At 71.9% G+C, this 115343-nt stretch carries 95 protein-coding genes and 4 tRNA genes (1 of these 99 running past the window's edge); 44 read left to right on the plus strand and 55 right to left on the minus strand.

The window, feature by feature from the left end; all coding sequences use genetic code 11:
- Positions 1–136 precede the first annotated feature (136 nt).
- Positions 137–619, plus strand: coding sequence for a COG4315 family predicted lipoprotein (locus ABT354_RS03020; protein WP_351488181.1), 483 nt, complete (start codon positions 137–139; stop codon positions 617–619).
- 230 nt (positions 620–849) lie between these two features.
- Entirely contained in the window at positions 850–1965 is a 1116-nt protein-coding gene (locus tag ABT354_RS03025) for an MrcB family domain-containing protein (RefSeq protein ID WP_351488184.1), read from the plus strand.
- Between the two features lie 7 nt (positions 1966–1972).
- Here ABT354_RS03025 and ABT354_RS03030 read toward each other — a convergent pair whose 3' ends face one another.
- Positions 1973–5110 (minus strand): DEAD/DEAH box helicase, encoded by a 3138-nt coding sequence (locus ABT354_RS03030; protein WP_351488186.1) that lies wholly within the window; start codon positions 5108–5110, stop codon positions 1973–1975.
- Positions 5111–5188: 78 nt separating this feature from the next.
- The gene (locus ABT354_RS03035; RefSeq protein ID WP_351488189.1) at positions 5189–6202 is read right to left on the minus strand and encodes an SEC-C metal-binding domain-containing protein; all 1014 of its coding nucleotides are present in this window, start codon (positions 6200–6202) and stop codon (positions 5189–5191) included.
- Positions 6203–6598: 396 nt separating this feature from the next.
- On the opposite strand from ABT354_RS03035, the gene ABT354_RS03040 reads away from it, so the two are divergent.
- The 3 genes from ABT354_RS03040 (at position 6599) to ABT354_RS03050 (ending at position 8870) form a co-directional block, all read left to right on the plus strand.
- Positions 6599–6991, plus strand: a complete 393-nt coding sequence (locus ABT354_RS03040) for a DUF6412 domain-containing protein (protein WP_351488192.1) — start codon at positions 6599–6601, stop codon at positions 6989–6991.
- 105 nt (positions 6992–7096) lie between these two features.
- On the plus strand, positions 7097–7834 hold the full coding sequence (locus tag ABT354_RS03045) for a YidC/Oxa1 family membrane protein insertase (RefSeq protein ID WP_351488195.1): 738 nt from the start codon (positions 7097–7099) through the stop codon (positions 7832–7834).
- 175 nt (positions 7835–8009) lie between these two features.
- A complete protein-coding gene (locus ABT354_RS03050) occupies positions 8010–8870 on the plus strand; it encodes a fumarylacetoacetate hydrolase family protein (protein WP_351488197.1) in 861 nt (286 codons plus the stop codon).
- Between the two features lie 8 nt (positions 8871–8878).
- Here the strand turns inward: ABT354_RS03050 and ABT354_RS03055 are convergent, their stop codons facing one another.
- A complete protein-coding gene (locus ABT354_RS03055) occupies positions 8879–9961 on the minus strand; it encodes a Gfo/Idh/MocA family oxidoreductase (protein ID WP_351488200.1) in 1083 nt (360 codons plus the stop codon).
- A gap of 498 nt (positions 9962–10459) precedes the next feature.
- Here ABT354_RS03055 and ABT354_RS03060 point away from each other — a divergent pair, with 498 nt between their 5' ends.
- The 5 genes from ABT354_RS03060 (at position 10460) to ABT354_RS03080 (ending at position 15323) form a co-directional block, all read left to right on the plus strand.
- Positions 10460–11200 carry a hypothetical protein gene (locus ABT354_RS03060; protein ID WP_351488203.1) on the plus strand — a complete coding sequence of 247 codons (741 nt, stop codon included), beginning with the start codon at positions 10460–10462 and terminating at the stop codon, positions 11198–11200.
- 148 nt (positions 11201–11348) lie between these two features.
- On the plus strand, positions 11349–12128 hold the full coding sequence (locus ABT354_RS03065; RefSeq protein WP_351488206.1) for an HAD-IIA family hydrolase: 780 nt from the start codon (positions 11349–11351) through the stop codon (positions 12126–12128).
- A 267-nt stretch (positions 12129–12395) separates the two neighbouring features.
- Positions 12396–13130 (plus strand): hypothetical protein, encoded by a 735-nt coding sequence (locus ABT354_RS03070; protein ID WP_351488209.1) that lies wholly within the window; start codon positions 12396–12398, stop codon positions 13128–13130.
- Position 13131: 1 nt separating this feature from the next.
- Positions 13132–13827 (plus strand): class F sortase, encoded by a 696-nt coding sequence (locus ABT354_RS03075; RefSeq protein WP_351488211.1) that lies wholly within the window; start codon positions 13132–13134, stop codon positions 13825–13827.
- 497 nt (positions 13828–14324) lie between these two features.
- A complete protein-coding gene (locus ABT354_RS03080; RefSeq protein ID WP_351488214.1) occupies positions 14325–15323 on the plus strand; it encodes a glycoside hydrolase family 6 protein in 999 nt (332 codons plus the stop codon).
- 98 nt (positions 15324–15421) lie between these two features.
- Here the strand turns inward: ABT354_RS03080 and glxA are convergent, their stop codons facing one another.
- The 3 genes from glxA to ABT354_RS03095 all read right to left on the minus strand — a co-directional run bounded on the left by glxA (position 15422) and on the right by ABT354_RS03095 (position 19978).
- Positions 15422–17392: a radical copper oxidase GlxA gene (gene glxA, locus ABT354_RS03085; RefSeq protein WP_351488217.1), complete on the minus strand. Its 1971-nt coding sequence runs from the start codon at positions 17390–17392 to the stop codon at positions 15422–15424.
- Positions 17389–19335: a glycosyltransferase family 2 protein gene (locus ABT354_RS03090; protein WP_351488220.1), complete on the minus strand. Its 1947-nt coding sequence runs from the start codon at positions 19333–19335 to the stop codon at positions 17389–17391. The genes glxA and ABT354_RS03090 overlap by 4 nt, the downstream gene beginning before the upstream one ends.
- Positions 19336–19904: 569 nt before the next feature.
- A tRNA-Lys gene (locus ABT354_RS03095) sits at positions 19905–19978 on the minus strand.
- Between the two features lie 181 nt (positions 19979–20159).
- Between ABT354_RS03095 and ABT354_RS03100 the strand changes: the two genes are divergently transcribed.
- From ABT354_RS03100 to ABT354_RS03115, 4 genes are all read left to right on the plus strand, one after another.
- Positions 20160–21797, plus strand: coding sequence for a peptidoglycan-binding protein (locus tag ABT354_RS03100; protein WP_351488223.1), 1638 nt, complete (start codon positions 20160–20162; stop codon positions 21795–21797).
- Positions 21794–23011 carry an SPFH domain-containing protein gene (locus tag ABT354_RS03105; protein ID WP_351488226.1) on the plus strand — a complete coding sequence of 406 codons (1218 nt, stop codon included), beginning with the start codon at positions 21794–21796 and terminating at the stop codon, positions 23009–23011. The genes ABT354_RS03100 and ABT354_RS03105 overlap by 4 nt, the downstream gene beginning before the upstream one ends.
- Before the next feature lie 604 nt (positions 23012–23615).
- Entirely contained in the window at positions 23616–24206 is a 591-nt protein-coding gene (locus tag ABT354_RS03110) for a lytic polysaccharide monooxygenase auxiliary activity family 9 protein (RefSeq protein WP_351488229.1), read from the plus strand.
- Positions 24207–24265: 59 nt separating this feature from the next.
- The gene (locus ABT354_RS03115) at positions 24266–26005 is read left to right on the plus strand and encodes an AMP-binding protein (RefSeq protein WP_351488231.1); all 1740 of its coding nucleotides are present in this window, start codon (positions 24266–24268) and stop codon (positions 26003–26005) included.
- A gap of 23 nt (positions 26006–26028) precedes the next feature.
- On the opposite strand, the gene ABT354_RS03120 is transcribed toward ABT354_RS03115, so the two are convergent.
- The 7 genes from ABT354_RS03120 to ABT354_RS03150 form a co-directional block, all read right to left on the minus strand.
- Positions 26029–26102: transfer RNA gene (locus ABT354_RS03120), tRNA-Lys, on the minus strand.
- Positions 26103–26256: 154 nt separating this feature from the next.
- Positions 26257–27015: an IclR family transcriptional regulator gene (locus tag ABT354_RS03125; RefSeq protein WP_351488234.1), complete on the minus strand. Its 759-nt coding sequence runs from the start codon at positions 27013–27015 to the stop codon at positions 26257–26259.
- A 118-nt stretch (positions 27016–27133) separates the two neighbouring features.
- A complete protein-coding gene (ehuA, locus tag ABT354_RS03130) occupies positions 27134–27889 on the minus strand; it encodes an ectoine/hydroxyectoine ABC transporter ATP-binding protein EhuA (RefSeq protein WP_351489143.1) in 756 nt (251 codons plus the stop codon).
- Between the two features lie 124 nt (positions 27890–28013).
- On the minus strand, positions 28014–28664 hold the full coding sequence (ehuD, locus tag ABT354_RS03135; protein ID WP_351488236.1) for an ectoine/hydroxyectoine ABC transporter permease subunit EhuD: 651 nt from the start codon (positions 28662–28664) through the stop codon (positions 28014–28016).
- The gene (gene ehuC / locus ABT354_RS03140; RefSeq protein WP_351488239.1) at positions 28661–29407 is read right to left on the minus strand and encodes an ectoine/hydroxyectoine ABC transporter permease subunit EhuC; all 747 of its coding nucleotides are present in this window, start codon (positions 29405–29407) and stop codon (positions 28661–28663) included. Before ehuC ends, ehuD begins: the two co-directional genes overlap by 4 nt.
- The gene (ehuB, locus tag ABT354_RS03145; RefSeq protein ID WP_351488241.1) at positions 29404–30336 is read right to left on the minus strand and encodes an ectoine/hydroxyectoine ABC transporter substrate-binding protein EhuB; all 933 of its coding nucleotides are present in this window, start codon (positions 30334–30336) and stop codon (positions 29404–29406) included. Before ehuB ends, ehuC begins: the two co-directional genes overlap by 4 nt.
- Positions 30337–30508: 172 nt before the next feature.
- Complete coding sequence (locus ABT354_RS03150; RefSeq protein ID WP_351488244.1) at positions 30509–31987, minus strand: amidase; 1479 nt, start codon at positions 31985–31987, stop codon at positions 30509–30511.
- 295 nt (positions 31988–32282) lie between these two features.
- Between ABT354_RS03150 and ABT354_RS03155 the strand changes: the two genes are divergently transcribed.
- The 3 genes from ABT354_RS03155 to ABT354_RS03165 all read left to right on the plus strand — a co-directional run bounded on the left by ABT354_RS03155 (position 32283) and on the right by ABT354_RS03165 (position 36265).
- Positions 32283–33008 (plus strand): maleate cis-trans isomerase family protein, encoded by a 726-nt coding sequence (locus tag ABT354_RS03155; RefSeq protein ID WP_351488246.1) that lies wholly within the window; start codon positions 32283–32285, stop codon positions 33006–33008.
- Between the two features lie 251 nt (positions 33009–33259).
- Positions 33260–34336, plus strand: a complete 1077-nt coding sequence (locus tag ABT354_RS03160; RefSeq protein ID WP_351489146.1) for an LLM class flavin-dependent oxidoreductase — start codon at positions 33260–33262, stop codon at positions 34334–34336.
- Between the two features lie 231 nt (positions 34337–34567).
- The gene (locus ABT354_RS03165; protein WP_351488248.1) at positions 34568–36265 is read left to right on the plus strand and encodes a glycosyl hydrolase family 18 protein; all 1698 of its coding nucleotides are present in this window, start codon (positions 34568–34570) and stop codon (positions 36263–36265) included.
- A gap of 146 nt (positions 36266–36411) precedes the next feature.
- Here ABT354_RS03165 and ABT354_RS03170 read toward each other — a convergent pair whose 3' ends face one another.
- The gene (locus tag ABT354_RS03170) at positions 36412–38139 is read right to left on the minus strand and encodes a putative bifunctional diguanylate cyclase/phosphodiesterase (protein ID WP_502983321.1); all 1728 of its coding nucleotides are present in this window, start codon (positions 38137–38139) and stop codon (positions 36412–36414) included.
- A 478-nt stretch (positions 38140–38617) separates the two neighbouring features.
- Between ABT354_RS03170 and ABT354_RS03175 the strand changes: the two genes are divergently transcribed.
- Positions 38618–39925, plus strand: coding sequence for a M6 family metalloprotease domain-containing protein (locus ABT354_RS03175; protein WP_351488253.1), 1308 nt, complete (start codon positions 38618–38620; stop codon positions 39923–39925).
- A 145-nt stretch (positions 39926–40070) separates the two neighbouring features.
- Here ABT354_RS03175 and ABT354_RS03180 read toward each other — a convergent pair.
- The 4 genes from ABT354_RS03180 to ABT354_RS03195 form a co-directional block, all read right to left on the minus strand.
- Positions 40071–40144: transfer RNA gene (locus tag ABT354_RS03180), tRNA-Lys, on the minus strand.
- Positions 40135–40860: a bifunctional DNA primase/polymerase gene (locus tag ABT354_RS03185; RefSeq protein ID WP_502983322.1), complete on the minus strand. Its 726-nt coding sequence runs from the start codon at positions 40858–40860 to the stop codon at positions 40135–40137. The genes ABT354_RS03180 and ABT354_RS03185 overlap by 10 nt, the downstream gene beginning before the upstream one ends.
- 199 nt (positions 40861–41059) lie before the next feature.
- On the minus strand, positions 41060–41404 hold the full coding sequence (locus tag ABT354_RS03190; RefSeq protein ID WP_351488258.1) for a DUF8844 domain-containing protein: 345 nt from the start codon (positions 41402–41404) through the stop codon (positions 41060–41062).
- A 140-nt stretch (positions 41405–41544) separates the two neighbouring features.
- Positions 41545–42153, minus strand: a complete 609-nt coding sequence (locus tag ABT354_RS03195) for a histidine phosphatase family protein (protein WP_351488260.1) — start codon at positions 42151–42153, stop codon at positions 41545–41547.
- A 221-nt stretch (positions 42154–42374) separates the two neighbouring features.
- Here ABT354_RS03195 and ABT354_RS03200 point away from each other — a divergent pair, with 221 nt between their 5' ends.
- The 4 genes from ABT354_RS03200 to ABT354_RS03215 are packed head-to-tail and all read left to right on the plus strand — an operon-like array spanning position 42375 to position 47557.
- Complete coding sequence (locus tag ABT354_RS03200; protein ID WP_351488263.1) at positions 42375–43397, plus strand: phosphatase PAP2 family protein; 1023 nt, start codon at positions 42375–42377, stop codon at positions 43395–43397.
- Positions 43306–44646 carry a hypothetical protein gene (locus ABT354_RS03205; protein WP_351488265.1) on the plus strand — a complete coding sequence of 447 codons (1341 nt, stop codon included), beginning with the start codon at positions 43306–43308 and terminating at the stop codon, positions 44644–44646. Before ABT354_RS03200 ends, ABT354_RS03205 begins: the two co-directional genes overlap by 92 nt.
- Entirely contained in the window at positions 44637–46223 is a 1587-nt protein-coding gene (locus ABT354_RS03210; protein ID WP_351488268.1) for a hypothetical protein, read from the plus strand. The genes ABT354_RS03205 and ABT354_RS03210 overlap by 10 nt, the downstream gene beginning before the upstream one ends.
- Positions 46220–47557, plus strand: coding sequence for an AAA domain-containing protein (locus ABT354_RS03215; RefSeq protein WP_351488271.1), 1338 nt, complete (start codon positions 46220–46222; stop codon positions 47555–47557). The genes ABT354_RS03210 and ABT354_RS03215 overlap by 4 nt, the downstream gene beginning before the upstream one ends.
- 433 nt (positions 47558–47990) lie before the next feature.
- On the opposite strand, the gene ABT354_RS03220 is transcribed toward ABT354_RS03215, so the two are convergent.
- Positions 47991–49337 (minus strand): NsdA family TPR-like regulatory protein, encoded by a 1347-nt coding sequence (locus tag ABT354_RS03220; protein WP_351488273.1) that lies wholly within the window; start codon positions 49335–49337, stop codon positions 47991–47993.
- Between the two features lie 474 nt (positions 49338–49811).
- On the opposite strand from ABT354_RS03220, the gene ABT354_RS03225 reads away from it, so the two are divergent.
- Both ABT354_RS03225 and ABT354_RS03230 read left to right on the plus strand, forming a co-directional pair.
- Entirely contained in the window at positions 49812–50288 is a 477-nt protein-coding gene (locus tag ABT354_RS03225) for a hypothetical protein (RefSeq protein WP_502983323.1), read from the plus strand.
- Positions 50289–50355: 67 nt separating this feature from the next.
- The gene (locus tag ABT354_RS03230; RefSeq protein WP_351488275.1) at positions 50356–51225 is read left to right on the plus strand and encodes a spermidine synthase; all 870 of its coding nucleotides are present in this window, start codon (positions 50356–50358) and stop codon (positions 51223–51225) included.
- Positions 51226–51335: 110 nt separating this feature from the next.
- Here the strand turns inward: ABT354_RS03230 and ABT354_RS03235 are convergent, their stop codons facing one another.
- The gene (locus tag ABT354_RS03235; RefSeq protein WP_351488278.1) at positions 51336–51917 is read right to left on the minus strand and encodes a hypothetical protein; all 582 of its coding nucleotides are present in this window, start codon (positions 51915–51917) and stop codon (positions 51336–51338) included.
- Between the two features lie 145 nt (positions 51918–52062).
- On the opposite strand from ABT354_RS03235, the gene ABT354_RS03240 reads away from it, so the two are divergent.
- Together ABT354_RS03240 and ABT354_RS03245 are read left to right on the plus strand one after the other, a co-directional pair.
- Positions 52063–52788 (plus strand): response regulator transcription factor, encoded by a 726-nt coding sequence (locus ABT354_RS03240; RefSeq protein ID WP_351488281.1) that lies wholly within the window; start codon positions 52063–52065, stop codon positions 52786–52788.
- Positions 52785–54197, plus strand: coding sequence for a sensor histidine kinase (locus tag ABT354_RS03245; RefSeq protein WP_351488284.1), 1413 nt, complete (start codon positions 52785–52787; stop codon positions 54195–54197). Before ABT354_RS03240 ends, ABT354_RS03245 begins: the two co-directional genes overlap by 4 nt.
- A 584-nt stretch (positions 54198–54781) precedes the next feature.
- Here ABT354_RS03245 and ABT354_RS03250 read toward each other — a convergent pair.
- The 4 genes from ABT354_RS03250 to ABT354_RS03265 form a co-directional block, all read right to left on the minus strand.
- Positions 54782–54854, minus strand: a tRNA-His gene (locus ABT354_RS03250).
- Between the two features lie 113 nt (positions 54855–54967).
- The gene (gene orn / locus ABT354_RS03255; RefSeq protein ID WP_351488287.1) at positions 54968–55570 is read right to left on the minus strand and encodes an oligoribonuclease; all 603 of its coding nucleotides are present in this window, start codon (positions 55568–55570) and stop codon (positions 54968–54970) included.
- Between the two features lie 9 nt (positions 55571–55579).
- Positions 55580–56776 (minus strand): helix-turn-helix domain-containing protein, encoded by a 1197-nt coding sequence (locus tag ABT354_RS03260; RefSeq protein WP_351488289.1) that lies wholly within the window; start codon positions 56774–56776, stop codon positions 55580–55582.
- Positions 56777–57162: 386 nt separating this feature from the next.
- Complete coding sequence (locus ABT354_RS03265; RefSeq protein WP_351488292.1) at positions 57163–57612, minus strand: hypothetical protein; 450 nt, start codon at positions 57610–57612, stop codon at positions 57163–57165.
- 754 nt (positions 57613–58366) lie between these two features.
- Here ABT354_RS03265 and ABT354_RS03270 point away from each other — a divergent pair.
- Positions 58367–58888 (plus strand): universal stress protein, encoded by a 522-nt coding sequence (locus ABT354_RS03270; RefSeq protein WP_351489151.1) that lies wholly within the window; start codon positions 58367–58369, stop codon positions 58886–58888.
- Positions 58889–59094: 206 nt separating this feature from the next.
- Here the strand turns inward: ABT354_RS03270 and glmS are convergent, their stop codons facing one another.
- From glmS to ABT354_RS03330, 12 genes are all read right to left on the minus strand, one after another.
- On the minus strand, positions 59095–60912 hold the full coding sequence (glmS, locus tag ABT354_RS03275; protein WP_351488295.1) for a glutamine--fructose-6-phosphate transaminase (isomerizing): 1818 nt from the start codon (positions 60910–60912) through the stop codon (positions 59095–59097).
- Between the two features lie 51 nt (positions 60913–60963).
- Positions 60964–61206 (minus strand): hypothetical protein, encoded by a 243-nt coding sequence (locus ABT354_RS03280; protein ID WP_351489154.1) that lies wholly within the window; start codon positions 61204–61206, stop codon positions 60964–60966.
- Between the two features lie 144 nt (positions 61207–61350).
- Positions 61351–62238 (minus strand): DUF4429 domain-containing protein, encoded by an 888-nt coding sequence (locus tag ABT354_RS03285; protein WP_351488298.1) that lies wholly within the window; start codon positions 62236–62238, stop codon positions 61351–61353.
- A 163-nt stretch (positions 62239–62401) separates the two neighbouring features.
- Positions 62402–64183, minus strand: coding sequence for an IucA/IucC family protein (locus ABT354_RS03290; RefSeq protein WP_351488301.1), 1782 nt, complete (start codon positions 64181–64183; stop codon positions 62402–62404).
- Positions 64180–64734: a GNAT family N-acetyltransferase gene (locus ABT354_RS03295; RefSeq protein ID WP_351488303.1), complete on the minus strand. Its 555-nt coding sequence runs from the start codon at positions 64732–64734 to the stop codon at positions 64180–64182. The genes ABT354_RS03290 and ABT354_RS03295 overlap by 4 nt, the downstream gene beginning before the upstream one ends.
- Positions 64731–66002, minus strand: a complete 1272-nt coding sequence (locus ABT354_RS03300) for a lysine N(6)-hydroxylase/L-ornithine N(5)-oxygenase family protein (protein ID WP_351488306.1) — start codon at positions 66000–66002, stop codon at positions 64731–64733. Before ABT354_RS03300 ends, ABT354_RS03295 begins: the two co-directional genes overlap by 4 nt.
- Positions 65989–67431, minus strand: coding sequence for a pyridoxal phosphate-dependent decarboxylase family protein (locus tag ABT354_RS03305; protein WP_351488309.1), 1443 nt, complete (start codon positions 67429–67431; stop codon positions 65989–65991). The genes ABT354_RS03300 and ABT354_RS03305 overlap by 14 nt, the downstream gene beginning before the upstream one ends.
- A gap of 297 nt (positions 67432–67728) precedes the next feature.
- Positions 67729–68598, minus strand: a complete 870-nt coding sequence (locus ABT354_RS03310) for a siderophore-interacting protein (protein WP_351488312.1) — start codon at positions 68596–68598, stop codon at positions 67729–67731.
- Positions 68599–68829: 231 nt separating this feature from the next.
- Positions 68830–69996, minus strand: coding sequence for an acyl-CoA dehydrogenase family protein (locus tag ABT354_RS03315; RefSeq protein ID WP_351488315.1), 1167 nt, complete (start codon positions 69994–69996; stop codon positions 68830–68832).
- A 5-nt stretch (positions 69997–70001) separates the two neighbouring features.
- Positions 70002–70949 (minus strand): hydroxymethylglutaryl-CoA lyase, encoded by a 948-nt coding sequence (locus ABT354_RS03320; RefSeq protein WP_351489156.1) that lies wholly within the window; start codon positions 70947–70949, stop codon positions 70002–70004.
- Positions 70950–71064: 115 nt separating this feature from the next.
- Positions 71065–73044 carry an ATP-binding protein gene (locus ABT354_RS03325; protein ID WP_351488318.1) on the minus strand — a complete coding sequence of 660 codons (1980 nt, stop codon included), beginning with the start codon at positions 73042–73044 and terminating at the stop codon, positions 71065–71067.
- A gap of 14 nt (positions 73045–73058) precedes the next feature.
- Complete coding sequence (locus ABT354_RS03330) at positions 73059–74675, minus strand: carboxyl transferase domain-containing protein (protein WP_351488319.1); 1617 nt, start codon at positions 74673–74675, stop codon at positions 73059–73061.
- Between the two features lie 79 nt (positions 74676–74754).
- Here ABT354_RS03330 and ABT354_RS03335 point away from each other — a divergent pair, with 79 nt between their 5' ends.
- On the plus strand, positions 74755–75351 hold the full coding sequence (locus ABT354_RS03335; protein WP_351488321.1) for an SACE_7040 family transcriptional regulator: 597 nt from the start codon (positions 74755–74757) through the stop codon (positions 75349–75351).
- A gap of 140 nt (positions 75352–75491) precedes the next feature.
- Positions 75492–76088 carry a hypothetical protein gene (locus tag ABT354_RS03340; protein ID WP_351488323.1) on the plus strand — a complete coding sequence of 199 codons (597 nt, stop codon included), beginning with the start codon at positions 75492–75494 and terminating at the stop codon, positions 76086–76088.
- Positions 76089–76144: 56 nt separating this feature from the next.
- Here ABT354_RS03340 and ABT354_RS03345 read toward each other — a convergent pair whose 3' ends face one another.
- Genes ABT354_RS03345 through ABT354_RS03355 form a run of 3 tightly spaced genes read right to left on the minus strand, consistent with a single transcriptional unit; the run spans position 76145 to position 77393 of the window.
- A complete protein-coding gene (locus tag ABT354_RS03345; RefSeq protein WP_351488325.1) occupies positions 76145–76345 on the minus strand; it encodes a DUF397 domain-containing protein in 201 nt (66 codons plus the stop codon).
- Positions 76342–76557: a DUF397 domain-containing protein gene (locus ABT354_RS03350; RefSeq protein ID WP_351488328.1), complete on the minus strand. Its 216-nt coding sequence runs from the start codon at positions 76555–76557 to the stop codon at positions 76342–76344. The genes ABT354_RS03345 and ABT354_RS03350 overlap by 4 nt, the downstream gene beginning before the upstream one ends.
- Positions 76554–77393, minus strand: coding sequence for a helix-turn-helix domain-containing protein (locus ABT354_RS03355; protein WP_351488331.1), 840 nt, complete (start codon positions 77391–77393; stop codon positions 76554–76556). Before ABT354_RS03355 ends, ABT354_RS03350 begins: the two co-directional genes overlap by 4 nt.
- A gap of 543 nt (positions 77394–77936) precedes the next feature.
- Here ABT354_RS03355 and ABT354_RS03360 point away from each other — a divergent pair.
- Positions 77937–78173 carry a hypothetical protein gene (locus ABT354_RS03360; protein ID WP_351488334.1) on the plus strand — a complete coding sequence of 79 codons (237 nt, stop codon included), beginning with the start codon at positions 77937–77939 and terminating at the stop codon, positions 78171–78173.
- Between the two features lie 459 nt (positions 78174–78632).
- Here the strand turns inward: ABT354_RS03360 and ABT354_RS03365 are convergent, their stop codons facing one another.
- Complete coding sequence (locus ABT354_RS03365; protein ID WP_351488336.1) at positions 78633–79253, minus strand: DJ-1/PfpI family protein; 621 nt, start codon at positions 79251–79253, stop codon at positions 78633–78635.
- A gap of 133 nt (positions 79254–79386) precedes the next feature.
- On the opposite strand from ABT354_RS03365, the gene ABT354_RS03370 reads away from it, so the two are divergent.
- Both ABT354_RS03370 and ABT354_RS03375 read left to right on the plus strand, forming a co-directional pair.
- Positions 79387–80166 (plus strand): phosphatase, encoded by a 780-nt coding sequence (locus ABT354_RS03370; protein ID WP_351488337.1) that lies wholly within the window; start codon positions 79387–79389, stop codon positions 80164–80166.
- 102 nt (positions 80167–80268) lie between these two features.
- Entirely contained in the window at positions 80269–81456 is a 1188-nt protein-coding gene (locus ABT354_RS03375) for a cytochrome P450 (RefSeq protein ID WP_351488340.1), read from the plus strand.
- Between the two features lie 16 nt (positions 81457–81472).
- On the opposite strand, the gene ABT354_RS03380 is transcribed toward ABT354_RS03375, so the two are convergent.
- From ABT354_RS03380 to ABT354_RS03445, 14 genes are all read right to left on the minus strand, one after another.
- Complete coding sequence (locus ABT354_RS03380) at positions 81473–82336, minus strand: immunity 49 family protein (protein WP_351488342.1); 864 nt, start codon at positions 82334–82336, stop codon at positions 81473–81475.
- Entirely contained in the window at positions 82333–85104 is a 2772-nt protein-coding gene (locus ABT354_RS03385) for a hypothetical protein (RefSeq protein ID WP_351488345.1), read from the minus strand. Before ABT354_RS03385 ends, ABT354_RS03380 begins: the two co-directional genes overlap by 4 nt.
- Positions 85101–85538 (minus strand): DUF6507 family protein, encoded by a 438-nt coding sequence (locus tag ABT354_RS03390; protein WP_351488347.1) that lies wholly within the window; start codon positions 85536–85538, stop codon positions 85101–85103. Before ABT354_RS03390 ends, ABT354_RS03385 begins: the two co-directional genes overlap by 4 nt.
- A 48-nt stretch (positions 85539–85586) precedes the next feature.
- On the minus strand, positions 85587–85898 hold the full coding sequence (locus ABT354_RS03395) for a pore-forming ESAT-6 family protein (RefSeq protein ID WP_351488349.1): 312 nt from the start codon (positions 85896–85898) through the stop codon (positions 85587–85589).
- Positions 85899–85915: 17 nt separating this feature from the next.
- Positions 85916–86248, minus strand: coding sequence for a hypothetical protein (locus ABT354_RS03400; RefSeq protein WP_351488352.1), 333 nt, complete (start codon positions 86246–86248; stop codon positions 85916–85918).
- A gap of 126 nt (positions 86249–86374) precedes the next feature.
- Positions 86375–87850 carry a DUF6177 family protein gene (locus tag ABT354_RS03405; protein ID WP_351488355.1) on the minus strand — a complete coding sequence of 492 codons (1476 nt, stop codon included), beginning with the start codon at positions 87848–87850 and terminating at the stop codon, positions 86375–86377.
- 90 nt (positions 87851–87940) lie between these two features.
- Positions 87941–91942, minus strand: a complete 4002-nt coding sequence (gene eccCa, locus ABT354_RS03410) for a type VII secretion protein EccCa (RefSeq protein WP_351488359.1) — start codon at positions 91940–91942, stop codon at positions 87941–87943.
- 94 nt (positions 91943–92036) lie between these two features.
- Positions 92037–93221 carry a MinD/ParA family ATP-binding protein gene (locus ABT354_RS03415; protein ID WP_351488362.1) on the minus strand — a complete coding sequence of 395 codons (1185 nt, stop codon included), beginning with the start codon at positions 93219–93221 and terminating at the stop codon, positions 92037–92039.
- Between the two features lie 74 nt (positions 93222–93295).
- Complete coding sequence (eccD, locus tag ABT354_RS03420; RefSeq protein ID WP_351488364.1) at positions 93296–94651, minus strand: type VII secretion integral membrane protein EccD; 1356 nt, start codon at positions 94649–94651, stop codon at positions 93296–93298.
- A gap of 94 nt (positions 94652–94745) precedes the next feature.
- Entirely contained in the window at positions 94746–95015 is a 270-nt protein-coding gene (locus tag ABT354_RS03425; protein WP_351488366.1) for a hypothetical protein, read from the minus strand.
- Positions 95016–95096: 81 nt separating this feature from the next.
- Positions 95097–95645 carry a GNAT family N-acetyltransferase gene (locus ABT354_RS03430; RefSeq protein WP_351488369.1) on the minus strand — a complete coding sequence of 183 codons (549 nt, stop codon included), beginning with the start codon at positions 95643–95645 and terminating at the stop codon, positions 95097–95099.
- A 51-nt stretch (positions 95646–95696) separates the two neighbouring features.
- Positions 95697–97379: a thiamine pyrophosphate-binding protein gene (locus ABT354_RS03435; RefSeq protein WP_351488371.1), complete on the minus strand. Its 1683-nt coding sequence runs from the start codon at positions 97377–97379 to the stop codon at positions 95697–95699.
- Positions 97376–98347 carry an agmatinase gene (gene speB, locus ABT354_RS03440; RefSeq protein WP_351488373.1) on the minus strand — a complete coding sequence of 324 codons (972 nt, stop codon included), beginning with the start codon at positions 98345–98347 and terminating at the stop codon, positions 97376–97378. The genes ABT354_RS03435 and speB overlap by 4 nt, the downstream gene beginning before the upstream one ends.
- A gap of 75 nt (positions 98348–98422) precedes the next feature.
- Positions 98423–100042 (minus strand): sodium:solute symporter family protein, encoded by a 1620-nt coding sequence (locus ABT354_RS03445; RefSeq protein ID WP_351488375.1) that lies wholly within the window; start codon positions 100040–100042, stop codon positions 98423–98425.
- A 127-nt stretch (positions 100043–100169) separates the two neighbouring features.
- Here ABT354_RS03445 and ABT354_RS03450 point away from each other — a divergent pair, with 127 nt between their 5' ends.
- The 12 genes from ABT354_RS03450 to ABT354_RS03505 all read left to right on the plus strand — a co-directional run bounded on the left by ABT354_RS03450 (position 100170) and on the right by ABT354_RS03505 (position 114821).
- Complete coding sequence (locus ABT354_RS03450) at positions 100170–101765, plus strand: PucR family transcriptional regulator ligand-binding domain-containing protein (protein WP_351488377.1); 1596 nt, start codon at positions 100170–100172, stop codon at positions 101763–101765.
- Between the two features lie 289 nt (positions 101766–102054).
- Complete coding sequence (locus ABT354_RS03455) at positions 102055–103212, plus strand: acyl-CoA dehydrogenase family protein (RefSeq protein WP_351488380.1); 1158 nt, start codon at positions 102055–102057, stop codon at positions 103210–103212.
- A gap of 12 nt (positions 103213–103224) precedes the next feature.
- Positions 103225–104100 (plus strand): acyl-CoA thioesterase, encoded by an 876-nt coding sequence (locus ABT354_RS03460; protein ID WP_351488382.1) that lies wholly within the window; start codon positions 103225–103227, stop codon positions 104098–104100.
- A 79-nt stretch (positions 104101–104179) separates the two neighbouring features.
- Entirely contained in the window at positions 104180–104452 is a 273-nt protein-coding gene (locus ABT354_RS03465) for a hypothetical protein (RefSeq protein ID WP_351488385.1), read from the plus strand.
- Positions 104439–104948, plus strand: coding sequence for a DUF6879 family protein (locus ABT354_RS03470; protein ID WP_351488388.1), 510 nt, complete (start codon positions 104439–104441; stop codon positions 104946–104948). Before ABT354_RS03465 ends, ABT354_RS03470 begins: the two co-directional genes overlap by 14 nt.
- Before the next feature lie 33 nt (positions 104949–104981).
- Positions 104982–105551, plus strand: a complete 570-nt coding sequence (locus tag ABT354_RS03475; protein ID WP_351488391.1) for a DUF5753 domain-containing protein — start codon at positions 104982–104984, stop codon at positions 105549–105551.
- 206 nt (positions 105552–105757) lie between these two features.
- On the plus strand, positions 105758–106312 hold the full coding sequence (locus ABT354_RS03480) for a class I SAM-dependent methyltransferase (RefSeq protein WP_502983324.1): 555 nt from the start codon (positions 105758–105760) through the stop codon (positions 106310–106312).
- 72 nt (positions 106313–106384) lie between these two features.
- Positions 106385–107374 (plus strand): cation diffusion facilitator family transporter, encoded by a 990-nt coding sequence (locus ABT354_RS03485; protein ID WP_351488394.1) that lies wholly within the window; start codon positions 106385–106387, stop codon positions 107372–107374.
- A gap of 197 nt (positions 107375–107571) precedes the next feature.
- The gene (locus ABT354_RS03490) at positions 107572–108543 is read left to right on the plus strand and encodes a serine hydrolase (protein ID WP_351488396.1); all 972 of its coding nucleotides are present in this window, start codon (positions 107572–107574) and stop codon (positions 108541–108543) included.
- A gap of 153 nt (positions 108544–108696) precedes the next feature.
- Positions 108697–112548, plus strand: coding sequence for an ABC transporter ATP-binding protein (locus ABT354_RS03495; RefSeq protein ID WP_351488399.1), 3852 nt, complete (start codon positions 108697–108699; stop codon positions 112546–112548).
- A gap of 198 nt (positions 112549–112746) precedes the next feature.
- On the plus strand, positions 112747–113238 hold the full coding sequence (locus ABT354_RS03500) for a hypothetical protein (RefSeq protein ID WP_351488402.1): 492 nt from the start codon (positions 112747–112749) through the stop codon (positions 113236–113238).
- Positions 113239–113363: 125 nt separating this feature from the next.
- Positions 113364–114821 (plus strand): S28 family serine protease, encoded by a 1458-nt coding sequence (locus tag ABT354_RS03505; RefSeq protein ID WP_351488405.1) that lies wholly within the window; start codon positions 113364–113366, stop codon positions 114819–114821.
- A gap of 130 nt (positions 114822–114951) precedes the next feature.
- Here ABT354_RS03505 and ABT354_RS03510 read toward each other — a convergent pair whose 3' ends face one another.
- Positions 114952–115343, minus strand: the 3' end of a protein-coding gene (locus tag ABT354_RS03510) for a glycoside hydrolase family 3 protein (RefSeq protein ID WP_351488407.1). It continues 1453 nt past the right edge of the window; 392 of the gene's 1845 nt are visible here — the last part of the coding sequence; its start codon lies beyond the right edge, outside the window; its stop codon occupies positions 114952–114954.

Here is a 115343-nt window from a genome sequence, read left to right on the forward strand (position 1 = left end):
GTCGGTCGCCAACAAATACGGGCGGCGGCGGCGAAGTGTTCAACGAAACTTTTCTTTCTCATGGGTTGAACCGTCGGTCAGTTGTCTCCGTTTCTAGGGGCAGACCGAGCAACGTCATCACTCCGGGGGACCCACGATGCCCAGGAACCGAGCCGCCCCGCTCCTGACCGCCGCGGCGGCCACCTTCTCGCTGCTGGCGCTGGGCGCGTGCGCCGACTCCTCCGGAGACCCGCCCGCCGCTTCCTCGCCGGCCTCCTCGGCCTCCCCGGCTCCCCGCCCGGCCGCCTCGGTCCGGGTCGCCGACTCCGTACTCGGCCGGATCCTCGTCGACGGCGCGGGCCGTACCCTCTACGCCTCCACCACCCGCTGCTCGGCCGACTGCGTCACCCGCTGGCCGGCCCTGACCTCCACCGGCCCCCTGACCGCCGGCCCCGGCACCCGCCCCGCCCTGCTGACCCGCACCGAGCACACCCCCGGCACGGAACAGGCCGTCTACGGCGACCGGCCCCTCTACTACTACGTGGGCGACACCCTCCCCGGCGACACCAACGGCCAGGGCCTCGACGGCGAATGGTTCGCCCTCGCCCCCGACGCCACCCTCATCCGCACCCCCGCCTGACCCCCACCCCACCCCAGACCCGCGGCGGCCGGAACTGTCCCCCCGCCCGCCGCGGCCCACCCATTCCCGGTGACCCAACGCCGAACGTCCCCCGCCGGCGGGGGGTTACCGGGAATGCGGTACGCCGCCGGCCCTCAGCCTGGGTGGTGCTCTAGCCCCTCTCGGGTCGGGGCGCGCGCCGGGGTGTGCTTGATCTTGAAGGAATCGAAAACCTGTCCTAGCGTCTCGTCATGGACATGCGCGATCTTCTGCTGCGAGTGGCAGCCACATACCAGCAATCCGCCGGGACCAAGGCGCATGTACCGGGTCAGCGGCTGCTCAGGCGAATCGAGAAGCATGCGGGACTCTCGCTGCCGCAGGGATACGTTGCGAAGGGGCGAGGAGGGCAAGGCTCCGCCGCTTCGACTCCATGGGTTGGGGTGTTCCATCAGGACATCACGCAGGACCCGAAGGAAGGCTTGTACCTTGCCTACATTTTCAGTGCGGACCTTGCGTCGGTCACCCTCACTCTCCAGCAGGGCGTCTCACGGCTAGAGGACCGCCTGGGTGAGGGCGAAGCGCTGCGGCAGCATCTTGAGCGCACGGCAGACCAGCTGCGTCAGAAGCTTCCGGCGGCCTTGATGCAGGGGTGGGCAGACCGCCCTCACTTTGGCTCTACTGCCGTGAAACCGCGGGCCTATCAGGCCGCGAGCCTAGCCTCCCGCCGCTATGAGATAGCCCAGCTGCCGAGCGAGGCGGTGTTGCAGGTAGATCTTGAGCATGCCATGCACCTCCTTCAGGCGGCAGCGGCTGCTCAGCTAGCGCAACTCTCTTGGCATGACGAAGAGAGCAGTCTGCTCGACGTTAGCTATGAGGGAGGTGGCCACGGGATGGTAGACCCTTTGAGCGCCTTCCACCCGAAGGATAGTCGCGCCTATGTCGCTCACATTGCAGCTAAACAGCAAATCAAGAATCGTCATCACGAGCGCCTGATTGCTGAATTTGGGCCGTACATAGCCAGTCGTGGATATAAGCCGAGCACCGTGCGAGTCCACCCCAAGGACCTGGTCCTGCATCTGGCAGGGGAGAAGCCAGATGCAGGACCAGAGTGGTTGGTTGAGGCGAAGGTTGTACGGTCAGATAACTCAACTGCCGCGGTACGTGAGGCAGTGGGCCAACTGAAGGAGTACAGCTACTTCCTCTACCGAGAGCGCGGCAAGCCGGAGCCTCACCTCTTGGCTCTCTTTACCGCAAATATCGGCGTCTATGCCACCTACCTTGAAGATCAAGGAATAGCGGCTATCTGGCAAACGGAGAACGGCTGGCGCGGGACGCCGCTTGCCGTTGCATGGAGCATGGTGGGCTGATGGTCTGCTAGCTGGCGATCCGTGAGTAGGAGCAAACATCCGCGGGGATTTCCTGCTGAAGTTCCCAGGTGATGGCCATGGGCTTACTTCCCTCATGGGTGACATAGCGGGCAGGCCCCAGTAGCAACCATGGCTGCGGGCCGCCAATATCGGTCTTTCGATAGCGGCGGACAAAAAGAAGAACATGGGACCCGAGAGCCTGGTGCTCGCGGTATCGCACCCCTGTCTGTGATGTCTCTGAGGTTTGATTCTGTGACTCCCAGTGGAACTGGAATTCACTCAAGGCGTAGTCGCGGTACCGAGTCTGCGGCGAGAAATCTTTCTCGTCCTTCTCCAGAGTGATCAACAGTGCGTCCGTCTGGATATTTGAGCACCAGCGCACGCCTTCGCGGAAGTGTCCTGGCATCAGTCCGCCGATGGTGGACTGCCCCAATGCCGGCAAGATCTCTTCGCGACTGTAGGAGGCATGGACGGTGAGCGGAAGAGTCGAGAGCGCATCAGGCAATGAAACAGGGACATGCTCGATATTGCTCCGAGCGTACTCCAGTACCTGGCAGATCTCATCGCGAAACGCCTGCTGTGGGCGGAGCCGATCGAGGGCTTCTTGATAGGTGGCGAATCCGCCAAGGGGCCAGAGCGAGAAGATAAGCATGCGGGCATACGCTTGATTCAGCTCGCTGAGTGCTTCATAGTCCGGTGCGTCGTCTGCGAGGATGCCCTGATAGGCGTCGATGCGCTGAGGGTCATCAACGTGAAGGAAGGCAGGGGCTCTCTTGAGAAGGCTGGATTCGCCTTCCGGGATAGGAGTCGCCAGTAGCTTGCTCCGGCGCAGCAATCCTGTCCAGGAGTTTCCGTTTCCACGATATACCTCTTTGAGCTGCCTCTGGCTCTCTGCTAGATAATTCGCCAGCCTGGGTTCGCCGTAGTGGGCTACTTCCCGTGCGAGCTGTGTGACGTTTACATTGATCTGGCTGCGGATATTCTCGATGATCCGCTCCTTGGCTTTAGGTTCAAGGATGATCTGACAGCCAGAAGGGAGCTGGGGGAAGTCTTTCTCAATCCTGTCGAGGAGTCGATTGCGTGTAAGGTTTGTTAGGGCGCGATACTGCTCCTCGAAACGGAACTCTTTTCGGTGCTGGCCAATGAAGTCCAAGACGGTGAGCACCGACTTACCTTCGCTTCGCCGGAGCCCACGCCCTAGTTGCTGAAGGAAGACCGTGGCGCTGGATGTCGGTCGGAGCAGCAGCAGGGTGTCGACATCGGGTATGTCCAGACCTTCATTGAAGAGATCGACAGAGAAGATTACCTGGAGCTCACCTGCTTTGAGTGCATTCAATGCTGCCTTGCGGTCTTCCTTGGGTGTTTCCCCGGAGAGAGCTTGAGCATGGAGACCGGCTTGGCGGAAGGAGTCTGCCATGTAATGGGCATGTTGAACGGAGACGCAGAAGCCCAGAGCGCGCATGGATCCGGGGTCGGTTACCTTGTCCTTGACTGCTTTTATGATGAGTCGAGCACGAGCCTTATTTCCGGTGAACAAATTATCCAGCTCTGCTGGTTCGTAGCTGCCCCGTTTCCAAGTGATCGAGCTCATGTCGGTGCTGTCGGTGACGCCAAAATAGTGGAAAGGGCTGAGGAGCTCGTTCTCCAATGCCTCCCACAGCCGCAGTTCAGCGGCAATACGGCCATCGAAGAACGCATCTTGGATGTTTTCGCCATCCATGCGTTCCGGGGTGGCCGTCAGTCCTAGCAGTTCTTGAGGCTTGAAGTGATCTAGGATGTTCCGATAGGTGCGCGAGGTCCCATGGTGAAACTCGTCGATGACAATGACGTCAAATTGATCAGGCGGCAGTTCCTGTAGGCGCTGAGTGTTGAGACTCTGAACGCTAGCAAAGACATGATTCCAGCCTTTGGGGCGAAGCCCACTGTGGAGCTCTTCGCCGAAATTTGCGTCGATGAGCACATCTTGGTAGGTCCTCAGCGACTGGCTCAGGATCTCTTGCCGATGGGCGACGAAGAGCAGGGTGAGATCGCGGCCGTGCTTCTGGCGCAATGCTTTGTAGTCAAGAGCGGCCATGACCGTCTTGCCCGTGCCGGTTGCGGCCACCAGAAGGTTCTGATGGCGATGGTGCACCGTGCGTTCCACCTCAAGGCGCTCCAGCATGTCCCGCTGATGAGGGTAGGCCCGAACCTCAAGCCCCGACAGGGCCACACCGCGCTCCCGTGATGGGCCACTGCCTCGACCGGCGACGTAGAGCGCCTCGGTGAGACGATCGCCATCCCGATCGGGGTCGTATGGCTCAAACGCTGCATCGCTCCAGTAGGAGTCGAACGTAGCCTCGAACTTGCGGAGCACGTCGGGGGTGGCCACGGAGGAGAGACGGACATTCCACTCCAGTCCGTCCAGGAGCGCTGCCTTGGACAGATTGGAGCTTCCGACGTAAGCGGTGTCATAGCCGCTCTCGCGGCGGAAAAGCCATGCCTTGGCATGGAGCCTGGTGGAGCGAAGCTCATAGTTGATGCGTACCTGGGCCCCGAACCGTCGAACCAGTGCGTCCAATGCACGCCGTTCGGTAGCCCCGATATAGGTCGTAGTAATGACGCGAATCGGGATACCGCGGGCGTGTGCCGACGCAAGGGCCTGCTCTAGTACACGGATGCCATGCCACTTGACGAAGGCACAGAGGAGATCGACTCGGTCAGCAGTCGCGAGCTCGGTGCGGAGCTCAAAGCCAAGGCTGGGGTCTTCGGGTGAGTTGGTGATGAGCGCGGTCTCCGAGAGCGGGGTAGCAGGCCGCAAGGAGTAGACGCCCGGCTCCTCCTGCTGAGCGATCGAGAGAAGCTGGCGAGGCCCCTCGGCGATGAGATCAACCCATTCCTGGGCTCCTTGGAGGGTGCTGATGGACTCCAAGATGTGGTTCGCCGCGTGGACCCGCTCAGCCACGGGAAGCCGCTCCAACACCTGCTTGGCCGTCTGGGCGACATGGCGTGCGATGACCTGAGCCGACGACTCAGGCCCCACATCGCCATCAATCGCGCGCCAACCCTCCCGCGAGTTGAGGACCTTGAGCTGGTTCTCCAGCCGGAGTGTGATCAGCTGCTCGTAAAGTCCAGCTACCGGCTGAGAACCCTGAGCGGAGTCTGCCATCGCGCACCTCTCCCCGTTTCGACCTCTCAGTGATATCAGGAGCTGCTGACAGCCTGATCGGGGGTGGTCGAGCTGTGATCAGAAGCTGTCCCCGCCGTGGCAGTCCCGGTACGCCCTCTCCGAACCGCACCAGCAGGGGCCGTTGCGGGGAGGGGGCCAAGGGGTGGCGCGGCCGCGGGCGGCCAGGGTGGTGGTGAATTGGGGGAGGAGGTCGGCGAGGGCGGGGGAGGACTGTTCGGAGGCGGCGAAGGCCTCGTAGGCGGGGACGGTCGCGGTGACGATGCCGAGGTTGGCGGTGCCGGTGGAGGCCAGGTCGCGCAGGGAGGCCTCGATGTCGGTGAGGTGGGCCGCGTGGGTCGGGTACTCCGCCTCGAGTTCGGGGTACGCGGCCAGGAGTTCGGTCAGCTCGGGCGCGGGCCAGTGGAGGACCGCGACCGGGAAGGGGCGGGAGAGCGCCGAGCGGTATGAGCCCAGTTCGGAGCGGAGGCGGGCGATCTCGGCGCGGAGTTCGGCGGGGTTGTCCGAGCCCAGGGCCCACAGGCGGTTGGGGTCGTGGAGTTCGTCCAGGGGGATGTCCGACTGGCCGCCGTGGACCTTGTCGGCGCGGAGGTCCCAGCCGTCGTGCGGGTGGCCGAGGAGTCGGCGGACCCGGTGGCGGCCGGTGAGGAGGGTCTGGGTCTCGTACGGGACCTCGTCCTCGCCCGACGGCAGCAGCAGGGTCACCGCCTCGGTGAAGCACGCGTGGGAGGCGTCCAGCTCGTCATGGGCCTCCAGGGTCTCCGCGACGATCTCCCAGGGCGCCGGGTCCGCCGGGCCCGCCGCGCGGATGCCGGCGATCAGGGCGCGGGCCTCGGCCTCATGGCCGTACTCCCAGAGATTGGCCGCCTGGAGGGCCTTCACCAGATGCGGACGGTCGGGGCCGGAGGTCAGCAGCCGGTCGTAGAGGGTGGAGGCGCGTTCGCGGTCCCCGGCCAGTTCCAGGTGGGCCGCGGCCTGGAGCAGCAGGGGCTCCGAGTCCTCCGGGTACTGCGTCGCGGTGCGCAGCAGACGCTCGGCTTCGGCGATGTGATCGGGAGGGGTGTCGGGGCGCATGGGGGACACCGTACTGCGGTGACGGCACCGGATGATCGGCCACCGGGGTCGGGGGAACAGGGCGGGAGCGTGCTCCGCCCCACCGCGCCGGGCCGACCGATCAAGCGTCCATCAAGGGCTCGTCAAGGACGCGTCAAGGGGCCATCAAGGGGGTGTCGACGGCATGCGGGGAAGGAGGGGGTGGTCACGGGGATGCGGATGCACAAGGCGTCGGGGGCGGGGCATCGGGTATAACGGAGGGGATCCGGCCCGGCAGGTGCCGAAGGCCGGTACAAAGGCCAGTACACAAAGGCCAGTACACAAAGGTCAGTACGAAGGCCGGCACAAAGGCCGGCACACAAAGGTCGGTACGAAGGCCGGCGCAAAGGCCGGTACAGGGGAAGAGGGGGAGGGGACATGGAGCTCAAGCGGCTCGCCGACGTGCCCCGCCCCGCCGGGACGAGCCGGTCCGCCGCCGCGTGGTGGCCGGCCGAGCTGAAGCGGTTCGCCGCCGCCCTCCGTCCCGCCGTCCTCGCCCTGCTCATCGCCGTCGACCTGCTGCTCTTCGACGGCAGCACTCTCTCCGCCGCCGTCGCGCTGACCGCGACCGCCACCTCCGCCGTCGCCTCCGCGCTGATCTTCTGCGCGGTCATCGCCGCCCGGTGCACCCCCGTGGTGCCGCGCGGCCGGGTCCGTACCGCCATCCGCGACCGGGAACGGCGCACCGCCTTCCTGCCGCAGCGCGATCCCGACGCCGCGGGCCGCAGTCGCCCCAGGGCACCCGGGTACGCCCTTCCGACGGCCGCGTAGGAGCGCGAACCGCCGGGAGCCCCGCTCCCACCAACGCTCCACGTGGGCAACGTCATGCCGCCTCTCCCTTTCAGGCACGACGACCCCTCGGAGGGTTCACCCGCCATGTCCGTTTTCGCCACCCTTGTGGAACGGCTCGCCGAGCTGCTCCAGCCGCTCTTCCTCGGCTCCGCCACCGCCGCCGCCATCATCGTCTTCACGGCGCTGGTACGGCTCGCCGTCCATCCCCTCTCCCGCGCCGCCGCCCGCGGGCAGAAGGCGAGCGCCGCCCTCGCGCCCCGCGTGGCCGAGCTGCGCCGCAAGCACGCCAAGAACCCCGAGCGGCTCCAGCGGGCGACGATGGAGCTGTACGCCAAGGAGAAGACCTCGCCGCTCGCCGGCTGCCTCCCGAGCCTGCTCCAGCTGCCCGCCTTCTTTGTGCTGTACCACCTCTTCTCCAGCTCCCGGATCGGCGGCGAGCCCAATGAGCTGCTGACCCACACCCTGCTCGCCGCGCCGCTCGGCGAGCGCTGGACCGACGCGCTCGGCCGGGGCGAGATCGCCGACGGCGCGGGCGCGGTCTATCTGGTGCTCTTCGCGATCGTCACCGCGGTCGCCGTCGTCAACTACCGTCGCGCCCGGCGGCAGTCCGCGGCCGGTCCGCAGCTCCCCGACGCCCCTCCCGGCACGGCCGCGCTGATGCGGTTCATGCCGCTGCTCTCGTTCGCCACCCTGGTGACGGTCGCGGTCGTCCCGCTCGCCGCCGCGCTGTACATCGTCACCAGCACCACCTGGGCATCGGTGGAACGGGCCTTCCTCTACCGGGACATGCCCGCCGCCGGTGCCCTGGCGAACCCGCTCTGAGGACAGAGGACAGAGGACAGCGGCGGAGAGCGGAGACGGTAGGGGAGCGGAGACGGTACGGGAAACCGGCCCGCTCTTGCGCGGTCATCGGATCTCTTGGAACGATCGGCCGGGCGATCCACCGGCCGATCGGCCGGACTCCCCGATCGTCGAGACGGGCCCGAAGGAGGCGGACATGAAGCTCATGCGTGTCGGTGCGGCGGGCGAGGAGCGCCCGGCCCTGCTCGACCGGGACGGTACGCGATGGCGCGACCTCTCCGGTCTGGTCACCGACATCGACGGCGCACTGCTCGCCGACCCCGCCGCCCTGGACCGTATCCGCGCCGCCGAATCCGCGGGTGACCTGCCCGTACTCCCCTCCGAAGGGGTACGGGTCGGTCCGCCGCTGGCCCGGGTCGGCAAGGTCGTCTGCATCGGCCTCAACTACCACGACCACGCCGTCGAGACCGGCGCCGAACTCCCCACCGAGCCGGTGATCTTCCTCAAGGCCGCCGATACGGTGGTCGGCCCCTATGACACCGTCCTGGTCCCCCGGGGCAGCGAGAAGACCGACTGGGAGGTCGAACTCGCCGTGGTCATCGGAGGTACGGCCCGCTATGTCGGCGACGACGAGGATCCGCTGGCCTATGTCGCCGGCTACGCGATCTCGCACGATGTCTCCGAGCGCGCCTTCCAGATCGAGCGCGGTGGCACCTGGGACAAGGGCAAGAACTGCGAGACCTTCAACCCGCTGGGACCCTGGCTGGTGACCCGGGACGAGGTGCCGGACCCCCAGGCGCTCCGGCTGCGCCTCTGGGTCAACGGTGAGCTGCGCCAGAACGGCACCACCGCCGACCAGATCGCCCCCGTCGCCGAGCTGGTGCGCTATGTGAGCCGGTTCATGACCCTCTACCCCGGGGACGTGATCAACACCGGCACCCCGGCGGGGGTCGCCCTCGGACAGCCCGAGCCCAAGCCCTATCTGCGGGCCGGGGATGTGGTGGAGGTGGAGGTGGACGGGCTGGGACGCCAGCGCCAGCGGTTCCGCGACGCCTGACCGACGCCCTACAGCGACACCGTCACGCCCCGCTCCGCCGACCGCCGTGCCGCCTCCAGCACATCCAGGGCCGCCGCCGCCTCCCCCGCCGTCACCGGCGGCGGTGTCCCCTCCCGCAGCGACCGTGCGACGGCCGTGTAGTACGCCGGATAGTCCCCCGGCACCGTCTCCACCGGGCCCCCGCCCCCGGTGAGCGGTGACTCGCCCGCGCCCAGCCGGCCCCAGTAGGACTCCTCCTCCACCCCCCAGGGCTCGCCCGCCGCCGGCCGCGCCCCCGCGCGCAGCGCCGCCTCCTGGGGGTCGAGCCCGTACTTCACAAAGCCCGCGCTGTCGCCGAGCACCCGGAAGCGCGGTCCCAGCTGGGCGGCGGTGGCGCTCATGAAGAGATGGGAGCGGACACCGCCGGCATGGGTGACGGCGATGAAGGTGTCGTCGTCCGCCTCCGCGCCCGCCCGCCGGACATCCGCCTCCGCGTAGACCCGTACCGCCGGACCGAACAGGGTCAGCGCCTGATCGACCAGATGACTGCCCAGGTCGTAGAGGAGTCCACCGATCTCCTGCGGGTCCCCGGACTCCCGCCAGCCGCCCTTGAGCTGGGGCCGCCACCGTTCGAACCGGGACTCGAACCGCCGGACGGAGCCGAGCGTCCCCTCCGCCAGGATCTTGCGGAGGGTGAGGAAATCACCGTCCCAGCGGCGGTTCTGGAAGACGGAGAGCAACAGTCCGCGCTCGGTGGCGAGGGCGTCGAGCCCCCGGGCCTCGGCGGCGGTCGCCGCGATCGGCTTGTCGACCACGACCGGCAGACCGGCGCGCAGCGCGGCGGTGGCGAGCGGGACATGGGTCCGGTTGGGGGAGGCGAGGACCACCAGGTCGAGACCGTCCCGCCGCTCCCACAGCTCCTCGGGCCGCTCCGCGAACCGCACCCCGGGGAGCTGTGCGCCCGCCCGCTCCCGGCGCTCCGGGTTGGCCGTCACCACGGTGTCCAGCACCAGATCGGGGGAGGCGGCGATCAGCGGGGCGTGGAAGAAGGAGCCCGCCGTGCCGTAGCCGACGAGCCCGACGCGCAGCGCGCGGTCACCCGTACCAGTCATGGGGCCACTCAAGCAACGCTGTTGCCCGGGTGCAAGCAGCCCGGCGAGCGCCGCTGTGACCAGGGGTATCGGGAGGGCCAGGGGGGTAGGGGGACCGCCGGCACCGGGCGCCCCGGGGGTACCGGACACCCCGGGGCGCCAGGAGTGCAGGGAGTACCGGGAGCGCAGGGGGTCACGGAGCACCCCTGGGCGCCGGGGGAGCGCCGGGCCCCGCTCGTGGGAGCGCCGGGCCCCGCTCCCGGGAGGTTACGAGGCCGCTCCCGCGAGCACGGGGCCGATCCCGGCCGCGCGGGCCACCCCCGGCCGCGCCACAACAAGCGCTCCCGCCCTTCCCGCCCTACGCTGATGGGGCGGAGTTGCACGGCTGTTCGGGGCGGTACGGGCGCGCTGCGCACCACCACCGGCCGGGGGCGGGGAAGGCTCGCGGCGACCCGCTCCGTCGGATCACCGCACGATCCCCCACCGGATCACCGCACGATCAGCGAAGGTCACCCACCCATGCGACCGCGCACCCGCACCTCCCTCGCCGCCGGTGTCATCGCGGCGGCCACCGCCGCAGCCCTCCTCCCGCCCCCCGTCGCCGCCGACCCCCACCGCGACATCGTGGGGAACGGCGTCCGCGCCCCCCGCTGTGCCGCGCCCTCCGTCCGGGACTTCCCCATCGACACCCGGATGCGCGGCGGCCCCGAGCTCCACCGCCCCGGCGGCGGATTCGAGCGGTGGACCGTGGAACTCGCCAACCGCACCGACCGTTCCTGCCGCAACATCCACCCCGTCCTGGTCCTCACCGCCCGGGACCCAGGGCTGACCCGGGAGCGGATCAGTCTGGACTTCTATGACACCGCCGCCGCCCGCTGGCGCCCCGCCGAGCTGGAGACCAGCGGCGAGGACGAGGTGGTCGCCGTCCTGGACGCCGACGCCACCAGCGGATTCGCGGTGCCCGGCCATCGGACCGTCGAGGTCGGGGTGCGCCTCGCCCTCGCCCCGGACACCCCGCCCAACGAGGTGACCGTGAACGCCGCCGTCATCCAGCGCCACGGCGACGACGGCGACTGGGTCGGGGAGTCCCCGGACTACCGCTTCACCGTCCTCCCCGCCGGGGCCACCGCCCCCCGCGACGAACTCGCCAGCACCGGAGCCGGGTCGCCGCTGCGGCTGGGGGCCGCCCTGCTGACCGTCCTGCTCGGCGGCTGCGCCCTGGCCCTGGTCTCCCGGCGGCTGCGCACGGGGGGCCGCTGATCACCTTCCGCACCGGAAACCCCCGGCTGACCAGGCGCCCGGTGGAGTGACGCCATTAGGCTGTCGGTGTCGGGGTGACACAGTGCCGTGCCTCCGGCACACCAGAACCCCGCGTCCCGTAGGCCGCAGCACGGCAGGAGTCCCGTTGATGGCAGAACGCAAGCCCGTCGAGTCCTGGCTCACCGATATGGACGGTGTCCTGATCCACGAAGGTGTGCCGATCCCGGGCGCCGACGCGTTCATCACCAAGCTCCGGGAGACCGGCAAGCCGTTCCTGGTCCTGACCAACAACTCCATCTACACCGCGCGGGACCTCCATGCCCGCCTCGCCCGGATGGGCCTGGATGTGCCGGTGGAGAACATCTGGACCTCCGCCCTGGCCACCGCCCGCTTCCTGGACGACCAGCGCCCCGGCGGCACCGCCTATGTCATCGGCGAGGCGGGGCTGACCACCGCCCTCCACGACATCGGCTATGTCCTCACCGACCACGACCCCGACTATGTGGTGCTCGGTGAGACCCGGACCTACAGCTTCGAGGCGCTCACCAAGGCGATCCGGCTGATCAACGGCGGTGCCCGCTTCATCTGCACCAACCCGGACGAGACCGGGCCGTCCACCGAGGGCCCGCTGCCCGCCGCCGGGTCGGTCGCCGCGCTGATCACCAAGGCCACCGGCAAGGACCCGTACTTCGCGGGCAAGCCGAACCCGCTGATGATGCGCACCGGTCTGAACGCCATCGGCGCCCACTCCGAGACCAGCGCGATGATCGGCGACCGGATGGACACGGATGTGCTCGCCGGTCTGGAGGCGGGCATGGAGACCTTCCTGGTGCTGACCGGGGTCACAACGCCCGCGGACATAGACCGCTACCCGTTCCGCCCGTCCAGCATCGTGGACTCGATCGCCGACCTGGTGGACCGGATCTGATCCCGGCACGACACGGCACGGCATGACACAGCACGGCATGACATGACACGGCACCCCGGCGCCCGGAAGGGCCCGGGGGCCGGAACTGCCCGGTGGGCGGTACGGGTGCGGGGCCCGTTAGGTCGTACGGGTGACGCCCCACCACCCGCTTGCGTGCTCCCGTTCCCGTATCCAGGCAGCTCGGACGGGTGAATGGGACGACTGGCGGCGGCTGCGGATGCGAAAACGCGCCACACGCGTGAATCTTGCGGTACCAGGAGGTTCACGATGCGTCCCACTTCCATCGCTCTCCGTGCCGCGGCCGTGGTCGCCGCGCTCGCCATCGGCCCCTCGACCGCCGGGGCCGCCCACGCCCGGGACTCGGTCACCGTCACGACCCACCCCTCCGAGGTGCGGGCCGGGGACGAGGTGGAGATCCGGGTGCAGGGGTGCCGGGGGACCACCGGGACGGCCGTGTCCCCGGTCTTCACGACCGACGCGGAGCTGGGCGGGGGGAGCCGGGGCCGTACCTCGTACGACACGGAACGCTCCGACGGCGGATCCGGCGACTCCCATGACTCGGGCGGCTCCGGCAACGGCCGTGGCTCCGGCAACGACGGCGGCTCCGGCAACGACGGTGACGGGGGCCACGACGGGGGCTCGGGCAACGACGGGGGCTCCGCCGGGCACTCCCTCTCCGGGAGCACCACCGTCCGCTCCCACGCCGCCCCCGGCGGCCACACCGTCACCGTCCGCTGCGACGGCCATGAGCACCGTGCCGCCGGGGCCCTGCGGGTCACCGGCGGCGGAGCGCACCGGGGCGAGCCGTCGCCCGTCGCCCCCGTCCGCGCGGGCGGCGGCGGGGCCGCACCGCTCGCCGCCGGCCAGGAGCAGCGCCACGACGACGAGACCACCGGCGGCCCCAGCACCCCGCACACCGTGATCGGCCTGGTCCTCGCGGGCGTCGCCGCCGTGGCGGTCGCCCTCCGCTCCTCCCGTCGGCGCCGTACCGGCTCGGACTGAGATGTCCGCCGAGGAACGTCCCGGCGACCGGGCCGCCCCGGACCCGGCCCCCGGACACGGGCGGCTGCTCACCGGGGTCCTCTGGGCGGTGCTGCTGCTGGGGCTCTGGCTCTGGGGGCGGGACGCCTCCGGCGACGGCGCCACCGGCCCGGCGCCCACCACCGGCGATGTTGCCGCCGTCGGACGGCCCCCGCGGGTGCCGCTGCCGCCCGCCCATGACCCGGTCGCCCCCGCCCGCCCGCAGCGGGTCGAGGTGCCCTCGCTCGGGATCAGCGCCGCCGTCGTCGCGCGCGGCCTTGACGCGGCGGGTGCGATCGACCCGCCGCCGTACGCCATGGCACAGTCCGTGGGCTGGTACGGGGCGGGTACGCAGCCGGGCGCCCGCGGGGCCTCCCTGCTCGTCGGGCATGTGGACACCGAGACCCGGCCGGCCGTCTTCTACGGGCTGAGCGCCGCCCGCCCCGGTGCGGAGGTCCGGGTGGTCCGCGCGGACGGCTCGGTGGCCCGGTTCGTCGTCGACGACGTCCAGGTCTTCGAACGGGACCGGTTCGACGCGCGGAAGGTGTACGGGCCGCGCCGCGACGGACGGGCCGAGCTGCGGCTGATCACCTGTGGCGGGACCTTCGACCGGGCGAGCGGCAGCTACACCTCGAATGTCGTCGTCTCCGCGTATCTCACGGGGCTCAAGCCCTCCTGACGGACGGCCACCGTGGCGGGCACCGTGCCGGTCACGACCGGGCCCGGCCGGTGGCCCGCTCCCCCCGGAGCCGCCGGCCGGGCCGGTCCTCGACCGCACGGTGCACGGGCCGCGGGAGGAACCCGGCACCGGTACGGGAGGGCCCGTGATGGTTCTGCGGGGACGGCGTGTCCGGGCCGATGCCACCACGGTGACGGCAGGTCCGGGCCGATGCCGCCACTGTAGGGCCGGGAGCCTTCCCGGCCCAGGGCCCGGTGACGCCTTGTCGTGAACTCGTCGCGGCGGTCCGGCTCCCGTCGCGCGCCTCGCCCGCCCCGGACGCCCCGGGTGCCCTGGACGGTGCCGGACGCCCCGGGTGCTCCCGACGCCCCGGGTGCTCCGGACACCCCGGCGGTGCGGGGCGGTGCCGGGCCTCGTGGCCCGCCGACCCCGTGTGCCAGGATGACCAGGACCGATCATCGCCGCGACGGCCGGCCGGCCGGCACGAGGGGGAGCGGATGTACAGGACGCGCACCGGGCGCGCCATGACGGGGGCCGGGGTGGCGGTTCTGCTGCTCTCCGGGTGCTCCTCCGACGAGAAGAAGTCCCAGGAGAAGGGCGTCGGCCAGCAGCCCAAGGCGACCGACCCGTACTGGGTCAACCCGGAGGGCAGTGCGGCCCGCCAGGTCGCCGAGTACCGCGAGAGCGGCGAGGACGACAAGGCCGATCTGATCCACCGGATAGCGAGCCAGCCGTCCGCCGACTGGATCGGCACCGAGGACCCCGAGGGCCAGACCCGGCGGATCACCGAGCGGGCCACCGAGGCCGACCGGGACGCCCTGCTGGTGCTCTACAACATCCCGCACCGCGACTGCGGCCAGTTCTCCAAGGGCGGTGCCGCCGACGCCGGTGCCTATCGCGCCTGGATCGACGGGGTCGCCCAGGGCATCGGCGACCGCCGGGCCACCGTGATCCTGGAGCCGGACGCCGTGCTCCATCTCGTGGACAGCTGCACCCCCAAGGAGTTCCACGAGGAGCGGTACACCCTGATGCGGGAGGCGGTGGAGCGGCTGAAGCGGCAGCCCGGGACCACCGTCTATCTGGACGCGGGCAACGCGGGCTGGTCCCAGCCGGACGTCCTCCACGAGCCGCTGCGCCGGGCCGGGATCGACCGGGCCGACGGCTTCGCGGTCAATGTCTCCAACTTCTACTCGACCGCCGACAGCGCGGAGTTCGGCAAGCGCCTCTCCGCCAAGGTCGGCGGCAAGCCCTTTGTCATCGACACCAGCCGCAACGGCAACGGCCCGTACACCGGGGGCGACCCGAAGGAGAAGTGGTGCAATCCGCCGGGGCGGGCGCTCGGCGAGGTGCCGACGACCGGGACCGGGGACCCGCTGATCGACGCCTATCTGTGGATCAAGCGCCCGGGTGAGTCGGACGGCGACTGCAAGGGCGGCCCCAAGGCGGGCGACTGGTGGCCGGAGTACGCCCTGGAACTCGCCCGTAAAAGCGCCTGACCGCCCGTACGGACAGACCCCGTACGGACAGACGGAGGGGGCGGGACCCGGTGGTCCCGCCCCCTCCGTGTCACCTCAGGCCGGGTGACCGTACCCGCTCACGGGACCTCCACCCACACCGCCTCCGACGGGGTGCCCTCCGCGTCGGTGACAAAGAGCATGTACCGCCCGGACGGGACGAGGGCGCGGTTCTCCGGGACCGTCACGGTGATCCCGTCCGCCGTCTTCTTCATCTCCAGCGCGATGGAGCGCTGGTCCACATCGGTGACATGGGTGACGGCGCTGGGCCGGATCAGCTTGGCGCCGGTGACCGGCTTCCCGCCACCGACCTTGAAGGTCCCGGACCCGCCGCGCTCGATGGTCTTCGGGCCGCCGCTCACCTCGGGCCTGCTGTCCCGGTAGAGATAGGGCGGCTCATAGATCTCGACCCGCTGCTCGAAGACGCCGGGCCGGGTGTTGGCCTTGTCGGAGAAGAGGGAGTCCGAGCCGAAGATCATCACTCGGCCGTCGGGGAGCAGCACCGAGCCGGAGTGGTAGTTCCGTCCCACCCGGGGGTCGGCGACCCGCTGGTACTTCCCGGTCTTCGCGTCGTACGTCCGGGCCTGGAGGACGTTGGAGCCGCCGCGCCCCCGGTAGTCCTCGGAGCCGCCGGTGACCAGCACGGTGTCGTCGGGCAGCAGCGAGGCGCTGGGGTAGCGGGTGCCCTTCTCCAGTGACGCGCCGTCGCGGAAGCGGGGCTTCTTCTCCTTCAGGTCCACCAGCCGGGACTTCTCGCTGGAGTTCTCCGACTCGCCGACCCCGCCGCCGCCGATGACCATGAACCGCTGGTCCTGGGCGGGCGGCAGCATCACCGTGGCGGAGGTCTCCATCTGGTCGGCGTCGCTCAGCCCGGGGATCTTGTCGAACTTGTTGGTCTCCAGATCCCAGACACCGGGGTCACGGCCGACATCGGCGGGCCCGTACCCGGCGTTGGAGCCGGAGTAGAAGAGCTTGCCGTTCTCCATGAGGAAGAGCGCGGGGTAGGTGGGGAAGCGGCGGATCTTCCCGGTGTACTCCCACTTCTTGGTCTCGGGGTCGTAGATCTCGTCCTTGCCGGGGACGATGGCGCCGATCTCGTCCAGGCCGGAGGCGGAGAGGACCCGCCCGTCCTCCAGGGTGGTGAGGGTGGGGTACCAGCGGGCCTCGTTCATGGGGTCGACGGGGATGTACTTCTCCGCCACCGGGTCGAACTCATAGGCGTCCCTGATGCCCTGGAAGTCCTTCTTGTCGAGGGCCAGCTTCTGGGCGATGCCATAGACATTGCGCCGGTCGTCGCCCTTGAGCCCCTGGACGCGGTAGTTGTCCTCGGTGCCGGTCTCGTACTTCTTGCCGCTCCGCTCGGCCTCCACATAGATCCGGCCGAGCCCGGCCTCGGTCCGCAGGAACCGTCCGGTCTTCGGGTCGAAGACCTTCTTCGCCTTCTCCACCAGGACGGGGTCCTTGGAGACAAAGGTCTTGCCGTTCTTTTGGCCGGTGAACTCGGTCCCGGCGGGGATCGTCTTGGGCGCGTCCGGGTCCTCATTGTGGACGATCATCAGGCCGCCGGCCTTGGTGACATCGCCCTCCAGCTTCTCGTACCGCTTGGTACCGCCCGCGACCAGCAGCTTTCCGTCCGGCAGCTGGGTGTGTCCGGCGCAGAACATGTCATTGGGGGTGGGGATCTTCTTGAAGGCGCCGGTCTCCGGGTCCCACAGCACGGACTCGAACTTCTTGGCGTCGAAGTTCTTCTGGTTGTTGCCGGAGCCCGCGATCAGCAGCACCTTGCCGGTGTGCAGCAGGGCGGCGTGGATGCCGTTGACGCGGTACTCGGAGGGGATGTCCAGGAAGGTCCACTTGCCGTTGGCGGCCTTGTACTCCGGCTGGTCGATCTTGTACGCGTGGTACTTGGCGTTGCCGTAGCGCCAGAGCGCCGGTCCGTTCATCCCGGCGATGGCGGCGACGACCACCACTCCGATGGCTATCCGGCGGGCCCGCCTCCTGCGGTGGTTGATCCGGGCCGTGCGCTGGGCCCGGGCGGCCTGCCTGCTCATTTCTTACGTCCCCCCAGGGCGATCTGCATGGTCTGTTCGGGGTCCCGCGCGGCCGGGGAGCCGGGCGGGGCCGGGTCGGAGGTGGCGGTACCGGCGGCGGTGGCCTGGGAAGCGGGCCCCGAGCGCCGCCGGCGCCGTCCCCGCTTCTTCTCCTTCTTCTCCTCGCGCAGCTCGTGCCACCAGATGAGGATCGGCGACGCCGTGATCAGCATCGCCAGCGTGGCCCACGTGATCATGGCTGGGTGATCATGGCCGAGGAAGAAGGACGAGACGAGTGACGCCCCGAAGACCGCGATGAAGAAGAGGTGAATGCGGAACGTCCCGAAGAGGGTGTCCGGGCTGGAGGAGTCGCCCTTGGGGGTCACCACGAACTTGCTCTTGCGCCGCAGGGCGGCGTCCAGCAGCGAACGGGCGTAGATCGGGGCGGAGAGCGCCGACATCATCATGCCCGCGAGACCGCCGGAGCCCTCGGGCTCGTGCGGCGAGACATTGTGGCGGCGGTTCCAGATGTAGAGGCCGATCTGGAGCGCCGAGGCGTTCCCGTACAGCATCATCCAGATCAGCGGGTCGATCTGGACACCCGAGGCGCCCATGCCCAGGAAGAGGGCGCAGCTGAGGGCGGCGAGGATCCAGTTCAGCGCCGACATTGGATAGAAGATGATCATCATGGTGTAGTTGAAGAGCTTGCCGGCGGGGAGGCTGCCGTAGCCCTTCCAGTACTGCTTGAGGATCGTCTCGTAGGTGCCCCGGGACCAGCGCAGCTGCTGGGTGAAGAAGTCGGTCCAGGCCGTGGGGCCCTCACCGACGGCGAGGACGTCCGGGGTGTAGACGGAGCGCCACTTCTTGCCGGTCGCCGGGTTCTTGGCCCGGTGGATCTCGAAGCCGGTCGCCATGTCCTCGGTGATGGAGTCGTAGAGACCGCCGATCTGCTTGAGCGCCGAGATCCGGACGGCGTTGGAGGTGCCGACGAACATGGGGGCGCCGTAGTGGTTCCCGGCCCGCTGGATCAGGGCGTGGAAGAGGAACTGCTGGGACTCGGCGGCCTTGGTGACGAAGGTGTCGTAGTTCCCGTAGACCTGGGGGCCGATGACAAAGCCCACATCGGGGTCGCGGAAGTAGCCGAGCATCCGCTCCAGATAGTTGGGGAGCGGGACATGGTCGGTGTCGACGGAGGCGAAGTAGTCGTAGTCGTCGCCATGGGCCTGGAGCCAGGCGTTGTAGTTGCCGTGCTTGGTCTTGGCGCGGTGCGGGCCCTTCTCGGTGTTCCACTCGGCCACGCCCTTGCGGGAGAAGTGGTGGACGCCGAGCTTGGCGCAGACCTCCTTGACGGCGGGGTCGTTGCCCTCGTCGAGCAGCCAGACATGCATCACCCCGCGGTGGCGGATACGGACCGCCGCCTCCAGGGTCTTGGTGACCATCTCCAGGGGCTCTTTGCCCGGGACGAAGGAGGTGAGGAAGGCGACCCGGGTGCCGGACTCGGGGACCACGGGCACGGGGTCGCGCGCCACCAGGGTGGCATGGGCGTTGGAGAGGACGTTCAGGGTACGGAACAGCTCGATCAGACCGATCGAGACCAGCATGACGACATCGAGGGCGACCAGGGTGTCGTCGTTGAGGTTGGGGTCGCGCTCGGTCCAGTGGGAGGGCTGCATCAGCCAGAGGAAGAGCCCGAGGGAGACCAGCGGGGCCGCGCCGAGGAGCAGTGCCGCGCGGATACGGCGGGTCTCCTGGGATATCAGGGAGCGGTACTGGACCCGGTACGGCGTGTCCGGGTCCGGTTGGGTGAGGGGTCCGGCCAGCCGGCTGTAGTGCTCGTAGTCGTATTTCGGCAGGGTTTTCGCCGGCTGCTGGCGGTTGCCGCCGGGTCTGAGGTGGGCGAGCACTCTGAGCTGGGTCGTCCGGCTGGGGTCGCCGGACTCCCCAGCTGAGCTGGGCGTCATCATGAGTCATCCCCCCAACACGCGGGGTGAGCGCGTGCGGTGTCGAGTTCGGTGCGTCCCGACCGCGAGCCCCCTCGACCCGCTGGCCTGAACTGATAGGTGGCGAACCACTGTCCGCTCTGACGGAGGACAGTCACTCGCCGGTTGCATGATGCCGGGTCCACGATCAGTTCGCGCAAGGGGCCCCCTCCCCTCGCGACAGAACCGGAATTTGGCGTTCCAGCTCCCCTCAACTGCGCTGGGACAAGGCCCCTGGTCATTGAACCGAATTCAGGATAGGGTCCTCGGCCGCTCCGGTGGGGCGGGTGGACGAAGTACCGGAGATCGGTCATGCGTACGATCCGCAGCGATCCTGCGAAAATGCCGAAAGCATGGGGTGGAGTGGCCGGAATCTTTCGCCCGGCGCCACTCGCGGGGGCACCTGCGGGGTGCCGGGGGCTTGGGCGCCGAGGGCTTGGGTGCGGGGGTGTCTGCGGAGCGTCGGGGGCTTGAGCGCTCGGGGGTGCCTGCGCGGTGGAGGCGGCCGGGCACGACGAAGGCCCTCCACCGTGGTGGAGGGCCTTCGTGACGCGTGCGCCGCCAGGGACTCGAACCCCGGACCCGCTGATTAAGAGTCAGCTGCTCTAACCAACTGAGCTAGCGGCGCCTGCTGACAGGCGTAACTCTACCGGACCCCGAGGGGTGGTCCTGACCATTATCCGACCGCGTACGGCCTGTCGGATGGTCGTTTTGTCCCTTAGGTCCCCCAAAATGGGCCCCAAAGACAGCGCGGGGCGCCCGGCGCGGCCCCCGGCGGAGCGGTACGGAGAGGTGCGGAGAGGAGAGCCATGGCGGTGCCGGTCTTCGAGGAGTACGAGCCACCGGCCGACTGCGGCTGTCCGGGGTGTGTCGAGCGCCGCCGGGCGCTGGCGGCCGGGGGGCATCCGGCCGCCCAGGGCTGCCGCCGGGCGCTGGTGCTGGTCACGGCGGCGGGAGTGGTGCTGGGCGGTGCCCCGGCGCAGGCGCTCGACAACGCCGCCACGGCGGCCCCGGAGCGGAGAGGGCAGGAGCGGGCGGGACGGGACCGGGCCGGGCAGGAGCAGGGCGGCAGTGCGGCCCTGCACGGCGGCCCCGCGCTCCCGCCGGCCGTCACCGCCCCTGCCCCCGCCCCCAAGGGCCCCCGGAGCCCCAGGGCCCCCGGCAGCCCCGGCGGCGTCGGCGCCCCGAGCGGGCGGTCGGCCCCCTCCGACACCTCCGTACCCCCCGTACCCGGCCTCCCCCCGATGCCTCCCGTACCCGCCGTCCCGGTGGTCCCGGTCCCCGGCGTCCCCCTCACCCGGGCCGAGATCATCGAACGCGCCCGGACCTGGGTGACCGCCCAGGTCCCCTACAGCACCCAGCGGTACTGGACCGACGGCTACCGCCAGGACTGCTCCGGCTTTGTCTCCATGGCCTGGCACCTCCCCGGCAACGCCTGGACCGGCAGCCTCGACCGCTACGCCGTACGGATCACCCGCGACGAGCTGCGCCCCGGCGACATCCTGCTCTTCCACAACCCGGCCGACCCCACCACCGGCTCCCATGTCACCCTCTTCGGCGGCTGGGCCGACCGTGCCCGTACCCGCTACACCGCCTATGAGCAGGCCAAACCGCATGCCCGGCGGAAGACCACACCCCTGGCGTACTGGAACAACTCCGACCGTTACCTCGCCTACCGCTACCTCGGGGTGCTGGAGGACCGTACGGGCGGCGCGGGCCCGGCGGGGGCCGTGATCTTCCCCGGCCCGTCGCTCTTCGGGCCCGGCGCGGTGAACGAGTACGTCACCCACCTCGGCCGGATGCTGGTCCGCCGTGGGGGAGCGCGCTACTACGCCACCGGCCCCGGGCCGCGCTGGGGCGAGGCGGACCGCCGGGCCACCGCCGCCTTCCAGCGGGCGCAGGGGTGGCGGGGCCGGGAGGCCGACGGGGTCCCCGGCGCCGACACCTGGAAGCTGCTGCTGACCGGCCGGGGCCGGGACATCCCGCCGGGCACCCCGGGTGCTCCGGACGCCCCGGGTGCGCCGGATGCCCCGGCCACCGCTCCTGACGCCGCCGCCCTGCCGGGTGCGCCGGGGGCTTCGGACACCGCCGGGACACCCCTCGCGTACCCCGGGCCCGGTGTCTTCCGGCCCGGATCGGAGAGCCCGCAGGTCACCCGGCTCGGGGAACGGCTGCGCCTGCTCGGCTTCGACCGGTACTACACCTCGGGCCCCGGCCCCCGCTGGGGCGAGGCGGACCGGCGCAATGTCGAGGCCTTCCAGCGGGCCCAGGGATGGCGGGGCGCGGAGGCCGACGGCTATCCCGGCCCGCACACCTGGCGGCTGCTCTTCCCCGGCGAGCCGGGGACCGGGGCGGGCGCCGCCGCGCGGGTGCGGACCCGTACGGCCACCGGACCGGCGGGGGCCCAGGGGACAGGGAACGAACAGCGAAGGCGGACACGGTCATGACGACGACGACATCGGAGCCCGAGGGCGGCGACACGCTCCCCGACGCGCCTCCCGCCCCCCACGGCCCCCCGGGAGCCCCCCGCCACACCCCGGTCATCTCCCAGGAGGCGACCACCGAGATCCCGGTCCATCTGCTCTTCCGCGACCATGACTCCCCGCCGCTGGCGCTCCGCCCGGCTGTGGTCGCCCGCCGCCGGGGCACCGGTGAGCAGCCCCGGATCGCCCGGGACCCGCTGCCGGTGCGCACCGACCGGGTCCCCGTGCCGCAGCGGCCCGGCCCGGCGGCCGACCCCGGTCTCGTCGAGCGCCCGGCCGCCGCGCTCCCCGGCTGGACCGGGATGGTCGCCGCGCTCTGCGCGCTCGCCGGGGTGGGTACGGTCCTGTGGGGCGCGGGCGCGCTCCCGGGGATGATCACCCGGGCCCTCGGGCTGCCCTCCTACCCGTACCAGGGACTCGGTCTCGGTCTGTGGTGCCTCGTGGCGCTGGGGGTGCTCAGCGCGCTCTTCGCCCTCGGCGGCATCGGCCGCGCCCAGGTCGCCCACGCCTGGGTGCTCACCCTCTTCGGCGAGTACCGGGGGAGTGTGCGCCGGCCGGGTCTCTTCTGGGTCAATCCGCTGCTGCTGCGGCGCCGGGTCGATGTCCGGCTGCGGCACTGGCGCAGTGAGCCGATGTCCGCCGTGGACGCGGACGGGACGGCGCTGCGGGTCGTGGTCCTGGTGGTCTGGCGGGTACGGGACACGGCGCGGGCGGTCCTGGGGATCGAGGACCACGAGGACTATCTGAGCGAGCAGGTCGAGGCCGCGCTGAGCCGGGTCCTCTCCCGGCTGCCCGTCGACCCCCCGGACCCGGGCTCGGCGCCCCCCGGGCTCGGCGGGGCCCCGACCCTGCGCGATGCGGAGGCCGTCGGGGGAGCGCTGACCAGGACGCTCGCGGGGGAGTGCGCGGCGGTGGGGGTCGAGGTCTTCTCGGCCCAGCCGGTGACGATCGAGTACGCGCCCGAGGTGGCGGTGGCGATGCGGCGGCGCCGGATCGCGGCGATCGACGCCCGGCACCGGGAGGCCGTGCTGACCTCGGTGGTGGACGCGGTGGACGACACGGTGACCCGGCTGACCGCGCGCGGGCTGGTGGAGCTGGACGACTATGAGCGCAAGGCGCTGGTCAAGGATCTGACGGTGGCGTTCTACTCGGGCCGGGCCACGCTCTCCGAGGACTGAGCGGCGGACTGGGCGACGGACTGGGCGGCGGACGCGCCGGCGGACTGGGCGAAGGGTCCGCCGAGGGGTCGTGCGCGAGGCCGTGCGGGAGGTCGTGCGGGAGGTCGGGCGCCGGGCCGGGATCACCGTGCGATGCCCCGGGGCCCGGCCCTCGCGAGGGCGCCGGGCGGGCCCGGGGCGCTCCTCGGACGGGCCCGTGAGCCGGCCGGCGCGGGTCCGAAACCGCTCCCTTCCGCCACCGCCGGACGGCGCTGGAACCAAAGCGTCACCGAAGCCGCCCGGACCCTGCTCGGGCGGGGCGACCGGGGCTTCCCGGACACAAGCGGAAGCGATGGATCAGAGCCGCCCGAAAGGGCCCGTAGGGGTGCCACCGGCCGTGCGCGGCCATATGGAGGATTGACATCCGCGTAAAGGGGAAGGGCCGTTCGGACCAACGACAGGTTTCAGATTGGTCTGGACATGGTGAACCTCCCTCCCTACATTGGTGCTTGGTCTAGACCTGAAGGGCGCCGCTAGGGGCGCTTCTCGTATCCCCACGGCATTACCCCCACACGTACGTGCAGCACGGCTCACCGGACTCCCCCACGTTTCCCTGGAGCGAAGCATGCGCAACAAACTCACCGCCGCCACCGTCGGCCTGCTCGTCGCCGGCGCGTCCGTCGTCGCCACCGGCAGCGCCAGCAGCCACGGCTACACCGACTCCCCCCTGCCCAGCCGTCAGAAGGTCTGTGCCAATGGCACGCTGAGCGGCTGCGGCAACATCCAGTGGGAGCCCCAGAGCGTCGAGGGCCTCAAGGGCTTCCCGGCCCAGGGCCCCGCCGACGGCACGATCTGCGCCGGCGGCAACGGCCAGTTCTCGCAGCTGGACGACCCGCGTGGCGGCAACTGGCCCGCCACCCAGGTCTCCTCCGGCCAGAACCAGACCTTCACCTGGCGCTTCACCGCCCGTCACCGCACCACCGACTTCAAGTACTACATCACCAAGCAGGGGTGGAACCCCAACCAGAAGCTGACCCGTTCGGCTCTGGAGGCCCAGCCCTTCCTGACCGTCCCGTTCAACGGCCAGCAGCCGCCGGCGACCCTGTCGCACACCGGCAACCTGCCCAGCCGCAGCGGCAAGCACGTGGTCCTCGCCGTCTGGACGGTCCACGACACCCCGAACGCCTTCTACGCCTGCTCGGACGTCAAGTTCTGACCGTTCCGTGCCCGGCAGGGCATTCATGACTGACGCCTCGTCAGTTACCGTGCGGTGCCATGGGAATCGCGGAAGTCTCGACGATCGCGGAACTCGTACAGCGCCAGTGGGGTGATCACCGGGTGGGGCTGAGGGACCGGAGCCGGGTCCTCAGCCACCACCGGGTGGCCTCCGGCGCCGCCGCACGTGCGGCGCTCCTCGTGGATCTGCTGCCACGTGGAGCACCGCCGCATGTCGGGGTGCTGCTCGACAACACCCCCGAGTTCCCCCTGTGGCTCGGCGCGGCGGCCCTGGCCGGGGCCGCCGTCGTAGGGATCAACCCCACTCGGCGCGGCGCCGAGCTGGCCCGGGACATCACCCATACCGAGTGCCGGGTGCTGCTCACCCGGCGCACCCTGCTGCCCCTCCTCGACGGGCTCGACCTGCCGGGGACCCGGGTGCTGGTCACCGACTCCGAGGAGTACGCGGAGCTGCTCGCCCCCTATGCGGGCGCCGAGCCCGGAGCGCACACCCTCGGGCCCGTCGGGCCCCGCACCCGGCTGCTGCTCTGCTTCACCTCCGGCTCCACCGGCGCGCCCAAGGCGGCGATCCGCACCCAGGGCCGGGTGGCGAAAGCGGGCCATGCGCTGCGGGACATGTTCCGCACCGGCCCGGACGACGTCCACTATCTCTGTATGCCGCTGTTCCACGGGAACGCGGTGATCGGCGGCTGGGCGCCCGCGCTCGCGGCCGGGGCCTCGGTGGCCCTGCGGGACCGCTTCTCCGCCTCCGGATTCCTCTCCGACGTACGGGAGTTCGGCGCCACCTACTTCACCTATGTCGGCCGGTCCGTGCAGTATCTGCTGGCCACCGAGGAGCGCCCCGACGACCGCGACCACCGGTTGCGGACGGGTTTCGGCACCGAGGCGGGCGCGGTGGACGCGGCCCGCTTCACCGCCCGTTTCGGCGTGCCGCTGGTGGAGGGGTACGGCTCCTCCGAGGGCGGGGTCTCGCTGCGCCGGACCCCCGGTGCCCCGCCCGGCGCGATCGGGCGCGCGGCACCCGGCGACGATCTCGCCGTGGTCGACCCGGCGACCGGCCGTGAACGGGAGCCCGCCGTGCTCTCCCCCGAGGGCCGGCTGCTCAACGGCGACGCCGCCATCGGGGAGCTGGTGAACCGCTCCCCGAGCCCCTTCGAGGGGTACTGGCACCACCCCGAAGCCGAGGCGGCCCGGACCCGGGACGGCTGGTTCTGGACCGGCGATCTCTTCTTCCGGGACACGGACGGCTATCTCCACTTCGCCGGGCGCGCCGACGACCGGATACGGGTGGACGGCGAGAATCTCGCCACCGCGCTGATCGAGGCGATCCTGGCCCGCTGGGCCGGGGCCGGGGCGGTGGCCGTCTACCCCGTACCGGATCCGGTCTCCGGTGACCAGGTGATGGTGGCGCTGGTACCGGCGGCGGCGGGCCCGGGAGAGGCGGAGGGGCAGGGCTTCGATCCGGTGGGCTTCGCCGGCTTCCTCGCCGCACAGTCCGATCTGGGGGCCAAGGCGGTGCCCCGGTTCGTCCGGATCATGGCCGGGCTGCCCGTCACCGCAACGCACAAGATCCACCGGGCGGAGCTGCGCCGTACCGGTCTCGACTGCGCGGAGCTGTGGTGGCGCCCCGGCGCCGGGCCGGAGTACCGGCCGCTCACCGGGGCGGACCGGGCCGCGCTGGAGGCCCGCTACCGGGAGCACGGCCGGGAGAGCGCCTTCAGGCCTGGGCCCGGGTACGGGGGCGGGGGCGGGGGAAACGCCTTCGGGCGCCCTGGATGACCAGGACGCCCGAAGATCGTCTGTGCGCCGCCAGGGACTCGAACCCCGGACCCGCTGATTAAGAGTCAGCTGCTCTAACCAACTGAGCTAGCGGCGCTTGACGGGATAAATACTACCTGGTCCCCGGGGGTGCTCGTGACCACCCGCCCTGGAGCCCTCCGTATGGGGCCCGAAGCCCGTCAGGACCGGCCCAGGGCCCGGGAAGGGGCCCCCGCGCCCTGCGGAAGGCGGCCCCGGGACCCCTGCGGTACCTAGAGGACCAGCGAGAGCACCACCGGTGCCGCCTTGCGGTTCAGCTTGTCGGCCGCCGCGCGCAGCCGGTGCGCGTGTTCGACCGGCAGCGAGAGCGCCAGACAGCCCACCGCCGCACCCGCCGTCAGCGGCACGGCCGCGCAGACCGTACCCACCGCGTACTCCTGGAGGTCGAGCACCGGGACGGTCGGCGGCTGGCTGTCCAGCTTGGAGAAGAGCAGCTTCTCGCTGGTGATCGTCCGCGAGGTGAAGCGGGTGATCTTGTGGCGGGCCAGATGGTCCCGGCGCCCGTTCGGGTCGAGCTGGGTGAGCAGGCATTTGCCGAGGGCGCTGGCGTGGGCGGCCGAGCGGAAGTCCACGTACTCGTAGACCTTGGGGGCGTGCGGGCCGTCCGCGTACTGGGTGATCCGCACCTCGCCGTCGACATAGCGGCTGAGATAGACGGCGGCGCCCACCGAGTCCCTGATCTCCGCCAGGGTGTCCTGGAGCTTGGTCTCCAGGGCCTGCTGTCTGCTGGCGCCGGAGCCCAGCAGCACCAGGGAGTCACCGATCACATACGCGCCGTCCGACACCCGTTCCACATATCCCTCGCGGAGCAGCATCGCGAGGAGCGGGGCGAGATGCCCGGTCGGCAGTCCGGTCTCCCGGGCGATCTGGGCGTCGGTGACCCCGCCCGGGTGCCGTGAGACCGTCTCCAGCACGCGCAGGACGTACTGCACCGAGTGGAACGGCGCGGTCGGCTCCGGCTTCAGCGCCACGGTCTCCCCCTAGCAGGTCGGTCACCGCACAGCAGCATCCGTATCACGATAGCGGCCAAGGGCGAGCGAATGGGCGACTGTTGACGAGAAGTACCGGCGAGGGAGGGTCCCGGACCGGTCAGCGCACCGCGCTCAGGAACTCCCGGGTACGGTCGTGCTCCGGCGCGCCGAAGATCTTGTCCGGCGGTCCGTACTCGATCACCTTGCCCTCGTCGAACATCATCACGCAGTCGGAGATGTCCCGGGCGAACCCCATCTCGTGGGTGACGCAGACCAGGGTGACATCGGTGGAACGGGCGATGTCCCGCAGCAGGTCCAGCACCCCGGCGACCAGCTCCGGGTCGAGCGCCGATGTGACCTCGTCGAGCAGCAGCACCTTCGGCCGCATGGCCAGCGCGCGGGCGATGGCCACCCGTTGCTGCTGCCCGCCGGAGAGCTGCCCCGGCCGGGCGTCGGCGCGGTCCCCGAGCCCCACCAGCTCCAGCAGCTCCCGGGCGCGCTCGCGGGCCTCGTCCCGGGAGAGGCCGAGGACATGCACGGGCGCCTCGGTGAGATTTCGCTCCACGCTCATGTGCGGGAAGAGATGGAAGTGCTGGAAGACCATGCCGATGTTCCGGCGCACCGCGCGGATGTGCTTCTCCCCGGCGGGCACCAGTCCGCCGTTCCGCTCCTCATGGGTCAGATAGGAGTCACCGACCCTGATCGTTCCCTCCTCCGGGCGCAGCAGGGTCATCAGCAGCCGCAGGATGGTGGTCTTGCCGGAGCCGGACGGGCCGATCAGCGTCACGTGTTTACGGGGGTGCACGGAGAGGTCGAGCGCGTCCAGGACGGTCTGGTCGCCGAACCTCTTGGTGACCCGGTCGAAGCGGATCAGCTCCCGGGCGCCGCCGGGGGTGCCCGCGCCCTCGCTGCTGTCCGTACCCGGGCTGGTGTCCGTCCCCGGGGTGGTTCCCGGGGCCGGATCGGTGGTCGTGGCGGTATCGGCCGGTCCGGCGGTGTCAGCGGACAAAACGACGCTCCAGTGCTCGCAGAAGAAGGGATGCCGGATAGGAGAGGACGATGAAGGCGACCCCGACGACGGTGAACGCCTCCACGGTCAGGAAGGTCTCGGCCGAGAACTGCCGTGCCGCGCCGAGCATTTCCACCACCCCGATGACAAAGAGCATCGGCGTGTCCTTCAGCATCGCGATGACGTAGTTGCCCAGCGCGGGGGCGACCCGGCGCAGCGCCTGCGGGAGGATCACCCCGAACCAGGTCCTCGGGCGGGAGAGGTTCAGCGCGGTGGCCGCCTCCCACTGCCCGGCGGGTACACCGTCGATCCCGGCGCGATAGACCTCGGCGGTGTACGTGGAGTAGTGCAGTCCGAGGCCGACGATCCCGGTGACCGTCGCCGACAGGGTCAGCCCCCACTCCGGCAGGACGTAGTAGAGGAAGAAGAGCTGGACCAGGAGCGGGGTGTTGCGGATGAACTCCGTCACCGCCGTCACCGGCCAGCGCACCACGGCGGGTCCCGAGCGCTGGGCGACCGCCCAGACCAGGCCGAGGCCGAAGGCGAGCAGCGCCCCCAGCACCAGGGCCTGGAGGGTGACCCACAGACCGTCCCAGAAGCGGGGCATGAAGGCGTCGACCGCCGACCAGTCCCAGGTCATCGGCGCTCACCCCCGACCGTCGCGGGGAGTTTCGCCGCCCGGGGGGTACGGTCGCCGCCGTCCTGGCCGCCGGTGGCCGTGGGGGCGGCCGTGCCGCCCTCGTCCCGGGCCCGCCGCTCCAGCGCCCGCATCCCCCGGGTGAGGGTGAAGGCGAGGACGAAGTAGGCCACCAGGATCACCGTGTAGACCGGCGCGCTCTGCCCGGTGGCGTTGCGGACCAGCGCGGCGCCGAACGCGATATCGGAGACGCCCATGATCGACACCAGTGAGGTGCCCTTGAGCAGCTCGATCAGCAGATTGTTGAACGGGCGGATCATCTCGGGCCATGCCTGCGGCAGCACGATCCGGCGGAGCCGCTGGGCGGGGGTGAAGCCGAGTGCCACCCCCGCCTCCCGCTGTCCCTCCGGTACGGCGGCGACGGCGCCCCGGACCACCTCGGAGCCGTAGGCGCCATAGGTGAGTCCGAGCGACAGCACCGCCGCCCACATCGGCACCAGCTGCCAGCCGAAGCCCAGCGGCAGCACGAAGAAGATCCAGAACATCAGGATCAGGGCCGATGTCCCCCGGAAGACCTCGAAGTAGACCCCGGCGAGAAAGCGGACGATCCACCGGCGATGGGTCCGCGCCAGTCCGGTGGCCAGGGCGACGGCGGCGCCGAGCAGGGTGCTGTAGACGGTGAGCTGGACGGTGATCCACAACCCGTGCAGCAGGAGCTGCCACAACCCCGGGGTGATATCGCTCATGAGCGGCACTTCTCCTCGGCGGTCAGGGTCGTCATCTCGTCCTTCGTGTAGCCGAAGGGCCGCATCAGCTCCAGGAGTTCACCGCTCCGCTTCAACGTGCGCAGCTCCCGGTTGAAGGCGTCGCGCAGCGCGGTCTCGGGGCTGCGGAAGGCGAACGCGCCGGTGTCCACCACCGGCTTCCCGTCGAGGTACGGGGTGACCTCCTCGGTCGCCTCGATCCGCGACGACCCCGAGTTCCGTACGGCGTTGCGCACGGCGACGGCGGTGCTGACGAAGACATCGGCCCGGCCCTGCTCCACGGCGAGCAGCCCGGCGAGCTGATCGGGGAGGGTGCGGAGATTCCGTACCCCGGCCTCCTCGGCGTAGGCGATCTCCGCATAGCCGACGCCGGTGGTCATCCGGGCGCCGGACTCGGCGATGTCCCGGTACGAGCGCAGCTTGCGCGGGTTGCCCTTCGGCACCACGAAGGCGCTGCGCATCTGGTACTCGGGATCGGCGAAGATCACCTGCTCGCAGCGGGCGGGGGTGATGTACATCCCGGCGGCGACCACATCGAACTGGAGCGAGTTCAGCCCCGCGATCAGCGAGCCGAACTCGGTGGGGAAGGGCTCCACCTTCGCCACGCCCAGCTCCCGGAAGATCCGGCGGGCGACGACGGGCGCGGAGCCGGTCATCCGGCCGTCCTTGCCGATATAGCCGAAGGGCTGCTCACCGGCGAGACCGAGGCGTACGGTGCCCTGCGCGCGCAGCCGCTCCAGCAGCCGTCCGCCGTCGCCGTCGTCGGAGGTGTCCACCCTGCTGCACGCGCTGGTGAGCCCCAGGGTCGCCGCCGTGCCGAGGGCGGCGGCCCCGGTCAGCAGGGCGCGCCGGCGGGGGCCGGGGCGGTTCGGCGCCGTTCCTTGCGTGGTTCTCTGCCGTGGTCGAGCCATGGCGCAGCGGCTACCCCGGCGGCCCGGGGGTATGCGGCCCGGTTCCGGCGGCCCGGGTTCCGGTTGCCTGGTTCCGGCGTACGGGCCCTCCCCGGCGGACGGGCCCCCGGTGGACGGGCCTTCCCGACGGCGGTACGGGTGCCGGGAGGCCGGGGGCCGGGCCGCCGGGGGCTCAGACCGTGGCGGGCAGCCCCGGCCGGGGGAGGTCCGCGACCCCCGCCCCGTACAGCGCGTGCGCCGCCCGCAGCACCAGCGCGTCCCGGTGCCGGGCCGCGACCAGCTGCACCCCGATCGGCAGCCCGTCCCGCCCGAGCCCGCACGGCACGGTCGCGGCGGGCTGCTGGGTCAGGTTGAACGGGTAGGTGAAGGGCGTCCAGCCGGCCCAGCGGCGATGCCGGGAGGAGAGCGGCACCTGGGTCCCCGCCTCGAAGGCGGTGATCGGCAGCGTCGGCGTGACCAGCAGGTCGTACGAGGTGTGGAAGCGGCCCATCCGCCGCCCCAGCTCCATCCGGACGTCCACCGCCGCCAGATACTCCACCGCGCTGATCCGCGCCCCGGCCGCCGCCAGCTCCCGCAGCCCCGGGTCCAGCTGACGGCGCTGCGCCGGCCCCAGCGGCTGGATCATCCGGGCCGCCCCCGCCGCCCACAGCACATGGAACGCCTCCACCGGGTCGGCGACATCGGGGTCGGCCTCCTCCACATACGCCCCCAGCGCGGCGAGCGCGGCCACCGCCCCGCGTACCGCCGCCGCCACCGGCGGATCCACCGCGACCTGCCCGCCGAAGGAGGCCGAGTACCCCACCCGCAGCCCGCGCACCCCCTCGCCGAGGCGGTCGCGGACGGTCTCGGCGGGGCCCAGATGCGACCAGTCGCGCCAGTCGGCACCGCTGATCACATCGAGCAGCAGCGCCGCGTCGGCCGCGTCCCGGGTCATCGGGCCGACATGGGAGAGGGTGCCGAAGGGGCTCGGCGGATGGATCGGCACCCGGCCGTAGGTGGGTTTCAGCCCGAAGATCCCGCAGAACGCGGCCGGGATACGGACCGAGCCGCCGCCGTCGGTGCCCAGCGAGAGCGGGCCCGCGCCCAGCGCCACCGCCGCCGCGCTGCCGCCGCTGGAGCCACCGGCCGTCCGGGTGACGTCGTACGGGTTGCGGGTCACCCCGTGCCGGGGCGAGTCGGTCACCCCCTTCCAACCGAACTCCGGGGTCGTCGTCCGGCCCATCAGCACCGCCCCCGCCGCGCGCAGCCGCCCCACCGAGGGGGCGTCCTCCGCCGATACCGTGCCCGCGCCCACGGTCAGCGAGCCGCGCAGGGCGGCGACATCGCGCTGGAGCAGAAGATCCTTCACGGTCGCCGGGACACCGTCGAGGGGCCCGCACGGCGCGCCCCGGGCCCACCGCTCGGCCGAGGCCCGCGCCTGGACCAGGGCGGCTTCGGAGTCGACCCGGACGAACGCGTTGACCAGCGGCTGGATCCGCTCGGCCCGCTCCAGCACCGAGCCCACCGCCTCGACCGGGGAGAACTCCCCCCGGCGATAGCCGTCGAGCAGCTGACAGGCGGTCATATCGGCGAGGGAGTCCGGGGCGGGCGGCGCGGCGGAGGCGGCGGCGACCCGGTCCGCTCCCGGGAGGTCGGTGCGGTCAGCAGTCATACCCGGGAGGTACCCAGAGGGCGGACCGCTCACCTCCGGGCCCCTGACCCTGCCCCCGCACTGCCCCCGTACGCCGGTCGTGCTCCCCGGCCCGGTGTCCGGCATGAGTACGGAGGTGTACGGGGGTGTACGGGGTGCCGGGCCGCGCGGGCGGGGCGGACGGGACGGGCAGGGTGTACGGGGAGCCGGGACGCACGGACGGCGCCAAGGACGCTTGGGCGGGGGCGGTCGGTGGTACCTGATGACCCCGGGGCGCGCACAGCGCCCCGCGTCGACAGAAAGGCCGGACTGGACGATGACCACGGTCGGACTGCTCTACCCCGGACACCTGGCCGAGGACGACTACCCCCGGCTGGAGGTGCTTCTCGACAGCGACATCAGACTGCCCCTGGTCCATACCGATCTCGCCGAGGACACCTATGGCGAGCCGGAGCTGCTCGCCCTGGGCGCCCCCGAGCGGCTCGCGGCGGGCGTGGAGGAGCTGCGGCTGGCGGGTGCCGCGTCGGTGGTCTGGGCCTCGGCGGTCGGCGGGTTCATCCGTGGCCCGGAGGGCGCCCAGCGGCAGATCCGGGAGCTGGCCCGGTCGGCGGGGGTGCCCGCGTCCAGCACCTCCTTCGGCTTCGCCCACGCGGTACGGAGGCTGGGCGCCGCGAAGGTCGGCGTCGCGGCGATCTGGCCGGCGGAGATCATGGCGCGCTGTACGGCGTTCCTGGCCTCGGAGGGGGTGGAGGTGGTGGCGGCGGCCGGCGGCGACGGGTCGGTCCCGGCGGCGCGCGCGGCCGGCTGGGGCCGGGACGAGGTGCTGGAGCTGGCCCGTTCGGCCGACCATCCGGAGGCGGCGGCGGTACTGCTGCCGGACACCGCCCTGCACACCGTCGCCCACCTGGAGGATCTGGAGGCGGAGCTGCGCAAGCCGGTGCTGACCGCCAGCCAGGTCACCGTCTGGGAGGGACTGCGGCTGGCGGACCGCCGGGCCTGGGCCTTCCATCTGGGCCGGCTCTTCGCCAAACCGGGCCTCTGACCGAGCATCCGAGCACCCGAGCACCCGCGCACCGGAGCCCGGGTCCGGGAACAAAACGGAGATGGCCTCCCGTTGGCCCTTGAGTACGGCCGGACACGGCCGGACACGGCTGACACGGCTGACACGGACATGGGCGGACGAGGAGGGCGGCGAAGGTGACGGAGACGGCCCCGGGCGGTGACCGGACAGAGCGGACGGCGGACGGGGACCCGAACCCCGGCGGAACGGCCACCGGCGAAGCCCCCCACGGCATCAGGGGCACCGCCCGGGGCCGCGCCCCCGTCCCCCTCTCCGTCCTCGACCTGGCCACCGTCGGCGAGGGCACCACCGCCCGGGACGCCCTGCTCACCGGGGTACGGATCGCCCGCCTCGCCGAGTCCCGGGGCTTCCACCGCTTCTGGGTCGCCGAGCACCACTCCATGCCCGGTGTCGCCTCCTCCTCGCCCGCCGTGATCCTCGCCCGTCTCACCGCCCACACCCGGACCATCCGGCTCGGCTCCGGCGGAGTGATGCTCCCCAACCACGCCCCCCTGGTCGTCGCCGAACAGTTCGGCACCCTGGAGGCGCTGGCCCCGGGCCGGATCGACCTCGGACTCGGCCGCGCCCCCGGCACCGACGGCGCGACCGCCGCCGCGCTGCGCCGGACCGACCGCCTCCGGGAGGGTGCCGAGGACTTCCCCCGGCAGCTCGCCGAGCTGATCCGCTTCCTCGACGACGACCTCCCCGAAGGCCACCCCCTCGCCCGGGTGCGCGCCGTCCCCGGCCCGGTCCAGGGCGCCGCCTCGCGGCCCCCCGTCTGGCTGCTGGGCTCCTCCGGCTTCAGCGCACGGCTCGCCGGGGCGCTCGGGCTGCCCTTCGCCTACGCCCACCACTTCTCGGCCCGGGGCACCGTGCCCGCGCTCGACCTCTACCGCGAGTCCTTCCGCCCGTCGGCGGTACTGGACACCCCGTACGCCCTGATCGGGGTCTCCGCCCTCGCCGCCGACGACGAGCGGGAGGCCCGGGACCAGGTGCTGACCGGCGCGCTCTCCATGCTCCGGCTGCGCACCGGCCGCCCCGGCCTGATCCCGACCCCCGAGGAGGCGCGGGGATACCCGTACACCGGCGCGGAGCGGGAGTTCATCGACGACTGGCTGGGAAATGTCGTCCAGGGCACCCCGGACGCGGTCCGGGCGGGTCTCGACGGGCTGCGCGCGCGGACCGGGGCGGACGAGTTGATGATCACCAGCAATGTCCACGGTGCGGGGGCGCGGCTCCGTTCGTACGAGCTGATCGCCGACGCCTACGACTTGCCCCGGGAAGAGGCTTCCGCAGTGGTTTATGAGTGAACCGTTCCTATGGCTTGTTCAACATACCCTTAACCGCTCCTTAAGCCGCTTGTCACCACGGTGTACAGGCGGCTTACTTGTGTCCACACCCCCGTGACGAGCGGTTTCTCGCTCCGATTGGTCTAGTCCTTATTTGGTCGGGACCATTGACGGGCGATGGCTGAATCGCTATCTGTTTCCTTGTCAACTCCTGTTCCAGGAGCCCCGTTTCCCCCCACACGGAGGCTGTTCGTGAGCTCCCGCAGACCCCTGATCGCGGCCCTGACGACGGCGGCGATAGCCGCCGGCGGCCTGGCCGGCTTCGCCGCCACCGGTACGGCCAGCGCGACGTCCCCCCAGAACACCGCCGCCGCTGCCCCCACCACCGGCGGAGTGAAGATCGCGTACTACGACCAGTGGAGCGTGTACGGCAACGCCTTCTACCCCAAGCACCTGGACACCCGGGGTATCGCGGGGAAGCTGGACATCATCAACTACTCGTTCGGGAACATCCACCCGACCGATCTCACCTGCTTCCAGGCGAACAAGGCGGCGGGGGACGACAACAACCCCAACGCGGGTGACGGCGCGGGCGACTCCTACGCCGACTACCAGCGGACCTTCAACGCCGCGACCAGCGTCGACGGCGTCGCGGACCGCTGGGACCAGCCGATCGCGGGCGTCTTCAACCAGTTCAAGAAGCTGAAGGTCAAGTACCCCAAGCTGAAGATCAACATCTCGCTGGGCGGCTGGACGTTCTCCAAGTACTTCCATGACGCGGCCAAGACCGACGCCAGCCGCAAGAAGCTCGTCGCCTCCTGTATCAAGCAGTACCTCAAGGGCGACCTGCCCGTCGCCGACGGCTACGGCGGTGTCGGCTCGGCGGCCGGGATCTTCGACGGCATCGACATCGACTGGGAGTACCCCGGCTCCAGCGGCGGTCACCTCGGCAACCATGTCGGCCCCGAGGACAAGGCCAACTTCACCCTGCTGCTGGCCGAGTTCCGCAAGCAGCTCGATGAGTACGGCGCGGCCAACGGCGGCAAGAAGTACCTGCTGACCGCCGCCATGCCGGCCGGCCAGGACAAGATCAAGTACATCGAGACGGACAAGGTGGGCGCGTACCTCGACTACGCGAACATCATGACCTACGACATGCACGGCTCCTGGCGGACCAACGGCCCGACGTACCACCAGTCGCCGCTGTACTCCCCGGCCTCCGACCCGACCGACCCGATCGCGCCGGGCACCGAGAAGTACTCCATCGACAACGCCGTCAAGGCGTGGCTCGACGGCAGCCCGGCCTACGGCATCGCGGGCGGCTTCCCGGCGAAGAAGCTCACCCTCGGGTACGAGATGTACTACCGGGGCTGGAAGAGCGTCCCGGCCGGTGCCAAGAACGGTCTGGGCCAGTCGGCGAACGGTGGCAGCGCCGCGCGTCCGCTGAGCCAGCAGGCGGGCATCGCCAACTACAAGGAACTGCCCGGGATCGTCGACAACCCGGCGACCACCTTCTGGGACGACGAGGCCAAGGCCGCGTACTTCTACAAGGACGGCGAGTTCTTCACCGGCCTCGACAAGCGGGCGATCAAGGCCCGTGCCGACTACGCCCACCAGCGCGGTCTCGGCGGCGCGATGCTCTACTCGCTGATCGGTCTGGACGAGCAGACCACGCTGCTCAACGACATCGTCGCGGCGGTCGGCCCCTCCCCGGTGGACCCGAACCCCAACCCGACGACGCCGAACCCCACGCCGTCCAACCCGAACCCGTCGCCTTCGCAGCCGGGCCCCGGGTGCACCGCGACGGCCTGGGCGGCGAGCGGTACGTACAACACCAACACGCTGGTCGCTCACAAGGGCCGCGTGTGGAAGGCCGGATGGTGGACGCAGGGCGAAGAGCCCGGGACCACCGGCCAGTGGGGCGTCTGGCGCGACCAGGGCCCCTGCTGAACCCCCCACCCCCACCGCATCGGTCCCCCGCCGCCCGGCCCCACACGGTCGGCGGGGGCCGGTGAAACCCCCCACACCGCCGCCCCCGGCCGGAAGCCACCCCTTCCGCCCGGGGGCGGTATCCATGTGTGCCCCGGAGCGGAGCGTCAGGCCGAGAGGGGGGCGCTGATCAGCTCTCCGATCCGGTCCGGGGGCACCGCGCGGGAGTAGAGCCAGCCCTGGCCCGTGTCACAGCCGATCCGGCGCAGCCGGGCGGCCTGGCCGGAGGTCTCCACGCACTCGGCCGTGACCGTGAGCCCCAGCCGGTGCGCCAGTTGGACCATCGCCTCGACGATCGTCTCGTCCGCCGGGTTCGGATGGGCCTCGTCCTGGAAGCCCCGGACGAAGGACCCGTCCAGCTTCAGTACCGACACCGGCAGCCGGCTCAGATAGGCGAGGTTCGAGTAGCCGGTGCCGAAGTCGTCGATCGCGATCTGCACCCCCATGTCGCTGAGCGCCTGGAGCGCCTGGAGCGGCCGGCCCGCCGAGCCCATCACCGCCGACTCGGTCAGCTCCAGCTGGAGCAGCCGGGGGGCGAGCCCGGTCTCGGCCAGGATCTCCGCCACATCCGCCACCAGGTCGGAGTCCCAGACCTGCCGGACGGCGACATTCACGCTGACGAAGAGCGGTGGCGCACCCGGGTGGTCGCGCTGCCACTGCCGGGCCTGGCGGCAGGCGGTCCGCAGCACCCAGCGGCCCAGCTGGACGATGGAGCCGTCCTCCTCGGCGATCCCGACGAACCGATTCGGCGTGAGGGTGCCGAACTCGGGGTGGTTCCAGCGCACCAGGGCCTCCACGCCCCGGGTCACCCCGTCGGCGAGCCCCACCAGCGGCTGGTACTCCAGGGCGAACTCGCCCCGTTCGACGGCGGGCCGCAGGGTGGAGGCGAGGGCCTGCCGGGTCACCCGGTGGGCGTTGCGCTCCGGGTCGAAGAGGGTCCAGCGGGCCTTGCCGTCCTCCTTGGCCCAGTAGAGCGTGGTGTCGGCCGCCTGCATCAGCCCGGTGGCGGTGGTGCCCGCCGCGGCCCGTTCCACCACCCCGATGGAGGCGGAGACCGAGAGCCGCTGTCCGTCGAGGTCGAAGGGGCGCTGGAGCGCGTCGAGGACGGTCCGGGCGACCTCGGCGACCTGGTCCGTGCCGGTGGACTCCTCCACCAGGACGGCGAACTCGTCGCCGCCGAGCCGGGCCACCAGATGGCCCTCGGCGCCGGTGCACTCGGTGAGCCGTACGGCCACGGCCGCCAGCAGCCGGTCGCCGACCCGGTGGCCGAGGGTGTCGTTGATGGCCTTGAAGCCGTCCAGGTCGAGATAGCAGAGCCCGATCCGGCCGGTGGCGCCGTGGTCGTACGCGGAGGAGTCCAGCGCCGCCGTCAGCCGTTCGAAGAAGAGCGCGCGGTTGGGCAGCCGGGTGACGGTGTCGTGCATCTGGAGGTGGCGCAGCCGGGCCCGCAGTTCGCGGCGTTCGCCGACATCGGTGACCGAGAGGACGACCCCGGGTGCCCCGGGCAGCGGGGCGACGCTCACCTCGGCCCACAGGACGCCGCCGTCCGTGTGCTTGAGCCGCCGGGTGCAGCGGAAGCGGGAGCGCCGTCCGCGCAGCACCTCGCGGTAGGCGTCCCCGGCGCGGCGGTCGGCGGTCAGATCGAGGAGGTCGGCGGCGGGTCTGCGGCGCAGCGCCTCGGGGTCGTCGCCGATCAGGGCGGCGAAGGCGGCGTTGGCGTGGACGATCAGACCCTCGTGGTCGAGAAGTGCCAGGGCGGCGGGTGCCGAGGTGAAGACGGACCGGTAGTCACGCGGCTCGACGGGGGAGCCGTTGTCACGCTCCGCTATCCGCAGCCGGTTCCCGCCGGGGGCCGCGATCTCCGTGGGCCCTGCTCCATCGGTGCTTGCTCTCACCGCTCACTCCCGAGTGCAGTGGTCTCGTACAGGGTCGTACAGCTCGTACAGGCGCGTACAGATGTGGTCGCGAAGGGTCGGGGACTAGGGCAAAGAGGTCGGGAAAGTGTGCCGATCATAGGGGCTGCCCCAGAGGCGTTCCAGCTCCACCACTTGGGTGCGGTCCGTCCGGGGGCACCGGCCGATCGTTTCTGCGCGGGTCTTTGCCGAGGTCGTTTCCGAGATGAACGGTTGTGACATTCCGTGACCCTTCGGAGTGTCGGCGTATCGAGGGACAGGGTCCGATCGGTCACCCGAGTGGGGCACCGGAACGGGGCGTATAACACCAAACCACGACAAAGTGGTTGTGGAGTCGTCCCATCCTGAGCCGGAGGTCCACGTGGCGGGTCAGCAGTCACCCTCGGGAACACCCGGGGGAGTGGACGGCGCGACCCCGGACGACGGCGGACGGGGTACGGGCGGCGACGGATGGGACCCGGACGGCGGTGGACGGGGTACGGACGAGGGTGGTGAGCGGGGTCGGCTCCGCAGGGTCGCGGCGGCCCTCACCTCGCTGACGGCGATGGTCGCCACCTCCCTGGTGGCCGGCCCGGCCGCCGCCGCCACCGCGCTCTCCCCCTGCGCCCTGCCCCGTACCCCCGCCCATCACTCCCTCGGCCTGGACAGCTGGAACTCCGCCTATCCCCGCCCCGTCCGCGCCCTCGACGCGGTGATGGTCTTCCTCTCCTTCCCCGACGCCGAACCCCGCCACGACCCCGGGTTGCTGGCCGCCGACCACTTCCCCGCCACCAGCGGGTTCTTCGAGCGCTCCTCGTACGGACGGTTCTCGCTCCGCCCGCACGCGCTGGGCCACTGGGTGAGCATGCCGAGGGAGTCCACCGCGTACGGGATAAGCCGCGACTGGGACGCCCGGCACCGGGGCGCCTATCTGCGGGACGCCTTCGCCGCCGCCGACCGCGAGGTCGACTTCTCCCGGTACGACATCGTCTATCTGGTCGCAGACCCGGACGCCCCCGGTGTCGACTCCGACGCCACCAAGGTCGTCAACTTCGACCGGCCGCTACGGGTCGACGGCACCGGGATCAAGCGGGTGGTGACCGTCTTCGAACGCCATCCGCCCGACCGCAATGTCCTGGCCCATGAGACCGGGCATGTCTTCGACCTCCCCGACCTCTACCACCGGCCGGTCGACGGCAAGGGCGACTGGGACACCCATGTGGGGGACTGGGACGTCATGGGCAGCCAGTTCGGGATGGCCCCGGACCTCTTCGGCTGGCACAAGTGGAAGCTGGGGTGGCTGGACGCGCGGGCCGTGCGGTGTCTGACCGGCCCGGCGCGGATCACCCTGGAGCCGATCGGGGCGCCCGCGCCCGGGGGCGGGCTCGGCACCCGGCTGGCCGTGGTGCGCACCGGTCCGGGCACCGCGCTCGCCATCGAGGCGCGCGGCTCCGTCGGCAACGACGACGGGCTCTGCACGGAGGGGGTGCTGCTCTACCGGGTCCACGCGGACACCGCGTCGGGCGGTGGGCCCATCGAGGTGGTGGACACCCATCCGGACAGCGAGGCGTGCTGGGACCGCTCGGTCTATCCGGAGCTGGCCGACGCGCCGCTGGGGGTGGGGGAGACCTTCACCCTGCCCGGGGAGCGGGTACGGGTGAGCGTGGCCGACCGTACGGACTCCGGCGCCTGGACCGTCGAGATCGACACGGCCCGCCCGCAGCGCTGAGCCCCGTACCCCCGTCCACGGCCCGTCGGGAGCACCCGGGAGCACCGGAGGGACCCGGAGGCGCGGCGGAGCACCCGGGAGCGCCGGAAACGTCCGTGAGCAGCGAAAAGACCCCCTCGCTGAGCGAGAGGGTCTCTTCCGTCGGTGCGCCGCCAGGGACTCGAACCCCGGACCCGCTGATTAAGAGTCAGCTGCTCTAACCAACTGAGCTAGCGGCGCCTGCTGACATCGAAGACATTAGCATCCTGGTCGCCGGGGAGAAAAATCGATCGCCGCGCCCTGGGGGCGGCCACCGCGCCCCGGGCGGCCCGGACGCAGGCCCACAGCAGCACCTCGGGCCCGGGGAGCCAGGGATGCCGGGCATCGGGCGCGACCAGCCAGCGGTAGCCCGGAGCGCCGCCGTCCCCCGGGGTCACCGGCGGTACGGTGATCGCGTCCCCGGTGCCGTGGCAGAGCGGCGGTGGCACCGAGTCGCCCCACTCCTCCCAGGCGAGCAGGGCGGGCAGCCGGGCGGCGGTCCCGGGGGCGGTGAAGAGCAGCGTCCGGGCCCGGTGGGCGGCGACCGGCCCGGAGCCGGGTCCCTCGTCCCAGAGCCGGTCCAGCATCTGGCGGCCGAAGACCGTGTCCACGCTGACCACATCGAAAACGGAACCGCAGGGCAGTACGGCGGGGGCGGCGGGCTCGGCCTCCCAGTGGGCGCGCAGGGCACGCGGATACGTTCCTGCCGAGGCCAGCCACTCCAGCCCGGCGGGGGTGACCTCGGCGCTCCGGCCGCCCCCGGGGCGCGGGGAGCCGGCCGCCCCGCCGCTGCCCTGACCGCTCTGGCTGCCCTGACCGCGCTGGGTGCCCGGCCCGCGTCGGCCGCGCCGACCGCCCTGATCCGGGGATCCGCCGGGTCCGTACGGGCCGCCCGTCGGGGTGGCCCGGGTGCTCATGGATCGCGGTGCGCTCATGGGTCCAGATGTACCCGGAGTGACCGGACGGCAGCCCAGTGTTGGGGAAAACCGGGACACAGGGCTGCGGAAGCGCGTATCGTGCCCGCCCACTCCGCATATGCCGGAGGCCGACCCGGGCGGACCTGACCCGGGTGGGCCTGACCCGGGTGGCCCGGGCCCGCCGGCTCCGGCACCGGGCCTACTGCGGGACGCCGCCGTCCCGGATCAGCCCCCGCCCGAACTCGATCATCTTCCGGGCGTAGTCCTCGGTCCATCCCGCCCGGTCGGCGATGTCCCGCGCGGTGAGCCGGTCGAACCGCCGGGGATCGGCCAGCTGGGCCGCCGCGAGCGCCTGGAACTCGGAGGCGCGGTCGGCGGCGGCCCGGAAGGCCAGCGTCAGCTCCGTCGACCGGGACAACAGCTCCCGGGGGTCGTCCATCGACTCCAGATCGAAGAAGTGCTCCGGGTCGGAGACCGCCTCCGACGGCTCGAAGAGCAGGGGCGCGGGCCGCATCCTGGGCGCGGGCTGCTGGGGTTCCGCCATGTGCTGCTTCCTCCTCGCACGGGTCCACCGGCTCATCCGGACCGCCCTCCATTCTCCAGGGCCCCGCAAGAGGGCGCGGGACACACCCCGGCCGCCCCTTCCGGGCGCCGGTTCCCGCCCCCTCCGCGCGGGGCGTCGGCTCAGCCCTTCTCGCTCTCCAGATGGGCCACATCGTTCCAGTGGTCCACCGAGGGAGCCCCGTACGCCCAGCCCAGGACCGAGAGCGAGGCCGGGTCCAGCTTCACCCGGGCCGCGAACGACGGCTCGAAGCCCAGCCAGCGCGCGACCAGCACCCGCAGGATGTGGCCGTGCGCGAAGACCAGCACATCCCGGTCGGCCTCACGGGCCCAGCCGACCACCTCGTCCGCCCGCGCGGCGACCTGGGCCAGCTCCTCACCCCCGAGTACCCCGTCCCGCCAGATCAGCCACTCCGGACCCGCCCGGTCCTTGATCTCCGCCGGGGTCAGCCCCTCGTACGCGCCGTAGTCCCACTCCATCAGCGCGTCCCACGGCGTCGCCCGCCCGCCGAACCCCGCCAGCTCGCAGGTCTCGGCCGCGCGGGCCAGCGGACTCGTCCTGACCTCCACATCCGGCAGACCCGACCAGGGGGCCCGCCGCAGGCGCTCGCCCAGCAGCTCGGCCCCGCGCCGCCCCTCCTTCAGCAGCGGGATGTCCGTCCGGCCGGTGTGCCTGCCCGACAGCGACCATTCGGTCTGACCATGCCGGACGAGCAGGATCCGCGGTGCCATATCACGGCCTCCGTAGGTGATAAGTGCAGGTGGTGACCGTTCATCATCGCTCAGCCGACACCCGGGCGACTCACAGGCAACCCATGGGACGATCTCCGCGTCCCACCCTGAGTCGGGACCCTGCCGCGGAGCGGCACGCATAGCACCGTACGGTTGACCGGTGGCCGCCGACCCGAGGAACACCGCGCCACCGGAGAGCAAACAGGGGGAAAAACGCTCGGATGCCTTACCACGCACCCGGTCCTCGGCCCCGCTGGTGGACCGAACTCATACTCATAGCCGTCGTCTATGTCGCCTACTCGGCGGGGCGGCTGCTCGCGCGCGGCGATGTGGACACCGCGGTCGACCACGGACTCGCGATACTCAGGGCCGAAAGGGCCCTCCACCTGGATTTCGAGACCCCGCTCAACGACCTCTTCACCTCGACCCCGGCGATCGGCGTCCCCGCCGACTTCCTCTACGCGTCCCTGCACTATCTCGTCACCCCCCTCGTCCTGGTCTGGCTCTTCCGCAGCCACGCCGTCCGCTACCGCGCCGCCCGCACCTGGCTGATGCTCTCCACCCTGCTGGGCCTGGTGGGATTCACCCTGATGCCGACCTGTCCGCCCCGGCTCCTCGAAGCGCACCACGGCTTCGTGGACACCATGGCGCAGTACAGCTCCTACGGCTGGTGGGGCACCGAGGCGAGCGCCCCGCGCGGCATGGGGGGATTCACCAACCAGTACGCGGCGATGCCGAGCCTCCATGTCGGCTGGGCGATCTGGTGCGGCGTGATCATGTGGCGGTTCGGCCGCGGCCCGCTGATGCGGTCCTGCGCCGTCGCCTATCCGCTGGTCACCGTGATCGTGGTGATGGGCACCGCCAACCACTACTTCCTCGACGCCGTGGCGGGCGCCGCGGTGATGGGGCTCGGACTGCTGCTGACCGCCCCCGCGATGCGGCTGGCCGACCGGGTACGGGCCCGGCTCGCCCCCGCCGCGGCCGTCGCCGTCGCACGGGCCGCCACCGAGGACCGCACCGACCGTACGGGCCGTATGGACCGCACCGAGCGCACCGAGCGCACCGATCGCGCTGACCGTACGGACCGCTCCGGCCAGGACAACTCCGCCGGACGGGCCCCGATTGTCGGTACCGGGTGCCAGACTGCCCCGGGTGAGCGAATCCCTGGGCAGCGGACCACCTCCGCAGGCGCCGACGACACCTCCCCGGCGGCCGACGACACCACTCCGGCAGCGGCTCGCTGAGCTGCGCGGTCCCGCCGTCCGCCCGCGCCCGCTGGACGCCCGGTCGCTGGCCGCGCTCGCGGCCAACCCCGGCTGCTCCCGGCGGGCGCTGCTGGACGGCGCCGGAGTGGACAAGGCGAGACTGGCCCTCGCCCTCGGCTCACCCGCCTCCTTCGGCCAGTCCCAGTTCGCCTTCATGCGGGGGAACGCCTTCGAGGCCCGGGTGAAGTCCGACGGCGGCGCCGAGCTGATGCGGCTGCTCGGTGCCGAGGGAGCCGGGGTCGACCGGCCCGACCTCGCCGCCGCCGGCCCCGAGGGGCGGGCGGCGCGCACCTCGCTCGCCCTGCGGCAGACCACCGCCGCCGGGGGGTGGAGCCTGCTGGACCACCCCATGCTGATGCTGGAGGTCGCGGGCACCCCCGTCTATCTGGAGCCCGACGCGGTCGTCGTCCACCCCGACGGCCACTGGACCGTGGTCGAGATCAAGTCCTTCCCGATGATCGACGGCTCCGCCGACGCCGCCAAGGTCGGCGCCGCCGCCCGGCAGGCCGCCGTCTACGCCCTGGCCCTGGAGCGGGTCGCCGCCCATGTCCCCGGCGCGACCGTCCGCGACCGGGTGCTGCTGGTCTGCCCCAAGGACTTCTCCAACCTCCCCACCGGCTCCTGGGTGGACATCCGCAAACAGCGCGCGGTCACCCTCCGCCAGCTCCGCCGGCTGACCCGGATCGAGGAGATCGCGGCCCTGGTCCCCGAGGGCCGCACCTTCGACCCGGAGTGCCCCGCCGATCAGCTGACCGAGGCCGTTGAGGCCGTCGAGGCCGCCTATGCCCCCGACTGCCTCGCCGCCTGCGAGCTGGCCTTCCACTGCCGCGACCGGGCCCGTGCCGACGGCGGGGTGACCACCCTCGGCCGCTCCGTCCGGGGCGAGCTGGGCGGCCTCACCACCATCGGCGAGGTGCTCGACGCGGCCCGGGGCGCCTCGGGCGACCCGGCCGACCCCGCCGTGGCGACCCTGCGCCGGGCCGCCGCCCTGCGCGCCGAGGCCCTGGGGCGCACCGGCCCCGCAGCACCACCCGGAGCACCCGGGGCGGCTTCCAGGGCACCCGGGGCTTCCGGAGCACCCGGGGTGTCCGCTGTGCCCTCCCCGTCCGCCGCGTCCGTCGTCGCGCCCCCGGGAGCCCCGGTGGCCGACGTCCCCGCCGCCCGGGGACATGACGACCCCGCCGGCGGGCACCAGTACGCGGGGGAGGAGGCCGGAGAATGCCGCTGATGACCACCCTGGCCCGGCTGGAGGCCGTGGAGTCGGGCCGCGCCCAGCCGCTGACCACCGTCCGCCACCGCCACCTCGGCGACCGCCCGCTGGTCCTGGTCCCGCTCACCACCGCCGGAGAGGCGGGCGCCCCCCTCGGCGCGCTCGTCGGCACCGACCGGGACCGGCCCACCCTGCTCACCGTCGCCCAGCCCCGCGACCGCGACCTCCGCTTCGCCTTCCTCGCCGAGCTGGCCGACGCCGTCCTGCCCCATATCGAGGGGTACGCCGACGACATCGAGCCCGTGGAGCGCCTGGAGACCGACCCCGCCACCGGCAGCCGCGCCCGGGTCACCGCCGAGCTGTGCCGGGACGCCCCCCAGCTGATCGTCCCCGGCCGGGCCGCCGTCGACTTCGTCCGCCTCCTCGGGCGCTCCATGCGGTTCCGCCGCACCACCGAGCAGGACCCGGACACCCCGTACCCCGCCCCGCCGTATGTCCCGCTCCTCGGCCGCTGGCTCACCCACTACGGCGAGCGCGCCCGGGTCCCCGGCTCCTCGCTGCTGCTCGCCGCCACCGATCTGCTGAACCGGCACTGGGCCACCGGCCAGTCCTCCGTGGAGGACCAGCACCTGGGCGCGCTGCTCGCCTGGATCGACCCGCCCCCCGGCACCCCGGGCGCGGCGGCGGCACTGCGCGCCGAGACCGGGCGGGACGAGCGGGGGCAGCTGCTCTGCCCGCCCGCCGGGCCCGCCACCGACCCCGCCTTCGACAACCAGATCCTCGCCCCGGCGGTGGAGGCGTACGACCGGGTCCGTCTGAAGCTGGGCGAGGCCCAGGACGGCGTGGCGGCGGACGGCTGGTTCGGCCAGCTCACCGTGGCCGAGCGGGACATCCGGGACGCCCTCCGGACCCAGCTGGAGCCCACCTGGGCGGCGGTCTGGCACGCCCTCGACCTGCTGCGGGAGCTGCCCGAGGGGGCCAGGGCCGAGGACCGCTGGACCCGTGACCGCTGGTCCTTCACCGCCCACCGGGACCGGGTACGGGCCGGGGAGCCGCCCCAGCCCCGCCGGGACGACGCGGTCACCGCCGCCCGCAAACTGGCCACCCGGGAGACCGCCCAGGCCCAGCTGGAGGCCCAGGAGGCGCTGGACGACCCCCTGGTGCTCGCGGGCCGCCGGCTCGCCGGGGAGGCGTTCACCGCCGAGGTCACCGAGGTGGTGATGGCCTGGTCCGAGTCGAAGCGGCCCGCGCCGCGCCCGCTGGTGAGCCTGCGCACCGACGACACCCCGCACCTCGCCGAGCGGCTGAAGGTCTACCGCGATCTGGACGGCAAACCCCAGGCGGCGGAGCTGGTGCGCCGGGAGGCCGACGGGGTGCTGGTCCTGCGGATCCTGGACCGGATGGGCCGGTCGAAGGAGCCGGCCCCGGGCACCGTCCCCGAGAAGGGCGACCGGATCGCCTGGACCCTGTTCGAACACGCCCCCCGGGGCGGGCCGAAGCTGCCGGAGCCGGAGGAGACACCGTGGACCCACGGCGGCCCGCCCGGCGCCGACGCGGAGGCCCCCGACCCGGTGACCCCGGAGGATCTGCTGTGACCGCGACCGCTTTCGACCCCGCCGCCGCGGCGAAGGAGGCCACCGACGCCATCCTCGCGGCCACCCTGGACGGGGACCACCGGGGTGTGGTGGTGGACTCCCCGCCCGGCGCGGGCAAGTCCACGCTGGTGGTCCGCGCCGCCCGGGAGCTGGCCGCGGGCGGCCGGCGGCTGATGATCATCGCGCAGACCAACGCCCAGGTGGACGATCTGGTGCTCCGGCTCGCCCGCGCGGAGCCCGAGCTGCCGGTGGGGCGGCTGCACAGCAGCGACCCCGACCCGTACGACCGGGCGCTGGACGCGCTGCCCCAGGTACGGACCTCCGCGAAGGCGGCCGAGTTGGCGCCGCTGGATGTGGTGGTCTCCACCGCGGCGAAGTGGGCGCATGTCCAGGGGGTCGAGCCCTGGCGGCACGCGATCGTGGACGAGGCGTACCAGATGCGTTCGGACGCGCTCCTCGCGGTGGCGGGTCTCTTCGAGCGGGCGCTGTTCGTGGGCGACCCGGGTCAGCTGGACCCGTTCTCCATCGTGGGCGCGGAGCAGTGGGCGGGGCTCTCCTACGATCCGGCCAGCAGCGCGGTCTCCACCCTGCTGGCCCACAATCCGGAACTGCCCCAGCTGCGGCTGCCGGTCTCCTGGCGGCTGCCCGCCTCCGCTGCGGGCCTGGTCTCCGACGCCTTCTACCCGTACGCGCCCTTCCGCAGCGGCACCGGCCCGGCGGACCGGAAGCTGACCTTCGGGGTGGCATCGGACGGCTCCGCCCCCGACCGGGTGCTCGATGAGGCCGCCGAGTCGGGGTGGGGCCTGCTCGAACTGCCCGCCCGGCACACCCCGCGCACCGACCCGGAGGCGGTGCGCGCCGTGGCCCTGGTCGTCCGCCGCCTCCTCGACCGGGGGGCCGCCGCGACCGCGACCGCCGACACGGCGCCCACCCCGGTCACCGCCGACCGGGTCGCCGTCGGCACCGCCCACCGCGACCAGGCCGCCGCGGTCCGCGCGGCCCTCGCGGAGACCGGGGTCACCGGGGTGACCGTGGACACCGCCAACCGCCTCCAGGGCCGCGAGTTCGATGTCACCGTCGTCCTCCACCCCCTCTCGGGCCGCCCCGACGCCACCGCCTTCCATCTGGAGACCGGCCGCCTCTGCGTGCTGACCTCCCGCCACCGCAACGCCTGCGTCGTCGTCTGCCGCGCGGGCGTCGCCGACCTCCTCGACGACCACCCCTCCACCGAACCGGTCCAGCTCGGCGTCACCGTCAAGTTCCCCGACGGCTGGGAGGCGATGATGTCCACCTGGGACCGCTGGTCCGGCCACCGGGTCCCGTACACCCCCTGACCCCCCACCGGGGCCGCACCCCGGCACCCACCCGGGCACATGCGGGTCACCGCACGTCGCACCGCGTGGCCCGTCGCAACCGCCCGCTGTTACCGGGCCGCCGTCGTCCGTGCGGGGTCGGGGGCACCGGGGTGAGCGCCTCCGGGTCCGGGCGGGTCCATGGCTCGCCGAGCACGACTCCGCGGGCCGGTGTCGTCGCCGGCCGAGCGTGCCCAGCGGTCCGGCGATCGGCGCCTTCCGGGTTCCCCCGGTGGAGCGGTGCCGCCGCGATCGTGACGGCCGCCGCAGCGCCTGTACGGGTCGCCGCGCGCGGGGTGGCCGGTCGCGGCCGCCCGCCATGACCGGGCCGGGGGGTGTACCCGGCCCACGCTCCGGGACGGTGGCATCGGGGGCGGTCGGGTGGCCGTGGACCCCTCCGGGGCACGGGCAGGCGTCAGGTCCCGCCGAAGGCGGTGCGGCGGGTCAGGAGGGCGGCGACCTCGGGGACGCGTCGGTGCGGGCGGAGGGCCGTCGCCGTCGAGGCGAGGAGCGCGTCCACCCGGGCCGACCGGACCCCGCCCTCCACCAGATCGAGCACCCGGTGCGCCGCCGCCGCCGACTCGTCCGGGGCCGCGCAGCGGGTCAGTGTCAGCGCCTGATCGGCCCCGTACATCGCGAGATTGCGGGCGAAGTGGGGATTCTGGAGCCGTACGGCCGTCCGCAGATGCCCGGCCGCCCGGTGCCACTCCCCGAGCATGGCCAGACACCGCGCCTGGAGCGCCTCCAGCTCGGGGCGGCCGAAGAAGGACATCCACTCCGGGCACGCCTCCGTACCGCCCCGCTCGAAGTGGTGATGGGCCCGGCTCAGCGCCCGCTCGCAGCCGCCCCGGTCACCGAGGCCCGCCCGGCCGCCCGCCTCGCGCAGCGCCAGCAGCGCCGGCAGCAGCGGCCCTTCCGACTCCGGGGCGGCCCGCGCGCCCGCCTCGGCGGCCCGGACCGCCTCCCGGTGCCGGCCCAGGCTCCGGGCGAGCATCGAGATATTGGCGAAGGCGTGCGCCTCCAGGCCCGGATCGCCCGCCGCCCGTGCGATGGCCAGCGCCTCGCCGTAGTGGGAGCGGGCCTCCTCCGGGCGGCCCGAGTCATGCGCCAGCCATCCCACCGACAGCGCCAGCGCCCCGGTCGCCGAGTGCAGCCGCGCCAGGACCGGGGGCCGCGCCGAGATCCCCGAGTCGAGCAGGGCGTACGCCGCCCGCAGCGGCCTGGCCGCCCGCCGGTGCAGCCCCTCGGCGCCGTGCCGGTCGTCCAGCAGCCGGATCCGCCGTACCGCTTCCTCGACCGCCGCCACCTCCGGCTCGCCCGCCCGCCGGCCCGGCTCCGCGCCGCCGAGCAGGACGGAGCCCAGCCCGGGGTGTGCCCCGAGCGAGGCGGCCGCCGCCGTGGCGGGGCCGCTGGTGATGAACTCCCGACGTAACACTTCGCCCTCCTCACCGCCGGTGCCGCCACCGGCCCGGCTCCCGGCCGCCCCGGACGGCGGCGCGCCCCGGCGGCGGCGCCCACCGCCGCGTACCGTCTCCCGCGCCGCGAACCCCAGGTCCGTCAGGGTCAGACCCGGGTACATATGACGGAACACCCGCTCGTAGGCGTAGTTGGGGCAGCGGATCTCACCCGACTCCACCCGCCCGATGTACCGTGCGTCGCAGGACACCTGCTCACCGATCTCCCGGGCGGCCCGGCGCACCGCCGTCGCGAACTCGCCGGGTGACCGCGGACCGCGCAGCCGCCGGAACGCCGGGTTCGGCACCGGCCGCCGCACCGGACCGGGAGGCGGCCCGGGAGGCGGCCCGGGGCTCGGGCCGGCGCCGGGGACTTCCGGGGTATCCGCCGGTCGTGGCCGGGGTGACGACATCATGGCCGGGTCCTCCCTGGGACGCCTCGCACTGACCTGTTGCAACGGAGTGTGACGGCGAAAGGGACGTCTCCGCTGCGATCCGCCATGAACTGCCATCGTTTGGGCGGCGTGGCGCCGTAGCCCTTGACGCGCTCGGACCGTTGAACCCCCAGGGGGACACCAGCCGTGTTCCCGGTCGAGTGACGAGAGGATCCCGTGATGGAGGTCGGCATGGAGACCAGCGCCGGTGGCGTCCGGACGCCCGAGGCACCCACCATGACCACGGCACCGCACCCTCCGGCCCGCACCGCGACCACCGGGCTCGCCGCACCTCCACCGTGGCGGCTCGCCTGGGCGGCGGCACAGGCCACCACCCGGGAGCGGGAAATCCAGGGACGGGAAACCCAGGAGCGGGACGCCCGGGAACGGGACACCACCCAGGCCACCACCGCCCACCACCGGCCCACCCCGGACAGCAGCCCCGCGCCCGGTGCCTTCCTCCCGGTCCGCTGCGACCTGGTGACCGTCCCCACCCGGCAGGGCCTGGAGGCCGTGGACATCCTGCGGCGGACCACCGGCCGCGCCGTCGGCCCGGTCCTCCACGACGACAGCCGGGACACCCTCGGCTTTCTGGTGCCCCCCGGCACCGCCGACGGCTGGGACCTGCCGGGCAGCGCCTGCGGCCACCCCTGGGGCCGCGGCCCCCGCCCCGCCCCGGGCTCCCCGGTGCCCGGCAGCCGCTGGCTGCTGCCCCCGGTCCCCGGCGACACCGGCGACACCGGCACGGTCACCGACCCCGCCGTGCTCCGCCGCGCCCTCGGCGAGGCCGCCCGCCTGATCGCCGCCGCCGACAGCCGCCGCTGACCGCCCTCCCCCGGCCTCCCGCCGCCCGCCGGGGCCCGCCGTCGCCCGGCCCGGCGATAATGGATCCATGGCGAAGAGCAGACGACGGCGTGGCGGCGAGGACGGGGGAGTGGTCGCCGCCGTGGACGGCGGCACGGCGGAGCTGATACCCGACCCCGACCGCCCCCGGGGCTGGACCCTGCTGATCGATTCCGCGCCGCAGTCCCATGTGGACCTGGACGACCCCGCCCGGCTGACCTTCGCCTACCAGCGCCGCCTCGGCCATGTCGCCGATCTCACCGCTCCCGAGCGGACCCCCCTGCGCGTGGTGCACCTCGGCGGCGGCGCCTTCACCCTGGCCCGCTACATAGCCGCGACCCGGCCCCGCTCCACCCAGCAGATCGTGGAGATCGACGCCGCCCTGGTGGGGCTGGTCCGGGAGCGGCTGCCGCTCGACCCCGGTGCCCGGATACGGGTGCGTTCCCTCGACGCCCGCGCCGGGCTCGCCCGGATCCCCGACGGCTGGGCCGACCTGATCATCGCCGACGCGTTCAGTGGGGCCCGTACCCCCGCCCATCTCACCAGCGCCGAGTTCCTCGCCGAGGTCCGCCGGGCGCTCGCCCCCGGTGGCCGGTACGCGGCCAATCTCACCGACGGCCCCCCGCTGGCCCATCTGCGGGGCCAGATCGCCACCGCCGCCTCCGTCTTCCCCGAGCTGGCGCTCGCCGCCGACCCCGCCGTCCTGCGCGGACGCCTCTTCGGCAACGCGGTCCTGCTCGCCTCGGACGCCCCGCTGCCGCTCGCCGAGCTGACCCGGCGGGTGGCGGGCGACCCGCACCCCGGCCGGGTCGAACACGGCCGGGAACTCCTCGACTTCACCGGTGGCGCGGCGGTGGTCACCGACGCCGCGGCCCGCCCCTCGCCCGCCCCGCCGCCCGCCGCCTTCGACCGCTCCTGACGGCGGACCCGGCACCCGGAACGGACCCGGCACCCGGCGCGGACCCGGCACCCGGCCGGGCTCGGTGCCCGGCCGGGCTCGGTGCCCGGCGACGCACGCGGGCCCCGGGCTCACTTGCTGTAGAACTCCACCCGCGGCTTGCCCCCGTGCCAGGTGCAGAAGACCGATTCCTCGCGGTCGCCCTGGGTGAAGGCCACCCGGATCCCCCACTCGTGCTTCCAGACATCCATCTTCCAGCCCGCGTTGGGCGTCGAGAAGGACAACTCGCCCTTGTCCGGTCCGATGTCGAAGACCACCCGGCCCCCGTCCACCGTGAACGGCTGCACCCCGGTCAGCCCCTCCAGCACGGTGGGGCCCGTGCTCGCCGAAGCCATCGGCTTCTGGTCGTTGGGACCCTGATCGCCCGTCAGGCCCTTCTCCGGGTGGGAGGCCGGGCGATCGACGGACGAGGTCCCCGTGGACGGCGCCGCCGGCGGCAGCGCGACCGTGGTCCGCCGGGTCGTCTCCCCTTGGGCGGGCCGCTTGGTGGACGACACCCGGGGCTCGGAACGCTCCTCGCGATCGTCGTCGTCCTCGTCGTCCCCACTGATCGGAATGGCCCGAGGACGGTCGTACGCGGTCCCGGACATCACCGAGTGGACGCCCCACCAGGACAGTGTCACCGCGGCTCCGGTGGCCATCGTCCACGCCATGGCATGTACAAGTCCTCTACGCATCGGCCCCATACTGCACCACGTGCCCCGTTCCTGTCCCCGGCGTGACAGGGGCTGTTCCGGATTGTGAGCACCCGCCGCCGGAAGGCGACCCGGATACTCCGAATGGCGTACGGTGCGGCCCATGGCACGAGTGCTTGTCGTCGAGGACGACCAGTTCGTACGTTCCGCCCTCATCCGGCATCTGACCGAGGCCTCGCACACCGTGCGCAGCGTCGGAACGGCTCTGGAAGCGCTGCGGGAGGTGGCCCATTTCCGTTTCGATGTGGTCATCCTCGACCTGGGGCTGCCCGATCTGGACGGTTCCGAGGCGCTGAAGATGCTCCGGGGCATCACCGATGTCCCTGTGATCATCGCCACCGCGCGGGACGACGAGGCCGAGATCGTCCGGCTGCTCAACGACGGGGCCGACGACTACCTCACGAAACCTTTCTCCGTGGAGCATCTCTCCGCCCGGATGGCGGCGGTGCTGCGCCGTTCCCGCGCCGCCGGGGACCAGCCGCCGCCGTCCAGGGTGATCCGGGTCGGCGGCCTCGCCATCGACCCGCTGCGCCGCCAGGCCGAACTCGACGGTGTCTCGCTGGATCTGACCCGGCGGGAGTTCGATCTGCTGACCTTCCTGGCGGGCCGCCCCGGTGTGGTGGTCGCCCGCAGGGAGCTGCTCGCCGAGGTCTGGCAGCAGAGTTACGGGGACGACCAGACCATCGACGTCCATCTGAGCTGGCTGCGGCGGAAGCTCGGCGAGACGGCGGCCCGGCCGCGCTATCTGCACACGCTCCGCGGTGTCGGAGTGAAACTCGAACCGCCCAGCGGTTCCCCGAGCGGACACCCCCGAGGACAGCACAGATGAGATGGGCGCTGGTCAAGGTCTGCCTGGCGGTCACGGTGATGGTCGTGGTGGCCTTCGCCGTACCGCTGGGTCTGGTCATCAAGGAAATGGCCCGGGACCGGGCGTTCACCAACGCCGAGCGGCACGCGGCCACCGTGGGCCCGGCCCTCTCCATCACCCAGGACCGGGACAAACTGGCCACGGCGATCAAGTCCACCCAGGCGTGGTCGATGGGCCGGCTCGCGGTGCACATCCCCTCGCCCGTGCCGGACGGGGTGCCCATCGAGATCGGCACCCCCCGCTCCACCCCCGAGGCGATGGCCGCCGTCGGCGGCAGCACCGGCGCCACCATGGAGGTGGACGACGGCTGGGTGCTGGTGCAGCCCAATGGCATCAGCAGCGGCGAGATCGCCATGGTGGAGGTCTTCATCCCGGACGACGAGGTCTCCCGGGGTGTGGTCACCGCCTGGCTGGTCCTGGCCGGGGTGGGGCTGGCGCTGATCGTGGGCTCGGTCGCGGTCGCCGACCGGCTGGGGGTACGGATGGTCCAGCCCGCGCAGCGGCTCGCGGGCGCCGCCCATGAGCTGGGCGAGGGCCGACTGGGCGCCAGGGTCCCGGAGGAGGGCCCGGCGGAGCTGCGCTCGGCGGCCATCGCCTTCAACGCGATGGCCGACCAGGTGGTGCAACTCCTCGCCAATGAGCGTGAGCTGGCCGCCGATCTCTCCCACCGGCTCCGTACCCCGCTCACCGTGCTGCGGCTGAACGCCGCCTCGCTGGGCGAGGGCCCGGCGGCCGACCAGACCCGGGCCGCCGTGGAGCAGCTGGAACGCGAGGTCGACACGATCATCCGGACCGCCAGGGAGGCCAAGCCGCAGACCACCGCGGTGGGCCCGGGGGCGGGCTGTGACGCCTCCGAGGTGGTCCGGGAGCGGATGGACTTCTGGTCGGCGCTGGCGGAGGACGAGGGCCGCAAGGTCAGGGTGGCCGGGGTGGAGCGGCCCGTCCGTATCCCGGTGGCCCGCTCCGAGCTGGTGACCGCGCTCGACGCGCTGCTCGGCAATGTGTTCCGGCACACGGCGGAGGGGACGGCCTTCTCGGTCGATGTCCACAACGGCGAGGACGCGGTGATCATCCTGGTCTCCGACGCGGGGTCGGGGATAGCCGACCCGGCGGCGGCGATGGCCCGGGGCAACAGCAATGGCCGGGACGGCTCCACCGGACTCGGTCTGGACATCGTGCGCCGGGTCGCGGAGTCCACCGGCGGGGATGTGCGGATCGGCAGCTCGGTGCTGGGCGGTACGGAGGTACGGGTCTGGCTGGGTCTGGCCCCGTACACCGGCGGTGAGCCGGCCGAGCGCCGCCGGGGCCATCGCGGCGGTGAGCGCCGCCGCTCCCGGGTGCCGGTCCGCTCCTCCCGGGGCGGTGCCTGAGCACTCCGGTACGGACCACCACGGGCCCTCGGGGTCACCACGGGCCCTTCGGAACGGGCCGCCACGAGCCCGGGTGCCGGCCGCCGTGCCCCCCGTACGGGACCACAGCGTCCCCCGGTACGGATCGCCGCGAGCTGTCGGACCCCATCCCCGCGCGATCTGCGGCCGGGGACGGCGGTCAGAGTTAAGTGGCTCCGATGCTGGCCTTAAGCGCACCCTAAGAACTACCCATCCCGTCCGTGATATCCGGTATGCCGGATTCTGGGTGGATAGAGTGATGAACACGCCCGCTCCTCGGATCCCCACCCGGATCCGGAGCGGGCCCTGAACTTCTTCCGCCCCCCACCCGCGCGTCCCGGTCGGCCCCCCAATCCGACCGGGACGCGCTGTTTTCCGGTCGGGGGCCCTTCCGGGCCGTCCGGGCTTTCCTGGGGCGAGTGGCTGACGTCACACTCTTGGGGGGCGGTCATCGCGAGGTCCGTGTCCGGCCCCGGGTGTCCGTCAGGGGTGGTCGGGAAACGCTCAGGGATGCTCGGGAAACACCAAGGGCCCCGGTCTTCCGACCGGGGCCCTTGATCCATCAGGGTGAGTGACGGGACTTGAACCCGCGGCATCCTGGACCACAACCAGGTGCTCTACCAGCTGAGCTACACCCACCATGTCCGGTCTTTTTCTGACCGGCCGAGAGAAAGTCTACAGGGTCCGGGAGGGTGCTCGCGCCACTTTTCTCTGGGACGCTCGCGCGGGCACCTCTCCCGGTCCCGCCGGGCTCACTCCGCGGGGAGGACGTGCCTCGCCGCGATCGTCCGGGCCGTCTCCGAGTCGGGCCCGGGGGCCGGCACGAAGACGGCCTCCCGGTAGTAGCGCAGCTCCGCGATGGACTCACGGATATCGGCCAGCGCCCGGTGGTTGCCGCTCTTCTCGGGACTGTTGAAGTACGCCCTGGGGTACCAGCGGCGGGCCAGCTCCTTGACCGAGGAGACATCCACGATCCGGTAGTGGAGCCAGCTTTCCAGGGTGGGCATGTCACGGAGGAGGAAGCCCCGGTCCGTGCCCACCGAGTTCCCGCACAGCGGTGCCTTCCCGGGCTCCTTCACATGCTCGCGGATGTACGCCAGCACCTGCTCCTCGGCGGCGGCGAGCGTGGTGCCGCCCGCCAGCTCGTCGAGCAGGCCCGAGGCGGTGTGCATCTGCCGCACCACCTCGGGCATGGTCGCCAGGGCCTCGTCCGGGGGGCGGATCACGATGTCCACCCCGTCGCCGAGCACATTCAGTTCCGAGTCGGTGACCAGGGCGGCCACCTCGATGAGTGCGTCGTCCGCCAGCGAGAGCCCGGTCATCTCGCAGTCGATCCACACCATGCGGTCGTTCATGCGACTACCTTATGGCGCGCTCCGCTGTCCGGGCAGGCTGGGACGGCCGTGGCCCGTCACATAGGCGCCGGACGGCGGCTTCCCCAGCTCGGGCGGTCCGGAGGGACCTCCCGGTCCGGCGGTGGCCCCGGCGGTACGTCTCGCCTGTACCGGTACGACCGAGTCCACCATCGACGCCGGGGCGGAGTCGCCCTGGGGTCTGCGCACCCGGTAGGCCGCCCGGTAGGCCGCCGGGGAGGACCCCAGCTGCCTGCGGAAGTGACCCCGCAGGGCCACCGGCGAGCGGAAGCCGCACCGCCCGGCGACCTCGTCCACCGAGTAGTCCGAGGTCTCCAGCAGCCGCTGGGCCTGGAGCACCCGCTGGGTGATCAGCCACTGGAGCGGAGCGCTCCCGGTGAGTGAGCGGAATCGCCGGTCGAACGTCCGTCGGCTCATGTACGCCCTGGCCGCCAGCGTCTCCACGTCGAACTGCTCGTGAAGATGCTCCAGCGCCCAGGAGACGACCTCGGCCAACGGGTCCGACCCGATTTCCTCGGGTAAAGACCTGTCCAGATAGCGCTCCTGACCGCCGCTGCGCCGGGGCGGCACGACCAGCCTGCGGGCGAGTGCCCCGGCCGCCTCGGTGCCGTGGTCGGTCCGGACGATATGGAGGCAGAGGTCGATACCGGCCGCCGTGCCCGCGGAGGTGAGCACATCGCCGTCGTCGACGAACAGCTCCCGCGGATCCACATGGACGGACGGATACCGCTTCGCCAGTGTCGGTGCGTACATCCAGTGCGTCGTCGCGGGCCGGCCGTCCAGCAGTCCGGCGGCGGCGAGGACGAACGCCCCGGTGCACAGTCCGACTATCCGCGCTCCCTCCTCGTGCGCGCGGCGCAGTGCGTCGAGCGCCTCCGGCGGTGGCGGTGATGTGATCGACCGCCATGCCGGCACGACGACCGTGCCCGCTCTCCCGATGGCCTCCAGGCCGTACGGTGCGGTCAGTTCGAGACCGCCGGTGGTCCGCAGCGGTCCCTCCTCGCCCGCGCAGACGAGCAGTCGGTAGCGAGGAACTCCGGCGTCCTGACGGTCGATTCCGAACACCGAGAGCGGGATGGAACTCTCAAAGATGGGGCCGCCACTGAAGAGCAGCACGGCGACGACTTCCCGGCGCCGGCGCCCCGAGAGCTTTCGTGCTGCCTCCGGTGCGGCGGAGTCCTGACTCATGACGCTAAGCCCCCCTCGGTATTCGCGTCTCCCCGTTCGTTTCGGGCCTTTCGCTCCTGCACGTTTCCCCTCGGTTTTGCACGAGTTACGAGCCTTCGATACTCAAGATCGAATCTACTGCGTCCCGTGACGCCGCCGTGACAAGTTCGGCATGCCCCGCTATGTCTGCATGCGAACTTGGCGCGAAGCATTCGATCACGAAGCGTTCCACTCGTGGGCCCCGCAGGGAAGTCCGCCTCTCGCGCATGGCCCGTCCCCATAGGGTGCGGGGGCGGCGGTGACCCCTTTCTTTCCAGGTGACAAGGGGGTGCCCAGGCCATTTCCCCAAGGGACGGGTACCGGCGTGAAGTTGGCTGAAATTATACGGGTGCGTGCGTGCGAATGGGTCAGTCGCGGGGGGTGCGTCCACCGCTGTGGCGGCCCGTACGGCGGGTACCGGGGGCCGGTCCGGTCCTGCGGTGGTGGCCCCCGCCGGTGGCACCCGGACGTCTTTGCCCGGGAATCGCCGCCCGTGCGGCCGTCCGTCGGCCCGCCCGCGCCGCGGCCTCCCCGCGCTGTGCGTACCGCAGTACGGCGCGGCACACCACGGTGAGGAGGGCCAGGGCGATCCCCGTCACCACCGCGCTCCGCACCGGGAGGCCGGAGACGACGAGGACCACGGGGACCAGCAGGACACAGAGGGCGGCCCAGCGCACGATCTCGCCCACCGGGTCGGCGTGGGCGGTGCGGCCGGAGCGGGCGGCGCGGCCGACAGGGGGAGTTCCGGCCGGACGGGCGGCGCCCCGGGCGGGCCGGCGGGCCCGGCTCCGGTGACGGGGTGACAGGGGTGCGGACACGGCGGGTTCCTCGCGGTTGTGGGGTGACCGAGGTGCCAACGAGGAATAGAGCCTTCCGGTCACTGCGGCACGGAGTGCCTTTGAGGGGGTGCGGGGACCCGCCGGATACGGCCGGTCCCGGACGCCCCTCCGCAGGCAGCCGCCGTCCGCCGGGGCTCCGTCCGGCGGGGGCCGCGAGGGGCTCCGGGGCGTGTGCGGCTTTGCCACCGTGATCCTTTGTCCGGCCGGATGCGGCCCTCCCCGCGACGGACGCCGACCGGCCCCCTCGGGGAACCACCCGCCCCCACCGACCCTGCCGCCCCCTCTGTCCTCTCTTTTCCCGATACCCCCACTGCTCCCGCTGTCCCCGCTGCTCCCTCGGTACCCGCCGCTCCCGCCGGGGCTCCCCGGCGGGACCCCGGGCTCCCCGCTCCCGCCGCCGGACGGTCCGGCGGCCTCCCCTCGGCCCGCCCGGGGGCGGGAGGGGCCCCTGGGGCGTATGGAGCCCTCCCCGGGTGGCCGGACCCCGCCCCCGGGTCCGGAGGCTCCAGCGGCGCTCCAGCGGCCCGGGGACGGCTGTAGGCACCATGCGGCATTGCCATCCGGCACGACCTCAGGCATGCTCCCTGGAATGCTGGATTGGGCCGACCGGCCCTGGGCAGGAGAGGAGTGTCGCCGTACCCTTACGGGTAAGGGCCAGGGAAGATGTTTCCCGGACACAGCATCCGTCGCCATGTCGATCCCTCTACCGAGGACTTTCTTCGCCGAGACACCGATGGCAGGTCACGAGATCCCCGAACCCGCGGACCGCAAGCAGATCGCCGATCCCACGGCGGAACTGCGGGCGGCGGAAGAGACACGCCCCTCCTGCGACCCCGCCTTCCGGCATGGCGTCGTGGTCGGCTTCGACGGCTCCACCTCCAGTGAGCGGGCACTCGCCTATGCGATCGGCATGGCCCGGCGCTCCGGCTCCGGTCTGATCATCGTCCATGTCGCCAACCGGCTGCCCACCACGGTCTGGGCCGGGTGCGAACCCCCCGTCTTCGTGGATGTGCCCGACCACCGCACCGAGGTACTGGGCCTGGAACTCGCCTGCGCCGACTATCTCGCCGAGGTCCCCTGGATCCTGGTCGAGCGCGGTGGCGACATCTGCCATGAACTGGAGGAGGTCGGGCGGGAGTACTCGGCCGACGCCATCGTGGTCGGCTCCACCCATGGCATCGTGGGCCGGATCTTCGGCTCGGTCGCCGGCCGGCTCGCCCGCCGCGCCCAGCGCCCGGTCGTCGTCATCCCCTGATCCCGTACCGCTGAGCCCGTACCCCTGAGCTTGCGCCGCTGAGTCCGTGCCCCTCGGCCCGTACCCCTCCGCTCCGAGATCCCCGTACCCCTGAGTGCTTCGCGGCACCCGGTGTCACCCGCGCCCAACTCCCCGGCCCCCGGCGGGCACAGCGCCGCCACGAGGGCCGGTGGTGGCCGGGACGGGATCGTCCCGGCCGTGTCCGGCTACTCGACCGTCACCGACTTGGCGAGGTTCCTCGGCTTGTCGATGTCCCGGCCCATCGCCAGCGCCGTGTGGTACGCGAAGAGCTGGAGCGGAATCCCCATCAGGATCGGGTCCAGCTCGTTCTCGTTCTTCGGCACCACGATGGTGTGGTCCGCCTTCTCCTGCTCCTGGTGGGCCACGGCCAGGATCCGTCCGCTGCGGGCCTTGATCTCCTCCAGCGCCGCCCGGTTCTTCTCCAGCAGCTCGTCGTCGGGGACGATCGCCACCGTCGGCAGCGCGGGCTCGATCAGCGCCAGCGGGCCGTGCTTCAGCTCCGAGGCCGGATACGCCTCGGCGTGGATGTACGAGATCTCCTTGAGCTTCAGCGACGCCTCCAGGGCCACCGGATAGCCCCGTACCCGCCCGATGAACATCATCGACTGGGCCCCGGCGTACTCCTCCGCCAGCTTCTTGATGTCGTCCTCGGCGCTGAGGATCTCGCCGATCTGCTCGGGCAGCCGGCGCAGCCCCTCGATGATCCGCCGTCCCTCGGAGACCGACAGATCGCGGATGCGGCCCAGGTGCAGCGCGAGCAGCGCGAAGGCGACGACGGTGTTGGTGAAGCACTTGGTGGAGACCACACAGACCTCGGGCCCGGCGTGCACATAGGTGCCGCCGTCGGCCGCGCGGGCGATGGCCGAGCCCACCACATTGACCACGCCGAGGACCCTGGCCCCCTTGCGCTTCAGCTCCTGGACGGCGGCGAGCACATCGTAGGTCTCACCCGACTGGGAGACCGCCACATAGAGGGTGTCCGGGTCGACCACCGGGTTGCGGTAGCGGAACTCGGAGGCGGGCTCGGCGTCGGCCGGGATCCGGGCGAGCGACTCGATCAGCCCGGCGCCGATCATTCCGGCGTGGTACGAGGTGCCGCAGCCGAGGATCTTCACCCGGCGGATGGAGCGGGCCTCCCGGGCGTCCAGGTTGAGCCCGCCGAGGTGCACCGTGGAGAACCGGTCGTCGATCCGGCCGCGCAGCACCCGGTCGACCGCCTCGGGCTGCTCGGAGATCTCCTTGTGCATATAGGTGTCGTGGCCGCCCATGTCGTACGACTCGGCCTCCCAGTCCACGGTGGTCGGCGTGGCGGTGGTGGTGGACCCCTCCGTGGTGTACGTACGGAAGTCGTCGGCCTTGAGGGTGGCCATCTCGCCGTCGTCGAGGGTGACGATCTGGCGGGTGTGGGTGATCAGCGCCGCCACGTCGGAGGCGACGAACATCTCCTTCTCGCCGATGCCGAGGACGACCGGGGAGCCGTTGCGGGCGACGACGATCCGGTCGGGGAAGCCGGCGTGCATCACGGCGATGCCATAGGTGCCCTCGACCACCTTGAGGGCGTGGCGGACCTTCTCCTCCAGGGTCGCGGCGGCGGAGCGGGCGACCAGATGGGTGAGGACCTCGGTGTCGGTCTCGGAGGCGAAGACGACGCCCTCGGCCTCCAGCCGGGCGCGCAGCTCGGAGGCGTTGTCGATGATCCCGTTGTGGACGACGGCGACCTCGCCGTCGGCGGAGAGATGGGGGTGGGCGTTCTCGTCGCTGGGGGCGCCATGGGTGGCCCAGCGGGTGTGGGCGATTCCGGTGTTCCCGGCGAAGCGCTTGGGGACGCGGGCCTCCAGCTCACGGACCCGGCCCTTGGCCTTGACCATCCGCAGCCCCTTGGCCTTGGGGCCGGTGATCACCAGACCGGCGGAGTCGTACCCCCGGTACTCCAGCCGCTGGAGCCCTTCCAGCAGCAGCGGTGCCACATCACGCCTGCCGATGTATCCGACGATTCCGCACATCAGGTGGTGCCCCTCCGTAGATCGTCCGGACGGCCCGCACGGCCGTCCGGCTCAGCCGTAGACGATGCGGCGCAGCTGCCGGAGCGACAGCTCCGGAGGCGCCACGGCGCGGTGCGGCAGCTCGGCCGCGATCCGCTCGAAGATCTCCGCGTTGGCCAGGCCGCCGGACTGGAGCTCCCGGTGGCGCCGGCGGACGTAGTCCTCGGTGCGCTCGTCGAAGTACGCCAGCACATCCAGCACCACCCGGGCCGCCTCGCCGCGCCGGAGCGCGGTGCTGCGGACCAGATGGTCTATGAGGTCGTCGTGCGAGGGTGCCGCGACCGCCGAGGGAGGCGGGAGCGGCGGACGACCGGGCCGGTGTTGTTCGAGCACTCGTCGATACTGCGGTCCGGATCGGGGTTATGCAACAATCCTGCCCGATTCCGGGCAGGATCATGGTCAGAGGCGGGCGAGAATCGCCTGTTTGGCGGCGGTGAACTCGTCGTCGGTGAGGATTCCGGTGCGATGCAGCTCACCCAGCTCCCGCAGCCGGCGCAGCAGGGCGTCATGGTCGGGTGCCCCGTCCTCGCCGTCGCGGCCCTCCTGGGCGGGGGGCAGTACGGGTGCGGTCTCCGCGCCCCCGGTGGCGTACGGGTGCGGCAGCCGGGCCACCACGGCGGCGGCGACCAGGGCCATCAGCGGGTCCTTGCGGAAGCCCCACAGCTCCACCGCGTGCGGGTCGTACTTGGGCGGGGCGGTGGTGGCGGAGCGGGTGACGGTGAAGCGGAGGTAGCCGCTCTCCAGGCCGGAGGAGGGCAGCCACTCGACGGCCTCCACATCCTCGATCAGGATGGTGCGGGGTCCGCCGGACGCCTTGGACTCCGTGGTCTTCCAGTTCCAGGAGAGCTTGATGTGCTCACCGTCGAAGGCGACGGTGCCGTCGCCCGCGCCCACGGTGAGCGGCAGCGCGGGGCCGGGCAGCAGATAGCGGTCGGCCGGTCCGGCGGGGATCTGCTCCAGCAGCAGGGCGTTCCGTACCGCGTCCACGAAGTACTCGGCGGTGCCGGTGCGGTCGGGCTCGACGGTCAGCAGATACGGGTCGGAGCCGTCGGCGAGTCCGCCGCCGGTGATCTGGAGCAGCGGGTCGGCGCCGTTGCGCAGCCGCAGCCGCAGCCGTCCGCTCTTCTTCCCCGGCTCGAAGGACACCCCGGCGAGGGCCTCCAGTGGTACGGCCAGCTCGCCGAGCGTCCTGCGCAGCGGGCTCACACCCTTGTCGGAGCCGGGCACGATCCGCACCGTCTCTCCGTCGAAGGTCCAGGTGCCGTCCTTCTGGATGATTTCTGCCATGAAGGGATTCTTTCACCCCTTCGGATGATGTGCGGGTGCCCGTGCCCGAAGCATCGGGCACGGGCACGGCCGTCCGGGCACGGGCACCCGGGCGGGGTCGTCTCCGCGGAGACGGCGGGGACGGGCGCGCGTGAGGGACCGTGTCACGCGCGCCCGCCGGTTCTCAGGAGGCGTTCCCCGCGAGGGGGTTCCTCAGGGTGCCGACCAGCTGGAGCGCCCCGGAGGGGTCGGTGAGGTCGACCATCTGGGCGTTGTCCCGCAGCTGGAGCCGGTTGAGGCAGGAGAGCGCGAACTCCTCGGCGAAGAGGTCGTACTCGGCGAACCGGTCCGCGAGATGCGGCACCGACTTCTGGTAGGCGCGGGCGCAGTCGGCCACCGCTCCCCAGAACTCGTCCTCGGTGAGCCGTCCTTCGGTGACCAGGGCGGCGGAGAGGAAGCGGAAGAAGCAGTCGAAGACATCGGTGAAGATCGACAGCAGCTTCATGTCCTCGGGGACCTCGACCCGGACCCGGTCCACGGTGGGCGGCAGCACCGCGTCCGCGTCCATGACCGCGATCTCCTCGGCGATGTCCTTGAAGATCGCCCGCTGGACCGTCCCGTTCCCGTCGAGGACCAGGATCACATTCTCCCCGTGGGGCATGAAGACCAGGTCGTAGGCGTAGAAGCAGTGCAGCACCGGGGTGAGGTAGGCGTGCAGATAGGAGCGGAGCCACTCGGCCGGGGTGAGTCCGGACCGGTCGATGAGCGCTCCCGCGAAGGACGCGCCCTCCTCGTCGACATGGAGCAGCGAGGCCATGGTGGCCACGGTCTCGCCCGGCTCCAGGGAGGCCACGGGGCTCTCCCGCCAGAGCGCGGCGAGCATTTTGCGGTACGGGGAGTAGCGGTCGGTGGCCGCCTCGTACGCGCGGTGGTGGTAGCCGATGGCGGCCCGCTCGCGGATGATCGAGAAGCGGGCCTCCTTGAGGATGTCGTCCCGCTCGATCAGCTGGTGCAGCCAGTCGTTGATCGCCGGGGTGGCCTTCATGTACGCCGCCGACAGACCCCGCATGAAGCCCATGTTCAGCACCGACATCGCGGTTTTGACGTAGTGCTTCTCGGGCGCGCTGATGTTGAAGAAGGTCCGGATCGACTGCTGGGCGAGGTACTCGTCGTCGCTCTCGCCGAGCGGGACCAGCCGCTGCTGGGCGATCTCGGCGGAGAAGGTCACCGAGAGCTTGTTCCACCACTGCCAGGGGTGGACCGGGAAGAGGAGGTACTCCGCCGGGTCCAGCTCCAGGGCGGTGAGCCGGGCGTCGAACCGGGCCCGGGTCCCCTCGCTCAGCTCGGCGCGGACCAGGCTGTCGTAGTCCAGGCCCTCGCCACAGGTGAAGGTGGCGTGGTCGCGCCGGGCCGCCAGCCAGATCAGCCGGACCGGGTTGGCGGTCTCGGGGGCGTACCGGTGGTACTCGTGCACCCCGAAGCCCAGCCGGCCGTTGTTGGCGACGAAGCAGGGGTGGCCCTCGGTCATCCCGGTCTCGATCTCCTGGAAGCCGGCGCGGGCCAGCTCGGCGGAGGTCACCGGCTTCTTGGTGAGCTTGTAGGCGGTCCCGGCGACGGTGGAGGAGATCTCCTCCAGATAGACCGGGAGGATCTTGTCGCCGAGGCCGAGGGAGCCCTTCAGCTCGATGAAGAACTCCAGCGCGTCCAGGGGCAGCTCGGCGCCGTCGCGGTGGCGGGTGATCGACCCGGCCTCGACCTGCCAGTGCTCCAGGGCGAGACGGCGGGCGGCGAACCGGTACTCGGTGGCCCCGTCGTCGCTGGCGACGCGGTAGGTGCCGTCGCCGGTGGACTCCGGTACGAGCAGCCGCTCATGGGTGAACTCGGCGAGTGCCTTGCGGATGAGCTGCCGGGTGGCGCGCTCCCACAGTTCGGGCGTGAGGTGGGGGACCGACTCGGAGGCGATCATCGGCCCGCCTCCTGGACAGCCGCGCTCTGCTCGAACCGCTCGCGGGTGCAGACGCTGAGGTAGGCGTCCTTCTCGGGCTTCTCTATCTTGTCGACGACCTCGAAGCCGACATATTCGTTGAGCGCGTGGACGGCGTCGTTGCGGATGTCCGGCTCGACCACGACGCGGTGGTTGGCGGGGTCGGCGAACAGCTCCCGCATCACGGCGGTGATCACCGCGCGGGTGAAGCCGTGCACCGGGGTGTCGGTCGGCGCCACCAGGAAGTGCATGCCGACGTCGCCGGGCTCCGGCTCGTACAGGCCGACCAGCTCCACATGGCGGGGGTCGTACCACTCCATGAGGAAGACGGGCTTCCCGTCGAGGAGCCCGATGGCGGCGTGGTGGTGCTCATGGGCGGTGATCGCGGCGTACTCGCGCCGGACGTCCTCGACACGGGCGTCCTGCATCATCCAGAACGCGGCCTTGGGGTCGGTGACCCAGCCGTGCAGCAGGGTGGCGTCGGCGACCGGGTCGAGCGGCCGGACGGTGAGCCGGGAGGCGAGGGAGGTCATACGGCGAACTCCTGGAACGCGATGGACTTTTCGACGGAGTAGTACTCGGAGCCCAGCATCTCGGCGATGATGTAGGCGTTCCGGTAGGGGCCCATCCCCAGGTCCGGCGAGGTGATCGAGTGGGTGTGCACCCCGGCGTTCTGGAGGAAGACACCGCGCCCGGTGACATCGATGGAGTAGTTCCGGGCGACGTCGAAGCGGCCCCGGCCGTCCCAGCGGATCCGGTCGCGGACCGGCTCCAGGAAGGCGGGCGGCGCGTAGCGGTAGCCGGTGGCGAGGATCAGACCCTCGGTCTCCAGCTCGAACTCCTTCTGCTGCTCCTCCTGGCGGAGGGAGAGGGTGTACGAGCCGTCGGCGTACCGGGCGTCGAGCAGCGCCGAGTTGGTGAGCAGCCGGGTGGGGACCGGGCCGTCCAGGTTCTTCTGGTAGAGCAGATCGAAGATCGCGTCGATCAGATCGCCGTCGATGCCCTTGAAGAGGCCCTTCTGCTGGGTCTCCAGGCGGTAGCGGGTCTCCTCGGGCAGCGCGTGGAAGTAGTCGATGTACTCCGGGGAGGTCATCTCCAGCGTGAGCTTGGTGTACTCCAGCGGGAAGAACCGCGGGGAGCGGGTGACCCAGTTGAGCCGGTAGCCGTGGACGTCGATCTCGGAGAGCAGGTCGTAGTAGATCTCGGCCGCGCTCTGGCCGCTGCCGACCAGGGTGATCGACTTCTTCTTCTGGAGCTCCTGCTTGTTGCCGAGGTAGCGGGAGTTGTGGATGAAGTCGCCGCCGAGGCCCTCGCAGGTCTCGGGGATGTACGGCGGGGTGCCGGTGCCCAGCACGATCCGGCGGGTGAGGTGGGTCTCGCCGGTCTCGGTGCGGACGGTGTACAGCTCGCTCGTGGCGTCGAACTCCACCTGGGTGACGGTGGTGTCGAAGCGGATGGAGGTGAGCTTGCCGGCGGCCCAGCGGCAGTAGTCGTTGTACTCGGTCCGCAGCGGGTAGAAGTTCTCCCGGATGTAGAACGAGTAGAGCCGGCCGCGCTCCTTGAGGTAGTTCAGGAAGGAGTACGGCGAGGTCGGGTCGGCGAGGGTCACCAGGTCCGACATGAACGGCGTCTGGAGGTGGGCGCCGTCGAGGAACATCCCCGAGTGCCACTCGAAGTCCGGCTTGGACTCCAGGAAGAGACCGTTCAGTTCGCCGATCGGCTCGGTGAGGCAGGCGAGCCCGAGGTTGAAGGGCCCGAGCCCGATACCGATGAAGTCGAGGGGCTCGTTACGCGCTGACAAGGCGATTCTCTCCCAGGTACTGCTCGGCGTGGCCGGCGATCAGATCGAGGACGGCGGCGATGTCGGCCGTCGTGGTCTCGGGGTTGAGGAGGGTGAACTTGAGGTACTGGCGGTTGCCGACCTTGGTCCCGGCGACCACGGCCTCACCCGAGGCGAAGAGCGCCTTGCGGGCGTAGAGGTTGGCGCGGTCGATCTCGGCGGGGTCGGTGACGGCCTCGGGGATGTACCGGTAGACCAGGGTGGAGAGCTGGGGGTTGACCACCACATCGAAGCGGGGGTCGGCGGCCAGCAGGTCCCAGCCCTCGCGGGCGAGCGCGCAGACCTCGTCGAAGAGCTGTCCGATGCCGTCGGCGCCCATGACGCGCAGGGTCATCCACAGTTTCAGGGCGTCGAAGCGACGGGTGGTCTGGAGGGACTTGTCGACCTGGTTGGGGATGCGCTCCTCGACCGTCCGCTTGGGGTTGAGGTAGTCCGCGTGGTACGTGGCGTGGCGCAGGGTGACCCGGTGGCGGACGAGCAGCGCGGAGGAGCTGACCGGCTGGAAGAAGGACTTGTGGTAGTCCACGGTGACCGAGTCGGCCTGCTCGATGCCGTCGAGGAGGTGGCGGCGGGTGGGCGAGGCCAGCAGTCCGCAGCCGTAGGCGGCGTCGACATGCATCCAGGCGCCGTGCTCGCGGGCGAGGGCGGCGATCTCGTGCAGCGGGTCGATGGAGCCGAAGTCGGTGGTGCCCGCGGTGGCGACGATCGCCATCGGGACCAGACCGTCGCGGACGCACATCTCCAGCTCGGCGGCGAGCAGGACGCTCTGCATCCGCTTGTCCCGGTCGACGGGGACGGAGACGACCGCGTCGGGGCCGAGACCGAGGAGGGTCGCGGACTTCTGGACGCTGAAGTGGCTGCACTCGGAGGCGAAGATACGGAGCTTGCGGAGGTCGTCCGTGGGGGCCTCCTCACGGGCGAGCAGCAGTGCCTGGAGGTTGGACTGGCTGCCGCCGCTGGTGAAGACGCCGTCGCCGGCGGGGCCGTAGCCGATGCGGCCGGTGGTCCACTCGATCAGTTTGCGCTCGATCAGGGTGCCGCCGGCGCTCTGGTCCCAGGTGTCCAGGGAGGAGTTGACGGCCGAGAGCACGGCCTCGCCGACCACGGCGGGGATGACCACCGGGCAGTTGAGGTGGGCGAGGTAGCGCGGGTGGTGGAAGTAGACCGCGTCGCGCAGGTAGAGCTGTTCCAGCTCGTCCAGGGCGGCGGAGGAGTCACCGAGGGGCCGGTCGAGGTCGACGGCCGAGATCTGCGGTGCGAGTTCCTCGGGGGTGACGCCGGTGAACGGCTGCCGGGTTGTGGCGAAACGATTCGCCACCCGCTCGACTCCTTCGGTCACAGCGCGCCGGTAGGCGTCCGCCGTCCCGTCGTTGAGCAGCTGCGAGCGCATGCGATGCCCTTCTGGGTGTGGGGAACCGGTCGCCCTCAGAGGACAGGTGAGGGGGCGGGACGACCGCAAGTGAGGTTAGCCTAACCTAAATTCCATTCCCCTTCCGCCCCCCTGCACCAGATGTCACACGCGGTTCACCGACGCGCGTCCCGGGGCGGGGGTACGTCGGTGCTCCACGGATGAGCGTCGCGGGGCGGGGCGGAGCTGAACTGGAGCGCAGGCGTCGGCCGGATGATCCGGGGTGGTACGGGATGGTGCGTGACCGGCACCCCCGGGGAGCGCCGGTACCGAGGGTGGTTACCCCTCGTCGTCGGTGACGGGCTCCTCGCGCAGCCCGTCCTCGCTCACCCCGCGCCGCCAGTAGCCGACAAAGGTGACCCGGCGCCGGTCGACCCCGCGCTCGCCCACCACATGGCGGCGGAGCGCCTTGAGCGCGCCGGACTCGCCCGCGAGCCAGACATACGGAGTGCCCTCCGGGAACGGGTACGCGGCCACCGCCGCCAGGGCGGACGGCGCACCCTCCTCCCGTACCAGCCAGGTGATCTCGACATCCCCGGCGGTGGGCAGCTCGATCCGGTCCTCCGTGTGCGGGACCTCCAGGAAGATCCGCGCACGGGTCCCGGCGGGCAGCCAGTCCAGGATCCCGCCGACGGCGGGCAGCGCCGTCTCGTCGCCCCAGAGCAGCATCCAGTCGGTGTCGGCGGGCGGCTGACAGCGCACCGAGCCGTTGTCGGCCGAGGTCGGGCCGAGCACCATCACCCGGTCGCCCGGGGCCGCGCCGAGCGCCCAGCGGCAGGCCGGGCCGCCGTCCTGGTGCACGGCGAAGTCGATGTCCACCTCGGTCGCGCCGACCTCGGGGCGGCGCTGCTCCCGTACCGTGTACGAGCGCATGACCGCCCGGACGTCCGCCGGGAGCGCCCGCCAGGCGGCGAAGGTGGCGCGGTAGCCGGCCGGGTCCACCGGGACCACCGGGGCGTCCTGGCCCGGGTGCGGCAGGAAGAGCGAGAGCGACTGGTCGCGGCCGCCGGCGTGGAAGTCCTTCAGCTCGCCGCCGTCCGGATGTCCGTGGAAGGTGACCCGGATCATCGAGGGGGAGAGTCGGCGGGTCCGTGCCACCTGGAGCGAGAAGTAGCGGAACGGTATCTCGGGCTCGGTCGTCGTGGACATACGGGGGCGACCTTCTTCTGTCATGCGGGGATGACCCGTGGGCAGGACGGAGAGCAGGTTAGCCTAACCTCAGTTCGATCTCATCCCCTGGGGTCCCGAAAAGGCCGCGTCCCCGGTGTGCGAGTTGTCACAGACCGGGGCCGGGCGTCCCCCTGAGACGGCCCGGCCCCGGTGGTGGCGGGCGGGCGGAAGCGGCCGGGGCCGGTCCCGCGCGGTGCCGCCGGTGCGCTGTCAGCCCGTGAGCCCCAACTCCCGGGCGATCAGCATGCGCTGGACCTCACTCGTCCCCTCGCCGATCTCCAGGATCTTGGAGTCCCGCCACATCCGGGCCACCGGGTACTCGTTCATGAAGCCGTAGCCGCCATGGATCTGGGTGGCGTCCCGGGCGTTGTCCACCGCCACCGACGAGGAGTAGAGCTTCGCCAGCGCCGCCTGCTTCTTGAAGGATTCCCCCTGGACCAGCCGGGACGCGGCGTCCCGCCAGCCCACCCGGGCCATGTGTGCCCGCATCTCCATATCGGCGATCTTGAACTGGATGGACTGGTTGTCGCCGATCGGCCGCCCGAAGGCATGGCGCTGCTTGGCGTACTTCACCGACTCGTCCACACACCCCTGCGCCAGCCCGGTCGCCAGCGCGGAGATCGCGACCCGGCCCTCGTCCAGGATGCGGAGGAACTGGGCGTACCCCCGCCCCTCCTCGCCCACCAGATGGGAGAGCGGCACCCGGACCTCGTCGAAGGCCAGCTCACGGGTGTCCGAGGAGTTCCAGCCGACCTTGGAGTACGGGGCGGCGACGGTGAAGCCGGGCGTCCCGGTCGGCACGATGATCGTGGAGATCAGCGGCTTCCCCCCGGGCCCGTGGCCGGTGACGGCGGTGACCGTGACCAGCCCGGTGATCTCCGTCCCGGCGTTGGTGATGAAGCACTTGGAGCCATTGATCACCCACTCGCCCGCCGCCTCGTCACGGACGGCGGTGGTCCGGGTGCCGCCCGCGTCGGAGCCGCCCTCCGGCTCGGTCAGCCCGAAGGCGCCCAGCACCTCGCCCGAGCAGAGCCTCGGCAGCCACTCCCGCTTCTGCTCCTCGGTGCCGAAGCGGTAGATCGGCATGGCGCCCAGCGAGACCCCCGCCTCCAGGGTGATCGCGACGGAGGAGTCCACCCGCGCCAGCTCCTCCAGCGCGATGCCGAGGGCGAGATAGTCGCCGCCCATCCCCCCGTACTCCTCCGGGAAGGGCAGTCCGAACAGGCCCATCCGGCCCATCTCGGCGACGATCTCATAGGGGAACTCATGCCGTTCGTAGAGGTCGCCGATGGCGGGGGCGACCACCTCATGGGCGAACCGTTCGACGGTACGCCGCAGTTCCTCGTGTTCCGGGGTCAGCCGGTGGTCCAGGGGCATGTGGCTCAGTCCTCGGGTTCTGGTGCTGGTTCTGGCTCTGGAGGGTTCAGTGCGCGAACGGTGCGGGAGGGGCTGGGGCGGCCCAGCTGCCGGGCCAGCCAGACGCTGGTCGCGGCGAGCCGGCCCAGATCGACCCCGGTCTCGATGCCGAGGCCCTGGAGCATCCACACCAGGTCCTCGGTGGCGAGATTGCCGGTGGCGCTCTTCGCGTACGGGCAGCCGCCGAGGCCGCCCGCCGAGGCGTCGACCGTGGTTACGCCGTGTTCCAGCGCGGCCAGGGTGTTGGCCAGCGCCTGGCCGTAGGTGTCATGGAAGTGGACGGCGAGCGCCGCCGTGGGGACGCCCGCCTCATTGATCTCGGTGAGCAGGGCGTGCACCTGGCCCGGGGTCGCGACCCCGATGGTGTCGCCGAGGGAGAGCTGGTCACAGCCCATCGCGTAGAGCCGCTGGGCGACGGAGACGACCCCGGCGATGGGCACCGGGCCCTCCCAGGGGTCGCCGAAGCACATCGAGAGATAGCCGCGCACGGCGATCCCCTCGGCCCGCGCCCGCGCCACCACCGGGGCGAACATGGCCAGCGACTCGTCCACCGTGCGGTTGAGATTGCGGCGGGCGAAGCTCTCGGTGACCGAGCCGAAGACCGCGATCCGGCGGACCCCGAGGGCGAGCGCCCGGTCGAGCCCGCGCTCATTGGGGACCAGCACCGGCAGCTCCACGCCGGTGAGATCGCCGAGCAGGGGGTAGAGCCGCTCCGCGTCGGCGAGCTGGGGCACCCACTCGGGGCGGACCAGACTGGTCGCCTCGACGGTGGTGAGCCCGGCGTCGGCGAGCCGGTGCACGAACTCGGCCTTCACCTCGGTGGGGACGACCGCCTTCTCGTTCTGGAGGCCGTCGCGGGGGCCGACCTCATGGATGGTGACCCGGGTGGGCAGCCCCGGCGCGGGAACCCGCATCGGCAGCCCCGTACCGGACCCGCGCGCGACCGGTCCCGTACCGGCGCCCCGGGTGTCGGCTTCTGTCCCGTCCCCCCGGGTGTCTGCTCCCGTACCGTCCCCCCGGGTGTCCCGTTCAGTCATCGTGTGCCTCCCGGGGCGCGACCACGGCCAGGATCTGGTCCATGACGACCGTGCTCCCGGCGGTGACATCGAGTGCGGTGACGGTCCCGGCGTGCGGTGCGGAGATGACGTGCTCCATCTTCATCGCCTCCACCACCAGCAGCCCCTGGCCCGCCTCGACCTCGTCGCCGACGGCCGCCTTGACCACGGTCACCGTCCCCGGCATGGGCGCGGCGAGGGTGTCGGCGCCGGAGCGGGCCGCGCCACCGAGCGCCGCCGCGACCGGGTCGTGCTCCAGGACCTGCCAGGAGTCGCCGTCCCGGGCCAGCCAGGCCCCGGCATGGCGGAAGGTGTGCCGGACACCGTCCAGCTCCACGGTGACCACGCCCCCGATGACCGAGGCGCTCCCGGGCGCGCTCCGGACCACGGGATCGTGCCCCGGGACCCGCAGCGCGAACGACAGGGGCGCGGGGGCGGAGCCGAGCCGCCACCCCGAGGGCACCGAGAAGGGATCCGTCCACCCCGCCGGGTCCGGTACGGGGGCCAGCGCCGCCCGCCGCAGGGCGGCGGCCGCCGCGTACACCTCCTCCGGGACGCCCCCGGGGGCCGGCCCGGCGCCCTCCCGCTCCACCAGCCCGGTGTCCATCGCCCCCGAGACCACCGCCGGATGGTCGAGGAGCCGCCGCAGAAAGCCCGCGTTGGTGGGGACGCCGAGGGTGACGGTGTCCGCGAGGGCGGCCCGCAGCCGCCGCAGTGCGGTGGGCCGGTCGGGGCCGTACGCGATGACCTTGGCCAGCATCGGGTCGTACAGACTGGAGACCTCGGTGCCCTCGCTCAGCCCGGAGTCCACCCGTACCCCCGGCCCGTCCGGTTCACGCAGGGAGAGCACGGTGCCACCGGAGGGCAGGAAGCCGCGCGCGGGGTCCTCGGCGCAGATCCGGGCCTCGACGGCATGGCCGGTCAGCTCGATGTCCTTCTGACCGAAGGGCAGCGGCTCGCCCGCCGCGACCCGCAGCTGCCACTCCACCAGGTCGATCCCGGTGATCAGTTCGGTGACCGGGTGCTCCACCTGGAGCCGGGTGTTCATCTCCATGAAGCAGTACCCGCCCGGGTCGCCGCCGGGGACGATGAACTCCACGGTCCCGGCGCCGGTGTACCCGCAGGAGCGGGCCGCCTCCACCGCCGCCGCGCCCATCCGCTCCCGCAGCGCGGGGGTGAGCAGGACGGAGGGCGCCTCCTCGATGATCTTCTGATGGCGGCGCTGGAGCGAGCACTCCCGCTCCCCGAGGTGGACCACATTGCCGTGGCCGTCGGCGAGGATCTGGATCTCGATATGCCGGGGCCGGTCGATCCACCGCTCCACCAGCAGGGTGTCGTCGCCGAAGGAGGCCCGGGCCTCCCGCCGGGCGGCGGCGATCTCCTCGGGGAGCGCGGACTCCTCCCGGACCAGCCGCATGCCCTTGCCGCCGCCGCCCGCCGAGGGCTTGAGCAGCACCGGCATCCCGATCTCCCGGGCCGCGCGGCCGAGTTCGGCATCGGTCAGTCCGCTGCCCGACGAGCCGGGGACCACCGGGACCCCGGCGGCGGCCACCGTCTCCTTGGCCCGGATCTTGTCGCCCATCAGCGCGATGGCGTCGGCGGGCGGGCCGACGAAGACCAGCCCGGCGTCCGCGCAGGCCCGGGCGAACCCGGCGTTCTCGGCGAGGAAGCCATAGCCCGGGTGGACGGCCCGCGCGCCGGTACGGGCGGCGGCCTCCAGCAGCCGGTCGATCCGCAGATAGCTCTCGGCGGCGGGCGGCGGACCGATCCGTACCGCCGTGTCCGCCTCCCGGACATGCCGGGCGTCCGCGTCCGCGTCGGAGAAGACGGCGACCGAGCGGATCCCCAGCGCGCGCAGGGTCCGGATCACCCGGACGGCGATCTCGCCCCGGTTGGCCACCAGGACCGTGTCGAACAGCGTCGTATTCATCGACGTCGTATTCATCGAGGTCATCGAGCGGTTCCCTCTCACATCCGGAAGACGCCGAAGCCGCCGTCGTCCAGGGGGGCGTTGGCGCAGGCGGTCAGGGCGAGCCCGAGGACCTGGCGGGTGTCCAGCGGGTCGATCACCCCGTCGTCCCAGAGCCGGGCGGTGGCGTAGTAGGCGCTGCCCTGCTCCTCGTACCGCTCCCGGATCGGGGCGCGGAACGCCTCCTCGTCCTCGGCGGACCACTCCTCGCCGCGCCCCTCCAGCTGGTCGCGCTTGACGGTGGCGAGCACGGAGGCGGCCTGCTCGCCGCCCATGACGGAGATCTTGGCGTTGGGCCACATCCACAGGAAGCGGGGCGAATAGGCCCGGCCGCACATCGAGTAGTTGCCCGCGCCGTAGGAGCCGCCGACGACCACGGTCAGCTTGGGGACCCGGGCGCAGGCGACGGCGGTGACCATCTTGGCGCCGTGCTTGGCGATGCCGCCCGCCTCGTACGCCCGGCCGACCATGAAGCCGGAGATGTTCTGGAGGAAGAGCAGCGGGATACCGCGCTGGTCGCAGACCTCGATGAAGTGCGCGCCCTTCTGGGCGGACTCCGAGAAGAGGATGCCGTTGTTGGCGACGATCCCGACGGGGTGACCGTGGATCCGGGCGAAGCCGGTCACCAGGGTCTGTCCGAACTCCGCCTTGAACTCGGCGAACCGGGAGCCGTCGGTGATCCGCGCGATGACCTCCCGTACGTCATAGGGGGTACGGGGATCAACCGGCACGGCGCCGTGCAGCCCGGCGGGGTCCACCACCGGCTCCTCGGCGGGGGTCACCGTCCAGGGCAGGGGGCCGCGCGCGGGGAGGGTGGCGACGATGTCCCGGACGATCCGCAGCGCGTGGGCGTCGTTCTCGGCGAGATGGTCGGTGACCCCGGAGACCTTGGAGTGGACCTCGCCGCCGCCCAGCTCCTCGGCGGTGACGATCTCGCCGGTGGCGGCCTTCACCAGCGGCGGACCGCCGAGGAAGATCGTCCCCTGGTTGCGGACGATCACCGCCTCGTCGCTCATGGCGGGGACATAGGCACCGCCCGCCGTGCAGGAGCCGAGCACGGCCGCGATCTGCGGGATCCGGGCGGCGGAGAGCCGGGCCTGGTTGTAGAAGATCCGCCCGAAGTGCTCCCGGTCCGGGAACACCTCGTCCTGCATCGGCAGGAAGGCGCCGCCGGAGTCCACCAGATAGACACAGGGCAGCCGGTTCTCCAGCGCGATCTCCTGCGCACGCAGATGCTTCTTCACGGTCATCGGGTAGTACGTGCCGCCCTTGACGGTGGCGTCATTGGCGACGATCACGATCTCCCGCCCGGCGACCCGGCCGATCCCCGCGATCACCCCGGCGGCCGGGGCCTGGTCCTCGTACATCCCCTCGGCGGCGAGCGGGGCCAGCTCCAGAAAGGGCGAGCCGGGGTCCAGCAGGGTGTCGATCCGGTCCCGTGGCAGAAGCTTGCCCCGGTCGGTATGGCGGGCACGGGCCCGCTCCCCACCGCCCAGCCGGGCGCGTGCGAGCTTGCGGCGCAGCGTTTCCGCCAGGTCCCGGTGGGCGGCCTGATTCGTCCGCCAGGACGGGGAGGCGGGGTCCGCCGCGCTGGTGAGCACGGGTGCCTGCTGCATCGTGTCACTCCTGTTAATGAGCGTTAACGCTTCCCTTCAGGTTAACGATCGCTAACAGCGTTGTCTAGAATTGCCTTCCATGAGCACCAGGACGGACGCCCCCACGCGCCGCGAGCAGATCCTCAAGGCCGCCGCGCAGCTCTTCGCGGAGCGCGGTTTCCACGGCGTCGGCGTCGACGAGATAGGAGCCGCCGTCGGAATCAGCGGCCCCGGGCTCTACCGCCACTTCCCCGGCAAGGACGCGATGCTCGCCGAGCTGCTCGTCGGCATCAGCGAGCGCCTCCTCAGCGGCGGCCGGCTCCGCGTCGAGGAGTCCGCCGCCGACCCCGCGCGGCTGCTCTCCTCACTGATCGACGGCCATATCGACTTCGCCCTCGACGACCGCCCGCTGATCACCCTCCACGACCGTGAGCTGGACCGCCTCCGCGACAGCGACCGCAAGCTGGTGCGCCAGCTCCAGCGCCAGTACGCGGAGCTGTGGGTGACGGCGGTCCGCGCCCTCCACCCCGGGGTCCCCGAGGCGGAGGCCCGCGCGGCCGTGCACGCGGTCTTCGGCCTGCTGAACTCGACGCCGCACCTGGCGACGGGGGAGGACGGCGAGTGCGCCCGCGCGGCGACGGAGGCGCTGCTGCGCCGCCTGGCGAACGGCGCGTTCGCGGCCCTGGGCGACGCCTGACCGCCGGCCCCTCCCGGGGGTCCCCCGACCGGGCAACCCCCGGGTCCTCTTCCGCCTCTCCTCTTCCGGGTACGCCATCGGGCGAACCGCAGCCCCGGTCCGGTGCGACCGGTGCTCCCCCACGGAGAGAGAGCGAAGCAATGAGAGCGAGAACGACTACGGCCGGTCTGGTGGCGGTCGCGTGCGCGGGCGTCTTCCTGGCGCCGTCCTCGGCCACCGCTGCCGAGGCCCCTCGGGACAAGGCCCTTCAGGGCAAGGCCGGGACCCACTGCGTCACGGATCTCGATACGCGGAAGACCACGTGCTACGACACATTCCGCGAGAGCGTCACGGCCGCGACGGGCGGCCGGGTCACCGACGCGACACAGGCGAGGGCCGCCCAGGACAAGAGGTTCGTGGACACGCTCAACGCGTCCGCGAGGGCCGGTGGTCCACGGGCCGCCGCCGAGCTGCCGCATGTGCTGGCCATCTTCTACTCGAAGGGCGACTACAAGGGTTCGACCTGGATACCCAGGGGACCCCTACCGTGCGCCGACGACGGGAAGGTGAACTACTACATGGGCGGACTGGCCGGAGGGTGGAACGATGCCATCAGCTCTCTCCAGACTGCGGGCAACTGCCACATCCGGGCCTGGGAGCACGGTGAATTCGCCGGTGCGAGCCAGTACTACACGACCAGCACGCGCTGGGTGGGGGACGCGATGAACGACCGGATCAGCTCTCTCGAATGGTTCTAGACCGAGCGGCCCCGCACTCCCTGTTCGGGGGGTGCGGGGCCGGTGCGGTTGCGGTGTTACGGGGTGGTGGTACGGGCGAGTGCGACGAGGCCCGCGAAGGCGGTCTTGGAGACCGTGAGCACGGGGCCGCCGGGTCGCTTGCTGTCCCGGAGGGGGACGGTGCCGGTGGTGGCGGCGTGGGCGGGCGCCCATTCGACGCAGGACCCGCCGTTCGCGACGCTGTAGCTGGACTTGACCCAGGTGTGGGGTCCGGTCATGACTCGGCCGTCCGGGCCAGTGTCACGAGGCCCGCGAAGGCGGTGGTGGAGACCAGCAGGACGGGGCCGTGGGGGCGCTTGCTGTCCCGGAGGGGGACGGTGCCGGTGGTGGTGGCGTGGGCGGGGGCCCATTCGACGCAGGACCCGCCGTTTTGCGTGCTGTAGGAGGACTTGACCCAGCGGAGCGGGGGAGGGGTGGCCGTGGCAGTCACGAAATGCCCTTTCGTAGCTGTTCGATCATGGCGACAGATTCCGCCTGGGAGACTGCTTCGATCTGCAACTGATGGTAGTTCCTCACCAGTGGCAGTACGGAGGTCGGTTCGCGGTCCAGGTAGCCCTGGGTCTGTGACTCGACGTAAGACACCACAGAGCGGTCCGGCAGTGTCAGGAGATTGACCATTCGGATGAATGGGTTCCGCTCCCCCATGGAGTACGGAGCGATTTGGAGCGCAGTGGTCGACTCTGCGGCGAACTCGATCAGCCGAGCCAACTGCGCGTCCATGACATCCGGTCCGCCGATGGGGTGTTGGAGGCAGCTCTCGTCCAGCACCACGAAGATCAGCGGGGGCGGCGTCCGTACCAGCGCGGCTTGGCGCTGTATCAAGTACTCGACCCGATCGACGGCCTGTTCGGCGGTGATGTCACCTCGCCGGACGGCGCTGTCCGCCATTACCTGCACGTACTCCCGCGTCTGGAGCAGCCCGGGGATGACGCCCGACTCAAAGAGCCGGATCTCGGCTGCCTGACCCTCGTGGCTCAGGTACTCCGGAAAGCCTTCGAGTAACGCGCCGTTCTTGTACTCGCGGTACGCGCGTTCGAAGGAATCGGTCGTTCCTGCGAGGCCAAAGACCGCGTCGGCACTCAGCGAACTTCGAAGGGTTGGAGGCTTGCGACCAGTTTCCATGGCCGAAATGTGCTGGCTGGAGTACTTCATGTACACGGCCAGCTCGTCCTGTGTCCATCCGCGCGCCTCTCTGGAACTGCGCAGACGCGCTCCGAAGGCGGCGACGGGTCCCGATGTGGGGTCCAATTCCTTGCGATTCACCATGGCGTGGCCAACCCTTTCTGCCTGGCTGCCCGGTTGAAGGGCTCATAACGCTACGGCAATCTGAAGTCACCCAGTAGCCGTTCCATTACGGAGGGGAGCGCCATGGGTTGGCATTCCGTCCCGGAACCGGACGTACCGCAAGAGGACAGCCCACTCCTGCAAGCGCTTCGCCTGCGGATACGGGAGGAGCACGAACTGCGGCTGCGGTTCGGTCCGTTCCATCAGATCGTCAGAAGGGCACATTCGTGCGAGAGCGACGAGGCAGGTCGATAGCCGGCACGGTCGCGATGCTCGCGGCCTGGTCGTTCTCCGTCGGACTGCACACCTTGGGCCTCGCCGACCGGCTCTAGAGACCCCGTCCTCCGTGGCACCGGCAGGTTCAGCGGTGTTCCTCTCACCGGCGCCACGGAGGGCGGTTCCCCAAGCGGGGTCCGCCCTCACCCCTGCCCTGGGCGGGCCCCCGGGCCCCGGCCGTTCACCCCCGCACGGGCGGCCGGGGTCCACCCGTAGAACCCACCCCCCTCACCCTCAAGGGAGACAGCCATGTCCCTCAACGCCACACCGTCCCCCGACGGACCGTTCGGCCTCCGGATGATCCGGCTGCGGGACTGCGACAGCCCTCAGCCCTCGCTGATCGTGTCCCGGGTCGCCCTCACCGTGTTCGTCGCGGAGGCCCGTGCCGGACGGCTGGACCACCTCCTGGCCACGGAGGCGGAGATGGCCGAGGCACGAAAGGTCGCGCGCTGGTCCCACGAGACGGCCGAGCCGGACCTCCTCTGACCCCTCCCCGTCGCGGTCTGCCCGCACCACAAGGGGCCCGTTCCTCGTGACACGAGGTCGGGGGGTGCAGGGTCGCCCCCGCAGGGGACCGGCGGACGGCCCCTCGCACTGGACACGGCACCTCAGTCTGCCGGCCCCGAGGAGGTGAGCCCGGAGGCCCCCGCCCCCGCGCTTGCGAGTCACCTCGCTCCAAGCCCCTGGGTACGGGCTGCCCGCACCATTCAAGCCCGTCCGGCGTTTGAGGACGGACCCGAGGCCCGAGCAGCCTCGGGCACACGTCGGGGGCCAGCCCCGAACCCCGCTCCTCAAACGCCGGAGGGGCTGGGATTAAGGCACCTGTCGAGGCCAGCCCCGAACCCCGCTCCTCAAACGCCGGAGGGGCTTAATTTGAGGCCCCCGCGCCTCAAACGCCGGCGAGGCTAGGTTTGGGGGACCCCAAGGGGCTGATTTTTGAGGCCCCTAGCCCAGCGCGCGGGCCCGCGCGAGGATCTCCGGCGACGCCTTGGCCACCGACCCCGTGTCGAACGGCGGCTGCGGATCGTACTCCGTATAGAGCTGGATCGCCTGCGCGGTCACCTCGTCCGTGAGGAGCGCCGCCAGGCGGACCGCCATGTCGATGCCGGAGGAGACCCCGGCCGAGGTGATCACCCGGTCCTGGCGGACCACCCGCTCCGGGGTGTAGACGGCCCCGTACGACTCCAGGTCCGCGACCGCGTCCCAGTGCGTGGTCGCGGTCAGACCGTTCAGCAGACCGGCCGCGCCGAGGACCAGGGACCCCGTACAGACGGAGGTGGTGAAGCGGGTGCCCGCGTGCATCCGGCGGACCCAGTCGAGGAACGCGGGGTCGGCCGACATGGTCAGGAAGCTGCCGCCGCCGGGTATCAGCAGGACGTCACAGCGTTCCACCTCGGCGTACCCGGTCGGGACCTGCACCGGCAGGGAGCCCAGTACGTCCCGTACGAGACCCGGTTCGGCGGTGACGAACCGTACGGTGGCGCCGGGCACATACGCGAGGATCTCGTAGGGCCCGATCGCGTCGAGCGGCTCGAAGTTGTCGAAGAGCGGGATCACTATGTCCATCGCCGCAGGATAGCCAGCGGACGGGCGAACCCTTCCGGCCACAGGACCGCCCCCCGGGCCACACGGGGCCGGGGGCCCGGAGCGTGAAGAAGCCCACCCGGCCCGCACCGGACCGGCGGGGCACAATAACCCCATGCCGATACCGAGCCGTGCCGCCCTGATCGACCATCTCGTCCGCACCCGTATCGCCGGAAACGTCGCCACTCCGCGTGACAACAACCTCGCCCACTACCGCGAGCTGGCCAACGGCAACCGCCACTACTGGCTCGGCCTGGAGCTGGGCGATCGTTGGACCGACGAGCAGGACGTCCTGGCCGTGATGGCCGAGCGGTGCGGGGTCATCGACGACCCCGGGCACCGGGCCGGGCAGGACACGATCGACCCCGAGCTGACGGTGGACGCCCTCGACCGGATGGCCGCACGGCTCCGGAAGGCCGCCGCCGGGCGGGAACGGGTGCTGCTGGCGACCGGCCACCCCGGCGGGCTGCTCGATGTGCACCGGGCGACCGGAGAGGCCCTGCGCGCGGCGGGCTGCGAGATCGTGCGGATCCCCGGCGGGATCACCGCCGACGAGGCGATGGTCTTCCAGTTCGGCGATGTGGCGGTGCTGGAGCGGGGCGCGACCCTCTGGCACACGCACTCGCCCGCCCCGATGGCCGCGATCCTGGACACCCTGGAGCGCGAGGGCGGCGCCCTGCCCGATCTGGTCGTGGCCGACCACGGCTGGGCGGGGTGCGCCGGACAGCGCGGTCTGGACGCGGTGGGCTACGCGGACTGCAACGACCCCGCGCTGTTCATCGGCGAGGCGGAGGGGACCGTACAGGTGACGGTCCCGCTGGACGACCATGTGACGGACCCCCGCTTCTACGAGCCGATGACGGCGTATCTGCTGGACGCGGCGGGCCTGCTCTGACCCGTACCCCCCTTCTCTCCCGCCCGTACCGGCCATGTGGTCCGAACGGGTGAACCGGAACACCGCCGGGGCCCGTGCTCGCGGGCGAGAGAAGGAGATCCCATGGAGCGGACCGCCCTGCCCGTCTATCCCACCGCCGCCTTCGCGGGGGAGCCGGTCCCCTTACCGGCGGAGCCCGTCGCCCGGGTACGGCTCCCCAGCGGCGATGTCGTCTGGCTGATCAGCGGGTACGAGGAGGTACGCGTCGCGCTGGGCCATCCCCTGCTCACCCGGGACCTGGGCCGGCACGGCCCCCGCGCGGGCACGGGCGGTGCCTTCGGTGCCGCCCGTGATGACATCCGCAACATTCACAGCCAGGGTGCCGCCCACGCCGAGCTGCGGAGGCTGGCGGCCCGCCCCTTCACCTCGCGCAGAATCGAGTCGCTGCGGCGGCGGGTACAGGAGCTGACGGACGGATTCCTCGACGCCATGGAGTCCGCGGGGCCGCCCGCCGATCTGATCGGGGCGCTGGCGTATCCGCTGCCGATCACCGTGATCACCGAGCTGTTCGCGATCCCGGAGGCGGACCGGGCCGACTTCGCCCGCTGGTCCGACCGGGTCGTCACGGTCATGGGCGTCACCGAGGAGGAGGTGGACGAGGCCCGCACCGGGCTCGAAGGCTGTCTCCACCGTCTGATCACCGCCCGGCGGGCATCCCCCGGCGACGATCTGGTCAGTGGCTGGCTCACCGCGCACGAGGGCATGGACCGACTCAACGACGCCGAGGTGAACCTGCTCGCCCAGGCGGTGCTCATCGCCGGGTACGAGACCACGGTGAACTCGATCGGCGCCGGGATGTGGCGGCTCTTTCGCAACCCGGACCAACTGGCGGCGCTCCGCGCGGACCCCGGACTGCTGCGCGGGACCATCGAGGAGATCCTGCGCCACCAGCCCCAGGGCGTCTTCTTCCTGATCATGGTGGCCCTCGAAGACCTGGAGCTGGGCGGGGTGACCATCCGCGCGGGCGAGGCGGTGATGCCCCTGCCCCAGGCGGCCAACCGGGACCCCGGCCGCTTCCCCGACCCGGACCGCTTCGACATCCGCCGCGCCCCCGGCGGCCACCTCGGCTTCGGCCACGGCCCGCACTCCTGCCTCGGCGCCGCGCTCGCCCGGATCGAGCTGGAGTCGGCGATCGGCACCCTCAACCGCCGCTTCCCCGCGCTGCGCCCCGTGGACCCCGACCTCACGGCCCTGCCCTGGCGCGCCGACCGCCTGATCTCGGGCCTGGCGGCCCTGCGGGTCACCTGGTGACCGGCGGTGGACCGGCTCAGGTCGGGAACTCTCCGACCCAGGTCCCCTTCAGAAGGTGCTTCGGCAGATACCCGGACTCGACCTCGACCGGGAATCCGGCGTCCTGCGCGAGGACCGCCAACGCCAGGGGGGCCAGTGCGACCCATCCGTCGCAGTCCTCGGCCCGCTCGTCATCGGCGGTCCAGTAGAGCTTGTGGGCGTCCAGAGCCTCCACGAGGGAGCGGTTGAACTTCTCGTGCTCACCGGTCGCCAGGTGACGGAGCAGATCCATCGGCGGCCATGTGATCAACGACGTGAATTCCTGGCCCGCGATCGGTGCGGCCTCGGGGGCGGTCCCCTGGGCGGCTTCGACAAGCTTCTGAGCGAACTCGGGGCGCCCCAGCCAGTACGCCTGGAGCGTCTCGATCCATGGGTAGACGCCGTCGTCGTAAACCGCGCCCGATTCGCGGAGCTTGGCCACCGGAACCCGACAGAGCGCGGTGATCCGCTCGGGGTTGCGGCACACGACCGCCAGCCAGAAGGCCGTGATCCATTTGCCCGCGTCCACAAACGATTGCGGCTTGTCGAATGCGGGCACTGTGCGGATCTCATGGTGAATGAGGCAGTCCACACTGTCCTCGGCCGTGGTGGCCGCCTCGAAGATCGCGGAGGCGGACTGCATCGCGCAGACCCATGCCTCCCAGCTCTCCAGCCAGGTCGCTTCGGGGTCGGGACCCGTCCTGCGGTAGGCGAGGATCAGCGAGTTGGACATCGCGTGCGGCAGAGCGAGAGGAGACTTCTGGAGATCGTCCAGAGCACGCAGGATCCGCGTGCTGATGGCGGGCTCCCGTCCGGGGAGGTTCTCCGTGGGGAACGCGTGACGAAGGACGACGGCGGTCACTGACTCTCGCTCTCGAAGATCTTGAAGTACTGGAGTTCAGCTCCAGCATAGGTCCCCGTGTGCGGGTTTGCCTTGACCATGACGTAATGCACCTTGCCCTCGCGAAGTGCGATTTCGAGGCCTTCGGCAGCCACCTCGTCACTACCGCCACGCTTGGTCATCTCGTGCAGGATGGTGTTGATGTACTCAAGGCTCCCTTGCTTCACCAGCCTGTGCTTTTCGTCCCCCGCGCCCTTTCGCCAGTCCAGCTTGCCGTCGGGAGCCTTGGCCTCGACGATCAGGTAGTCACCCCTGCCATGGTCCAATCGGTACAGCTGATCGAATCGGCGGGCCCCATTTCCCGTGTCCATCAGGTCGATCTCCTTGGCATTGTCAAATGCCCCGGGTACGACATGAATCCTGGCAGCACCCTCACCCAGGTTCTCACCGACCTTGGTGTTGTTCGGGGTATCGCCCATGGCCTCCTTGGCCGCGTCCAGAGTGGCCTGCGCCTCGGGGGTCGGGGTCTCGTCGAAGTCCCGCTGCGCTGTGCCGAGATCCTTATACGCCTGGTGCTTGCTCGCAAGGCCGTCAAGGGAGGCGAGCTCACTGCGGCCCAGTGCGGACACAGGCGGTGCCGGCGGGCCAGGCCGGAACTTCTCGGCGGGGCCGTAGGGAAGCTCGTTCGTAGCTATCACCCGGCCGTTCTCCACCTCGGTGAGCTTGGGCAGGTACTGCCCGTCGACAATCCTTTCCGCTTCCCTGCGGTGCCACCGCTTGTCGTAATGCTCAGTGCGCCACTGTGGGTCCTCATTGGCCAGACGAACATGCTCGTCCTGGATCCGTTTGGCCTCTTCGGCCGTTCGCTGGACCAGTTCGCCGCTGCCGCTGCCGCTGCCGGGCCTCGCGGCGTCGCCGACCGCGCCCCCGCCAGGTGAACCGCCGCCGCCGTCGTCGCCCCGGCCGGCGCCGGAGGCGATGTTGTCGGCGGACGACACGCCGCCACCGCCCGGTCCGTTGTCGGAGGAGCCCCGGCCCGGGGTGGTGTCCGGGGTCGAGCCGGTGCCACCGTTCGGGCCCGTGTTGTCGAGGGAGTTCGAGGGCAGGTTGTTGGCCGCGCCGCCCGCCGGCGTGTTGTCGCCGACCGAGGCCATGGGCGGGTTGTTCGCCGTACCGCCGGGGAGGTTGTTCGCCGTACCGCCCGGGCCCGGGAGGTTGTCCGCTGTGTTCGGGAAGGCGGGGACACGCGGGTCCGTGAGGTCGGAGCCCAGGTGGAGCGGGGTCTCCGGGGGGCGGGCGCCGACGGTCGCGAGGGCGGGTTCGCGGGTTGGGGACGGGGTGTCCACGCGGGGCTGGTCCGCGCCCGCAGGGGGAGTCTCGCGGGGGGCGGCGTCGCCGTGCTGGAGGAGGGTGCCGTCCGCGCGGTAGAGGTTGCCGGACTCGTCGATATAGCGGGCGGGGCCGTCCTCGAAGGGGAGCTTCGCCGTGCCCGGGGGCAGGACCACCGTGCCTTCGGGGAGGCGGACGGTGCCCTCGGGGGTGCGGGTCGCGCCCGGGGGGAGGTCGGCGCCCGCGGGGAGGCGGAGGGTGCCGTCGGGGAGCAGGGTCGTGCCCGGCGGGACGCTCAGCGCGCCGTCCGGGATCGCGGGGATCTTGAGATTGCCGAGGTTCTTCAGCCCCGCCATCATGTCGCCGGCCTTCGCCAGGCCCGCCCCGGCGCCCTTGAAGACATAGGTCGTCGGGTCGATCGCCCGGCCCGTCTTCCCCAGCGCCGAGAGGACCTTCCCGGCCGCGCCGGCCTTGCCCGCGCCGGAGACCGCGCCGCCCGTACCGCCGGTGAAGACGGTGGTGACCACGTTGAAGGTGACCGCGCCCGCCGCCCGGGAGGGGTTGGAGCCCCACTGGTCCCAGGCCACCAGCGCCTTGCCGGTCTCCTTCATCGCGGTCCGCGAGTCCCGCAGCCACGCCGGGAGATCCTTGTCATCGGCGGCCCAGTAGGCCAGTCCGACGACCGGTACCGCCGTGATCGCCAGACCGGTCACCAGCTTTCCCAGACCCGTCCACGCCTGACCGGCCGCCTCCCAGCCGGAGAAGCCGACCAGCGTGCCGAGGCCCTTGATGGTGCCCCAGGCGCCGTCCACGATGACACCCTTGCCGAAGTCCCAGGCGTGCTCCCACACCTGCCACGCCGGAACGGACTCCTCCACCGCGTCGCCCCACGGCAGGGACTTCGCGCCCTTCAGGGCCTCCGCGTCGTACCCGTACTGGTTGGCGCCGCCCGAACCGTCCTGGACAGTCAGCCGGCTTCCGCAGAAGATCGCCACGATCGTGTTGTGGCAGTTCCGCTCGGCCTCCTGGAACTGGGCCCAGACCTCGGCGACCTCGTTGCGGCGGTTCAGGTTCTCCTCGATCAGATCGCCGTCCTCGCGCCACTTGTCGTCGTCGCTGACCTTCTCCCGGAAGGCGACGGCGTCCGCGCGCAAGGACTCGAAACGGTCGATCAGCGGACGTACCTCACTCGCGTACGTCCCCAGCGCACCCGCGATCACACAGGTGTCGGAGCTGATCGCGGAGGCGGTCTCGGTGACCGGCTTCGTCGTGGCGAACAGCTGCTCGGCCTCCGGCGCCCGGTAGAACGCCGAGAGTCCCCCGAAGGAGCTGTGGACATCGCCCGCCGCCGTCATCACCCGGGCACCGTCGGCGGCGAGCGTCTTCACATGGCCGTCCAGCGCCGTCAGATCGCCCGTGAAGACAGGGATCTCCGCCGGATTGACGGGTGCGTTGCTCATCGCCCGCCACCCCCCGGCATCTCGCGGCGCAGCGCCTCCAGATCGACCGCGCGGGCCGCGTCCTGGGCCTGCTTCGCCGCTTCGAGGTCACCCTCGACATACTCGGTGGTGGCCTTCACCGCGCCCAGGACACAGGCCTCGATGCGTTCCGCCATGGCGTTGAAGTCCTTCTGGCGGTTCTCCAGATACTGGCCGAGCGCGCCCGCGACCGGGCCCATGGTGGTGCCGCCGCGCAGCGGTGCGTTCCCCGGGGCGACCGGGCCGTGGAGCCGGGGGCCCGCCATCGAGCCGGGGACGGCCGTGCCCGCCGCGCTCCCGGCCCCGGTCACCGTTGTCACCAGCCCCTGGAGTGCCTGCTGCAACTCGCCCGCGTGCCCGCCGACGACCTTCAGCTGTCCCTGCACTCCCTGCGGCCGGATGTCCCAGCTCGCCATCAACGCCCCCCGTATCGCCCCGTAATAGCCACCGCCCCGCCCGGGGCCTCAGCCGATGCCGTCGACCGCGGCCTTGGCCCGGGAGAGGGTCTGCTGCGCGGTGACGTCGTTCTTCTCCAGCGTGGTCTTCAACAGCTGGACGATGTTGCGGACCTCCTGGGACGCGCTGTTCCAGCGCATCTCCTTGCCGTGGTACTCATCGGCGACACCATCCGCGGTGAAGTCGCTCATCGCCGCCTTGACCTGCGCGTCGCGCTCGGCGATCACCTGCTCCAGACGGCCGATGACCGCCTGGATGTTCGTCTGCGCCTCGGCGGACGCGCCCGTGTCGTACGAGCGGCGGTCGGCGTTCGCTGCCATCACACATCACCCCTGCATCAGCGGCCGGAGAACCGGGCCGCGTCGAAGTTCGCCGCCGACATCTGCGTCTGGGCGTTGTCGCTCTGCTCCTGGACGCCCGTACCGAAGGCGGTCTCCATCCCGGACTGGCCGCCGAGGATCGCCGACAGCGCGCCGTTGAGCGCGGCGGTGATCTCGTCGGAGCGGGACTTGAAGGAGTCGAACGCCGCCTTGCCCGCGCCGTTGAACTTCCCCTCCAGCGGCTGGGCGGCCTGGATCAGCTGCTGGATCAGGGTCCCGAGGTCACCACTGGACGACTGTGACTTCGAGATCAGGGTCGACAGCGTCTGTGTACCCATGTCGAACTTCATCGGACTCCCCCCGCAGGGCCTCGGCGCGCACACGCGGCCACGCGTGACGTACGGTCATCCCTATCAAGCCCCGGTCATCCAGGGCAATCCATTACCGAGCAACTGTGGCGAGGATATGACAAATCCTCACACCCTCTCCGCCTGTCCCGCCTCCGGTTCCGTCCCCTTCAGATGCCGGGTCAGCCGCTCGAAGTCGGCCCACACCGACAGATCCGAGGGATCTCCCGGGAAGGGGTAGTAGAGCGCGGGCCTGCTCGCCGGGCCCAGCTCCCGGGGGGCGGTGGGCAGCGGGGTGCGCCGGGCCCGGTCGCCGGGCAGGGCGCGGACCTCCTCGGCGCCGAGGACGAACGCCAGCGGTACGCCCGGTCCTTCGAAGCGCGGCGGTACGGCGAGATCGCGCCGGGCCCGGCGCAGCTGCACCAGCATCGACTGGAGCCGGTGCCGCACCGCCAGTGCCTCCGCCACCCCGGGGAGCAGCTCCAGCGGGGGTTCCTCGTCGGGTCCGTAGCCGAAGGCGAGGGTGGTCTCCTCCTCCACACCGGCCGTGGTGCGCAGAACGCGGATGGTGGCGAGGCCGGGCCGCTGGGGGGTGCCCACCACCACGAACCAGGTCGGCTCGGGGGCCCGGGACCGGGCGAGGTCCGTCAGCCGCCGGGGCGACCAGGGCAGATTGGCGGGTTCGGCGGTGCCCCAGCCGGCCGGGGCGGTGCCGGTCAGCTCCCGCCACGCCGTCTCCAGGCCGCCGCCCAGCACCAGCTGTTCGTCGGCGGGGTGGACGGCGCGGAAGGTCAGCGCGAGCTGGCGTTCGCCGGTGTCCCCCCGTACCTCCTGATAGGCCCTCGCCACCGGGGTTCCGGTGCCCGGGGCGTCGGTCACCCGGGGGTCCGGGGGCGGGGCGGCCTCCGCCGGGGCGGGGACGAACAGGCCGTGCTCCCAGCGGACCAGGGCGCCGGTCAGCCCGTCGTAGTAGCCGTCCCGCTGGTCCTGCACGATCCAGCGGTTGGGCCAGGACGACAGGGAGTCCCGGACCGCGGGGGAGAGGGTGGTTCCGGCGGGGGTGACGATCTGGAGTCCGAGCCCGGCCGCCGCCGCTGCCCGGTAGGCGTCGGCGAGCCAGGCGGTCATGGCGACCACCGGGCGGTCCTGGATCACCACCGCGACCTTGTCGGTGAGGACATCCACGGCGGGCGCGGCGGCGGCCGGGGCCGGGGCGGCGCTGATCCCCTCGGCCGGCACCACGGCGAGCGACGCGGTGGCCGCCCTGGGCCAGCCGGTCCCGCCGCCGAGTTCGGCGACCCGGCCCGCGAAGGCGCCCGCGAGCCGCTCGGCCTCCGGGACCCCGGTGGTGGCGCGGGCCTCGGTCCACCAGTACGGCACCCTCGGCGGCTCGGCCCCGAGCAGCCGTTCCGCCTCGCCCTCGACCTGGATCAGCAGCGGGGCCTCCACCGACACCAGGGGTCTGCCCTGCTCGTCGCAGAGCTGGATCACGGCGCCCTCGCCCTCGGTGCCGACCAGCCGGTCCGGGCCGCCCGCGAGCAGCCCCGCGAGGACGATGGCCGGGTCCGGCATCCGGGGGGTCAGCGCGATCATGTCCTTGGTCATGGAGTGGACCGGTCCTTCGTCCAGAGAGGGAACATAAGGCAGTAGCGGGAACACAAGACAGAGGGGGAATGTCCCAGGGTGCCAGGCGGGTCAGGTGGCAGTGGTCGTCGTGTGCACGGTCTGGATCAGCCGGTTCGGCCGTCCCCGCCGCACCAGCACTCCCCGGCCCGGTGGCTGCGGCGCCGCGTACACCCCCGGCAGCAGCTGTCCCTCGCTCCGGTCGCCGGTCATCACCAGCGCCGATGACCCGGACTCCCGCAGCCCCTGCACCAGCGGCTCGTACATCCCCCGCGACGCGCCCGCGACCCGCCGGGCCACCACGAAGTGCAGTCCGATGTCCACGGCGGAGGGGATGTACGGGAGGAACGGCGCCAGCGGCGACTGGCCGGCCGTGGCCAGTACGTCGTAGTCGTCCACCAGGACCACGATCCTGGGGCCGCCGCCCCAGCTGCCCGGCTCCAGCGCCTCCAGCGCGGCGCTGTCGTCCGGCAGTCTCCGCTCCAGCTCGGTGGCGATCCCGGTGGAGAGCCCCCCGGCCAGTTTGCCGTTGTACGCGTAGCCGCCGAGGAACTCCTCGGGGACCGTGCCGCGCAGCCCGCGCCGGGGGTCCATGACGGCGATCACCAGCTCGTCCTCCCCGTACCGCTCGACCAGTCCGGCCGCGATCGTCCGCAGCAGGGTGGTCTTGCCGCACTCGCTGTCGCCGAGGATCAGCAGATGCTGGTCATGGGCGAAGAGGTCGAGCGTCACCGGCTCCAGCGCCGACTGGTCCAGGCCGATCGGGACCCGGTGCGGCTCGGCGGCGGGGCCGGGCAGCCGGTGCGGCTCCAGCAGCTGCGGAAGCACCCGTACCGGCTGGGCGACCTCCCCGCCCCAGGTGGCGCGGACGGAACGGGCGGTGTGCTCCAGTACCGCGCCCAGCTCCTCGGTCTCCGCGACCCCGTCGGTACGGGGCAGCGCGGCCTGGGCGAACAGCTTGCCGTCGGTGAGCACCCGGCCGGGTTCGCCGGGGGCCAGGGTCTCGGCGAGCCTGCGGTCGACGCTGGACTCGGAGGGGTCGTTGAGCCGCAGCTCGACACGGGTGCCGAAGCTGGACTGGGTGGCGATCCGGACGTCGTTCCAGCGGAACATGGCCGCCACCACATGGATGCCGTAGCCGCTGCCGCGCCGCAGGATGTCCACGACGGCGTCGTCCAGCTCCTCGAAGTCGTCCCGGAGCGCGCCGAAGCCGTCGACGACCAGCACGATGTCGGCGGAGGCCAGTTCGGGCAGCCGGCCGGCGGCGTGGCGGGCGCGCAGCTGGTCGACGGAGTCGATGCCGTGCTCCCGGAAGAGTTCCTCGCGCCGGGTCAGCATGGTGCGGACCTCCTCGACGGTCCGGGCCGCCCGCTCCCGGTCGGCGCGGCCCGCGACCCCGCCGACATGGGGCAGTCCGGCGAGGGCCTGGAGGCCGCCGCCGGTCAGGTCGAGTCCGTAGATCCCGACCTCCTGCGGGGTGTGGGTGAGCGCCAGGGCGAGGACGAGGGTACGGAGCAGGGTGGTCTTCCCGGACTGCGGTCCGCCGATGACGGCGGCGTGCCCGCCCGCGAGGGTGAGGTCCAGATACCACTCCCCTTGCCACTGCCGGGTGGGGTCGTCCAGCAGTCCCAGCGGCACCTGGAGCGGTCCGCGCCGCCCGGCGAGCCGGGTCCCCGCCGGGCCGACCTCCAGGGGTCCGGCGACGGTGTCCAGGGTGACGGCGGCGGGCAGCGGCGGCAGCCAGATCTGCCGGACCGGGTCGACGGGCGCCCCCTCCACCTGGGCTTCCTCCAGCTGGGCGACCATGACGCCCAGCTCGGTGGGGCCGGTCTCGCGGCGCCGCATCGCGGGCTCGGCCGGGCCCTGCTCGGGGCCGCCGAGGGTGTTGAACGCCGGGTAGGCGAGGGCGAGCGGCCCGCTGTCGGCCTCCTCGTCGCCGCGCCGGACGGGGCCCCGGTAGCCGCCGGAGACATATCCCGCCTTGAACCGCTCGTAGTGGCTGGTGTCGACCTTGAGATAGCCGAAGCCGGGCAGCGGTGGCAGCTGGAAGGCGTCGGGGGTGTCCAGGACGGTACGGGACTCGTCGGCGGAGAAGGTCCGCAGTCCCAGCCGGTACGAGAGATAGGTGTCCAGGCCCTTGAGCCGGCCGCCCTCGATGCGCTGGCTGGAGAGGAGGAGATGGACGCCGATGGAGCGGCCGATCCGGCCGATGGAGAGGAAGAGGTCGATGAAGTCGGGCTTGGCGGTGAGCAGCTCTCCGAACTCGTCGATGATGACGAAGAGATGGGGCAGCGGCTCCAGATCGGGGCGGCGCCCGTCCCGCAGGGCCGCGTAGTCGCCGATGTCGGCGATGTTCCCGGCGTCCTTCAGCACCTGCTGGCGGCGCTTGACCTCCCCGGCGAGGGAGGCGTGGACGCGTTCCACCAGGCCCGCCTGGTTCTCCAGATTGGTGATGACCCCCGCGACATGCGGCAGTCCGGCGAACGGGGCGAAGGTGGCACCGCCCTTGTAGTCGACCAGGACCAGCGCCAGATCCTCCGGCGGATGGGTGGCGGCCAGCGCCAGGACCAGGGTGCGCAGCAGTTCGGACTTGCCGGAGCCGGTGGCGCCGACGCAGAGTCCATGGGGGCCCATGCCCAGCTCGGAGGATTCCTTGAGGTCGAGCAGGACCGGCTCATGGCGGTCGTTGACACCGATCGGGACCCGGAGGAAGGCGCGTTCGGCGCGGGGCGCCCAGAGCCGGTCGAGGTCGAGCCGGGCCACGTCGTCGATGCCGAGGAGGTCGGCGAAGTCGACCGGGCCGGAGAGCGGGGCGTCGGCCAGGGACTCGGCGGAGAGCCGCAGCGGGGCGAGCATCCGGGCGAGGCCCTCGGCGAAGGCGGGCCCGGCCTCGTCCACGGTGCCATGGGCGCCGATCGGCTCGTCCTCGCGCAGGTCCTCGATCTCCACCCGGTCGCCGTCGACGGTGATCCGGACGGAGATCCGCCCGGGTTCCTGCACCCGGCGCTCCAGCAGATGGAGGACGGTGACGCCCATCTCCCGCAGCCCGACGGCCTCGTCGGGGAGGGGCAGCTCCACGGCGTCCTCGCCATGGCCGTCGGCGACCACCAGCAGCCGCGATGTCAGCCCGAGGGCGCCCCGGCCGGAGAGTCCGCGCCGGACCTCGGCGGCGTACGAGGCCCTGCGGCGCAGCTCGGGTCCGAGCGAGCGGGCGAGCTGCGGCAGCGAGGGGGCGATCCGGCGGGCGGCGACCGGCCCGTCGAAGCTGTCCCGGTCGAGGAGGTGCGGCAGCCATTTGGCCCACTCCCACTCCGTCATCCGCTCCCCGGGGACGGCGAGGGCGACGGCGACATCGTCGGGGGCATGGGTGGCGGCGGTCTGGGCCAGCAGGGCGCGGGCGACCCGCAGACAGTCCTCGCGGGGGCCGATGACGCTGATGTCGCCGACCCGGTCCAGGGGGACGGTCAGCGGCAGTTCGGTGCCGGTACGGAAGCGGTCGGTGAGGGCGGACGCCTCGTTGAGCATGAAGCGGTCGGGCGGGGTGAGCACGGTGGAGCCGGGGTCGGCGATCCTCAGGTCCCGTACCGGCATCTCGCCGGTGCCGATCCGGACCCGCAGGAAGTCGTCGTCGGTGCGGCGGCGCTCCCAGAGCCGGGCGGGGTCGCGGACGATGTCGTAGAGGGCGTACGGGGGCGGGTTGAGCACATCGGCGCGCTCGCGGCGTTCGCGTTCCTCGGTGGACAGCTCCTCGCGCAGCTCCTCCAGATAGGCGAGGTAGGCCTCGCGCTGGGTGCGGCGGGTGCGCTGGGCCTTCCCGCGCTGGGAGAAGACCAGGGCGAGTGAGCCGATGACGGTGACCAGCAGGATCAGCGCGCCGAGGGCGGCGAACTGGCTGTTGCGGACGACGGTCATCATCACGACCGAGGACATCACCCCGGCGACGGGCAGCAGCGACATGGCGATGCCGCCCGGCTTGCCCTCGGGGAGGTTGGGCGGGGCCTCGATGACGCGGTCGGTCGACGCGGCCAGCGGGCGGGTGGTCCGGGCCGGGCGGTGGATCAGTCGGGTGCTCATCGTGGTGTCCGGTCGTCGGTGCGGCGGGTGTGCGGGCGCCGGGGCCGTCCTCGGGGGAGGGGCCGCGCGGTGCCGGTCGGTGCCCGGTGCTGGTTCAGTGGTGGTTCAGCGAGAGCCTCAGGAGGTCCGCCGCGAGTTCGGTGACGGCCCGGCGGGTGGGCAGGGCGAGGCGTTCGGTGCGGAGGGCGCCCCCGGCCGCGAGATGGCGGTCGTACGGGAGGACCCGCACCTGGGCGCCGGTGGCGCGCAGCCGTTCGGCGGCCTCGTCGGGGTCGATCCCGCCGTGCGGGGAGAGTTCGGTGAGGGTGACGACCGTCCCGGCGATGATGTGCGGCGGCAGGCCCCGCATCCACTGGAGGACGGCGTAGGTGCTGGCGACGCCCTCCAGGGTGGCGGGGGCGGCGAGTACCCGGGCCTGGGAGGCGGTGAGCGCGACCCGGGCGACCTCGGCGGGCAGGGTCTCGCAGTCGACGACGGTGACCCCGAAGTAGCGGCGGAGGGCGACCATGACCCGTTCGTAGGCGCGCAGATCGAGCATGGCGCCGATCTGGCCCTGGCTGCCGGGGAGCAGCCAGGCGTTGTCGGGGAGCTGGACCAGATAGCCGGTGATGTCGAGGAGGGACATCTGGGGCTCGATGATCCCGGCGAGGTCGCCGGTGGTCCAGCGGAGGGTCTCGGCGCCGAGCCGCAGCGGGAGGGAGCCGAGGGCGGGGTCGGCCTCCACGAAGAGGACGGGGTCCTGGCGGTAGTGGGCGTAGGTGAGTCCGAGGAGGGCGGCGACGGTGCTCTTGCCGGCGCCGCCCCGGATGGAGGTGACGGCGATCTGGCGGCCGGTGGTGACGGGCTGCTGGAGCGTTTCGGCGGTACGGGTGGAGTCGGCGACCTCGCGGGCGGCGGAGGACGAGACGGTACGCCGGACCGCGCGGACGGCGCGGGCGGTGGCGGACTCGCCGTGCCGGGGTTTGCGGCCGACCCGGGCGAGGTCCCGGTCGATCACGGGGAGGGACTCGGGGACGCCCCGGGTGGCGGCGGAGGTGTAGGCAGGGGGCGGCGGGGGCGTCGGGGCCGCCTGGGGGGCCTGTGCCGGGTGTGGCGCGGGTGCGGGTGGCTGCCCGGTCTGCGGGGGTACGGGTGGCTGTGCGCTCTGCGGCGGTACGGGTACGGGCGGCTGTGCGGCCGCCGGAGGTACCTGCGGGCCGTCGGCGGGCGCGGGCGGGCGCGGCGGCTCGTTTCTCAGCTGCCGCAGCACATCGCTCTGCCAGTTCTCCCCGTGTGGCATGTCCGCCCTTCCCCTGTCCCCTGCCGTCACACCTGTTGTGCCCGTCGCGCCCGTCATGCTGTTGCTTCGGAGCCTCAGAACTTGTCGAGCAGCTGCCCGTACACCCCGAACACCCCCACCGCGAGCGGGAACAGGGCCACCATGCCGATGGACTCGACCAGATCGGCCGCCCGGCCCAGCCGTACCCGTACATGCTCCGGCGGCTCCACCGCCAGCACGGCCAGCGGCAGCAGCGCCGCGACCGCGAGCACCAGGAGGGGGACCGCCCCGCCGGTGTCCTCCAGCCAGACCACCACCAGCCGTACCAGCAGCACACAGGCGGCGGCGATCAGTGCGACCACCTCCGCGACCAGTGGAAAGGCACGGGCCCTGGAGAGCAGCACCACGGTCACCACGACCGGCAGGACCGTCGTCCACACGGTGGGGTCAGCGGCCCGGGTGAGCAGCCAGCCGCCGGCCGCCGCCGACACCGCCGTGACGACGGTGGCGAGCGCGAGGCCCCGATGGGTCGCGGCGAGCGCGTTGGCGACCTGGTGCCTGCTCACGGAGGCGCCCCCGGAGCGGCGGTCGTCCAGCGCGGTGAGTCCCGAGGCCATCAGCGCGAAGCGGGGCAGCAGCCCCAGCAGCACCACCGAGAACAGCGCCAGTACGGTGCCCAGCCGCGCGGGGTCGTCCTGGAGGGCGGCGACGCCCTCCCATGCCCCGGTGAGCCCGGCGGTCGCGGCGGCGCCCAGCAGTCCGCCCCGGCCCAGCGGGGAGAAGTGGCCGAGCAGCAGCAGCGTCAGCACCAGCGCGCCCGCGACGGCGGCCAGCCGTACCGGGCCGGACCAGTGATGGGCGTCGGCGGCGGTCCACGCGGTCAGCACCCCGAGGCCGCCGGAGGCCAGCAGCAGCGCGGTGGCCAGGCCACGGTTCCCGGCGCCGACCCGGGCGGCGACCGCGCCCCCCGCCATCAGCAGCAGGGTGAGCACCCCGAGCACCCCGGCCAGGGCGTCGAGGGCGAACTCACGGCGGGCCAGCAGCGCGGCGGCGACCGCGAAGCCGACGGTGGCGACCCCGGCGCTCGCCCGGCGCGCGGCGGGCCGCCAGCGCCAGGCCCGCAGATCGAGGTCGTCGGCGACGAGGTCGGTGACATCGTGGACGACCGGCGCGGGCGGCGCGGAGTGGGTGCGCACCAGCCGGAGCACCGCGCCGTCGGCGACCCCCGCCGAGGCGAGGGTGCTGTCATGGGGCAGCACCGAGCCGTCGGAGGTGGTCAGCTGACGGGTCAGCGGCCGGGTCGCGGCCCGGTCGTCCAGCAGCTGGAGGATGTCCGGGAGGAGCCGGCCGATCGGGGTGTCGGCGGGCAGGACGATATCGGCCCGGCGCCGCTCACCGACCAGGGTGACCCTGCTCAGTTGCGTCCGGGAAGTCGGTGCTGCGGCTACCACGTGCGGGAACCTATCATCGCGTTTTCCTCGGCCCTCCGGATCCGGCTCACGGTCCGGTTCTGGGTCCGGCTCATGGGCCGGGTCCGGGTCTGGGTCATGGCTTCGGGCTCGGCACGGTCTGCTGGAAGCGCTGTTCCTGCTTCTGCTTCTCGGCCTTCTGCTTGTCCAGGGTGTGCTGGAGGAAGGACCAGCCGACGCAGCCCGCGCAGAGGACGGCGGCGATGGCGATGCCCGCGAAGAGCTTGCCGAGCCGTTCGTCGGCGGTGCGGCGGACGCGCTGGGGGCCGAACAGCAGGGCGTCGCGCAGCCGTCGGCGGCGTACCGCCACCGACTCCAGCAGCTGGCTGTCGTAATCCCGCGCCATGTGTCGTCGCCTCCCCCGCTTTGCCCCCGCACACATCGGGCATCGGATGCCCGTGGTCCGGTCGGTACCTTACGCGGCACCTTACGCAGCCGGGTCGGCACGGCGCAGCCCGCGCGGTGAAGGACCCCCGATCACGGGCGTCTTCGCCAGCACCGTCTGTCCGGTGCCGTCGGGGAGGAGGGCGCCCGGCTCGCCGGTGTCCCGGAAGCCATGGCGGGTGTAGAGGGCGAGGGCGGTGTCGTTGCCGTGCCGTACGGAGAGCTTGAGCAGCGGGGCGCCGCGCCCGGCCGCCCAGGTCTCGATCTCCTGGATCAGCCGGTCCCCGACGCCCCGGCCCCGGGCCGCCGGGTCGACCCAGACCGAGATCAGCTCCACGGCGCCCGACCCTCCGGGCTCCGGGCCCTCGGGGACGCCGCTGGCCATGCCCACGGGCCGGCCGTCGAGCAGGGCGACGAGATCGAGCGCGCCCGGGATCCCCAGCCGCGCCCGCCAGCGCTCCTCACGGTCGCCCTCGCCCTGCCAGTCGCCCAGGGTCGAGCCGAACGCCCGGGGGGCCTCCGCGAGCGCGGCGAGCCGCAGCCCCCGCCAGAGCGGCCAGTCGTCCGGGTCCAGTGCGCGTACCTCCACCATGGAGGGGACCCTGCCGCGCGCCCCGGCCGGGGGCAAGGCGTTTTCCGGCGGTCAGAGGTGGGTGGGGGCGAACATCCGCAGCAGCGCCGGGAGGACCACCACCGAGGGGCCGGGGGAGGCCAGCGCCGCCGCCAGATCGGTGGCCAGGGTCTCCGGGGTGGTGCGCAGCGCCGGGACGCCGAAGGCCCCGGCGAGGGCGACGAAGTCCGGGCGGGCCAGCTCGGTGCCGGTGGCCTCGCCGAAGGCGTCCGTCATGTACTCGCGGAGGATCCCGTACCCGCCGTCGTCCACGATCAGCCAGGTGACCGGGAGGTCGTACTGACGGGCGGTGGCCAGCTCGGCGATCGAGTACATCGCCCCGCCGTCGCCGGAGACCGCCAGGACCGGGCGGTCCGGGTCGGCGACCGCCGCGCCGAGGGCGGCCGGGAAGGCGTAGCCGAGGCCGCCCGCGCCCTGGGCGGAGTGCATGGTGTTGGGGCGGCGGGCGTCGAGGGCGGACCACGCCCAGTACGCCAGGATCGTCATGTCCCAGAAGTGGGGCGCGTCATCGGGCAGCGCCTCCCGGACGGCGGCGAGCAGCGACTGCTCAAGCCCTCGATCCTGGGCGTCGATCCGCTCGTGGACCCGGTCGAGTACCGCCCGTACCCGCTTCGGCGCCTCCGGGTCCCGCCGCTCGGGCACGGTCTCCAGCAGGGCGGAGAGCGCCAGCCGGGCGTCGGCGTGGATGCCGATCCCCGCGTGGTTGGACTCCAGCTTCCCGGCGTCCGCCTCGATCTGGATCACCCGGCCGCGCGGGGCGAAGGTGTGGTAGTTCGAGGAGAGTTCGCCGAGCCCCGAGCCGACGACCAGCAGGACATCGGCGTCCTCCAGGAAGTCGGTGGTGTGCCGGTCCTCCAGCCAGGAGCGGAGCGAGAGCGGGTGCTCCCAGGGGAAGGCGCCCTTCCCGCCGAAGGTGGTGACCACGGGTGCGTCGATCCGCTCGGCGAGGGCGCGCAGCTTGCCGGTGGCGTCGGAGCGGACCACCCCGCCGCCCGCGATGATCGCGGGGCGTTCGGCGGTCGCCAGCAGATGGGCGGCGAGCGCGGTCAGCTCGACCCGGGGCACCAGCTCCTCCGGGGTGGCGTCGACCGCCGTGACGACGGGCAGCACCGTCTCGGCGAGCAGCACGTCCTGGGGGATCTCCACCCAGACCGGCCCGTGCGGGGCGGTGAGCGCGGAGCGCCAGGCGTCGGCGACGGCGGAGGGGATCTGTGAGGCGGTACGGGCGGTGTGCACCGACTTGACGATGTCCCGGAAGGACGCCTGCTGGTCGCGGAGTTCATGGAGATAGCCATGGCGTCCGCCGCCGAGTCCGGCGGCCGGGATCTGGCTGCCGATGGCGAGGACGGGCGCGGAGCCGGCGGCGGCCTCCTGGAGCGCGGCGAGCGACATCAGCGCGCCGGGCCCGGTGGAGAGCAGCAGCGGGGCGGCCTCGCCGGTGATCCTCCCGTAGGCGTCGGCGGCGAAGCCCGCGTTGTTCTCGACCCGCAGCCCCACGTACCGCAGCGAGGAGCGGCGCAGCGCGTCGAACATGCCGAGCGCGTGCTGGCCGGGCAGGCCGAAGACGGTGGTGGCGCCGAGGCCCTGGAGGGTCTCGATGACGAGGTCGCCGCCGGTGCGCCCGGCCGGGGGGTGGAGGGCGGCCTCGGTCTGCGCGGCGGTGGGCCGCAGCACGAGATCGTGGTCGTGGGTCATCGGGCGGTCCTCGCGGCGGCGATCTGGCGGCTCATGATGGTGGTCAGCTCGTACGCGGTGTGCGAGGCGGCGACGGCGGTGATCTCGGCGTGGTCGTAGGCCGGGGCGACCTCGACCACATCGGCGGAGACCAGGTTGCAGGAGGCGAGGCCGCGCAGGATCTCCAGCAGCTCGCGGGAGGTCATGCCGCCCGCCTCGGGGGTGCCGGTGCCGGGCGCGTGGGCCGGGTCGAGGCAGTCGATGTCGATGGAGATGTACAGCGGCCGGTCGCCGATGCGCTGCCGGAGCTGGTCGGCGACCTCGTCGGCGCCGCGCCGGTAGACATCGGCGGAGGTGACGATGCCGAAGCCCAGCTTCTCGTCGTCGGTGAGGTCCTGCTTGCCGTAGAGGGGGCCCCGGATGCCGACGTGGGAGAGGGCGGAGGTGTCGAGGATGCCCTCCTCGACGGCCCGCCGGAAGGGGGTGCCATGGGTGTACTCGGCGCCGAAGTAGGTGTCCCAGGTGTCCAGGTGGGCGTCGAAGTGGAGCAGGGCGACCGGGCCGTGCTTCTTGGCGACGGAGCGCAGCAGCGGCAGGGCGATGGTGTGGTCGCCGCCGAGGGTCATCATCCGGGCGCCGGTGGCGAGCAGGTCGTCGGCGGCGGCCTCGATGGTCTCCACGGCCTCGTTGATGTGGAACGGGTTGGCCGCGATGTCGCCCGCGTCGGCGACCTGGGCCAGCGCGAAGGGGGAGGCGTCCTGCGCCGGGTTGTACGGGCGCAGCAGCCGGGACGCCTCGCGGATGGCGTTGCCGCCGAAGCGGGCGCCGGGCCGGTAGGAGACCCCGGTGTCGAAGGGCACGCCGACGACGGCGACATCGGCGGTGCCGACCTCGTCGAGCCGGGGCAGCCGGGCGAACGTGGCGGGTCCGGCGTACCGGGGGACGCGGGAGGAGTCGACGGGGCCGCGCGGCTGCTCGTTGCTGCTCATAGGTGCCTTCTTTCCTGCGCTTCTTCGCTGCGCTGTGATGCTTTCCGACTGTAAGCCGTCCGGCGGGGTGGTGGGTCAGGGCGCCGGGTGGGCGTCCGTGGCGGGGGTCCTGACCGGGGGGTGCCCCTGGTCGTCCCCGGTGCTTCGGTCGTCCCGGGTGCTTCGGTCGTCCCGGGTGCTCCGCCCGTCCTCGGCGCCGGGCTCGTCCTCGTCGGCGCCCCGCCCGGCGAGCCGCTCCTGCCAGTGGGCGAGGACGGCTGCGTCGGTGGGCCGGGTCAGCAGGCTGACGGCGACATAGACCGCGAGCGAGGCGATCAGCCCGTAATAGACGGGTTCACTGGCGAGGATCCCGTACGCGGCCATGAGGCCGATCACGGCGGTCCCGCCGACGGCGACGGCGGCGAGCGCGCCCTGGACGGTGCCGCGCCGCCAGAGCAGCCCGCCGAGGATCGGTACGAGCAGTCCGCCGACGAGGAGGTTGTACGCCACGGTCAGCGCCTCGACCACGTCGTCGATGGCGATGGCGATGACGATGGTGGCGATGCCCATGGCGAGGATGAAGAGGCGGTTGCCCCGGACCTCGTCGTGCGGCTCGTCGGTGCCGTTCGCGGTCCCGGTTCCGGCTTCGTTCCCGGTGCCGGCCCCGGTGCCGTCCCGCCGGGCCAGTCCGCGCCGCAGCCGGGACCAGATGTCGTGGTTGGCGACGGTGGCGCAGGCGATCAGCGCCCCGGAGGAGGTGGACATCACGGCGGCGAGGGCGGCGGCGAGCACCAGCCCCCGGACACCCATGGGCAGATGGTCCTTGACGATCAGCGCGAAGGCGTCGTCGGGGCTGGCCAGCTTGGGGTAGAGGACCTTGGCGGCGGTGCCGATCATCGCCCCGGCGACGGCGTAGACCAGGCAGTAGACACCGGCGGCGGTGCCGCCCCAGCGGGCCGTGCGGTCGCTGCGGGCGGTGAAGACGCGCTGCCAGATGTCCTGCCCGATGAGCATGCCGAAGGTGTAGATCAGCACATAGGTGAAGATCGTCTCGCCGCCGATGCCGAGCGGGGCGAAGTACTCGGTGGGCAGCTCCGCCCGCATCTCGCTGAAGCCGCCCGCCTTGACCACGGCGACCGGCAGCAGGATCAGCAGCACCCCGATGGTCTTGACGACGAACTGCACCATGTCGGTGAGGGTGATCGACCACATGCCGCCGAGGGTGGAGTAGGCGACGACGATCGCCCCGCCGAGGATGATCGAGACGGTCCGGTTCACATCGAAGAGGACGTCGAAGATGGTGGCGTACGCGATGGTGGAGGTGACCGCCAGCATCAGGGTGTACGCCCACATCACCAGGCCGGAGATCACCCCGGCCCGGCCGCCGTACCGCAGATCCAGCATCTCGGAGACGGTGTAGACCTTCAGCCGGGCGATCCGGGCGGAGAAGAGGACGGAGAGGGCGAGCAGTCCGAGGCCGATGGTGACGACCATCCAGCCGCCGGAGAGCCCGTACTTGTAGCCGAGGCCGACGCCGCCGATGGTGGAGGCGCCGCCGAGGACGATGGCGGCCATGGTGCCGGAGTACATCCAGGGGCCGAGACGGCGTCCCGCGACCAGGAACTCGCTCTTGGACTTGGCGCGGCGCATGCCCCACCAGCCCATGCCGAGCATGCCGGCCAGATAGACGACGATCACCGCGTAGTCGACTGCCATCGGCTCTCCTCCCATCCCGTCCCCCGGGGTCCCCTGTTGCTTGTGACCCCTGACGGTAGGTGGCCGGAAAGCGGCGCAGAAGTGTACGTTTCATCCATTGTTGGCCTGACAGCTGGATGGATGGTCCATGCCGGAAACCACAGCTCCCCCACCGACCCCGGCCATCCCGCTGGCCGCACTGCTGGCCCAGGAGGAGCTGGGGCTGCGGCAGATCGCGGGCCCCGCCGATGGCCCCGATGGCCCTGCCGGGAGTCCCGGTGGCGGTCCCGCCGTGCACTGGGTGCACACCTCGGAGATGGCCGACCCGTTCCCCTATCTCCTCGGCGGTGAGCTGCTGCTCAGCGCCGGAGTGCTGCTGACGGACCCCGACACCTATGTGGAACGGATCGTGGCGGCGGGCGCGGCGGCGCTGGGCTTCGGGGTGACCCCGGTCTACGACACCGTCCCGGCGGAGCTGATCGAGGCGTGCGACCGGCGGGGACTGCCGCTCCTGGAGGTGCCGCCCGCGACCACCTTCACGGCGGTGGCCCGGGCGGTGTGGCGGCTGATGGCCGAGGCCCGCCACCGGGAGCTGCGCCGGGTGAGCCAGGCCCAGCAGGGACTGGCGACGGCGGCGGCCCGCCCCGACCCCGTACCGGCGGTGGTGGCACAGCTCGCGGGACGGCTGGGCGGCAGGGCGGAGCTGCGCGGCCCGGACGGTACGGAGCTGGCGGCGGCCGGGCGGGCACCCGGTCCTGAGGTGCGGAGGGCGCTGGACCGGCTGGTACGGGTGCTCATCCCGGATCCCGGCACCCCCGCGACTCCTTCCGCCTCCCCCTCTTCCCTCTCCTCCCCATCCCCTCCGTCCCTCTCCCCGTCCCCTCTCTCCCCTCCCTCCACCGCGAGTGACACGGTCGACGGGCACCGGCTGAGCGCCTATGCCGTCGGCGGCCGGGGGCTGGTGCTGCTGGTGGCCACCCCCGGCCGGGAGCCCGGGGACCACACCGTCGCCGGGGTGGCGGTCGTACTGCTCACCCTGCTCACCGCTCCCCACCAGCGGCTGGACGGCGCCGAACGGACCTCCGCGCTGGTCCGGCTGCTGCTCGGGGCCGAACCCGCCGCGACCGCCGCCCGGCTCGGCGGCACCTCCTGGACGGTGGTCCGCGCCCGGGGCACCGGCCGGGCGCCCTTCGCCGCCTCCGCGCTGGGGGCGGCGCTCGGCAGCGGACTGGTGGACCCGCTGGACGACGGCACCGTACGGGTCCTCCTGCCCGCCGGCCCCGACCCGGCCACCGACACCGGCACGGTCCATGCCCCTGCTGCCGGCCCCGTCACCGGACCCGGGCCCCGGCCCGGCTGGGTGCTCGGGGTCAGCGGGCCGGTGGAGCCCGGCGAACTGGCCGCCGCCGACCAGCGGGCGGCACGGGCGCTGCGCCGGGCCCTGGCCACCGGCCGGGAGCTGGTCCACCACCGGGAGGGCTCGCTGACCGCGCTGCTCACCGAGGAGGAGACCGAGGCCCACGCCCGGCACCGGCTGGCACCGCTGGCCGGGTCGCCCGCCCTGGTGGAGACCCTGCGCGCCTGGCTGGCGGCGCACGGCGGCTGGGACCGTACGGCCCAGACCCTGGGGGTGCACCGCAACACCGTCCGCCAGCGGATCGCCCGCTGCGCCGCGCTGCTCGGCGAGGACCTGGACGACCCCGACACCCGGATGGAGCTGTGGTTCGCCCTGCGCCCCCGCTGAACCCCGGGCCCCGCTGGCCCCGGGCCTCCGCCGCACCCCGGACCGCTGCACCCGCCTCGCCCCGCCCCGCCGACCCCGGGCCTCCGCCGCACCCCACCCCGCCGCTGAACCGGGACCTCAGCGGCGGATGCCACTGTGAGGTACCCGGCCCGGTGATGTCTGGACAGGCTACGCAACCAGCCGGTAACTTCGGATCTGAGCAAGCGCTTGGACAGTTCTGTCGTGCGTGCTGTCCGGGCCTCGTACCGTCCGTACCGTCGTACCGTTCCCGCAGCCAAGGGAGGCGTTCGTGCGCCGCAGCGTTTACCAGGAAGACCACGAGACGTTCCGGGAGACCGTCCGGGCCTTCATCGAGGCCGAGGTCGTCCCCGTCCACGACGAGTGGTTGGCGGCGGGCCAGGCGCCCCGCGACTTCTACTACAAACTCGGCGAGCTGGGCGTCTTCGGCATCGAGGTGCCGGAGGAGTACGGCGGCGCGGGCGAGAGCTCCTTCAAGTACCAGGCGGTCCTCACCGAGGAGTGCGCCCGCGCGGGTGTCTCCTTCGGCGGCTCCGGCGTCCATGTGGCGCTCTGTCTCCCGTACCTCATGGAGTACGCCACCGAGGACCAGAAGAAGCGCTGGCTCCCCGACTTCGTCAGCGGCGCCGCGATGTACGCCATCGCCATGACCGAGCCCGGCACCGGCTCCGACCTCGCGGGCATGAAGACCACCGCCCGGCTCTCCGAGGACGGCACCCACTATGTCCTCAACGGCGCCAAGACCTTCATCACCGGCGGTGTCCACGCCGACAAGGTGATCGTCTGCGCCCGGACCGCCGCGCCGACCCCCGAGGACCGCCGCCACGGCATCTCCCTCTTCGTGGTCGACACCAAGCTGGACGGGTACGCGATCGGCCGCAAGCTGGACAAGCTGGGCCTGAAGACCTCCGACACCGCCGAACTCTCCTTCACCGACGTCGAGGTGCCGGCCGAGGACCTGCTCGGCGAGGAGCACAAGGGCTTCTCCTACCTCGGTCAGAACCTCCCCCAGGAGCGGCTGGCCATCGCCGTCGGCTCCTACGCCCAGGCGTCCGCCGCGATCCGGTTCACCCAGGCGTACGTCACGGACCGCACCGTCTTCGGCCAGTCCGTGGCCTCCTTCCAGAACACCAAGTTCGAACTGGCCTCCTGCAAGGCCGAGGTCGACGCCGCCGAGGCGGTCGTGGACCGCGCCCTGGAGGCCCATGACGCGGGCGAGCTGACGGCCGCCGAGGCCGCCTCCGCCAAGCTCTTCTGCACCGAGGTCGCCCACCGGGTCATCGACCGCTGCCTCCAGCTGCACGGCGGCTACGGCTATATGAACGAGTACCCCATCGCCCGGCTCTACGCCGACAACCGCGTCAACCGCATCTACGGCGGCACCAGCGAGGTCATGAAGACGATCATCGCCAAGTCCATGGGCCTGTAGCGCGGCCGCACGATGGGTTCGGCACTCGACGGCCTGCTCGATCTGCTCGATCTGGAGCGGATCGAGCGGGACATCTTCCGGGGGCACTCACGGGTCTCCGTCGTCCCCCGGGTCTTCGGCGGGCAGGTCGCCGCCCAGGCGCTGGTGGCGGCCGGGCGCACCGTGCCCGCCGACCGGACCGCGCACTCCCTGCACGCGTACTTCCTGCGCCCCGGCGACCCGGGCGCCCCCATCGTCTACACGGTCGACCGCATCCGCGACGGCCGCTCCTTCACCACCCGGCGGGTGGTGGCCGTCCAGCACGGACAGCCCGTCTTCCATCTCTCCGCCTCCTTCCAGACGGCGGAGGAGGGCCTCACCCACCAGACGGGGATGCCCCCCGCGCCCGACCCCGAGTCCCTGCCGACCGCCGCCGAGCTGCTCCCCTCGTACGCGGGGGCCTTCACCGGCCCCGAGGTGCTGGAACGGCTGCTGCGCTCCCGGGAAGCGGTCGATCTGCGGTACGTGACCGACCCGCCGTACGGCCGCGTCGGCACCGCCCGGGAACCCCGCAGCCAGGTCTGGTTCCGCACCCGGGGCACGCTCGCCGACGATCCGCTGCTCCATCTCTGCCTGGTCACCTATGTCTCCGACATGACCCTCCTGGACTCGGTCCTGCTGGCCCACGGCCGGGGCGGCTGGACGGTCGGCGACGTGGTGGGCGCCTCCCTGGACCACGCGATGTGGTTCCACCGCCCCTTCCGCGCGGACGAGTGGCTCCTCTACGACCAGGAGTCCCCCTCCTCCGCCGCCGGCCGCGGCCTCGGCCAGGGCCGCATCTGGACCCGGGACGGGCACCTCGCGGTCTCGGTCATCCAGGAAGGGGTGATCCGCGTCCCCCGCGACTGACCCGGCGGGCGCGGGAACACCCGGGCCGCCGGGGGCCGGGTTCCGCCTTTCCCGTTCTGGAAAGGCCAGGACCTTGACCATGGTTCGAGCGGCCGAAATCATCGGCACCACCTGGCCGGTGACAGGAGGGGAAGCCATGGGCGGACCGCTGCGGAAGCTCTCCGGAAGTCCGGAGTGCAAGAACGGCACATGCCCGACCTTGTGGGGCACGGAGGGCAAGGAGAACTATGTCGTCCAGGGGTACATCGAGACGGACCCCGAACGGCTGGCTCAGATGGATCTGCCCGAGGGTGAGGCGGCAGTGATCGTTCCCGCCGCTGTGCTGGAGGAGTACTTCCGTGCTCGTGGGTGAGGAGTTCGGGCGCCTCTTCGAGGACTTCGAGCGGACCGCGTTCCGGCTGGAGACGCTGGACGAGTACGACATCGAGTCGGAGCGCGAGGAGATCGCGCGGTTCCTGGCCGGTGGGGACATGGGCCCGGAGTGGGCGGACAACCCCTGGGTCCGGTCGATGACCGACCGGGGCAAGCAGGTCTCCCGCGTTCATGTGCTGAGGTCACCGCTCACGGACTACCTCCGGTACGAGCTGTCCGCGTATCCCGGCAACATCACGGCCGGAGAGGACATCGGGATCATCGACCTGTCGGAACAGCAGGTCACCGGGTTGCCCGACCACGACTTCTGGATCTTCGACGACCGGGATGTCTTTCGGATGCACTACACCGCGACCGGAGCGTTCATCGGCGGTGAGCCGCTGCCCCCGGAGGTACTCCCGGAGTACCGGGAGTACCGCGACCGGGCGTTGGCCGCCGCTGTTCCGTTCGCCTCCTATGGGGAGCGTCATCACTGACCGGCTCCATCGGGACGGCGCATCCTGCGACGCATGGGGCCGTGGAAGCACCAGCGGACCATTCGGGCCATCGAGGCCGGCACACGGAATCTCAGGCTGTTCCAGGGGCAGCTCGTCCCCGGGTTGCTCCAGACCCCGGAGTACGCGTCGGCGGTCTTTCGTCTGGCCCCGGCGCTGCCTGAAGAGACGCTGGTCAAGACCGTCGCCGCCCGGCTGGAACGCCAAGCCGCGCTGCACAGACCGGGCCACTCCTTCCACTTCCTGATCTGTGAACACGTCCTGCGCTGGGAAATCGGCACGCCGGCGGTCATGGCACGACAGCTCGACCGGCTCCTGTCGCTTTCCCGGCTCTCCGATATCCGTCTCGGTGTCGTGCCGCAGGCGGGCAGGAAGCCGGACTTTCCGATGACCTGCTTCAGCCTCCATGACGACCGGCTCGTGATCGTGGAGACGTTCCACGCAGAGGTCACCACACGCGATCCGAGGGACCTTCGGCTCTACGCCGAAACTTTCGAAAGGTTTGCCGCAATCGCCTTGTACGGGGACGGCATGAAGGCTCTCGTGGAGAGCGTCCGGGACGGATTCTTGCTTCAACAGGAATAGGGACTAGGAGCGATCCACCCCCGGCCGGAGGATGGTTCCGGACATCCCAGGTGTCGAGGGGGGAGCGCGTTCCCCATCTCGTGGCAGACGTGGGAGTGGCCGATCTGTGGGAGCGAGAGGTACGGCTTCTCCTCCGGGACGGCGTGGCCGTGCGCAGCCTCGCGGAGCGCATTCTCGGGCAGGGCATCGCCTACATCGTCACGGCGATGGAGAAAACCGGCACCGATATGGGTGTCGGATGCACCGTGGACGTCGGTGTCCATTTCTGCTGGACGCAGTACTCCGGGCATGGGCCCGGCCCTGATTTGTTGGGGGACCCGGGAAGTGTTCTGGAACTCGGATGCGGAACCGGGCGGGCGCTCGCCTGCCTCGCACAGCAGGGAGTGAAGGCGGTGGGTGTCGACCTGTCGCCCGTCATGGTCGCCCGGACGGATTCCTACGATGCCATGTATTCCATCTTCGGGGCCGTCTGGTTCACCGACCCGGCCGGGCTGCTGCCCCTGATCGCTGCCCGGTTGAATCCGGGCGGTGTCTTCGCGTTCTCACACCCACCGGCCATTCCTGGCGCGTACGGACCGCAGGGAATGTACAAGGGAGGGTTCGCGGGAAAGGCCATGTACGCGTATCGGTACAGCTATACGCCTCGAAAATGGAAAAGCCTCATGATCCGGGCCGGATTCAAGGAAGCAGAAGTGCGAGTGCTGGAAGCCCCGACGCCAGGGCACATCGGCACACTCATCGCGCGTGCGGTGATGCCCTAGGAGCCATACGGCAAGGCGGCGCGGGCGTGGCGGTGCGCCGGGGGGTGGGCGCGGGCGCGTACGGTCCGGTCCATGGCGGATGCGGAGGGCGGACCACCGGAAGGCGCAGCGGGTACGGAGAGCACGGCGGGCGCCGAGAGCGTGGCGACGGTGGCCGTCGCGGCGTTCGCCAATCTGGGGATCGCCGTGGCCAAGGCGGTCGCGGGGGTGATCAGCGCCTCCAGTGCGATGCTCGCGGAGGCGGCGCACTCGGTCGCGGACACCGTCACCGAGCTGATGCTGCTCACCGCGCTCCGGCGCGGCGCACGCCCCGCCGACGAGGACCATCCGCTGGGGCACGGCCCCGAGCGGTACATCTGGGCGCTGCTGGCCTCCGTGGCGACCTTCGTCGGCGGTGGGGTCTTCGCCGTGTACGACGGGGTCCACACCCTCACCCATGGCGAGGAGCCCGGCGATCCGCTGGTCTCGTACATCGTCCTCGCGGTCGCCTTCCTGCTGGAGGGGTTCTCGCTGCGGACCGGGGTACGGCAGGTGCGCGCCGAGGCGGAGCGGGTCGGGGCCCCCGCCCGGCGTTATCTGCGGGCCACCCCGGACACCGCCGTGAAGGCGGTGGTCCTGGAGGACTCGGCGGCCCTGGTGGGGCTGGTGCTCGCGGCGGGCGGGCTGCTCGGCGGGCAGCTGACGGGATCGGGGGTGTACGACGGGGTCGCCTCCGTCCTCATCGGAGTGCTGCTGGTGTGGGTCGCCTGGGAGCTGGGCCGCAGCAACGCCCGGCTGCTCATCGGCCGTCCGCTGCCGCCGTCGGTGCGGGACGCGATCCGGGAGGAGATCCTGACGGTCCCGCACATCGTCGCCGTGCTGGAGCTGACCACCCTGATCCAGGGGCCGCGCGAGTTCCTGGTGGCCGCGAAGGTGGACTTCCGCGACGCGGCCACCGCCCGCCAGGTGGAGTGGGCCTGCGAGGAGGCGGAGCAGCAGCTGCGCGAACGCTTCCCCTCGATCCGGCGGGTCTATCTGGACCCCACCCCGGGGCTGGGCGACGAACGGCCGCCACAGCCCTGACGTAGGCCACAGCCCTGACGTAGGCCACAGCCCTGACACCGGCCCCGGGCCGCCGGTCGCCCCGGGCGAAGGTCACCACCTGGTAACCATTCACGGCCTTTGGTCCGTTTCCGCACAACCATTCACCCCCTCGTGAGTCAACCCTGCGAGCACGCCATCCCGTGCCGGCACCGCGTACCAGGGGAGGGGACCCACCCATGACTCACCACCGAATAGCCACCCGCCGCACCACCCTCGCCATCGGCGTCGTCGCCGTCGCCGTGCTCGCGCCGGCCGCCGTGACCGCCACCGCCCGGCCCGCGGCCGCGGCCGTGGGGGTCGCGCCCCAGGTCGGCTGCACCTCACAGAAGGCCGGGCTCGCGGCGAAGCTCAAGAAGGACATCACCGCCGCGCTCAAGGGCCGCAAGGGCACCATCGCCGTCCAGGTGGACGACAAGGTCACGAAGACCACCTGCACCCTGCGCGCCACCACCGCGTTCGACTCGGCCAGCGTGGTCAAGGTGACCGTGCTCGGCGCACTGCTCCAGGACGCGCAGAAGCAGAAGCGGGCGCTGAGCACGCGGGAGAAGTCCATCGCCAAGGCCATGATCACCAAGTCGGACAACGCCTCCACCTCCACCCTGTGGAAGCAGCTCGGCATGACGAAGATCAAGCGCTTCCTGAAGGACGCCGGGATGACCCGGACCGTCCCCGGCGCGGACGGCTACTGGGGGCTCACCCAGATCACCGCCCGTGACCAGCAGCTGCTGCTGGACCGGCTCACCACCCGGAACACCGTCCTCACCGACGCCTCCCGGAGCTACGCCCTCCAGCTGATGCGCGAGGTCGTCCGCGACCAGCGCTGGGGCACCCCCGCCGGCGCCCCCGCCAGTGCGACCGTCCAGGTCAAGAACGGCTGGCTGCCCCGGAAGACCCACGGCTGGCGGGTCCACAGCGTCGGCGCCTTCACCGGTAAGAACCACGACTACCGGATCTCCGTCCTCACCCACGGCAACAAGGGCCAGCAGGACGGCATCAACACCATCCAGGCCGTCTCCCGCGCCGTCCACAAGGGCCTCGACCCGAAGGCCGCCGCCCGCACCGCCTTCGTCCCGCCCGCCGTGGCGCGCGAGGCCGTGCCCGCCACCCCCGAGCGCGCCGCCGAGGGCCCCGTACCGGCCCGGGGCTGACCACGGCGGGGCCCCGTACGGGCCCGGGGCAGAACACCGCGGGGCCCCGTACCGGCCGGGGCCGAACACCGGCGGAATTGTTGCGGCGGGATGAAATCCGCTGCCCAGCGCGTTGGTGACTTCCGGCGGAACAACACGACCGGGAGGCATCACGTGGCGGCGGCCAGCGCAGTGACAGGGGAGAAACGGCCCGGGGAGGAGAGCTGGGCGCGGCGGCTCTGGGGGTACGCCTGGCGCTACCGCGCCAATGTGCTGCTCTCCCTCGGCTCCTCCCTGGCCGGCATGGCCGTCATGGCCCTCATCCCCCTGATCACCAAGGTGATCATCGACGATGTGATCGGTGACCGGGTCCGCTCGCTCACCGTCTGGACCGGCCTCCTCATAGCCGCCGCCGCGGTCGTCTACGCGATGACCTACATCCGCCGCTACTACGGCGGACGGCTCGCCCTCGACGTCCAGCACGATCTGCGCACGGGCATGTACGACACCGTCACCCGGCTCGACGGACGGCGCCAGGACGAACTCTCCACCGGACAGGTCGTCGGCCGAGCCACCAGCGACCTCCAGCTGATCCAGGGCCTGCTCTTCATGCTCCCGATGACCATCGGGAACATCCTGCTCTTCCTGGTCTCCCTCGCCGTCATGGCCTGGCTCTCACTGCCGCTCACCCTGATCGCCATCGCCGTCGGCCCCGCCCTGTGGTGGATCGCCCGCCGCAGCCGCACCCGCCTCCACCCCGCCACCTGGTACGCCCAGAGCCAGGCCGCCGCCGTCGCCGGTGTGGTCGACGGCGCCGTCTCCGGCGTCCGGGTGGTCAAGGGCTTCGGCCAGGAGGAGCAGGAGAGCGCCAAGCTGCGCACCGCGGGCCGCAGGCTCTTCGCCGGACGGCTCCGCACCATCCGGCTGAACGCCCGCTACACCCCCGCCCTCCAGTCCGTGCCCGCCATCGGCCAGGTCGCCATGCTCGCCGTCGGCGGCTGGCTCGCCACCCGGGGCGAGATCACCCTGGGCACCTTTGTCGCCTTCTCCGCCTATCTCGCCCAGCTCGTCGGCCCGGTCCGGATGCTCGCCCTGGTGCTCACCGTCGGCCAGCAGGCCCGCGCCGGCGCGGAACGCGTCCTGGAGCTGATCGACACCGAGCCCACCCTGCGCGACGGCACCCGGGAGCTGCCCGCCGACGCCCCGGCCACCGTCGAGTTCGACCGGGTCACCTTCGGCTACGACCCCGAACGCCCGGTCCTCGACGGTTTCTCGCTGACGATCGGCGAGGGCGAGACCGTCGCCGTCGTCGGCGCCTCCGGCAGCGGCAAGTCCACCGTCTCCCTGCTGCTGCCCCGCTTCTACGACGTGACCTCGGGCGCCGTCCGCGTCGGCGGCGAGGACGTCCGCGAGCTGACCCTCGCCTCGCTCCGCTCCGCCATCGGACTCGTCCCCGAGGACAGCTTCCTCTTCTCCGACACCATCCGCGCCAACATCGCCTACGGCCGCCCGGACGCCACCCCCGAGGAGATCGAGGACGCCGCCCGCGCCGCCCAGGCGGATCGATTCATCGCGGAGCTGCCCCACGGCTACGACACCGAGGTCGGCGAACAGGGCCTGACCCTCTCCGGCGGCCAGCGCCAGCGGATCGCCCTCGCCCGCGCCATCCTCACCGACCCCCGGCTGCTCCTCCTGGACGACGCCACCTCCGCCGTCGACGCCCGGGTCGAGCACGAGATCCACGAGGCCCTGCGGTCGGTGATGCGGGGCCGTACCACCCTGCTGATCGCCCACCGCCGCTCCACCCTCGGCCTCGCCGACCGGATCGCCGTCCTCGACGGCGGGCGCCTCGCCGACCTCGGCACCCATGAGGAACTCGTCGCCCGCTCCGCCCTCTACCGCCGGCTGCTCACCGACCCCGAGGAGCTGGGCGGTGTCTCCCCGGGCCACACCCCGGCACCCCCCGCCGCCGTGGACGAAGCGGACCGTACCGACGTGGTCCGTACCGAAGCGGACCGGACCGTACGGGAGGAGCTGGACGCCGAGTTCGACGCCGAGCGCGGTATCACCCCCCGGCTCTGGACCCGCGAGAACACCCTCCTGGACCCCGCCGAACCCGCCGTCCCCGACGCGTCGCCCGAGCTGCTCGCCCAGGTGGCGGCCCTGCCACCGGCCGACGACACCCCCGAGGTGGACGAGGAGCGGGCCGCCCGGGCCGAGGAGACCCACGGCGAGGGCCGGGGGCTCCGGCTGCTGCTGCGCGGCTTCGGACTGCCGCTCCTGATCAGCCTGGGGCTGGTCGCGGTGGACGCGGGCATGGGGCTGCTGCTGCCCGTACTGATCCGGCACGGCATCGACCAGGGGGTGGAGCAGGCCGCCCTCGCCGCCGTCTGGGCCGCCTCCGCGCTGGCGCTGGTCACCGTGGTCGTCCAGTGGTTCGCGCAGACCGGTGCGATCCGGGTGACCGGGCGGACCGGTGAGCGGGTGCTGTACACCGTACGGCTGCGGATCTTCGCCCAGCTCCAGCGGCTCGGCCTCGACTACTACGAGCGCGAACTGACCGGTCGGATCATGACGCGGATGACCACCGATGTCGACGCGCTCTCCACCTTCCTCCAGACCGGCCTGGTCACGGCCTTTGTCTCGGTGGTGACCTTCTTCGGGATCATGGTCGCCCTGGTGGTCATCGATGTCTCGCTGGCGCTGGTGGTCTTCGCCACCCTGCCGGTGCTGGCCATCGGGACGTACTACTTCCGCAGGCAGAGCGTGCGGGCGTACGAGCTGGCCCGCGACCGGGTCGCCGTCGTCAACTCCGACCTCCAGGAGACCGTCGCCGGGCTGCGGGTGGTGCAGGCGTTCGGCCGGGAGCGGGCCGGGCAGGAGCGCTACCGCGCGGGCAGCGACGCCTACCGCGCGGCGCGGGTCCGGGGCCAGTGGCTGATCTCGGTCTACTTCCCCTTCGTCCAGCTGCTGGCCACGGGTGCCGCCGCCGCGGTGCTGATCGTCGGCGCCCAGCGGATCGAGTCGGGCACCCTCACCACCGGTGCGCTGGTGGCCTATCTCCTCTACATCGAGCTGTTCTTCGCCCCCGTACAGCAGCTCTCCCAGGTCTTCGACGGCTATCAGCAGGCGGCGGTCTCCGTACGGCGGATCCAGGAGCTGCTGGCGGAACGTCCCTCCACGCTCCCGGCCGCCGCTCCCGCCCGGGTCCCCGCGCTCAAGGGCGACATCGCCTTCGAGGGGGTGGACTTCGCCTACGGGGACGAGACGGCGGCGCTCTCCGGGATCGAGCTGCGGATACCGGCCGGCCAGACGGTCGCCTTTGTCGGGGAGACCGGTGCGGGCAAGTCGACACTGGTCAAACTGGTGGCGCGGTTCTACGACCCGACCAGCGGCCGGGTCACCGCCGATGGCGCCGATCTGCGCGGACTGGATCTGACCGCCTACCGGCACCGCCTCGGGGTGGTGCCGCAGGAGTCCTATCTCTTCCCGGGTACGGTACGGGACGCCATCGCCTACGGCCGTCCCGGCGCGGGCGACGCAGAGGTGGAGGCGGCGGCCCGCGCGGTCGGCGCCCATCACATGATCGCCACGCTCGACGGCGGCTATCTGCACGAGGTGACCGAGCGGGGCCGGAATCTCTCCGCCGGACAGCGGCAGCTGATCGCGCTGGCCCGTGCCGAGCTGGTCGACCCGGACATCCTGCTGCTGGACGAGGCGACCGCCGCCCTCGATCTGGCCACGGAGGCCCAGGTCAACCAGGCCACCGACCGGCTCAGCGGGCGCCGTACCACCCTGGTGGTGGCCCACCGGCTGACCACCGCCGCCCGTGCGGACCGGGTGATCGTGATGGCGGACGGCCGGGTCGCCGAGGACGGCACCCATGCCGAGCTGCTGGCCCGGGACGGGCGGTACGCCACGCTCTGGCGCACCTTCACCGGCGGGTCGGACGGCCGGCCCACGGACCCCGCGGCTCCGGTCGATCCGGACGGCGGGGGGCGCGGCGAGCCCGTCGCCGTGGGCTGAGCGGCCCCGTCCCCCGGGGCGGGCCCTGTGCCGCCGGTGAGCCCCGCTCCTCGGGGCGGGCCGTGCGCCGCCGGTGTGAGCGGTGCCGGGCGCGACAACCATTGAACCGGTGACCGCGTCGTAGGCGTCGTACGCGAGTACGGAGGACACCCGGGCCCGGACCCGGACTCATCGGAGCATGGACAAGGGGGAGCGGGCATGGCGATCGGCGACAGGGGACCGGGAACGGCACCCGGCGACAGCGGTCCGGTGGTGGCGGCGGCGGGCCGGGGCCGGGGCCGCCGGGCGTGGACCGGAGGCCGGGCGGGCGCGCCCCGGCTGCTGGCGTATGCCCTCGCGGTCCTGCTGGCCGTGACCGGTTTCACCGTGCTCGCCCCCGGAGCGGGCACCGCCGAGGCCTCCGCGGGCGGCTGCTCCGGGCGGGTCAAGAAGGTGCTGCGGTTCTCCGGCGGGGAGCTGCGGATCCACCGTTCCCCCCAGGAGGCGTGTGCGGTCACCGTCGCCAGCCGCCCGGGTGAGCGGCGGTTCATGTCGGTCTCCCTCCAGGCGCGCGGCGGCCGGACCGAGGTCGACCGGGGGAACTTCTCCCGCAAGGCGGGACCGGTGAAGGTGCGCGCGCACAACCGCTGTATCCGGGCCTCCGGCAAGGTGGCGCGATCCGGCCGGAGTTCTGGCTGGATCCTCTGCTGACTGGCTTGATCGCATAGGTCCGTTCTGTCGCCCGCATCAGTGCCATTTACAGCTAAGCAGGTCTGGCGGGTCGGGCCCCTCCCCGGCTAGGTTCACCGCGACCCAGAAGAACCAGGGGAGGGTTCATGCGCACAGCGCTCACAGGGGTGGTCTCGCTCGCGATGCTCATCGGCACCGTGACCGCCGCCACCGGCACGGCCGTCGCGGTCGACGGGACGAAGACCCGTCCGTCGAACGAGCAGCCCCAGCAGGACATCAAGGACCGCCTTCTCGCGATACCGGGCATGAGCCTGATCGAGGAGAAGCCGTACACCGGCTACCGGTACTTCGTCCTCAACTACGAGCAGCCGGTCGACCACCGGAACCCGCGGAAGGGCACCTTCCAGCAGCGGATCAGCGTGCTGCACAAGGACACCGACCGTCCCACGGTCTTCCAGACCAGCGGTTACGGGCTGCGCACCACCCCGTCCCGCAGCGAGCCGACGGCCATTGTCGACGGCAACCAGATATCCATGGAGTACCGCTACTTCACGCCGTCCCGCCCGCAGCCCGCCGACTGGTCCAAGCTGAACATCTGGCAGGCCGCCAGCGACCAGCACCGGATCTTCACCGCGCTGAAGAGGATCTACGGCGAGAAGTGGCTCTCCACCGGCGGCTCCAAGGGCGGCATGACCGCCACCTACTACGAGCGCTTCTACCCGCGTGACATGGACGGTGTGGTCGCCTACGTCGCCCCGAACGACGTGGTGAACAACGAGGACAAGGCGTACGACCGGTTCTTCGAGCGGGTCGGCACCGAGGAGTGCCGCACCAAGCTCAACAACGTCCAGCGCGAGTCCCTGATCCGCCGGGGCCCGATGCAGGAGCTGTACCGCGCCTACGCGGACAAGAACAAGTACACCTTCGACACCATCGGCACCCTGGACCGCGCCTTCGAGGCCGTGGTCCTCGACTTCACCTGGGGCTTCTGGCAGTACCGCATGGAGGCCGACTGCGCCACCATCCCGGTCGCCAAGGACCTCACCGACCAGCAGCTCTTCGACACCGTCGAGTCGATCGCGGGCTGGAGCTCGTACAGCGACCAGGGCCTCGCGCCCTACACCCCGTACTACTACCAGGCCGGTACGGAGCTGGGCGCGCCCGACATCGAGCAGCCCCACCTCAAGGGGCTGAGCCGGTACGACTACCAGCCGCCGCGGAACTTCGTCCCCCGGGACATCCCCATGCGGTTCAAGCCCTTCGCGATGGCCGACATCGACAGCTGGGTGCGCCACAACGCCAAGCGCATGATGTTCGTCAACGGCTCCAACGACCCGTGGAGCGCCGAGCCGTTCCGCCTGGGCCGGGGCAGCCGTGACAGCTACGTCTACACCCAGCCCGGCGGCAACCACGGCGCCCGGATCTCGGGTCTGCCGGCCGAGGAGCGCGCCGCGGCCACCGCCGCGATCCAGCGCTGGGCCGGGGTCGAGCCGGCCGCCGTCCGCAAGGACGAGGCCACGGCCAAGCCGCTGGCCCGCTACGACGCCAAGCTGGACAAGGTCGACGCGCGGGAGCTGCGCCGCGACCGGGGGCTGCGCGGCTGATCCGCACCCCTCCTGTCGTCCCCCCTGCGGGGAAGAGGACCGTGCCCGCTGCCCACGTACGGAGGGCGGCGGGCACGTCCGTCTCCTGGGCGGGCCCGTCTCTTGCGCGGGCCCGGGAGACGGCGGCGGCTCAGTCGTCGTACGAGAGCCCGTGGCCGACCGGGAAGAGGACCCGGCCCGGGTCGTCGGCCCGCTGTACCGGTACGGGCAGCTCACCCCCGGGTTCGGCGCGGCCCGCGATCACCCGTGCCGCCGCGCGCAGTTCGACATCGGCCCAGCAGTAGAGGGCGAGCGAGGCACGGACCCCGTCGAGCCGGGCGATGTCGTACGGATTGCGGACGGCCAGCTGGATCACCGGTACGCCGGTCGCGACCAGCCGCTGGACCAGGGTCCGCTGGGCGCTGGTGGCACCCACGTCATAGGTGAGGACGACCACGGCGTCCCGGTCCCGTGCCGCCGCCACCGCCCGGTCGATCGCCGGTCCGTCCGGGGAGAGCCCGGTGGGCAGCGCGGTCGCGGTGA

Source organism: Streptomyces sp. NPDC000594, assembly GCF_040299965.1.
In the GTDB taxonomy this organism is placed as follows: domain Bacteria; phylum Actinomycetota; class Actinomycetes; order Streptomycetales; family Streptomycetaceae; genus Streptomyces.

Coding starts and splice junctions, on each gene's coding strand:
- ABT354_RS03020 (WP_351488181.1), top strand. CDS start 137: ATGCCCAGGAACCGAGCCGCCCCGCTCCTGACCGCCGCGGCGGCCACC.
- ABT354_RS03025 (WP_351488184.1), top strand. CDS start 850: ATGGACATGCGCGATCTTCTGCTGCGAGTGGCAGCCACATACCAGCAA.
- ABT354_RS03030 (WP_351488186.1), bottom strand. CDS start 5,110: ATGGCAGACTCCGCTCAGGGTTCTCAGCCGGTAGCTGGACTTTACGAG.
- ABT354_RS03035 (WP_351488189.1), bottom strand. CDS start 6,202: ATGCGCCCCGACACCCCTCCCGATCACATCGCCGAAGCCGAGCGTCTG.
- ABT354_RS03040 (WP_351488192.1), top strand. CDS start 6,599: ATGGAGCTCAAGCGGCTCGCCGACGTGCCCCGCCCCGCCGGGACGAGC.
- ABT354_RS03045 (WP_351488195.1), top strand. CDS start 7,097: ATGTCCGTTTTCGCCACCCTTGTGGAACGGCTCGCCGAGCTGCTCCAG.
- ABT354_RS03050 (WP_351488197.1), top strand. CDS start 8,010: ATGAAGCTCATGCGTGTCGGTGCGGCGGGCGAGGAGCGCCCGGCCCTG.
- ABT354_RS03055 (WP_351488200.1), bottom strand. CDS start 9,961: ATGACTGGTACGGGTGACCGCGCGCTGCGCGTCGGGCTCGTCGGCTAC.
- ABT354_RS03060 (WP_351488203.1), top strand. CDS start 10,460: ATGCGACCGCGCACCCGCACCTCCCTCGCCGCCGGTGTCATCGCGGCG.
- ABT354_RS03065 (WP_351488206.1), top strand. CDS start 11,349: ATGGCAGAACGCAAGCCCGTCGAGTCCTGGCTCACCGATATGGACGGT.
- ABT354_RS03070 (WP_351488209.1), top strand. CDS start 12,396: ATGCGTCCCACTTCCATCGCTCTCCGTGCCGCGGCCGTGGTCGCCGCG.
- ABT354_RS03075 (WP_351488211.1), top strand. CDS start 13,132: ATGTCCGCCGAGGAACGTCCCGGCGACCGGGCCGCCCCGGACCCGGCC.
- ABT354_RS03080 (WP_351488214.1), top strand. CDS start 14,325: ATGTACAGGACGCGCACCGGGCGCGCCATGACGGGGGCCGGGGTGGCG.
- glxA (WP_351488217.1), bottom strand. CDS start 17,392: ATGAGCAGGCAGGCCGCCCGGGCCCAGCGCACGGCCCGGATCAACCAC.
- ABT354_RS03090 (WP_351488220.1), bottom strand. CDS start 19,335: ATGATGACGCCCAGCTCAGCTGGGGAGTCCGGCGACCCCAGCCGGACG.
- ABT354_RS03100 (WP_351488223.1), top strand. CDS start 20,160: ATGGCGGTGCCGGTCTTCGAGGAGTACGAGCCACCGGCCGACTGCGGC.
- ABT354_RS03105 (WP_351488226.1), top strand. CDS start 21,794: ATGACGACGACGACATCGGAGCCCGAGGGCGGCGACACGCTCCCCGAC.
- ABT354_RS03110 (WP_351488229.1), top strand. CDS start 23,616: ATGCGCAACAAACTCACCGCCGCCACCGTCGGCCTGCTCGTCGCCGGC.
- ABT354_RS03115 (WP_351488231.1), top strand. CDS start 24,266: ATGGGAATCGCGGAAGTCTCGACGATCGCGGAACTCGTACAGCGCCAG.
- ehuD (WP_351488236.1), bottom strand. CDS start 28,664: ATGACCTGGGACTGGTCGGCGGTCGACGCCTTCATGCCCCGCTTCTGG.
- ehuC (WP_351488239.1), bottom strand. CDS start 29,407: ATGAGCGATATCACCCCGGGGTTGTGGCAGCTCCTGCTGCACGGGTTG.
- ehuB (WP_351488241.1), bottom strand. CDS start 30,336: ATGGCTCGACCACGGCAGAGAACCACGCAAGGAACGGCGCCGAACCGC.
- ABT354_RS03150 (WP_351488244.1), bottom strand. CDS start 31,987: ATGACTGCTGACCGCACCGACCTCCCGGGAGCGGACCGGGTCGCCGCC.
- ABT354_RS03155 (WP_351488246.1), top strand. CDS start 32,283: ATGACCACGGTCGGACTGCTCTACCCCGGACACCTGGCCGAGGACGAC.
- ABT354_RS03185 (WP_502983322.1), bottom strand. CDS start 40,860: ATGAGCACCCGGGCCACCCCGACGGGCGGCCCGTACGGACCCGGCGGA.
- ABT354_RS03190 (WP_351488258.1), bottom strand. CDS start 41,404: ATGGCGGAACCCCAGCAGCCCGCGCCCAGGATGCGGCCCGCGCCCCTG.
- ABT354_RS03195 (WP_351488260.1), bottom strand. CDS start 42,153: ATGGCACCGCGGATCCTGCTCGTCCGGCATGGTCAGACCGAATGGTCG.
- ABT354_RS03200 (WP_351488263.1), top strand. CDS start 42,375: ATGCCTTACCACGCACCCGGTCCTCGGCCCCGCTGGTGGACCGAACTC.
- ABT354_RS03210 (WP_351488268.1), top strand. CDS start 44,637: ATGCCGCTGATGACCACCCTGGCCCGGCTGGAGGCCGTGGAGTCGGGC.
- ABT354_RS03230 (WP_351488275.1), top strand. CDS start 50,356: ATGGCGAAGAGCAGACGACGGCGTGGCGGCGAGGACGGGGGAGTGGTC.
- ABT354_RS03235 (WP_351488278.1), bottom strand. CDS start 51,917: ATGGCGTGGACGATGGCCACCGGAGCCGCGGTGACACTGTCCTGGTGG.
- ABT354_RS03240 (WP_351488281.1), top strand. CDS start 52,063: ATGGCACGAGTGCTTGTCGTCGAGGACGACCAGTTCGTACGTTCCGCC.
- ABT354_RS03245 (WP_351488284.1), top strand. CDS start 52,785: ATGAGATGGGCGCTGGTCAAGGTCTGCCTGGCGGTCACGGTGATGGTC.
- orn (WP_351488287.1), bottom strand. CDS start 55,570: ATGAACGACCGCATGGTGTGGATCGACTGCGAGATGACCGGGCTCTCG.
- ABT354_RS03260 (WP_351488289.1), bottom strand. CDS start 56,776: ATGAGTCAGGACTCCGCCGCACCGGAGGCAGCACGAAAGCTCTCGGGG.
- ABT354_RS03270 (WP_351489151.1), top strand. CDS start 58,367: ATGGCAGGTCACGAGATCCCCGAACCCGCGGACCGCAAGCAGATCGCC.
- glmS (WP_351488295.1), bottom strand. CDS start 60,912: ATGTGCGGAATCGTCGGATACATCGGCAGGCGTGATGTGGCACCGCTG.
- ABT354_RS03285 (WP_351488298.1), bottom strand. CDS start 62,238: ATGGCAGAAATCATCCAGAAGGACGGCACCTGGACCTTCGACGGAGAG.
- ABT354_RS03290 (WP_351488301.1), bottom strand. CDS start 64,183: ATGATCGCCTCCGAGTCGGTCCCCCACCTCACGCCCGAACTGTGGGAG.
- ABT354_RS03295 (WP_351488303.1), bottom strand. CDS start 64,734: ATGACCTCCCTCGCCTCCCGGCTCACCGTCCGGCCGCTCGACCCGGTC.
- ABT354_RS03305 (WP_351488309.1), bottom strand. CDS start 67,431: ATGCGCTCGCAGCTGCTCAACGACGGGACGGCGGACGCCTACCGGCGC.
- ABT354_RS03310 (WP_351488312.1), bottom strand. CDS start 68,598: ATGTCCACGACGACCGAGCCCGAGATACCGTTCCGCTACTTCTCGCTC.
- ABT354_RS03315 (WP_351488315.1), bottom strand. CDS start 69,996: ATGCCCCTGGACCACCGGCTGACCCCGGAACACGAGGAACTGCGGCGT.
- ABT354_RS03320 (WP_351489156.1), bottom strand. CDS start 70,949: ATGCGGGTTCCCGCGCCGGGGCTGCCCACCCGGGTCACCATCCATGAG.
- ABT354_RS03325 (WP_351488318.1), bottom strand. CDS start 73,044: ATGACCTCGATGAATACGACGTCGATGAATACGACGCTGTTCGACACG.
- ABT354_RS03330 (WP_351488319.1), bottom strand. CDS start 74,675: ATGCAGCAGGCACCCGTGCTCACCAGCGCGGCGGACCCCGCCTCCCCG.
- ABT354_RS03335 (WP_351488321.1), top strand. CDS start 74,755: ATGAGCACCAGGACGGACGCCCCCACGCGCCGCGAGCAGATCCTCAAG.
- ABT354_RS03340 (WP_351488323.1), top strand. CDS start 75,492: ATGAGAGCGAGAACGACTACGGCCGGTCTGGTGGCGGTCGCGTGCGCG.
- ABT354_RS03345 (WP_351488325.1), bottom strand. CDS start 76,345: ATGACCGGACCCCACACCTGGGTCAAGTCCAGCTACAGCGTCGCGAAC.
- ABT354_RS03355 (WP_351488331.1), bottom strand. CDS start 77,393: ATGGTGAATCGCAAGGAATTGGACCCCACATCGGGACCCGTCGCCGCC.
- ABT354_RS03360 (WP_351488334.1), top strand. CDS start 77,937: ATGTCCCTCAACGCCACACCGTCCCCCGACGGACCGTTCGGCCTCCGG.
- ABT354_RS03365 (WP_351488336.1), bottom strand. CDS start 79,253: ATGGACATAGTGATCCCGCTCTTCGACAACTTCGAGCCGCTCGACGCG.
- ABT354_RS03370 (WP_351488337.1), top strand. CDS start 79,387: ATGCCGATACCGAGCCGTGCCGCCCTGATCGACCATCTCGTCCGCACC.
- ABT354_RS03375 (WP_351488340.1), top strand. CDS start 80,269: ATGGAGCGGACCGCCCTGCCCGTCTATCCCACCGCCGCCTTCGCGGGG.
- ABT354_RS03385 (WP_351488345.1), bottom strand. CDS start 85,104: ATGAGCAACGCACCCGTCAATCCGGCGGAGATCCCTGTCTTCACGGGC.
- ABT354_RS03390 (WP_351488347.1), bottom strand. CDS start 85,538: ATGGCGAGCTGGGACATCCGGCCGCAGGGAGTGCAGGGACAGCTGAAG.
- ABT354_RS03395 (WP_351488349.1), bottom strand. CDS start 85,898: ATGGCAGCGAACGCCGACCGCCGCTCGTACGACACGGGCGCGTCCGCC.
- ABT354_RS03400 (WP_351488352.1), bottom strand. CDS start 86,248: ATGAAGTTCGACATGGGTACACAGACGCTGTCGACCCTGATCTCGAAG.
- ABT354_RS03405 (WP_351488355.1), bottom strand. CDS start 87,850: ATGACCAAGGACATGATCGCGCTGACCCCCCGGATGCCGGACCCGGCC.
- eccCa (WP_351488359.1), bottom strand. CDS start 91,942: ATGAGCACCCGACTGATCCACCGCCCGGCCCGGACCACCCGCCCGCTG.
- ABT354_RS03415 (WP_351488362.1), bottom strand. CDS start 93,221: ATGCCACACGGGGAGAACTGGCAGAGCGATGTGCTGCGGCAGCTGAGA.
- ABT354_RS03425 (WP_351488366.1), bottom strand. CDS start 95,015: ATGGCGCGGGATTACGACAGCCAGCTGCTGGAGTCGGTGGCGGTACGC.
- ABT354_RS03430 (WP_351488369.1), bottom strand. CDS start 95,645: ATGGTGGAGGTACGCGCACTGGACCCGGACGACTGGCCGCTCTGGCGG.
- ABT354_RS03435 (WP_351488371.1), bottom strand. CDS start 97,379: ATGACCCACGACCACGATCTCGTGCTGCGGCCCACCGCCGCGCAGACC.
- speB (WP_351488373.1), bottom strand. CDS start 98,347: ATGAGCAGCAACGAGCAGCCGCGCGGCCCCGTCGACTCCTCCCGCGTC.
- ABT354_RS03445 (WP_351488375.1), bottom strand. CDS start 100,042: ATGGCAGTCGACTACGCGGTGATCGTCGTCTATCTGGCCGGCATGCTC.
- ABT354_RS03450 (WP_351488377.1), top strand. CDS start 100,170: ATGCCGGAAACCACAGCTCCCCCACCGACCCCGGCCATCCCGCTGGCC.
- ABT354_RS03460 (WP_351488382.1), top strand. CDS start 103,225: ATGGGTTCGGCACTCGACGGCCTGCTCGATCTGCTCGATCTGGAGCGG.
- ABT354_RS03465 (WP_351488385.1), top strand. CDS start 104,180: ATGGTTCGAGCGGCCGAAATCATCGGCACCACCTGGCCGGTGACAGGA.
- ABT354_RS03475 (WP_351488391.1), top strand. CDS start 104,982: ATGGGGCCGTGGAAGCACCAGCGGACCATTCGGGCCATCGAGGCCGGC.
- ABT354_RS03480 (WP_502983324.1), top strand. CDS start 105,758: ATGGAGAAAACCGGCACCGATATGGGTGTCGGATGCACCGTGGACGTC.
- ABT354_RS03485 (WP_351488394.1), top strand. CDS start 106,385: ATGGCGGATGCGGAGGGCGGACCACCGGAAGGCGCAGCGGGTACGGAG.
- ABT354_RS03490 (WP_351488396.1), top strand. CDS start 107,572: ATGACTCACCACCGAATAGCCACCCGCCGCACCACCCTCGCCATCGGC.
- ABT354_RS03500 (WP_351488402.1), top strand. CDS start 112,747: ATGGCGATCGGCGACAGGGGACCGGGAACGGCACCCGGCGACAGCGGT.
- ABT354_RS03505 (WP_351488405.1), top strand. CDS start 113,364: ATGCGCACAGCGCTCACAGGGGTGGTCTCGCTCGCGATGCTCATCGGC.